Origin of the sequence: Flavobacterium rivuli WB 3.3-2 = DSM 21788 (assembly GCF_000378485.1) — a bacterium.
Taxonomy (GTDB): Bacteria; Bacteroidota; Bacteroidia; order Flavobacteriales; family Flavobacteriaceae; genus Flavobacterium; species Flavobacterium rivuli.
Genome location: NZ_KB899967.1, coordinates 230687 through 346029 on the forward strand (window position 1 = coordinate 230687; position 115343 = coordinate 346029).

Consider the following 115343-nt stretch of genomic DNA (forward strand, 5'->3'; position numbering starts at 1 on the left):
GAAGGTTTGAACTATAGGATCCATGATTATAATAGTTTTATACTCAAATGTATGAAATAATCAGACACGCAACTACAACGTTTTAGTTAATTTTATAAGGCAGGAACAATAAATTGTAAATCCCGTTAATGCCCTTTTATCCTAACTAAATATCTAAATAAAACCGCTGTAATGTTATTCATTACAGCGGCACTACATATATAATTGTGGTAAAAAACTTATTCTGTAAATCCGGCTTCAAGGGTATTCTCTGCCGCATCAAAATTTATGGCACTGTAAGCGGCATCACTTAGCAGCATATCAGCCTCTTTTTCTTCTGCAAGGGTTTGTGTAAGTAGTTTTGCAGCATCATTTTCGCCAAGAGTTTTAGCAAAGGCAATTAGCGTACCGTAAGTAGCTATTTCATAATGCTCAATTTTTTGCGATGCAGCAATTATACCCGCATCGCGCACAGGGCCCGGTGCAGTTTCTTCGAGTATGCTGTCGCCTTCTTTAAGCAGTCCTGCCATAGCCTCGCATTTCTTGCCTTCCGCCCTCTCACCTATGAGTTCAAAAATTGTTTCCAGCCTTACTACCTGGTTTTTAGTTACCGCAAGGTGTTCTTTAATGGCCGATGCCAGGTGTGCAGATGTAGCATTCTGTATCATTTTAGGCAGGGCGCTTACAAGGGCATTCTCTGCCCAGTAAATGTCTTTAAGGCAGTCTATAAAAAAATCTTTAAGCTCTGTAGCAGCATCTGCCGCAGGCGCCACAACTAAATCTGTAGCTTTACTTTTTGTTTCGGGGCCTCTTAACGGCTTTTCGTTATTTTTCATGGTATGGTTTTTTGTGTATATTATAATGTTTTTTCGCGCGACCAAATACGGTGATTAGCCATTGCAGTAATAAAGTTGGCAGCAAATGTGCTGTTATCGCCATCACGGCCTACTATAATACCTTCGTCTTCATTATCAATTTTAGAGGCAAACCCTGTTCCGGATAGCAGCTCTATACCGCCTGCCTGTGCTCCTATTACCTTACAATGCTTGTAGGCATCGTTAAGAAAATCGGTCACATCGCCATCTTCAGAAAGTTCATTAAGGTCGAGCCCTCCGGGAATATACACCGCATCAAACAAAACTGATGATGATGTAAGGAAACTAAAATCAACGGCAAGCTCGCCACCCTGGTCACCTTTTACCACACCCAGATAAGGTGCTATAACACATCCTTTGGCACTTTGCTTAAGCAGTGCTTCTTTAATATCCAGTACCGCCTGTTCATCTACACCATCGGCACAAATAATAGCTACTTTTCGCGATTCTATAGAAGGCTGTACCGTAGGGTTGTTTATCATGCTTAATGCCTGCGAAGACTCTACAGATGACGGAACCGACTTAGGCTCCTGACTTAAATCGGCATCGGGCGATACGCCGTGGTTCATAGGCTGCTCCGGCGTTGCAGGAATAGTAAGCCTTAGCCCCTTTGCTACTTTAGCAGCAAGATCTGTATCTACCTGAGAGAGTATGCCCAGCATACGTACCCTTATCGCTGTGGTATCTACTTTACCCAGTTCAAAACGCAATGCTCTCACTATATGGTCTTTTTCTGTTTGTGACTGGCTGTTATAGAATAATTTTGCCTGCCCAAAATGATCCGAAAAACTCTCGCTCCTGCCCCTTACTTTATGAGCTTCCACGCGTTCGTTAAAGCTGGCAAAACCACCTTCGGCAATTTTTGCCTGATACGGGCAGCCTCCGCCTAATGAATTTGGCGAGTAGCTAACCCTGCCCACATTAATTTCCTGGCGCATGTGGCCGTCACGCTGGTTATTGTGCGTAGGAGAAATACTCCTGTTAATAGGAATTTCATGAAAATTAGGGCTACCCAGGCGTGATAGCTGCGTATCTGTATACGAGAAAAGCCTGCCCTGTAAAAGCGGGTCGTTTGTAAAATCTATACCCGGTACTACGTGCCCGGGGTGAAAGGCAATTTGCTCGGTCTCGGCAAAAAAGTTATCGGGGTTGCGGTTCAGTACCATTTTACCTATAATGGTTACCGGCACCAGTTCTTCGGGGATTATCTTGGTAGGGTCCAGCAGGTCAAACTCAAATTTATGCTCGTCGGCTTCAGGTATTATCTGCACGCCAAGTTCCCATTCCGGGAAATTACCCATTTCTATAGCTTCCCATAGGTCGCGCCTGTGAAAATCAGGGTCTTTGCCCGAAATTTTTTGTGCTTCGTCCCACACTACAGCATGGGTGCCTAATTTAGGTTTCCAGTGTATCTTAACAAAGTGCGACTCATTTTGTTCGTTGATAAAGCGGAAGGTATGCACACCAAAACCTTCCATCATGCGGTAACTTCTTGGTAACGAACGGTCAGACATTAACCACATGATCATGTGCGTAGATTCCGGCATTAGCGAAATAAAATCCCAAAAAGTATCGTGTGCCGATGCTGCCTGCGGAATTTCGTTGTGCGGTTCTGGTTTTACAGCGTGTACAAGATCCGGGAACTTAGTGGCATCCTGTATAAAAAATACCGGTATGTTGTTGCCCACAAAATCGTAGATGCCCTCCTGTGTGTAAAACTTAACCGAGAAACCACGTACATCACGGGCAAGGTCGGTCGATCCGCGCGAGCCAGCTACAGTAGAAAAACGTGTAAATACCGGCGTTCTTAAACCTGCTTCCTGTAAAAAACCAGCTTTGGTAAATTGTGGTATAGGGTTAGTTACTTCAAAATAGCCATGCGCACCAGAGCCTCTTGCATGTACAATTCTTTCAGGAATACGCTCATGGTCAAAATGGGTTATTTTTTCCCGTAGTATAAAATCTTCAAGCAGCGATGGGCCACGTTCTCCCGCTTTAAGAGAGTTGTTATCGTCATTAATTTTAATACCCTGATTTGTGGTCAGGAACTTGTTTGTTGCATCAGATTTATTGATGAGCAAATCTTTTTGTTTAGCATCCTGATGGTTAAAATCCGGTGTGGAGTCCTGTTTCATAAGTTATAATTTTTTTGAAGGTGTGTGTATCCTTATTTTTGTAAATGTCCCTTATAAAGGTAGTTGCATGTAAATCATCTCTGATTACGATATTTTACAATAAAGTATGAATCTAAAATCAGGTAGCCTTTATAAATAAAAAACCTGCCGAAGCAGGTTACATTTCTTAAGTAAGTATTGTTTACTTATTAGCCGGTGGCGTCCTGTTAACAGTGTCCCCTACCGTTGCCGACCCCGGGCCTGTTTCGTGTATGGTAGAATCTTTTGCGGCATTGTCGTTATTAGTTGGCGTTTCGTTGCTGTAATTTTCATTAGGCCCATAAGAGTCGGCTTTCTCTGCTTTGTCTTTACAACCTACAAACAATCCGGTTAAGGCTATAACCATAAAAACGGCAAGGTTATTTACAAACTTTTTCATAAGGTATTTTATTAAATTGATTGACAGATACTTTTTTTATAAAGTTACCTTATCCTCTCAATAACATGTTCTTAGCAACTTGTAAGCTTATGTTAAACTTTGACGCTGAATTAGTTATATTTTTAACAGGAATATTACTCTAAACCGGAATGTTTGTATTTACTATAATAAATAGCCATTTCTATACCGTGTTCATCTAACAGCGGGTTAGATGCAAAGCGGTTTACCTTATAACTATCCGGCTGGGCCAATAGTAAATTTTGTGTAAGAGCTAAACACAAAGCATCGAGTATATCATCTTTAGCAACCTCCAGCCTTTTATAATCTATGAGTGCCTTTGTATAAAGACTTTCAGATTGTTCATTATACCTCATCAGTATTGCCAGCCTTTCGGTTGCACCATCGGCGGTCTTTTTACTATACAGAAGCGGAGAGCCGCCATTTAAAAACTGAAACGCTATTTCGGGATGCGACTCTTTAAACCTCAGCCTTATATTATGATCGTTTATTAATACATCATCAAGTTCTTTTATTTTAGGTAGTATAAACCACGTTTGTTTAGATATTCCGCAGTCCATTATCTGCCTGTTAATCCCGTTAGCTTCGGCATAATTAGCGGCCGTTAATGCCTCCCTGCAGGGAATAGAAAAGACACTCGATTTTCTGTTGGCGGGCAAAACAGCCCTCGCCGTTTTTTCGCAATTCCTTACGTTATTTTTCTCACTTACCAGTCCTATCGGAATGTCTATTAAAAATGAATACGCATCGCCATAATGTTTAATAACATCATTTATATTTTTAAATATAAGGACTTTGCCATCATTATAACAGGCAGTAACCCAACCGTACCTGCACCCATCTATACCTACAGCTTTCATACACATGTTTAAAATTTAAATGTATTACATAAATACTGTAAAACAAATTTCACTTTTTGCCAAATGGCAAATTATTAGTACGCTGCATTCGCTAACTTTACCTTATGGAAACACTTATTAATTACCTGTTGCAGTTTGGGCATTTAAATACCCAGCAAATAGAACTTATAAAAAGCAAGGGGGTAGCACACGAATTAAAAAAAGACACGTACTACAGTGAGGCCGGAACGATACCCCGCGAAATAATTTTTATTACCGAAGGGATTTTCAGGATAAGTTATTACAATAATAAAGGCGATGATGTTACTAAGTATTTTATAGACGAGAATAACCTTGTGGTAGATATTATGAGCTACAACGAGGGCATACCTTCATCGGCTTACATACAAAGTGTAACCGATAGTAAATACATAGCTTTCTCTAAAGAAGCGTTGCAGGAACTCTCTATGACCATAATTGCGTGGGATGCCATAATGAATAAAATTATAGCAAAGGCTTTAGCCGAAAAGGTAAACAAGATAAGCCCTATGCTGAGCGAAGATGCAACCGAACGCTATCTTAGCTTTTTTACAAAATTTCCGGGTATGGCAAACCGCATTCCGCTCTCCTATTTAGCATCTTACCTGGGCATAACGCAATCTTCTTTAAGCCGGATAAGGAAAAATATTAACGGCTAAGCCGCTTTTTGCCAAATGGCAAATGATAGCACTTTTTATGTCACCAACTTTGCCTTACAATTAAAAAAGAAAAAAAAATGAAAACAGTATTGATTACAGGAGCCAATAAAAGTATTGGTTTTGAAACCGCAAGGCAGTTAGCTAAACAAGGATACTTTATTTACCTGGGCAGCCGCGATATTAATAATGGCACACAAGCAGCCGATACTCTTAAAGCGGAAGGATTAAGCAATGTTGAAGCTATTGCCATAGATGTATGCGATAAAGCATCTATAGAAGCTGCCAGGAAAACTATAGAGGCAAAATCAGGCTTGCTGGATGTGCTGGTTAATAACGCAGGAATACTGGGCATACAGCCGCAAAACGCATCTGACATGAATACAGATGAGATACGTAAAGTGTTTGACACTAACTTTTTTGGAACAATAGATGTAACGCAGGCCTTTATAAGCCTGCTTGAAAAAGCAGAAGTCCCGGTAATTGTTAATGTAACATCGGGCCTGGGCTCACTTACCCTGCACAGCGACCCAAACTGGAAATATTATCCATATAAAACTGCTGCTTACGGTACATCTAAAACGGCACAAAATGCTTATACCGTTGTGCTTGCTGCCGAACTTAAAGACAAAGGTTTTAAAGTAAACGCGATAGATCCCGGCTATACCGCCACTGATTTTAACAACCACAGTGGCCCTAACAGCGTAGAGTATGCTGCGGCATTTGTTGCCAGATATGCTGTTCTTGATGCCAATGGCCCTACCGGTAACTATTTTAGCCCCGATATTGAAACCGAAAATAACGAGAGCCCCTGGTAATTGTTACTAAGCTATGATGCAAAAAGCTCCGGATCATAAAATCCGGAGCTTTTCTATGAACTCGTCTTGATTTTTATGATTGAAGCGAAAAATAGAGATTTTTGTTTCAGATTTTAGCTTTTTTGCATTGCATAGCAGCGCTACGGAATAATAAAACAGGTAAAATATGAAGCGAAAAGATCATTTTGCAGCCAATTGAAAAAAGTCAAGATGAGTTCTATTTTTAAACGTGATAAAAAATCACTCAATTGCCTTAAACTTTTTCATTTCTTCAAGAGGCTCTATAGTACTGTATTCTTTCCATATTTTAGGGTCGTAACTTTCTAATTGCAAGTAGCTAAATTCGCGTTCTTTAGCGCTCTCTAATTCGCCCATAGATATTTCAGAATATGCCATGCTATAGTATTCCTGCCTGGTTTGCATATTTGTTTCTATCTTAAGGTCAAACGCCACTACATCTTTTTCTTCTTTGGTAATCTCAATAAACTTTAGCGGCCTGTTTAAATACATATATTCTCCTGATGTAACAGATGCATATTGCAGATAATAACCACCACCGGAGTTTCTTTCTTTAAATATTAATGTTCCCCTGCTCACATTTTCTGATTGTTTTACACCCAGCAGGAATTTTAGGTTTACTCCTCCCAGTGTTTTTCCTTCGGCTAACTGATAATCGGCCTTAACTACAGCATAATCATTATCAGATACATATAAGGTACCCGTGTACTTAGCCTTACTTTTTTTAGGGCTAAACTTTAAAATATAAACATACTGGTCGCCTAACGGTATAGCCCCTTCATAAACATAACTATACAACTCCGGGTGCGTAACGAAATCATTTTTATAAGGATTTAAAAAACTCCTTTCAAATAAAAACATACTTATATCTGATTTTGCTGTAGTAAGTTCTGTAGCTTTTTGTTTGCCTTTTTTCCTGGCCCCTACACCTATAGGTATAGTATCCTGCGAACCAAAGAGGCCACTTTTAATCCTGTAATACTTAGTGGTATCAAGGTGTTTAAATAATATGCCCGTAGCCATTTGCTCCATTTCGTTTATAGATACTGCACGGTTTTTATCCTTAAGCTTTATCCCTTTTACAATATCATACTTACCATAAAAAACGGGTTTGCCGTCTACTGTTTTTACGCCATTGTAATAATTACAAATTAACTCTTTAAACTCTACCGGCGGGCGGGCTATTAGGCCTGATGTAAGTTCCTTAAACTGCTTGTTTGTTGATTTTAAATCCTCCTTACTAAACCCCGACGATTTATTTATTTCTACATTAAGCTTAATGGGCATAAAACTGTTAGATTCCCTGTAAAAAAAAGTGTTTTTAGACGGGTCTGCCTTGTAATTATAATTGCGCGCTAAATTTCTTTTTACGGCAGCAATTATACTGTCGCCATTGGGTGCTATGTTTGTTATATTTACCGTTTCCAGTTCAAAAACACCGGGGTTAAGTTTAACAGTAAACTCAGAGGCTTTTAATTCGGCTACGGTTATACGTGCAGTATGGTAACCCAAAAAGGATATTGTAAGCACTGTATTATCGGCATTGTTTTTTTCGGGTATGGCAAAGCCGCCCTCTGCATTGCTAACAATATTTTCGCCGTTAACTTCTATATTGGCATACGGCAGCCCTTCATTACTTTGGGCATCAATAACTTTTGCAGTAATACTTTGGGCAATTACAGCCTGCATACCCAGCAGGATAAAGAGGTACATAAATAAATTTCTTAACATGGTGTGGTTGGTTTGGCTTATTGATATTGGTTGTCATGTAAGTGCATTTGCAAATAAGGAAAATTAACACAAATACACAATACTTATTATAACTAACGTTAAGCAATGCTAAATATTTCAGCGCATTTTAACCAAACACCTTTTTTAATATTAAGTATCTTTGCGCACCTAAAACATCGGGCAAATGAAACTGTGGTTCCCCTACAAGCAAATGAAAAACATGGAAGTGCTGCTAAGCGTAAAAAATGCTCAGGGAGCAGTACTGCACATGGAAAACGGCACGGCGTTAATAGACGGTATATCGTCATGGTGGGCCGTAATACATGGTTACAATCATCCGGATATTAACGCTGCACTGATAAGCCAGATAAACCAGGTAAGCCATGTTATGCTGGGCGGGCTGTCGCACCAGCCTGCGGCGCAACTTGCCGATACATTAGTACGCATCACTCCGCAAGGTTTAAACCATGTATTTTTTTCAGACAGCGGCTCTATAGGTGTAGAGGTCGCCCTAAAAATGGCACTGCAATATTTTAAGAATGAAGGCTACACTGGCAAAACAATAATTGTTTCACTTAAAAATGGCTATCATGGCGATACTTTTAAAGCTATGGAGGTTAGCGATGACTCTGATTTTACAAATGCCTTTGATGATGTATTGCACCGTGGGTACTTTGTAAACATCCCTACAGGTGGCTATAATGCAACCGATACCGAAATTGAAACTGCCGTTGTAGAGGTTGAGGCACTTTTTAAACAAGATGCTGCCACTATTGCCTGCTTTATTTTAGAACCTGTAATACAATGTGCAGGCGGCATGAACATCTATTCGCCATTATACTTACAACACGTGCGCAGGCTATGCGATGAATATAATATACTTTTAATTTTTGATGAGGTTGCCACCGGTTTTGGCCGCACCGGTAAATTATTCGCTGCAGAGCATGCCGGTATAAGCCCCGATATTATGATAATGGGTAAGGCTATGACTGCAGGCTACATAGGCCATGCCGCAACTCTGGCAAGCACAAAAGTATTTAACAGCTTTTTAGGCGATACGTATGAGAAAGCGCTCATGCACGGCCCTACTTTTATGGGCAACCCGCTGGCATGTACTGTAGCTTTGCAAAGTATAAAAATTATTGAAGAGCAAAATTACCTTGCTAAAATAGCCAATATTGAGCACGTTATAAGCGAGCAGTTTAAAACTATACAGTCTGATTTTATACAGGAAAAAAGGGTACTGGGTGCCATTGGCGTTATCGAAATGAAAGATGCACAATCACTTGCCGGCTTTAATAAATTCTGCCAGGAAGAGGGCGTTTGGCTAAGACCTATTGGCAACATATTGTACCTTATGCCGCCATACATTATTAGCGATAAACAACTGCTTACTTTACTTAAAGTGATAAAAGATTGGATAGATAAATTAGCATAGAAATACAGCGGGAGCAAATTATATTTTACACAATGCGTTAAATTGTAAAAAATAAATCATCCTTACCGTATATTTGGATACTTATATTTTATTTTTTTAACCAATTTTATGATGCTCAAAAACATAGCCATATTTATATTCCTTATAAGTTTGTATAGCTGTACAAACACTGAAAATTTTGATATAAGCCCAATAGATCCTGTAATTAATAAACAGTTCCTTACAGGACAGGGGTTGGACACACGCCTTTTTAGCACAAAGGATATCTTTCAGTACTATGAAATTGACAACTATAAAGGTTTTGAGAACAAAGAGCTTTTACAAAAATTAAATGCTTTTATACAGGAAACTTATCCAACAGCAACTACCAAATTTCCTGAAACACTCACTATTTTTTTTTACCGGAAAAATTCTTTTTCAAATTATGGGGATGGTATATATGAAGCTGCACGCGATAATGAGTTTGGCAGGATAGATAAGGAAGATGATAATTTAGTTGCGCTATCCCGCATTTCGCATGCAACCGGTAGCCTTAAATTATTAAAGCATACTTTTATTTACAACCATGGTAAGACAGTACTGGACTTGACCGACACATTAGCCTTTAAATAAATGCTCCTGTATACTATAGCTAAATTACAGAATTAATAAAACAACAAAAGCTGCACGGGGCAGCTTTTGTCTTTTATACTATCAGGTACTCCTTTGCAGGTAAGTTTTATTCTACAATTATCTTTACAGTATGCACTTTTTCAGAATGTATTTTAAGGATGTATGTACCTGTAGGAAGGCTTTGGTTTATTAGTGAAAAGTTATAATCGTTTACGTTTTTAGAGGTGTAAAACAGGTTACCCGTCATATCAAACATATCTATCTGGTCTATACGGTATTTAGATTTTATGTAAGTACGCTCGCCCTCTTTTGCAGGGTTAGGATATACCATTAACTGGTCCTGCCCTTTAAATTCGTCCATACCTGCTGTAGGATCCATCATTGTAAAATTTATCCTGTTAGACACCTCATTATAAGAGTCATCGGTAAATATTACAATAAAATACTCTCCCGGCTGTGTAGGCATGTTATTATCAGGGATAGTCTTAGTGCCTTCCGGCTGACCATCAAAATAAGTATAGCTTACAAGCGGGTCTACGTTAGGCTCATCGCCCGCGTGGTAAATACCCAGCCAGTCTTTTATTATACCGGGAGCATCTGTCCAGGTAGCAATAATATTCTCGTTAAGGTTATAAATAGTCCTGTTTATACCCAGTTGCGTTATCTGGTTACCTACCTGGAAAAACAGTTTTTCTCCCGCAGTATTATAGCCATCCTGTAATAGGTATTGTGCATAATAATAACCGTTTGCAAGGCCGCTGTAAGTAAAACTGCCGTTTGCGGTTGTAACATAATCCCATTGTGTAGACCCTATATTTCCAGGTGTTTGCCCCACCTTGTAAATACCTATCCAGTCGAGTGGTAAAGTAGGAGCATCTGTAAAGTTTATTACTACATCACTGCCCGTTTCATACGCCTGTTGGGTTGTAGTAAGGGTTACATTAGGGCCTACATAAAAATATACCCTGGCGGCAATTTCTGTATAGCCATCATTTTCTAAAAGAGCTGCATAATAACGTCCGCTGTTTGCAATACCAGCGGTAAAGGTATGTGTGCCGCTTACCTGGCCATTTGTATACGCCCATAATAATGACGGTGTAGCACTGCCCGGTGTTTCGCCTTCCCTGTATAAAGCAACCCAGTCACGGTTATTGCCCGGAGTATCAGAAAATGTAACAGTTATTGGTGCATTCTGGCGGTACGAAAGTGTATCAAGCTGTATAAGCGTGTTAGCAAAACGGCTGTTTATTACGTTAAACGATTTTGTTTCGCTCCACTCGCTCCAGCTAAGGTTTTTATCGCGGTGGCGCACTTTTACAAAATACTGCCCGTTAGGAATTTCATTTTCTGCAATGGTAAGTTTTGTAATATTAACTCCCGCATTAACATCTACCGAAAGGTCCGGACGTTCTCCGGCACCATACAGGTCTTCAAAATCACGGTATACATCCTTCTCTATAATGTCAAAGTTTTCTGTTTTACCAACCATAAACTGCGTAGAGTTTAGCTCCTCGCTGCTTGTAGTAGTATAATCCGAGCTTTCTATAGTAAGGGGCAGGTTTACATCGCCGCCATCAAAAGCATTGGTTACGGCAGGTTGTGCCGGTACTGCAACACCTGTGTGTTTATGAAACGCATCCATAAGCTCACTGTCTTTCCACTCATAAATACTGCCTATAGAGTATGCTTCAACATCAAATGTACCGTTAGTAACATCTACATCTATTATCTGATAGATCCAGTTAGAGATGGTTTTTTGCACATCGTCAAAATTTTGCTCTGCAGCCATGCCCCAGTACTGATCCCATGCTACACCACCCGAAATAATTTGGTAGGTAGGTGTGTTTTTAAGCTGCCCCCTGTGGTACAGGTGGTGGTGTGCCCCAATGTGCAAAATATGCTTAGGCGATGTTGTTAATATAGGCATGGCCGAGTTGCGCACCCACGGAGAGATATCGCCTACATATTGTTCTGCCTGGTATGGCCTGTGCCCTAAAGATACTATCCAGGTTACGGTGCTGTCGTTATTCGCAGCCTCTACTATCTGCGCAACCCATGTAAGCTGCTGTACGCTGGTATGCTCTGTATCCATAGCAATAAACAATACGTTACCTACCTGGTTGGCATAATAATTCTCTGTACCCGATGATATTCCCTGGTACGACATCCCGTCAAGGATATAGTGGTCGTAATATGCCTGCATGGCAAGGGTACCGTATGTTTCGTGGTTACCCACAAGGGTTTGTATTGGTAAAAGGCCGGAAAGCTCCCTGTTCTTTTTAAAATGCACATTTTCATAATGATCCAGCGTACCTACGTCTACCTGGTCGCCCATCATTACAGTAAGCGCAATATTATCGGAGGGGTCAAGGCCGGCACCCCAGCGTTGTGCTATTTTACGTTTTGCCGATGCTACAAGCGTATCAAAACGTGGCTCGTTCCTCATTTGGTTATCACCAAGGACAAGAAAACGTAAATGCCCATCGGCCGTAGCAGCCTGTCCCGGTGCAGGAATGGTTTTAAAGCTGTGAACTTCAGACTGTGCTGCGCCAGTACGTATCCTATAATAGTACTTAGTATTTGCCATAAGGCCGGTAATCTGTACCGTATGGTAGTAGTAATTTGCAGGATAACCGGTATCTGTCATTATCTGGTTTGTACCATTAACCGTTGTGTTTAATGTAGTGGGTGAATCGCCATACTCTACAATAGATTCTACGTTACTTTCAGTCTTCCAGTTTACATAAATGGAATTTGTTGTGGGTGCCTGCAGGTACGGGTACAGCGTTTGGGCATTAACCCAAAAACCGCACAGTACTAAAAGCAAAAGGTAAAGTTTTTTCATAGTGTGTTGTTTTCTGATTTAGAATCAGCACAAAACTACCTTTACTAAGCACAATTACCCGTTAAGCCTGTTTTAACTAAAAATTGCCCAAACATTATTTAACATGTAATAAAATACTTATTTTTTTACCCTGTGGTTAATTTATTTTTAAGTTGTGGTATTGATCTAAAGATATTTATTATACCATTTACCGGTTACAATATACCTATATGTAGTCACTATTTAATAAAGTTTAAACACCAGGGACACCAGGTTTTTCACAAAGGACACAAGGCTATATGAATAAATGAGTATGTATATTCCGCCACAGGCGGGAGGTCACGAAGCGGTGCGTATAGCCTTGTGTTCTTCAATCCTGGTTTACCGGATTGTCATCTTTGTGCAGATGTTAGGCCTGAATTTGTGTCCCTTGTGAAAAACCTTGTGAACTTCGTGGTAAAAAATAAATTAAAGTCTGCAAATAAAAAAGCTCCGGAGAAGCGGCACGTTGAATTTACATACCGCTTCTCCGAAGCTCTAAAGTTCTGTCTTTTATAATTTCTATATACATGGCGCTCCTTCGGAGCTTACAAAAGCAATTTTTAAGGCTTATAAGCCCTATTAATTAAATGCATTCCTAAACTCTAACGGAGATAAATTGGTCTTGCTCTTAAACAGCTTGCTAAACGACTGCGAATGCTCGAAGCCTAAAGCAAAAGCAATCTCGCTAACCGATAAATCCGAGGTTGAGAGTTTCTCTTTAGCTTTTTCTATCAGTTTATCATGTATGTGCTGCTGGGTGCTTTGCCCGGTTTGCAGTTTTAGCATTACACTTAAATAGTTAGGCGATATATTTAATGCATCGGCAATATATTGTACCGTGGGCAGGCCATGTTTTTCAAGGTCATTACCGTTAAAATACCCATTCAGTATATCTTCGAGGCGGTTAAGTATTTTATGGTTGGCAATCTTTCGGGTTATAAACTGGCGGTTATAAAACCTGTCACTATAGGCAAGCAACAACTCTATCTGGGCAACAATTACATCCTGGCTAAAGTTGTCTATGTTAGAATGGTATTCCTGCGCAATATTTTGCATAATACCGGTTAGCATGGTTTCTTCCTTGTCAGATAGGTGCAGTGCCTCATGTACCGAATAGCTAAAATACTCATAATGCTTTATCTTTTTGGCTAACGATGTATTCCACAAAAAGTCAGGATGAATGAGCAGCATCCACCCTGATACTTTATAATTTTCGGCGTTATGCACAGAGAATACCTGACCCGGGGCAATAAAGAACATTATACCCTCATCAAAATCATATTCTAACTGGCCGTAGCCATATTTCATTTTAGCATTAAAATTCCGCTTTAGCGCAATAGAGTAATAATCTAAAACTATAGACTGCGGGTCGTCTTCGGTACGCTTAACATCATCAAAATTCACTACGCTTATAAGTGGGTGCTCCGGTTTAGGGAGCCCCCTGAGCTGATGAAACTGGCTTATAGATTTAATCCTGAAAGGTTGCGTTGCTGCCATACCACAAGTTACTAATTTTTAGCAAAACAGCAACTAAGCTGTAAAATAATAATCGTTATCAATATCCTCAATAAGCCCAATATGAGTGGGCTGCCAGTTAAGCTGCTCCTGCGTTTGCACAGCCAACGACGGATTATTAAACGCTGCAAAATGCGCAAACCATTCAAAATGTGCCGCAGCATCTCCTGCCGATTTGCTTACTACAGGCACATTAAGGTGCCTGCCTATAACCTCTGCTATTTCTTTAAAAGCAATACCTTGTTCGGCAACGCCATGATAGCGGGTTAAACCGGATTCATTTTTTTCTAACGCAAGCCTGAATAGTTTGGCTGCATCAAACCTGTGTACCGCAGGCCAAAGATTTGTGCCATCTTCAATATAGACCGAAATACCTTTCTGCCGGGCAAAATTTATTAATATGGGCACAAAACCGTGGTCTCCCTCACCATGAACCGATGGCGGCAGGCGCACTACCGTAACACGTATTCCTTTTGCTGCAAGAGCATCGGCAGCCTGTTCTGTCTGGCGCGGGTTAGGGCTGTCCGCCGGGCGTGCATCATTTTCTAATGCAAGCTTTCCTGATGGAAGCAATGCCGTGCCAGATGTTACTATAAATGGCTTATCGGTTCCTGCAAGCACCTCGCCCATAGCCTCTATGGCACGCCTGTCTACCTCACACATTGCTGCAAACTGTGTAAAGTCGTGTATAAAACCGGTGTGTATAACGCCATCTGCCTGGGCTACTCCCGCTTTCAGGCTGTCTAAATCCTGCAGGTCGCCATGATGCACCTGTGCCCCTGCTGCTGCTAACAGCTCTGCCGATTGTTGCGAGCGCGCAAGACCAAGCACCTCGTGCCCTGCATTAATCAACTCCTGCACCACCGCCGATCCTATAAAGCCTGTAGCTCCTGTTACAAATACTTTCATAATTTACTGTTTTATTATTTAAAATACAAAGGTGCATACTATAAATACCCTGCCTGTAGTGTAATCTATTAAAATTGTAGCCATTTCTTTAGTATACAATTACACCTTAAAAATTAACTATTGTTTTATTGCACATTTAGATAAGAATCATAATTTTGCGTTAAATAAATGTTAATTTTATTTTAAAAGTAAATTTTATATTTGAGCAATTTATGACGTTAAGTTCTCCTGTAGGCATTTTAAAAAAGATAGTAGCAAAAGAATCTTATATAAAACTCAATGCTCTATTAGTTAATAAAGCATTTTGCACTAAAGAAAAGCTACTTTTCCCTTACCATAAATTTTCTAACAGTGCTATATTATTAACAGATAAAGACCCGTGGAGAAACCATAAAACTCAGGAAAATTTTAGCCGTACTGATATTACCCTTGATTTTAAACGGTTTGACACCAGTACAAATTTTAAAGGATATGATGTGGTAGTGCCTATAACCATTGATGATTTAATGGTATGCTCGTCTAACCGCGAATCTATAAAACAGGATATTATTCCTATCCCATCTATAGAGGCTATAAATATCTGCCACAATAAAAACCTGCTAAATGCTACCCTGCAATCGGCTGGCTTAGGGCATTTTACCCCTGGGAACAATATACAGTTTCCGTATATTCTAAAGGGCAAAACAGGCGAGTATAGCAAGGAAGCATTCATTATAAATAATGCCGAAGATGAAACTCTCTATGCAGAACTACTTAACGACCCCAACTTTTTTAAACAGGAACTTATAGCAGGCACTACTGAGTATGCTACGCATATTGTATTTAAAAATGGAAAAATAGCTGCATCTGTAACGGTATGCTATAAATACTCTCAACCTGTGTACCTGCAGGGAAAAACAAAACAAATATGCAGCTATATAGTGAAATCAAAACACCTGGATGCATTTACCCAAATACTAAACACCATAGGGTATGAAGGCTTGTGCTGTTTAGATTATAAAATACATAATGGTGTGCCAAAAATATTTGAAATTAACCCGAGGTTTGGCGGCAGTTTATCGTTATATTTTTTTAGCTTGCTAAGGCATCTTAATTAATAAAGCTCTTTTTACACTATGTAAAGCAAATGTAAAAGCACATTAAATTATGAAAACTTTAGTAAGAAACCCTCTAACCTAAGCGGTTATTAATTCTATTTGCCTTATTTTTGAGTTGAATTTTAAATAAGGTATAATGAATGGATATGATAAATCTGTATTTCTTGCAGACGATGACTTAGATGATTGCCTGCTATTTGAAGAAGCCCTGATGGAACTGTCTTCAACAGTAAAGCTTACCACTGCAAACGATGGTATAGAGCTAATGCACATTCTTGACAAGAAAGTTCCTCCTGTGCCAAATGTAATTTTTTTAGACCTCAATATGCCTAAAAAAAATGGCTTTGAGTGCCTTACAGAAATTCGTGCTGCCAGGAAATTTAAGCATATACCTGTGGTTATATTATCTACCTCGTCTGAAAGTGATTATATAAACAAAGTGTACGACCAGGGCGCCGATTATTATTTATGCAAGCCTAACAATTTCGCGAAACTTAAAAAAGCCATATCTATGGTTTTAGATATAAATTGGAAAAACCACACCGCACAGCCATCGCGCGAGCAGTTTCTTATTGTGGTGTAATTTTTTTTGTTACCAATGAACAGTACAAATAATTTTAAAGATGGCCAAACGGCGGCAGTGACCGAAAAGAAGTTTCAGAACGCCGTAATGCAGGCTCCCGTAGGTATGGTTATACTTAAGGGTAAAGATATGGTGGTAGAGATGGCTAACAACACCTACCTCTCTCTTATAGACATTGATGCTAACGATTTTATAGGTAAATCTATATACCAATCACTGCCCGATGTTAAACAAAGGGTATCGCACCTGTTTGACCATGTTTTAAGCACCGGCAAGCCATACCACGGTTATGAATTTGAATTTACCATAAACCGCTACGGAAAAAAAGAACAAACCTATTTTAATTTTGTTTACCAGCCCCTGCGCGAAGAAGACAATACCATAAGCGGTATAATTGTAATTGCAACTGAGGTTACAGACCAGGTGCGCACCCGTAAAGCTTTTGAGCAAAAAGAAACACAGTTTCGCAAACTGGTAAGCCAGAGCCCTATCGCCATGGCAATATTGCGCGGGCACGATCATGTTATAGAAATTGCCAATAATGCCATGCTCGCAATATGGCGTAAAGACCTTGCCGAAGTAGAGACCAAAACACTTATAAGCGTTTTCCCGGAGCAGGAAGGCCAGCCATTCATTGGCCAGTTGCTAAATGTTTTAAACAACGGCATTACCCATACAGAGAGTGAAGCCCTTGCCATTGTAAACTCGCACGATGGCAGCCGCGAATATTATCTTGATTACGAATACTCTCCATTAATAGAGATAGACAATACCGTTAGCGGAGTAATGGTTACCGTAACCGATGTTACAGAGAAAGTTCTTGCCCGAAAAAAGGCAGAGCTTGCCGATAAACGCTACAGCGACCTGCTGGAAATGCTTCCGGTTGCCGTATTTACAATAGACACAGAGGGCTATCTTGACCTGTATAACCAGGCAGCTTTAAAATTATGGGACAGGGTTCCTGTAAAAAATAAAGATAAATGGTGCGGCTCGCACGGGCTGTATACACTCGATAAAGTTTTAGTACCTCATGAAGTTTGCCCTATGGCAACGGCATTAAAAGAAAACAGGGCTATACTTACAGAAGCTTACGTAGAGCGGCCGGATGGTACATTAAGGCATGTTATAGCCCACCCCCAGCCCATTCATGATGCTAATGGTAATGTTACAGGTGCCATGAATGTGCTTATAGACATTACCGAAAGGAAAGAAGCAGAAGTTGCCCTTACTGCAAGCGAGGAAAAGTTTAGGGTACTGGCTAACTTTATGCCCCAGTTTATATGGACTGCCGATGCCAATGGTGTGCTGAACTATTTTAGTCAGTCGCTTTTTGATTTTACTGGCTTAACCGAAGAGCATGTATTTACAAACGGATGGCTGGAAATTGTACATCCTGATGACCGTAACAAAAATATGGAGCTCTGGATGGAGTCTGTCACTACGGGTAAAGAATTTCAGTTTGAACACCGCTTTAAAAGGGCCGATGGCAACTACCTATGGCAACTTACCCGCGCTATACCACAAAGAGATAATGATGGTAACATACAAATGTGGGTGGGCACCAGTACCGATATTAACGACCGTATACTATTTTTAGATAAACTACAGGAAAAGGTTGATGAAAGGACACAGACCCTTAAACTTGCTAACGAAAACCTGGAACGCCTTAACGGGGAGTTAACTCAGTTTGCTTATGTTGCCAGCCACGATTTGCAGGAGCCTCTTCGCAAAATACAAACCTTTATAAGCCGTATTGAAGATACCGAATGGGACAACCTTACGGCAAGGGGCAAGGATTATTTTAGCAGGATACAAAAATCATCCGGCAGGACACAACAGCTTATTCTTGACCTGCTTGCTTACACACGGGCAAATAAAACAGAGGAGCATGCTGTACTAACTAACCTTAATGAGTTGCTGCATAAGGTTAAAGATGACATATCTGACAGCCTTGCAAAAAGTAATGCTGTTATTACCAGAACAAATTTGCCGGTAATGAAAGTAATAAACTTTCAGATAGAGCAATTATTTACCAATATTATACTTAATGCAATTAAATTTACAAAGCCCGGGGAGACCCCTGTAATAGCCATAAATTCCGGTATAATAAGTGGTGAATTGCTCGATATTAAGGATGCCGATACCAATAAGGATTATCATCATATCACTATACAAGACAATGGTATAGGTTTTGAACCCGACCAAAGCGAGCGTATATTCCTTGTGTTTCAACGCCTGCACTCTAAAGAAAGTTATGAGGGTACGGGCATTGGGCTTTCTATATGTAAGCGAATTGCAGAGAACCATAATGGCTTTATTACTGCAAGTTCCCGGCCTGGCGAGGGTGCATTATTTAATATATACTTACCTATTGAGGAAAACCTGTAAACAAACCGACTCCATATATATGAGCCTGCAAAGTAGTATTATGCAGGCTCTTTTTTTCTATAGATTTAATCCGGTAATGGCATTGCAATAATCCCACACAATTTTTTCGTTTAATGGCGAATGATATTTTGCACTTACTACTGCAACTTTTCTATCTACATAATAGCTTCCCTTAGCCGGTAAACCATTGGTTGTAGCCAGATAAACAAGCGTTTCTGCACCCTTCTCTGCCGTCCTGAAAAACGGCCTTGCCAGCTTACTTATAAAATTAAGCATACTGCCCAGATTGCTGTCTACCCCAAAATTTGTTTTTACAGCACCGGGATGCATAACATTTACCATAACGTTGTCTATGCCCTGCCTATCCAGCTTAGCCTGTAAATGCATGGTAACCCAAATTAAAAACAATTTTGCGTTGCCATAAGCAATAAGCGGATTGTAGTTTTTATCTAATTGCATATCGGTAAAATCAGGTTTGGCATTCAATCTGTGCGATGAAGATGATACGTTTATAACACGCCCATCATCACTTTCTTTTAACAAATCCAGCAACAACCCTGTTAAGAGATAAGGAGCGAATAAGTTTACAGCCATAGTCTTTTCCAATCCTTCAGTGGTTATTTCACGACTTTTACCCATTATACCACCTGCATTATTTATAAGTACATCAAGCCTTTTGTATTTTTGTTTAAAATCGTAAACCATGCCATGCACATTACTAAGCAGAAATATATCGGCAACAAGTATGTCTATGTCAGTGTTTCCTGTAATGGTTATAATTTCGTCCCTCACTTTTAAGGTTTTCTCTTTATCGCGTCCGTGGATTATAACCGTGAAGTTTTGTTTTGCAAGTGCTATTGCAACTGCTTTGCCTATGCCGCCGGTAGCACCAGTTATTAATACGACCCTGTTTTTCATCTGTTTTAATTTTTGTACAAAACTATCTGTAATTTGATATACTTTTGATGCAAGTAACCTTAAGGATACCAGGATGGAAATAGAGGAACTATCTACAGAGCAAAAAATAAAACACGTACAGGACACCTTATTTGTAATGAGCGGCAAATGGGAACTGCCCGTGCTTATAGCCATTAATGCCGGCAACATACGCTTTAAGGATTTGCAGCGCAGTGTACCTAACATTACTACTAAAGTACTTTCTAAAGAATTAAAAGACCTGGAAATAAACAAACTGGTAGTACGCACAATATATAATACATCTCCGGTAAGCATAGAATACAGGGTATCTCCTTACTGTAAAAGCCTGAAGCCCCTTGTAGACGAAATGATAAAATGGGGTTACAACCATCGTATAGAAATTAGCAAATAGCGATTAAATATGACACCCCAATTGATAATAGAACCCTGCACTAAAGAAAACGCTGCTACAATTATAAGTGGTATTAACAGCTATAACCTTAGCCAGATACCCGCTATTGCAAATACCTGGACACCCCTCGATTTTGTAATAAAAAATGAATCCGGGATAGAAATTGCAGGTATATTATCAGGAATAGGCTACTGGAACGGCCTTGATATAAAGGTTTTATGGGTAGCCGAAGCGTATCGTAAAACAGGAATAGGCAGCCTTATTTTAAAACATACCGAAGATGCAGCACGGGAGAAAGGAGCTACTGTTGCCATGCTTGATACCTTTGATTTTCAGGCAGAAGGGTTTTACCTTAAAAATGGTTATAAGGTTATAGGCGAGGTACAAAATTTTCCTCCGGGACACAGGCGTATCTATTTATCTAAAAAACTTTAAGTATATTATAGCTGGCTATAAAAAAAAAACGGGTCGGAATATATCCTTCACGACGCATCACAACTTTTATATCGTGCCCTAACGGGAGATTTAAAGGGTATGTTTTTTTTTATACCTTTGCCCCATGGAAAAAGAACACCAGATATTTGGCATCAGGGCTATTATAGAAGCTATACATGCAGGAAAAGAAATAGACAAGGTTTTTATACAAAAGGATGCCCAGGGCGACCTTATGAAAGACCTTATGAAGGCCATGAAGCAAAAAAGTATAAACTTTAGCTATGTGCCGGTAGAAAAACTTAACCGCCTTACCCCTAACAACCACCAGGGTGCTGTGGCAACCATTGCCCCTATTGCTTTTTATACTTTAGAAAAAATGGTTGAAGAAGTTTTGGAAAGCGGTAAGGTACCTTTATTCCTTATACTGGACCAGTTATCTGATGCGCGAAATTTTGGCGCAATTATCCGTACTGCAGAGTGTACCGGGGTTAATGGTATTATTATACAAAAACAAGGCTCGGCACCGGTTAACGGCGATACCGTAAAAACATCTGCCGGAGCAGTGTTTAATGTGCCTATTTGTAAGGTAGAGCATATTAAAGATGCTATCTTCCATTTGCAGGGATCGGGTATTAAGACCGTGGCTGCTACCGAGAAAACCGAAAGCAATATTTATGACCTTTCGTTAACCGAACCGCTTGCCATTATAATGGGCAGCGAAGACAGGGGTATTAACCCATCGGTACTAAAAATTGTTGATGAAAAGGCAAAGCTGCCTATGTTTGGTACAATAGGCTCACTAAACGTATCTGTAGCCTGTGGTGCTTTTTTATATGAGGTTGTACGACAAAGACAATAAATCCGGATTATTGGATTTTTAGAATATATTTTCTTAGAAGAAAGGGATTATTGAATGTAAAATTTCAATAATCCCTTTTTTATTTGTGCTATAACGCTTAGTAAGCCATAATAAGTTCTTTTATAAGTTCCCTCACTTTAGGCTCGGCAGCGCGGGCAGCAAGCAATACTTCTTCATGGCTTATTCCGGCAACATTACTTTGGGTATCGCCCATATCTGTTATTACAGAAATACCAAAACATTCCATATCCATGTGGCGTGCAACTATAACTTCGGGCACGGTGCTCATGCCCACACAATCTGCACCCAGAATTTTTACCATACGGTATTCTGAAAGTGTTTCGAAGGTAGGGCCCTGTAACCCCAGGTAAACACCGTCTTTTACTTCTATATTTTTAGCAGCAGCAATTTGTTTGGCTTGTGCTATCATGGCACGGCTGTATGGCTCGCTCATGTTTACAAACCGGGGGCCAAAACGCTCATCATTACGGCCGCGCAAAGGATGCTCCGGCATCATATTAATATGGTCGTATATAATTACAACATCGCCCACTTTATAAGCCGGGTTTACCCCACCCGACGCATTACTTACCACAAGCTTTTTTACGCCAAGCTGTTGCATTACCCTAACAGGAAAAGTAACCTCCTGCATAGTGTAACCCTCATAATAATGAAAACGCCCCTGCATTGCCACAACATTTAAGGCGCCTATTTTACCAAAGATGAGTTTACCACCGTGGCCGGCAACTGTTGTAACAGGAAAATTAGGCAGCTCATTATATGGGATAGAAAACGAAACATCTATATCATTGGTAAAATTGCCAAGGCCGGAGCCAAGTATAATACCATACGCTGGTTTAAAATCATATTTATCGGTAATGTATTTAACTGTTTCCTGTACTTTGTCCCACATAATTTAAAATAGTATTATCAAAATCGTTTCCGTTAATTATAAACTCGCTTTTTATAGGTAAATAATATAACCTGTTAGCAGGCAATTTACCTTTAAGGCGCATATAATCTTTCTCTGTAGTAATTATTATCCTGGCTAAAGAAATTTTGTTTAGCTCTTCAACCTCAACATCTGTAAAATCATGATGGTCCGGGTACTCCATGCAATCATCTCCGGGTTCCATAAGGTGGTCAAAAAAAGGCTGTGGTTTTGCAATTCCTGCCACAAGCACCTTAGGCGTATCAGACAGTGTTAAAATATCTACCGACTCTGTTTCAGAATATACTGCATCATCATAAGCAATCGTGGTAAAATATACTTTTTGGTTTAGTGCAGGGCTTAGTTTATCTGCAATCAGTTTTTGCTTCCGGGCAGATAAATTAGGCGGGCACTTAGTTACCACAATAACCCCTGCCCTTTTCGCGCCGCTTTTGCTTTCGCGCAGGTTTCCGGCAGGTAAAATATAATCGTTGGCATACAAATCACCAAAGGCTGTAAGCACTATATATAATCCTGCTTTTACACGGCGGTGCTGGTAAGCATCATCAAGCAATATAACATCCGGCTTTGGCGATAAAGACAGTAATTGCTCGATCCCATTTTTACGATTAGCATCTACCGCTACACGTATATTTGGAAATTTAGAATAAAACTGGTAAGGCTCATCGCCCAGTGTTTGTGCATTACTATTAGCACTTGCTAATACAAACCCCTTACTTTTGCGCTTATAACCACGGCTCAGTACGGCAACATTATAAAGGGGCGACAGCAGCCTGATAAGATATTCTGTTTGTGGGGTTTTGCCGGTACCGCCGGTACTAAGGTTGCCTACAGCTATTACCGGCAAAGGAAAGGTATATGATTTAAACACTCCTGTATTGAAAAAAAAATTACGCACAGAAGTTATAAACCAATAGACTGCTGAAAACGGAAATAAAATTTTTCTTAAAAAATTCATAGTGCTAAGATACTATATTAATTATTCTGTAAAGAATTGTAAATAATAAGCTGTTGTAAATTGCGATTTATGTAAATGTACTCAAATTAAATTAGTGTTAATTTACAATAGTGCCGGGTTTTATAACACAAAAAATATTTATATGCTAAAATGCATAAACTTTTATAGGAAACATTTGGATATGAAGCGCGTTTTTCATTTTTTTGCTGTGTCACATTTTAAATTAAAATTGCTACCATGAAAAAACTTATCCTTTCTGTTGCTTTATTAGCCGGAATAACTTTTATAGCCTGTTCTGACGAAGATAACGTATTCCCTACGGTAGCGTTTAGCGGGTGCCAGACTTGTGAGATAGCAGCCGACTCTTTATCTAACCTGCCTAATGAAAACTACGATATATGTGTAGGCGCAGGAGATACGCTTGTTTATGTGGGTGGCGCAAATACAGGGATACGCCCGGAGCGTTACTTTCAATTATTTTGTGACAATGCTTATGGCGAAGTTACCGATACTGTATCACCAGGCACACCAAATCCTACCTGCCTTACCTGTACATCATATATTGTAGGTACCGATACCATTCCTATACAGGAAGTTTGCAGGGCAACAGATGGAAAAGCAGTTATAAATGGTGTAACCCAAACTTTTGATTATGACACTTTTATTGCTGCACAGCCGTCTACCGGAAGAACCTGCCAGTAATCTAAATAATATACAACCAAACTGCCCCTATGTGGGCAGTTTTTTTATTTATACCTTAGCCTTACATTTATATATAGCATGAAAATAAAAGATATACTCGATATTCTCGAAACGATGGCGCCACTGGCTTATGCAGAAGATTTTGATAATGTGGGCCTGCTTACCGGCAATGTTAATGACAGTATAAAAGGGATTTTAGTTTGCCATGATGCGCTTGTAGAAGTTATAGACGAGGCTATAACTAAAGGCTGTAACCTTATAGTGTGTTTTCACCCCATTTTATTTAGCGGGCTAAAAAAAATTACCGGTAAAAATTATGTAGAACGTGCCGTTATAAAAGCCATAAAAAATGACATTGCTATTTATGCCGTACATACAGCTTTAGACAACCATAAACAGGGTGTGAATAAAATATTTTGTGATGCGTTAGGATTAACAGATACTAAAATATTAATTCCTAAAGAGAACTTTATACGTAAACTGGTAACTTACACTACTCCCGAAAATTATGAGGATTTACGCCGGGCTTTATTTGCAGCCGGAGCAGGAAGCATAGGCAATTACAGCAATTGCAGTTTTAACAGCACCGGAACCGGCACTTATAAAGGAAATGAAGACAGCAACCCGCAGGTGGGTAACCGAGGAGAGTTTGTGCAGGCTAATGAGATTAAGATTGAGGTTACTTTTGAGAAACACTTAGAGGGTAACATACTAAAGGCTCTTTTTGCCAATCATATATATGAGGAAGTTGCCTACGAAATTTACTCCCTTAGTAATACCCACCAAAACATAGGCCTGGGCATGACGGGCACGCTGCCCCAGCCTATGGATGAAAAAGAATTCCTGCAATTTGTAAAACAAAAAATGGATGCGCATGGTATAAGGCATAGTGCTTATACCGACAGGCCGGTAAGCAAAGTGGCAGTATTGGGAGGATCTGGCAGTTTTGCAATTAAAGCTGCAATAGCGGCCGGGGCAGATGTTTTTTTAACGGCTGACCTTAAGTACCACCAGTTTTATGAAGCTGAAAGCAAAATATTATTAGCCGATATTGGGCATTTTGAAAGTGAGCGTTACACCCAGAATTATATTGCCGAATATTTAGGGGCACATACGCAGGGAATAAGCATTACTATAACAGGGGTTGATACCAATCCTGTAAAGTATTTGTAATTAACCTATGTAAATAACATATTCCAAACAATTTTAAAGCCATCAATAAACCCTACGATAACCAATATTATAGCCAATAGCACTAAGCATAAAACTGCATAGCCAACTATTTCTGATACAAGCGTTTGTTCAATTTGATCACTTGGGATATTAGAGCCAAAATGCTTTCTTTTATATGTGGGTACAGTACCTGCAACCTGTTTGCTGTTAAACTCCAAAGCCTCCAGCTTGCGTTGCCCATATTCAGACAGCTTGGATTTATCGCCCCTGAATATCAATTCTTTTAATATTTGGTTACCTGAATAATTCACAGATTTCTCATACATTTCAACACATTTTTTATGCGCTCTTCGTCAGGCTCGGTTAATATCCAGTATTTACCCGCTGCGTCATAAAAGCCGGATTCATAATAGAGTTCTGCAAGCTTAAACCTAATTTGGGGTTCATCAGGGTAATGACCTAATAAATTCTTCAGTCTGTCGGCAGCCCTAAGCTTAAGTCCTTTATTTATTTCTACATCAATTTCAAAAAGTTTATCCTTTAAATCCATCACGAAAATAATTTGGTAATTAGCCGTAAATTTATAGAAATACAAATACATTTAACCCCCTTACCTGTCAACTTTAAAACTCCATTACACAAAATATTATATAGTTGTTTATCTTACGAAAAAAATCATTAATTTTGCATTCATTTTATTGGGAATAGAATACAAATCCAGTTAAGTACATATAAATATGGCGAATATCAAGGAACTAAGTGTGGAAGACAAATTAAGGGCACTTTATGATTTACAGTTAATTGATTCAAGAATTGATGAAATCAGAAATGTGAGGGGCGAATTACCGCTTGAGGTAGAAGACCTTGAAGATGAAGTGGCAGGATTAAGCACAAGGCTTGAAAAACTAAAAACCGACCTTGAATCTATAGAAGAGCAGATTAAAGAAAAGAAAAATGCTATAGATGACCACAAGGCAGCCATAAAAAAATACACAGAACAGCAAAAAAACGTACGTAACAACAGGGAATTTAACTCTTTAACTAAAGAAGTAGAATTTCAGGAACTTGAAATACAACTTGCTGAAAAACACATTAAGGAGCTTAAAGCTTCTATTGAGTTTAAAAAAGATACTATTGCACAGTCTCAGGAAAGGCTTGACTCTAAAAGCAACCACCTTGGCCACAAAAAGAATGAGCTTGACGCTATAATGAGCGAAACTCAAAAAGAGGAAACTTTTTTAAGCGAAAAATCAGCCGAGTATGAAGCTCAGATAGAAGAAAGGTTGCTTGCTGCTTACAAAAGGATCCGTGGCAGTGTAAGAAACGGCCTTGCCGTAGTAAGTATAGAAAGGGGTGCATCTGCAGGTTCTTTCTTTACAATACCACCGCAAACACAGATGGAAATTGCCGCCCGTAAAAAAATAATTACAGATGAGCACAGCGGAAGGATACTGGTAGACAGTTTACTTGCCGAAGAGGAAAAAGAAAAAATGGAGCAATTATTTGCTAAAATATAATACTGAAAGCTCCGCACACCGCGGAGCTTTTCTTTTAATTGCCATGCAAAAAATAATAAAGTTTATTGTAGCCAAGCTTTTGGGGCTTTACATTAATATTTTAAGCTACACCCGCCCCGCTAAGGCCAGCCGCCTGGCGTACAAGTTTTTTAGCGAACCCCGCAGCGGCAGGCTTATTAAAGACCAACTTCCGGATATACTTAAGGAAGCAGAAACCGAAATTATTACGCATAAGGACAGCGTTTTCCAGACATATACATGGAAAGGCACAACAGATTGTAAAGTAATACTGGTGCATGGCTGGGAAAGTAACGCATCGCGCTGGAAGCTTTTTATTACCTACCTTAAAAAAGCAGGCTGCACCATTATCGCTATAGATGGCCCGGCGCACGGGTTATCATCGGGTACAGAGTTTACAATACCACGCTACGCAGAGTTTATAGATATTATAGTACAACGGGAACAGCCGCAGTACATGGTGGGACACTCTCTGGGAGGCAGTACCGTTTTGTATTACCAAAGTCACTTTCCTAATGTAAGCCTGCAAAAACTGGTAATTATGGGAGCTCCATGCGATTTTACTATGGTAGTAGATAATTACATTGGGCTGCTTAGCCTTAACAGGAATGTGTTTACCTTGCTCAATAAACATTTTTTAGACAATCTTAATATTAAGACCGAAGAGTTTTCTGGCAGGCTGTTTGCCTCAAAAATTAAAGTGGAGGGATTAGTTGCCCATGATGAAGATGATACTACCGTTGCTTACAGCGAGGGTAAAAAAATAGCCGATGCCTGGCCACAATCCCAATTTATTTCTACTAAGGGATTAGGCCATAGCATGCACAGCGACGAACTTTACACAAAAATATATTCTTTTTTGTTTGATTAGTTTAACAGTTTCGCGATTGCCGTACAACTTCAAAACACTACCCTAAATTACCCGCTCTCAATAAAATATTTTAACTTTGCACCATGGAAGAATTAAAGCGCCTTAATAAATTTATTGCCGAAACGGGCTACTGCTCCCGCAGGGAGGCCGACAGGCTTATTGAAGAGGGACGCGTTACCCTTAACGGTGTTGTGCCGGAGATGGGTACTAAAGTGGGGCCGGATGATGAGATACGCATTAACGGCAAACTAATTGTTGAGAAAAGAGATAAACATATATACCTGGCTTTTAACAAGCCTGTGGGTATTGAGTGTACTACAAACCTTGATGTACATAACAACATTGTTGACTACATAAATTATCCTAAGCGCATCTTCCCTATCGGCAGATTGGATAAAGCCAGCGAAGGCCTTATTTTTATGACCGATGACGGCGATATTGTGAATAAGATTTTGCGTGCACGCAATAACCACGAAAAAGAATATATTGTAACCGTAAACAGGCCTATAACCGACAGGTTTATTCAGCGTATGGGCAATGGTGTGCCTATACTTGACACCATAACCAGACACTGTAAGGTAGAGCAGGTAAGCAAATACATTTTTAAAATAATACTTACGCAGGGCCTCAACCGCCAGATACGCCGCATGTGCGAATATCTGGGTTATGATGTTACAGTGCTTAAACGAACCCGTATTATAAACATATCGCTTGATGTACCTGTAGGCCGTTACCGCGAGCTTACCGCTGCCGAAATTAAGGAACTGAACACCCTTATAGAACCAAGCAGCAAAACAGAAGAAGCGAGCTTGCCAAAACCTGAGAGCAGGCCGGTTATTTCTCCCAGAAGAAATTTTGACAGGTAGATTTTATACCAATAGCTTAGTAACCCTATTAATAATTTTACTAAATTTGGTAAAAAGAAGTTATGCTTACCAAAGAAAAAATAATCGAAGCCATTAGCGATATGCCGGGCACCTTCTCGGTCGATGATTTGTTGGATAAAATAATGCTCATTCAGAAAATCGAAATTGGTATAGAACAATCTCAGGCAGGAACAACTTTTTCTACGAACGAGGCTAAAGAGCGCTTGGGAAAATGGTTGAGATAAGATGGACTGATCAGTCACTTATTGACATAGAAAATATAGCCGAATTTATTGCCAAAGATTCAGAAAGATATGCTTCCATACAGGTTGAGCGTTTTTTTCAGGAAACCGAAATACTTGTAACCTTCCCTGAGTCAGGAAGGATTGTACCAGAGATTAAGAACAAAGATATAAGAGAAATAATATTAGGAAATTACCGAATAATTTACCGCATTTTTTCATCATCAAAAATTGACATTCTTACCATTCACCACAGCAGCAGGCTTATTAAAAAAGATTCGCTTTTAAGGTAACTCTAAATCCACTACTTATTTGTAATTTCGAACGAAGCCAAGTTAAGGAATACAACCACAAAGAGGAATTAACTTTGCCGAGCGAAGATTTTAACTACCTATGAATGAGATTGCTTCGTGCCTCATAATGACAGAGTGTATAGAAAATTGCTGTAAATTTTACACAATCAGCAATCAATGACATACTTACAAACTAAGCATTTCTTTAAATAATGCCGACTGGCGGCGTGAAATCTCTACCTCTTCGCCACTTAACATTGTTGCCTTTAGCTTACCATTAAACCAGTTATCTACACTCTTTATGTATTGCAGGCTAACAATTTGCTGGCGGTTAGCCCTAAAGAAAAGGTTATGCGGAAGGCGCTCTTCAACCTGGTTTAGCGATTTGTAAATTAATGGTTTGCAATCCTTAAAATATACACGTGTGTAGTTGCCTACAATTTCAAAAAGATGGATATCGCTAATCTTTACAAGCCAGCATTTTTCGCCATCTTTAATAAATATCTGGCTGTTTTCATTAAGGTATTGTACTGCAGCAACCTCCTGCGTTGCAATTTTTTCTTTTACTTTCTCTACAGCATCGCTAAAGCGCTTTTGGTTTATTGGCTTTAACAAATAATCCAGCGCATTGTATTCAAAAGATTTTATGGCATATTCATCAAATGCTGTGGTAAACACAACTGCAGGAACATCGTCGAGCATTTCTAACAGGGCAAATCCATCTTTTTCGGGCATATTAATATCCAGAAAAATAAGTTGCGGCTGTAACTGCGTTATCAGCTCATAAGCGGTATCTACGTTTTCAGCCTCGGCAACAACATCAAGCTCAGGATGTTTTTTAATCAATTCCTTAAGTTCGTTACGCGCCAGTCTCGAATCTTCTACAATAATAACTTTTATGCTGCTCATGCCAGTGGTATCGTGATTTTAGCTTCTACAAAGGTATCTTTTTCCCTCAGTGTAAAATGGGTCCTGTTGCCGAATAATAATGAAAGACGCTGTTTGATGTTCTCCAGCCCTAACTTTGTATTTCCCTCGCCCATTGAGAGTGTGCCTGAATTTGCAACACATATAAACAATTGCTCGCTGGTTTTATCTACATCAAGTATAATTTCACCTCCTTGTTTAAGGTTGCTTATACCATGCTTAACAGCATTTTCTACAAGCATTTGTATGATCATGGGCGGTATAGAAATATTTAGCGTTTCCGGGTTAACGTTAATGGTAAACTTTAGCCTCTCCTCAAACTGAATTTTAGATATCTCTATGTAATTGTCTACCGTTTGTAGCTCTTCTTTTATAGATATTGTATTAACATCATTTTTAGTAAGGCTATAGCGCAGCATTTCGCTAAGGCGGGTTATCATGTCGCGGGCGCGGGTGGCATCTTCTAAAATCAGCCCTCTTATATTATTAAGGCTGTTAAACATAAAGTGCGGATTTATTTGCCCCTTTAATGTATTAAGCTGAGATTCACGAAGGCTCGACTCTAACTGTATCTGGTTAATTTTTACCTGATTAATGTAATGATACAACTTTATAGCTGTTATTATAAATAGCCAAATTAAAAAAATGGTGGTAAAAAATGGAATATTAGTAAGCTTAGTAGCAAAAGGTATACTGAGATCTTCCCCTAAATATTGTGTATAAACCAAACTTAACAGAGGCCATACAAGCAGGCTATAGAAAACCTGCATAACAATAAATACCGCAACCATAGCCCATATATTTTTTTTACGGAGATCGCCAAAATCTATCTGCCTTTCAAAAAAATAAAGTATGGGTATAGAAAGCATCCAGGCTAAAGCACCACATATAAGCCCTTCCCATACAAAATAATGTATTAAATTTAAATGGCTGTCTTTTGGCATACCTTCTGCCCTATATGATATTTTATCGAGCGTTAAGGTAAACAACACATAAAACAAAAAGCCTGTAAGGCTATAAACATGATATTTAACACTTTGTAATAACTTCATTCTTTAATTGTATAAAAATACCGGGCAACTGGGTTGCCCGGCTTATAATAAAATATTACAGTTGGCTGATTAATCCTGCTGTATACTAAATGTGGTGCCGAAAATTAAACTGGCGCCAAGATTGTACTGTCCGCGTTCCTGATTGATGAGATTAACGTAAAGTGATACCCGTTAGCAAAACAGGCTTACAACATAAACGATAGACTTGGCTACATAAACAAATACTGTTACCATAATAATTGTGTTTTAATTGGTTGATTGGTTGGGTCAAAAGTACAGCATTACTATTCTTACAAATACTACTTTATGACGAGTGGTTATTTTTTTATGACGAATGGCAAAAGCATTTGTTACAGCAAAAAACAATAAAAAAACACCTTAGTTAATTGATTAATACAATTTTTAATAACTTTAAAAAACTATTCAAATCAAAAAAATATTTAAAGTTCAGGCATTTAACAAATTTGTATCATGTATGTTCTTGTATTATCTTTGGTTGATATTTACAATATATAAGTATGGAAACGCAAAGCCTGGAAGAATTTTACAGAGAAAAAATACAAACATCTGTCCCTGCCGGAATAAACAGCAGCGTGGGCCACATGAATGTTTTTAGGCTCGAAGACTGCCTGCACGGCACGCCTGTGCGTTATGCGCGCCGTGACTATTATAAAATTACGCTTATAAGAGGCAAAAACCGTTACCATTATGCCGACAAAAGTATTGAGGTAGAAGGCACAAGCCTTATTTTTTTTAATCCGCAGGTGCCATACACTTGGGAGTCGCTTGGTGATGACACTACAGGTTATTTTTGCATTTTTACCCCTGCTTTCTTTACCGAGAAATCGCGTACACTATTGGCAGACCTGCCCATGTTTGCCCTTGGCGGTAAACCATCTTATGTACTAAATACAGAACATGAGCAAAAAATCAGTGAACTGTTTGAGAAGATGCTCGAAGAAATAAACAGCGACTATGCTTTTAAATATGACCTGCTACACAGCTACCTTAACGAGATGATACACCTCGCACTCAAGACAGAAGCAGCCGTTAATATTTATGCGCACCCTGATGCTAATTCCCGCATTACGGCTGTGTTTAATGAGCTGCTTGAAAGGCAGTTTCCTATAGAAACCCCTGTGCAGCGTTTTACCATGCGATCTGCGGCAGATTATGCCAGTAATCTGTCTGTACATGTTAACCACCTTAACCGGGCTATTAAAAACACTACCGGTAAAACCACAACAGCTTTAATAAGCGAAAGATTATTAAGCGAGGCCAAGGCATTGCTAAAGCATACCGACTGGAATATTGCAGAGATTAGCCAAAGCCTTGGCTTTGAAGAAGCTGCGCATTTTAATAACTTTTTTAAGAAAGCGACTACCCTTACCCCATCAAAATTCCGTACTGTTTGAAATGCGCAATCATTGGTTTGATGCTCGTAATTTAAACTGACTGCCAACATCTTAACTTTGTACTACAATTTAACAAGTACTTAGTTATGCAAAATAAAATCATTAAAACCTGGTTTATAACCGGCGCGTCTAAAGGGCTTGGCCTTACCCTGTTAAAACAACTTTTAGCAGCCGGGCAAAATGTTGCTGCAACATCGCGCAACATTAATGAGCTTACTAAAACTGTGGGCGACGCAGGTAACAACTTCTTACCGTTACAGGTAAATCTTGCAGATGACGCCTCTGTAAAACAGGCTGTAGAGCAAACCAATACCACATTTGGCTCTGTAGATGTTTTAATAAACAACGCAGGCTACGGCATAGGCGGAAGTTTTGAAGAACTTACCGATGCCGAAATTCGCAATGCTTTTGATGTGAATGTTTTTGGCACGATTAATACCATTCGCCATGCATTACCTATTATGAGGCAGCAGCAAAGCGGGCATATAATCAACATTTCATCTATTGCCGGTTTTTCGGCAGCTACAGGCTGGGCTCCGTATGCAGCAACCAAGTTTGCCATTACCGGCCTTACCGAGGTACTGGCAGATGATGTCAGATCTTTTGGCATTAAGGCAACAGTAGTGGCACCGGGTGCTTTTCGCACCAGCTTTTTAACCGATGATTCATTAGCATTGCCCCAAAACCCTATAGCTGCTTATGCAGATATAAGGGCATCGCACGAGCGTTACCTTACAATGAACGGCCAGCAGGCAGGCGACCCCGAAAAAGCTGCAGCTATTATGATAGAGACCGGCTTTAACCCCAACCCTCCCGTTCATTTATTTTTAGGCAGCGACGCATACAAGCGTGCATTACTAAAAATAGAAAGCCTTACTAAAGAAATAGAATCGCTTAAAGAAGTAACAACATCTACAGATTATTAATCATCACAAAATTAAACAATTATGAGCACTAACAAAACATGGTTTATCACCGGGGCATCTAAGGGCTTTGGTTTACTATTTGTACAACAATTACTGGCTAAAGGCGATAATGTTGCCGCTACATCGCGCAGCATAGCAGATTTGGAAACAGCCGCAGGAACCCACCCTAACTTTTTACCGCTTGAGGTAGACCTTACAAACGAGCAAAATGTTGCTACAGCCATTAACGCTACTGTCGATAAATTTGGTAAGCTGGATGTAGTAGTAAACAATGCAGGATATGGGTTGCTTGGCACACTTGAAGAACTTAGCGATGCCGAATCGCGCGGTAACTTTGAGGTAAATGTTTTTGGGTTACTAAACGTTATACGCCAGGCAATGACCCATTTAAGGACACAGGGCAGCGGGCATATTTTTAACATATCCTCTATAGGCGGGTTTACAGGAAACTTTCCCGGCTTCGGAATTTACTGCGCTACAAAATTTGCAGTTGCAGGATTATCTGAATCATTGGCCGCAGAGGTTAAAGAATTTGGCATCAACGTAACCATAGTACTGCCGGGTTACTTCCGTACCAGCTTCCTTGAGGCAGGCTCGCTTGCTGTTCCTAAAAATACTATTGAGGCTTACAAATCTACGAGAGAGTCTCAGGAGGCACATCAAAAACAAATTAATGGTAACCAGGCAGGCGACCCGGAAAAAGGTGTTGCAGAGATCATTAAGGTAGCCGATGCTCCTAACCCGCCATTATATTTATTTTTAGGTAGCGATGCTGTAAGTTTGGCTCATACTAAAATTGCAGCCGTTGATACTGAAATTGCCGAGTGGAGAAGCGTTAGTGTATCTACAGATTTTTAATTCAACAGAATTTATCTTAAATTTAAAAACATTTATTAGCAGGATTTCTTTCATAAAAAAGAGACCCTGCTTTTTTTGTTAAATTAGATGGTTTTTGGAATTTTAAGCAGAAAACACCTTTAAAGTAATAGTCAATTATACCATTATATAATTCTTACAGGATAAATTTTGATCATATTAAGTTAATATAATATCGTTTATTGTGATAATCATATAATTATGACTTATTTTCCTACTAAATATAACATAAGTGCTAAATTTAGTGATAATTACAAATCACTCATTTTAAACCAGTTAAGTTTATATATTTGAGAACCAACATATAATAAGTTAAGCTATGAAAAAAATTACTTGTTTGGCAACATTCTTAATGTTGTTGCCGTTTGCCGTTTCGGCTCAGGACTGTGCTGCTGTTGCACCACCGTACACTATCGACTTTGAATCGGTTACAACACCTGCCCTACCCGCCTGTACAACACAGAGCGTAGGTTTTGGCAGCCAGTGGTCTACCGCCGAGAATCCCGGGAACGGATTTACAACCAAGGTCCTGAAACGTCCTGCAACATTTGAAACTTCTCAGTCTATATTTGTAACCCAGGGCGTACAGCTTACTGCAGGAACCTACTATAAAGTACAATATACTTACGGTAACGACAGCACCACAACTACAGAGAGCCTTATAACAACCCTGAGCACCAGTGCAGATGGGTCTGTAACGACCGGTACTATTGGCACGCATGCAGCTATTACAGGTGGTACGCCAACAACCTTTAGAGCAGATCCTCTTATAGTTACAACGTCCGGCGTTTATTACCTGGCATTTAATGCTAACAGCGCACCAGAGCAGGGCAACCTTTATTTAGATAATATAGAAATTACAGAATGGAGCTGCCAATTACCTACAAATGTTACTGTTAGCGGCTTAACTACAACTGCTGCCACTTTTTCATGGACGCCACCCGCAGATAACACCAGCTACCAATATTTTTACTGGTACAGCGAATCGAGCGAAATTCCGGCAGGCGGGCCTCCGGCACCTGCGGGAGTTACAAGTGTTAGCGTTACAGATCTTGAACCCGGCACAACATATTACCTGTTTATAAAAAACCAGTGTGGCCCAACGATGAGCGACTGGACAGAGCCACTTGCTTTTACAACCCCTACCTGTGCAGCCACAACAGCACCATATACGCTCGATTTTGATTCGGCCGTAATACCTGCTTTGCCGGAGTGTACGTCTGTAGGTACTTTTGATACCGGAAATAACTGGCGTACGGCGGCAAGCCCGGGATCTGGTTTTGACAGTAATGTTTTATGGTATCCTGACAGCGACGAACCGGCAGACTCATGGTTCTTTACACAAGGTATAGAATTAGTAGCGGGTACAGCCTACAGGTTTTCTTATAAATATGGAAACGACAGCACAACCACTACCGAAAGGTTAAGGACCGTAATGCTAACCAGCCCTAATGCAGATGCTGTTGAGGATAATTACCTAACAGACCACCCTGAAATTACAGGCGGTGTACCCGTTGAGTTTAGCTTTGGCAGCCCCATAACCATAAGCGCAACCGGTGTATATTATTTTGGTTTCAATGCATACAGCCGGTCTGAAGAAGGAAGCCTTTATGTAGATAACATTGTAGTTGAAGAATGGATTTGCGGCACACCTCAAAACCTGACAGCTGATAATGTTACAGATAGCACTGCAACTCTTAACTGGGAAGCACAAAGCGAACCTACAACAATAGGCTACTTTTACGGTTACAGCACTACTAACACCCCACCTGAAGATATACAACCGGCAACAGGCACCGGCCTTACTGCAAGCCTTAGCAACCTTGCCCCTTTCACTACTTACTATGCTTATGTAAGAACATTATGCGGCCCTGTATGGAGTGACTGGGTTGTTACTGAATTTACTACAGATGCGCTTAACGGCACAACCAAAACAAGTTTTAACAACTTTAAAGCATACCCTAACCCTGTTACTAATATCCTTACTATAGATAATGCCACAGCTATAGATAAAATAGAATTATACAACCTTACCGGTCAATTAGTTATTAAGCAAAACTTAGGCTCTACAAGTGCTAATGTTAGCCTTGAAAATTTATCATCTGGTGTATATTTACTTACTGCTTATGCAGGGGAATCATCTAAAAAAGTGAGGATAGTAAAACAATAGTTACACACTTGTTTAAATAATATACAAAGCCTCTGCGGTACGCAGGGGCTTTGCTGCTTTACAGACGTAATGTTTAGATAAAATGAGTACAACGTTATTATTACAATTCCTGTTAAAATACCTACTGATGGGTATTTTTTATTTACAAACAAAGTCATTACTTTGCGCCTACAAAAACCAATTAACAAAAAAAAAATGAAAAAAATTATTTTATCGGCTGCTCTACTAATGGCAGTAGGATTTTCGGCAAAAGCGCAGGAAGACGTTAAATTAGGCATAAAAGCAGGTGTAAACTTTGCAAACTTTGGCGGAGACGTAGAAGATGCAGACTCAAGGACCGGCTTTCATGCAGGTGTTGTAGCTGAATTTAAACTTTCTGAAAATTTCTCGATCCAACCAGAATTATTGTATTCTCAAATGGGTTCAAAATTTGAAGCAAGCGGAAGTTTTGCCGGAGTTGCTTACAGTTTAGAGCAAACTTCAAAATTTGATTATTTATCATTGCCAATACTTGCAAAGTACTACATTATAGAAGGCTTAAGCATTGAGGCAGGCCCACAGGTTGGCTATTTATTAAGTGCTAAAAATGAAGTTAAAGGATCTGGCTCAGACGAACTATTAACATCAGGCGATGTTAAAGACGGATCAAAATCGGTAGATTTTGGTTTAGCCGGTGGCCTTGCTTATGACCTGCCAATGGGTGTATTCTTCCAGGCAAGATATTATGCAGGCATTTCGAACGTTAATGATGGCGATGGCGATCTTGATGTAAAAAACTCAGCACTGCAACTGTCTGTAGGCTATAAATTCTAATCCGGAATTAAACTTAGGTTAAAAGGCCCGGCTTAATTGCTGAGCCTTTTGACATTTTAAGATATACAACAAAATAAACATCAGACATTTACCATAATTACAACAATTTTGTTCAAAATAATATAAAAATACCTACTAATAGGTATTTTTTATTTGATAAAAAAAGCATTACTTTGTTACACCAACAATTTTAAAGAACAAGTTATAAGTAGAAAAAATTCTGATTTAGTATTTTAATTTGAGTTAAAAGCCTTCCCTAACCGGAAGGCTTTTTGAATTTACAGAATGTTTTATTTATTTAGCAATACTTAATAATTTTACACGGCATACATAGTGCTGGGCAGTAATGTATAAATACCCGTTATCACCAAAAGCGCAATTACTTGTTGGCACACCTGTCTCTATTTTTCCAAGCAGCTTTCCTGAAGCAGATATAACCACAATACCATTAGCAGCCCCGGCATATATGTTTCCGTTAACATCTGCCTTCATACCATCGGCTGCGGCATTGCCAAGTTTATCTTTTACGGTATTAAAATCAAAAAATATTTTACCCTTACCTACAGTACCATCTTTATTTACCGGGTAAGCCGTAATATATGGTACAGACCCGTCGCTTTGGCTCACGTACAACAGCTTTTCATCGGGCGAAAGTGCAATGCCGTTAGGACGTTTCAGGTCGGCTACAATTTGCTTTACAGAGCCATCCGGTAAAACGCTGTACACCCCATTTTGAGTAATCTCGCGGTTAGCGGTATCGTTTTCACGATTGGGCAACCCGTACGGTGGGTCGGTAAAAAAGTAAATGCCGTTGCTGTGCTGGCAAATATCGTTAGGCGAGTTAAAACGCTTTCCCTGCCACTTATCTGCAATTGCTATTTTCCCGCCCAGTTTAAAGTTCATTTTAGTAATGCGGCGGTCGCCATGCTCGCAGGCCACAAGTTCGCCGGCAAGGTTTACCATAAGCCCGTTAGAGCCGGGCTCGTCGCTGTACTGCCCTAACCCCGTGTAGCCGGAGGGTTTTAAAAATTCGGTAAGGCCTGTTTTATCATCCCATTTAAAAATGGTATTGCGTGGGGCATCGCTAAACAGAAGGTAACCGCCATCTTTAACCCACACCGGCCCCTCGGCCCATATAATATTACTGGCAATAGCCTCTACTTTAGCATCGGCAGGAACAATGCTGCTAAAAGAATTATCGTAGCTTATTATTTTACCCATTGCAGGATATACTTTTTGCGCTTTGGCACTAAATGCGCCAAACAAAATAAGCGCAGGAAAGAGGATTTTTTTCATTAGAGACAGATGTTATTTTGGACTCGCAATTTAAAATTTTTAAAGGCAGAAGCCCCTTAAATAAGCCCTAAAATAAATAATGTTATGATTGTAAATCATATTTTAAAAATTCTACATTTGCCGCATCAATAAAAAATCATCAATTACAAAGAATGAAAAAAATTATTTTATCGGCAGCGATGCTGCTTGCAATTGGCTTTACAACTAAAGCACAAGACACTAAGTTTGGTATTAAAGCCGGTTTAAACGTAGCTACCTTAACAGGAGATACAGGTAACGACGTTAAATCAAGAACAGGTTTTCATGCGGGTGTGGTCGCAGAATTTAAAGTAACACAAAACTTTTCTATCCAACCGGAATTATTGTATTCTGAACAAGGAGCTAAAGAAAAAGGATATACCTATACAGATGGTTATTACCTTGACTATACTGCGACTACAAAACTTGATTATATTAACTTGCCTGTTTTAGCCAAATATTATATAATAGAAGGTTTTAATATAGAGGCAGGACCACAGATTGGCTTTCTTGTGAACTCTAAAGTTGAGGGAGAATTTAATGGCCCGGTTAGTGGGACTATAGAATCTGATATAAAATCTCAGGTAAAATCGGTAGATTTTGGCCTGGTGGGTGGCCTTGCATACAATTTTCCTAAAGGTATATTTTTTCAGGCACGTTACAACGCAGGGTTATCTAAAGTTAACCAGGGATACGGCAAAGCAAAAAATGGTGTAATCCAGTTTTCCGTAGGATATAAATTTTAATATGCCGCGCATTTAGTAAACAGGCCTTTCCTTAACCGGAGAGGCTTGTTTGTTTACAAACTTTGCTAAATTATTGCCTGAAAATAAGAACAAGTATTAATATTTCTGAGTTTATTTGCAGCAGTTTTAATTACCGTAAATGAAAGTTATTACTTTACTGCTCCTGCTGCCATTACAAATAATCCTTGCGCAGGAGGTTATACCTGTGCCCCTGCCTTATGTGGAAGATTTTGAATCGGAAATTGTAAACCAGATACCAAAATACACCTACAGGGAAACCATTACCGGAAATAGTTGGCTTGTAGCACCATGCCTAACCGGTACCTACAACGGCAAAGTACTTAAATATACCCCGGCTTATGAAAGAGCCAACGCATGGTTTTTTAGTAAACCCGTTTATCTTACTGCAGGCCATCAATACACTATAGAATATTTTTATGGCAACAACAGCCCCATGACTGCAGAAAAATTCAGGGTTACTTTAGGCATGAAGCCTAATGCAGCATCGGCTACCATTTTAGTAGAGGAACACAATAACGTAAAGGGTGCTAATCTTAATCGTGAAATATGCTCTGGCGTTACTGTCCCTGCAACCGGCATTTACTATATAGGCATTAACGCACGTAGTGCTTCTTATCAGGGAGAATTATATATTGATGATTTGATGGTAAGGGAGTGATTTCTAAAACGATTTAATAACTATTGGAAGCAAGTATTTATAATAATTTTAACTTTATTTGCACAAACAAATACCACCAATGAAAAAAATTACCTTTTTATTATTACTTTCCTTAGCCACTCAGTTAATTGAAGCCCAGGAATGCAGCCCTGTTACTTTACCATACACAGAAAATTTTGACAATGTGGTTTTTCCTGCCTTGCCCGAATGTACATCGATACAAACCATATCAGGAACAGACTGGGTTACCGGACACGGATTTCATAACCCGACAGATTTTATGTTACAATATATTGGCAATGATGAAGATGCCGATTCCTGGTTTTTTACCAGACCCATTACATTAATTGCAGGACAGTATTATAAGTTAAAATATACCTACTGGACACATAGCAATGAAACGTCTCAAAATTTTAAGGTTACTCTTGGCACAGCTCCTAATGCAGAAGGCGTAATGACAATTATAACCCAACATACTGATGTAAGCGGAACTTTGAGCACCACCACTATGGCTCCTGCTATAAGCGTTGCCGAAACCGGAACGTATTACATCGGCATTAATGCACTGAGTGAAGCGAACCAAGGGGATTTAATTATAGATAATATCGAAATTAACAGTTGGGGAAGTTGCGAGAGGCCATTACAGTCCAGGGTAAGTAATGTATCTGACACAGGTGCCCTTGTAAGCTGGATGAATTCGCAAACTATGGAAACTGTTAGTGGCTATACGTATGCTTACAGTACTACAAATTCAACACCTTTAAATGGTACTTTTACAGCAAATAATAATATTCAGCTTACCAATCTTGAACCTAATACTACTTACTACTTTTTTGTGCGCACTAATTGCGGCCCGGTAGATAGTGACTGGAATTCTTTCCTTACGTTTACAACGGCGCCATGCCCGGCTGTAAATTTACCCTATACTATAGATTTTGAGTCATCAACAGCACCGGCATTTGATGAATGCCTTACGCCTGTAGGTAACGAAACGTACATGCCTTATGTAGAGAATAATCCCGGCTATGGTTTTACAAGTAACACGCTTACAATTCCTTCATCGGTTAACGTAAATGGCAGCTTACAGCTCATTAGCCGAGGCGTATATCTTGAACAGGGAAAATATTATAGGGTAAGCTATAAGTATGGCCTTAACACTGCAAATACATCTGCAACCTTAAGAGCATGGATGAAAGACAATTACAACATTTCAAATCTTAACTCTACAACATTTAATATTGGGTGGCATCAGCAAGTAGAAGATAACAGCCCTCATTTATACTCTCTTAATACATTAACTCCTTTACGATCTGGTATACAATATTTTTCTTTCGAGGCGTATAGCATTTCCAGTGAGGAAAAAGTTTATGTAGATAACTTTTTAGTAGAAGAGCTATTATGCGAAAAGCCTGAACTACCTACTCTTTCTCCCGTTAATACAAGCACGGTATTTATTAGCTGGGCCATACCCAACTTAGTTACTGAAGGCGTTGCTTACAGATATCAATATAACAACAGTACAAGCGATACACCACCATCTGAAGGTACAAATACAAGTAATACTACTGTGAGGCTAAATAACCTGACACCTGATACTACCTATTATTTATTTGTAAGGACAAGTGTAGACCAGACTGTTTTTAGCGACTGGATTACTATACCTTATACAACTACGGGGATTATATTAGAGAACAATGCGGCTGTAAAAAGTAACGTGATTACATTTCCTAATCCGGTAAAAGACATTCTAACTATTAATGGCACAGATACAATTGATAAAGTTGAACTTTACAACATAACAGGACAATTAATTTACAGCAACAAAATAAACGCTAAAGATGCTGTTGTACATATGGAAAAATTTGCAGCAGGGGTGTATACACTTAGTGTATATAGCAATGGTGCAATAAAAAAACAGACCATTATTAAGCAGTAAATATTTTACGAAATTATATTGAGAAGCAGTGGGGCAACCTACTGCTTTTTTTATTTAAACGGATTTAGCTTAAGATAGCTAAATTAAAGTGAATTAACAAAAGCAGAAAAAAATTTAGTACATTAGCTGTAAATCAACAAAATAGAACTTAAAATTTTGTCTTTATAAACTTTACATTAACCTTACTATACTTTTCTATAATAAAATATTACGAAGTAATTAGCACTGTATTTGTTATGACTATCCTTATGGTAAATAATAGTGAAAACAGTAGTAATCTACCTGATGCTACAGGCACTTAGCATACGACTATGCAGGCACATATAAAACTTGAAGATTATTTAGCTTTAGGCCTAAATAAAGAAATTGCTTTTTTTACAATTGTAATTACCCCAAGTGCTACTAATCCCGCAATTAACCCTATACCAAATTCTTTAATAACAGATGGAACGTTAGGCAGTAAATGATGGATATATTCTATATTGTGAACAAATATTCCGCCAGATACCAGTAGCAAGGCAATAGTACCTACAACTGCTAAAAACTTAATTACCCAAGGCAGGAGTTTAACCAATAAATTACCAAGTTTAGATAAGAACCCTTCATTTTTACTTCGGTCTATAAGCTTGTATCCGGCATCATCCATACGTACTATAAGGGCCACAATACCATAAACGCCTATAGTAGCCAGTAAAGCCACTATAGAAACCGTGATGATCTGGGTTGTAAGATCCTTACCCATTACTGTGCTTAGTGCAATAATCACGATTTCTACCGAAAGGATAAAATCTGTAGTGACGGCAGACTTAATTTTTGATTTTTCCTCATCTGCAGGCTGTTCAATTACTTCTTCGCCGGTAGTATTTTCCGCATGTTTTTTATGAAAAAAGTATTCTACAATTTTCTCTACACCTTCATATGCCAGATAAAAACCCCCTAAAATGAGAATATACGTAATGGCAATAGGGAAAAAGTAATTCAGCAAAAAAACTACGGGCAGTATAATTACTTTATTAAGCAACGAACCTTTTGTTATTGCCCATAATACGGGTAACTCTCTCGATGCCAGGAAGCCCGTTGCTTTCTCGGCATTTACGGCAAGGTCATCTCCTAATATCCCGGCAGTTTTGCGTGTTGCAATTTTAGCGCTTACCGCTACGTCATCCATTAGTGCTGCTATATCATCTAAAATTGCAAAAAAACCTGAAGCCATACGAGTGTAATTAATTTAAAAGTGCTTGTAAAACCGCTAAAATTAATAAAAATGTCGCCAAGGAAACAAGCATTAATATAAGTTTGGCACTAAGTGCAATTCATTTCAACTGTTTATGAGGAGTATAGATTAAAATTAAATATGAATTTTAAACACTACTGCTCTATAAGGCAAATTATAAACTGGGTTTTTCCATCAAGATTGTTGTAGCTTAAATAACCGCCATGTGCCTCTATAATGTTTTTAGAGAGCGTAAGCCCAATGCCTGCACCATCGTTACGGGTAGTAAAGAACGGAAGGAAAATCTTATCTTCGATCTCTTTTTCTATCCCTCTCCCATTATCTGTAATAATAATAAAAATGCGGTTGCTTTTTACCTCAGCAGCAATTTCAATATTTTTAATATCGTTATTATCTAATGCAAAAATACTGTTGGTAAGTAAATTAATAAGTGCATGTTCTATCTGCAATACATCGGCCATGAGCCATCGGTTAAAGGTAATGGCGTTATTAACCCGGATATCCTTATTTTTAAATAATGGCCCCATAATATTAAGCACATTGTTAATAAGCGCGGTAAGCTCTATTTTTTCTTTTTGGGGAGAAGGCAGCATAGCAAGCTTACGGTAACTCTCAATAAAACTTTGCAGGTGGTCGCTGCGGTGTATCATAGTGGTAACGCTTTGCTTAATATCCTCCATATCGTCTTTAGAAAGCGATTCCTGCTGAATAAGTTCGTTTAAGTTTTGGGTAAGCGACCGTATGGGGGTTATAGAATTCATAAGCTCATGAGATATTACCTTCATAAGGTTTATCCAGGCATCTTTTTCTTTTTTTGCAATTACCTTTTGTATAGAGTCAAGCAATATAATGTAGTAATCATGCCCGTATGTTTTGGTTTTAGATGTTTGCAGCATAAAGGTCTGGCTCTCCTCTATACCCAGCTTTATTTGTACCGATGTGCGGATATCATCAAAATTGCGGTCTTCTATTATAGTGCAAAGTGCCGGTAACTGGTTTCTCAGGTATTTCCATTTAGATACTTTAGGCACATCAAAATGAGATGAAAAGTAATCGTTCATCAGGAAAACATTCCAGTCGGCATCATCTTTTTGCAAAATTACCACTCCTGTTTCTATATTATTGAGTATGGCACTGTATACCATATCTTTACTAACCTGCTCATGGCGGCGGTTCTTTAAGGTATCATATAATTTAAAAAGGCTTTTGTAATTATTATGAGTACTGTGCCTGGAAAAATCTGACGAAAAATCGTCATTGAGTATAGCGTTGATGGTTTTGTCGTAAAACAAAAAAATGTTTCTTATAAAGGCAAATAGTTCTATGAGTAAAAACACAAAAATTAACAGGCACAAAAATGCAGTGTATGGCAGCTTTTGCGAAAAAGCATATACGCCTACACCCACCGCAATTATTAAAAGCAGCAGGCGCACAAACAGCAACTGGTACAACTTTAAAGATTTCATAGTTTAGTTTTTTCCCAGTTCATATTTATCCATCCTCCTGTACAGCGCCGCGCGGGAGAGGCCTAACTCTTCTGCAGCTTTGCTAATGTTGTGGTTATACTTTTGCAAGGCCTTTTCAATCGTAGCACGTTCTACCCCGGATAGTTGCCCATCGTCATTAGTTTCTGTAAATGTAATTTTATCAAGGTCGAGGTCGGCAGTGGTAACAATATTATTATCGCACAAAATCACGGCGCGCTCTATACGGTTTTCGAGCTCCCTAATATTACCGCTCCATGCGTGGCGGGTAACATTCTTAAGGGCTTCGGTATCAAAAGCAAGAACACCGCTACCATATTTATCAGCCATTTTATCTAATAAAAACTGTGCTAATGGCACAATGTCTTCCTCACGCTCCCTAAGTGGCGGTAGGGTAATTTCCATAGTATTAATGCGGTAATATAAATCTTCCCTAAAGTTTTTAAGTGCAGTCTGTTCTTTAAGGTTACTGTTAGTCGCTGTAATAATGCGAACATTTAGAGGCCGTGGTTTGCCTTCGCCCAGGCGTGTAACCTGTTTGTTTTGTAGCACCTGCAATAACTTTGCCTGTAAGTGTAGTGGTACGTTACCTATTTCGTCAAGAAAAATGGTACCGTTATTAGCCAGTTCAAAACGGCCGGGAGTATCTGTACGGGCATCTGTAAAGGCACCGCGGGCATAGCCAAAAAGCTCGCTCTCAAAAATATTATCGTTAAGCGAACCCAGGTCTACGTGTACAAAAGGCTGTGCAGCCCTGTCAGAATTTTGATGGATGTAATTTGCCATTACATATTTACCGGTACCATTCTCGCCAAGCAGCAGCACGTTAGCACCAGTCTTCGCTACCTTGCCAGCCAATGCATACGCCTTTTTTATAGCCAATGATTCGCCTGTAAAATAATGGCTGCCATCACCTTTTTTAGTTTCCTGTTTTCGCTCTTTTCGGCTTTCGCCTACCGCTGTTTTTACAAGCTCTATAAGTTTATCGTTATCCCAGGGCTTTAAAATATAATCAAAAGCACCAAGCTTAAGGCCTTCTACAGCAGTTTCTACTTTGCCAAAAGCAGTCATGAGGATAACAACTGTATTAGGAGAAAATGTTTTAATTTCTTTTAGCAGGTAAATACCTTCCTTACCATCGTCAAAACCCACACGGTAATTCATGTCCAGTAAAACCACATCAATGGTATGTTCTGCCAGTAAATTAACCACTTTTTTAGGCTCGGCAAGGGTATATATATGTTCAAAATGTTTCTTTAAAACCATTTTAGAAGCAAATAATATATCTTCTTTATCATCTATTACTAAAATGCTGGCTTGTGTTTTTTTCATCAACTGTACGGTTTCGGACAAAAGTGTTCATTATCGGACACTTTGCCTAAATTCAATAAAATACAAAACTATGTAAATCAATTATTTAACCATATTAAAAGTATGGCATAAAATTGTTAATATACCTATCAAACAAATACTAATGGACACTATTGTTACCCGTAAAAATAGAAAAAATAAATACCTGCTGTTGGCAGTGCCTGTATTTTTATTGGCAGGCTATTTTGTTTACTCTGCCGTAACAAAAAAGCGAAGCCTTGCCGTAAAGAAAAGCGAAGTTATTATAAAAACGGTAGAAAAAAATTACTTTGAAGATTTTATAATCCTTCAGGCTAAGGTAGAACCCCTTAATTCTATGCTCCTTAATGTAATTGAAGGCGGATCCATACAGGAAATTTTTGTGGGCAATGGCGACTTTGTAAAAAAAGGGCAACCGCTGGCAAGGCTCTACAATCCTAATACAGAGTTGGGCTATGTAACCCAGGAAACATCTATAATAGAGCAAATAAATAACCTGAACAAGGCAAAGCTGGACCTGCGCAACCAGGAACTTAACATGCAAAAAGACCTTGTAGCCATAGACCATGATTACCAGGATGCTAAAAACCTGTATGACCTTAACGAAAAACTGTTTAAGGAAGAGATACTCTCTAAAAACGAATGGAGCAAAACACAGGAAAACTTCAGGTTTCAGAAAGAGCGTAAAAACATTATACAGCAAAGTATAAAGAAAGAAAAGCAGGCAAACCTTATACAAATAAGCCAGATATCGCAATCGCAGGCTATTATGTATAAGAGCCTTGATATATTGCGGACTAACAAAAAGAACTTTTTAGTAACTGCGCCGCTCACAGGGAGGTTAACATCTTTTGAGCCGGTGCTGGGTAAAAATTATGCATCTGGCGAGAGCATAGGTAAAATAGATGTTATGCAGGGTTATAAACTTGTTGCCGAAGTAGATGAATTTTACCTGCAGCGTGTAACCGCAGGGCAAAAAGGCCAAGTAGATTATAAAGGTGAGAATGTAGCCGTAGCCGTTAGCAAGGTAATCCCGGAAATTAAAAGCGGGCGTTTTTTAGTAGAGCTTATTTTTAAAGCTGATAAAGAACTGGCATTGCAACAGGGATTAAGCTTTGGGGTAAGGCTTATACTATCTGAAAAAGCAAAAACCCTTGTACTCTCTAAAGGCAGGTTTAACGAAGAAACGGCAGGCAGATGGATATTTGTGGTTAAAGGCAACACCGCCGAACGCAGGGATATAAAACTGGGCAGGGAAAACCCTTTGTATTATGAAGTACTGGGCGGCCTTAAAGAGGGCGAACAGGTTGTAACATCGGGCTATGCTGATTATAAAGAGATTCAAATTTTAAACTTTAACGATTAATACATGAGCAAATTATTTTACCTGTTAGTTATAGTTATCATGGCTGCGGCAAAGATGATAGCTCAGGAAAAGGCTGCATTGTATACTACCGGTACACATTTTATACTGCCGGTAGAAAAAGAGCAATGGCAAAACACCAATACCGATAACTTTACAAGGGCAAGCTATAAATGGTACAATGGGCAAACCTACATAATGATTGTAAGCAATAGAGATGCAACTATACAATTAGATTATACTGCCATAGTGAAGAAAGGCAAGCTGCTTATAGAAGTTGCAAATACAAACCATGAAATTATTTATGAAGCAACACTTACTACGGATAAAAAAGACATGGAAAAACTGGATTTAAAAGCCAATGAAATATACCATATTACTTTTACAGGACAGCAAACCAGCGGCTCTTACGAGTGCAAATGGAAAACACTATAAAATTACAGGAGTTTAATCATCAATAAAAACAAGCAAGAAAATCAACCGGCAGGTAAAGAATTAATCAATCTTTGCAGGCAACTCTAAAAAACCATTATCATGATAAAAATCGAAAATTTAAGCAAAGTATTCAGCACAGAAGAAGTGGAAACGAAAGCACTAAACGAAGTTTCGCTGCAAATAAAACAAGGTGAATTTGTAACTATAATGGGAGCATCGGGCTGTGGTAAATCGACCCTGCTTAACATTATCGGTTTACTGGACAATGTATCGGGCGGCAGTTACAAACTACTTGATAAAGAAATTAACGGACTTAAAGAAAGTGAGAGGGCTAAAATAAGGAAAGAGAACATAGGTTTTGTATTCCAGAACTTTAACCTTATAGATGAACTTTCTGTTTATGATAATATAGAGCTGCCACTTATTTATAACAATGTGCCTGCCGGCGAAAGACGCAAAAAAGTGGAGGCTATTGCAGAACGGCTTGCCATATCGCACAGGCTAAAGCATTTTCCGCAGCAGCTATCGGGTGGGCAGCAGCAAAGGGCAGCCGTAGCACGGGCACTGGTAAACGACCCTAAAATTATCCTTGCCGATGAGCCTACCGGTAATCTGGATAGTAAAAACGGCAACGAGGTTATGGAGTTGCTAACCGACCTTCACGCCAATGGTGCCACTATACTTATGGTTACCCACAGCGATTATGATGCTTCTTTTTCGCAACGCACCATATTAATGAAAGACGGCATGATACTTAGCGAACAGCAAAACAGCAGGAAAGTAGATGTTTTTGTTGGGTAGTTCTTAGTTAGGAAGCTGGATGAATGGAAATTGGACGACTGTAATCTTTCTTCCCGCGGACATAGGGCTTCCAGACATCTGACTTTCAGACCTCAATCTTCAATCATCAATCAATCAAAATCATCATGTTTAATAACTGGTTAAAAATTTTTTTGTACCAAATAAAGAATAATAAATTCTTTACACTGCTTAATTTGCTTGGGCTTAGCATGGGTATTGCAGGGCTGGTTTTTGCCATACTATACTGGAACGACGAGCATGAATATAATGCATGGAACCCGGAAAAGGAACGCGTATTCTCTGTATCTAACGATCTTGGTAAAGATATGATATGGGCAAGCAATATAGCACCATTGCAAAAATACCTTAAGGGCATACCCAATGTAGAAAGCTATTGCTATCTAAATAACTGGTACCAAAACGAAATGGTAGAATACAGCGGGAAAAAAGAACAGCTTAAAATAACCAATGCCCAAAGCACGTTCTTTTCGTTTTTTCCTTTTAGATTTATAGAAGGAGATGCAAACAACGCTTTAAAAGACGACACCAGCATAGCAATATCTGAAAAGACGGCACAAAAATTTTTTGGCACCGAAAAAGCGTTAGGCAGGCAACTTAAGTATGCAGATAAAATACTTGTGGTGCGTGGCGTGTACCGTATACCGGGCAAATCGTCTTTCGCACCGGAAATGGTTGTTAACATGCTTGCCCCAAGGCTTAAACAGGATGAGGAAGAATGGGGCAACTATGGCTATGGCCTTTTATTAAAACTTAAAGACCCTGCTGCCAGCCACGAGGTAGAAAAAGCCATTGAAGGTCTTTACTATGAGTACAGGACAAAGCCCTGGGCAAAAAATGACGGCCTCTCTATAGAAGAATTTATTAAGGTAAATGGCAGCGCAAAAGTAATTTTAGAGCAGCTTGCCACCTCGCGTTTACACTCAGTAGCCGGAGGATATCCTGAAGGTAATGGTAATTACCTGTTCTTAGCTATAATGGCAGCACTTTCTATACTTATAATAGTACTGTCTATTGTAAACTATGTAAACCTTACCACTGCAAATGCCATTAAAAGGGCAAAAGAGGTTGGGGTACGCAAAATATTAGGCGCTACAAAAGCAAACATTGTACGCCAGTTTATATTTGAAGCCGTTGCAACAACCCTAATTGGGGTGGTAATAGCATTAGTTATTGTAGAGTTGGTATTGCCGTTTTATAATAATTTTCTTCAAAAAACACTTGTGCTCAGCAGTAACCAGTTTTACCTGCAGCTTATTGCAATTTTTATAATAGTAGTTATAGCAGCAGGAATTTTTCCTGCGGTATATGTTGCAAATTTTGAAACCCTTAATGTGCTTAAAGGCAACTTTAGCCGTAGTAAAAGCGGTATATGGCTGCGCAACGGTATGCTTATACTGCAATTTGCTATAGCATCGTTTTTTATAACAGGATCTTATGTAGTCTATCAGCAGGTAAACTACATGAGCACCAAAGACCTGGGGTTTAAAGGCGAGCAGATAGTCCAGGTGAATTATATCCGAAAGGATACCGAACCCAAACAAATTTTAGCCCGCTATAATGCCGTAAAACAGGAACTTTTAAAAATCAAGGGGGTACAGGCGGTATCATCCGGGGCATTTACCTTTGGCAGTTATGCCACCTCAACATCGGGTTATAATTATAATGATACGCGTGTACAGGCACAGAACATGGCGATGGATTTTGGCATGCTCGAAATGATGCAGATTAAAATGGCAAAAGGAAGGATGCTTTCTGATAAATATGCTTCAGACACTATAAGTAACATGCTTATTAATGAAGTAGCCATGAACATGATGAAAGAAAAAGACCCTATAGGCAAGGTAATAAACTGGAATGACCAGCAGCTTAAAATTGTGGGAGTGGTAAAAGATTTTCATGTTTCGAGCCCGCAAACAACCATTCCACCCATGTCTTTCTTTCATTACAAAACCGTAGAATGGTTTCCGGAAATGCTTGATAAATTTTATATAAAACTGGATGCCGATACTACCGAGGCAACCATGGCAGAGATTGAAAAGCTGTGGACTACTAAAGTTAATACTGAAAATCCTTTTAGCTACGACTTTGTAGATAAAGGCTTTGCCCGTACCTATGAGAGTTATGTAAAGCAACGCAACCTTTTCTCGCTGCTAAACGCGGTAGTTATCATAATTGCATTATTCGGTTTATTTGCCCTCGCTTCCTACTCTATAGAACGCAGAATGAAAGATATTGCCATACGCAAAACATTAGGCGCACAAACTAAAGCATTACTAACAGAACTCTCTAAGCAATACATAGTATTTTGTATAATAGGTTTTTTAATTGCCTTTGTACCCGCATGGTTATTGCTAAATAAATGGCTCGATAATTTTGCCTTCAGGATCACTATATCTGCTATTCCTTTTATAGTTGGTTTTGTTGTACTTATGGCCTTAACCCTTACGGTAGTACTATCCCGTGCCTACATGGCAACACGCGTTAATGTACTTAAATATCTTAAATACGAATAGCCATGTTAAACAACTGGATTAAAATATTTTTATACCAAATAAAGAATAATAAATTCTTTACACTACTTAATGCAACCGGCTTAAGCCTGGGTATTGCCGGGCTTGTGTTTGCAATATTATACTGGAACGATGAGCAGTCTTACAACGCCTGGAATCCTGAAAAAGATAACATTTTCCAGATGTCTAACCTTATAACTGCCGATGGCATGATATGGGCTAATAACGTTGCACCTGTAGGGCAATATATAAAGGAAATTCCTGAAATAGAGCAAATATGCTACCTTAACACCTGGTATGGAGAAGATATTATAGAATATAACGGTAAAAAAGGAAAAACAAAAGTGGTTGATAGCCAGTCTTCATTTTTCTCTTTCTTTCCCTTTCAGTTTATTAGTGGCAGTATACAAACTGCATTAAAAGACAACACCAGCATTGCGTTGTCTGAGGAGGCTGCACAAAAATTATTTGGTAGTGAAGAAGCATTAGGCAAACAGGTAAAATATGACGGTAAAAATTTAGTTGTAAGAGGCGTGTACCGCATTCCCGGAAAATCGTCTTATGCACCTGCAGCCGTTACGAATATGATAGATACGAGGCTAAAGGGTGATGCCGACCAATGGGGTAACTATTCGTATGGCTTATTGCTTAAACTTAAAGACCCTTCTCAGATAGATTTGGTTAAACAGCAAATTGTTAACATACTTATAGAGCGCAGATCTAAGCAATTTGCCGATAAAGAGGGCGTAACTTTAGACGAATTCATTAAAAAGAACGGCAAACCTACAATTTTTTTAGAACCACTTGCTACAGCAAGGCTTCACTCTATAGTAGATGGTTATCCTGAGGGGCACGGCAACTACCAGTTTTTGCTTATCATGGCCGGGCTGTCTTTGTTAATACTTATATTATCTATAGTTAACTATGTAAACCTTGCCACTGCAAATGCAATTAAAAGGGCTAAAGAAGTGGGTGTACGTAAAATATTGGGCGCATCTAAAGCTAATATCGTTAAGCAGTTTATTTTTGAAACTGTAATAATGACCATATTTTCTATACTGCTGGCACTGGTAATCGTAGAGCTTGCCCTACCCTATTATAACGATTTTTTAAGCAAAACACTTGTTATACACAGCAGCCAGTTTTACCTTCAGCTCACTGCAATATTTATTATAGTATTAATAGTTGCCGGCATATTTCCTGCCATATATGTGTCAAACTTTGAAACTCTTAAAGTACTTAAAGGCAACTTTACACGCAGCAAGAGTGGTATATGGGTACGCAATAGTATGCTTATAGTACAGTTTGCCATAGCATCTTTTTTTATAACCGGCTCATACATTGTTTACCAGCAGGTTAATTATATGAGCAACAAAGACCTTGGGCTTCATGGCGAACAGGTTATAGAAATAGAATACCGCAGGCCACAGGACGAGGATCCTAAACTAATTTATAGCCGCTACCTTACTATAAAACAGGAACTGCAAAAAATTAATGGCGTTCAGGGAGTATCTGCCGGGGCATTTTCTTTAGGTAACAATGACAACTCTTCGTCATCTTTTAATTACAATGGAGGTATTGATATTCAGGGACAAAATATGGGCATTGACTTTGAAATGCTCGATATGCTTCAGGTAAAAATGGCAAAGGGCAGGCAACTGATGCAAAAATACTCTTCAGATACTATAGATGCCGTTCTAATAAATGAGGTGAGTATGAAAATGATGAATGAAAAAGACCCTCTAAATAAAATTATAGACTGGAATAGCAGAAAGCTTAAAGTAGTGGGAGTAGTAAAAGATTTTCACCTTACGGGGCCGCAATCAGAGATTCCTCCTATGATCTTTTTTCACTTTAAAACTATCGACTGGATGGCATACAACCTCAATAAAGTGTATGTTAAAGTTAACCCTCACGATATGGAGGGCACTATTGCAGCCATAGATAAATACTGGACAACAAAAGTAGATACCGAATATCCGCTGAACTATAGTTTTGTAGATAAAAATTATGCCCGCACTTATGCCGGCTACATAAAACAACGCAACCTTTTTTCGTTGCTAAATCTTGTGGTTATACTTATAGCATTATTTGGGTTATTTGCACTTGCATCGTACAGCATACAGCGCAAAATGAAAGAAATTGCAATACGTAAAACCCTGGGTGCAGCAACTAAAGTACTGCTTACAGAACTTTCTAAACAGTATATAGTCTTTTGTGTAGCAGGCTTTTTTATTGCTGCCCTGCCCGCATGGTTCCTGCTCGATAAATGGCTTGATAATTTTGCTTTCAGGATACAGGTATCGCTGGCTCCGTTTATAGTTGGTTTTACACTATTACTATTTCTTACCCTTGCTGTAGTGCTTTCAAGAGCATATATAGCTACACGGGTAAATGTACTTAAATACCTTAAATACGAGTAAGCATGCTAAACAACTGGATAAAAATATACCTGCACCAGGTAAAAAACAACAAGTTTTTTACCGCGCTTAATATACTTGGGCTTAGCCTGGGTATTGCAGGGCTTGTATTTGCTATACTTTATAAAAACGACGAGCAAGCGTACAACGCGTGGAATCCTGAAAAAGAACATGTATTTGTTGTGGTTAACGATTTGGGCCTGGGCCGCATTTGGGGCAGCAGCTCTGCCGCATTGGGCCCTGTTATACCCACTGCTTTGCCGGAGGTTGAAAGTTTTTGCTACCTAAATACTTGGTATGACGATGGCGTGATAACTTTTAACGACAAAAAAGTACTGGCTACAAAAGTAACCGATGCCCAAAAAAATTTCTTTAGCTTTTTCCCTTTCCCATTTGTACATGGTAATGCAGCAACAGCCCTGCAGGATGTTAACAGTATTGCGCTGTCGCAAACGGTGGCGCAAAATTTATTTGGCAGTATAAATCCCCTAAATAAACAGGTAGCTTATGGCGGCAGGGTATTAACGGTAATGGCTGTTTACAAATTAGAGGGAAAATCATCTGTAGAACCGCAAGCGGTAACCTGCCAGATAGACCCAAAATTACAGGAGAGTGTTAGTAACTGGGAGAGCTTTAGCTATGGGCTGTTGCTAAAACTTAAAGACCCTGCAAAGGCAAAAACAGTTACAGATAAAATAGATAAGCTATATATTGACAACACCATACAAAAGGCTGCAAAAAACAGCGGCCTTGCCATAGACGAATATGTAAAAAGAAACGGTGGGCTTACAGCACAGCTGGATCAATTAAAAACAGTTAGGTTAGAATCTAAACATTCAGATTTTCCCGAAGGCCGCGGTAATCCTCAGTTTTTAATGATCATGCTTGCCTTATCTGTATTAATACTTGTATTGTCTGTAGTTAATTATGTTAACCTTGCTACGGCAAATGCTATAAAGAGGGCTAAAGAAGTGGGCGTGCGTAAAATAATGGGCGCTACAAAGGCAAATATTGTAAAGCAATTTATGTTTGAAACCATACTTACTACTTTATTTGCTATTATACTGGCACTGGTACTTACTGAGCTTTCTTTGCCTTACTACAATAACTTTGTTAATAAGGAACTTACAATTGCCGGCAGCCAGTTTTCTGTGCAGCTACTGTTTATTTTCATAATTGTAGTGGTTATAGCAGGCATTTTACCCGCCATTTACGTGGCTAATTTTGAGGCTGTAAAAGTAATAAAAGGTAACTTTTCCCGCAGTAAAAACGGTATATGGCTGCGCAACGGTATGCTTATACTACAGTTTGCCATAGCATCGCTGTTTATAACAGGATCTTATATTGTAACCCAGCAAATAAATTACCTCACTACAAAAAATCTTGGCTTTAACGGCAGCCAGGTTTTAGATGTGCATTACCGCAATGCCTACGATTATACACAAAAAGATTTCAGGGACAAGGTTATTCAAAAATTTAACAGCACCAAAGTACAGCTGTTAAACATTAAAGGGGTAGAAAGTGTGGCTCCCGGAACATTCCAGTTCGGCACAGAAGATGGCTCTAACACCATGTTTAAATACGGCAGTGCCGAAGTACCCGTGCGCAATATGGCTATAGACTTTGGACTGCTGCAAATGCTGCACATAAAAATCAAACAGGGCCGTGACCTTTCAGAAAAATTTTCATCAGATACCATAGCCTCGGTACTTGTTAACGAAACCGCGCTAAAAATGATGAATGAGAAAAACCCCATCGGTAAAGAAATACAATTATCTGGCGGAGGGCCAACGTTCAGGATTGTTGGTATTGTGTCCGATTTTAGCCTTACCGGCCCCGGGCAGGAAATCCAGCCCATGCTTTTTTACCACTACAAAACAATAGGGTGGTCGCTGCAAAACGTACACGATATATACATTACCATAAAACCTGAATACATAGCAACAGCACTGCCAAAAATTGAAAAGCTGTGGACTGAAAAAACCGACCCCGACTATCCTTTTAGCTACTCTTTTGTAGATAAAAGCTATGCACGCAGTTATGAGGATTATGTAAAGCAGCGCGATCTTTTCTGGATGCTTAATGTTGTGGTTATTACTATTGCACTTTTTGGGTTGTTTGCATTAACATCTTACAGCATACAGCGCAGAATGAAAGAGATAGCCATACGCAAAACGCTGGGAGCCGAAACTAAAACGTTGTTAAGAGAATTATCTAAACAATATATTGTGTACTGCACTACAGGTTTTATTATAGCCACTGTACCTGCATGGCTGTTACTGGATGAGTGGCTTAACAATTTTGCTTTCAGGATACAGGTTTCTGCCCTGCCATTTATTATAGGCTTTATATTCCTTATGGTTTTAACGCTAATTGTAGTGTTATCCAGAGCATACGCAGCCACCCGGGTAAATATTCTTAAGTATCTTAAATACGAATAAACATGCTTAAAAACTGGGTAAAAATATTTATATATCAGGTAAAGAATAATAAATTTTTTACTGCCCTTAATATACTTGGCCTTAGCCTGGGTATTGCCGGGTTAATATTTGCAATACTTTACTGGAATGATGAGCACAGCTATAATGCTAAAAATCCGGGTAAGGAAAACATTTTTTTTGTAGTTTCTGATTTGGGAGAGGACAAGGTTTGGGGCGCAAGTGCTGCCCCGCTTGGCCTCCATATACCTACTGCCCTACCAGAGGTGCAGGAATACTGCTATATGAACTCATGGTACAACGGCGATGTTATATCATACAACGGAAAAAAAGAAGTAGTCGATAAAATTACTGATGCACAAAAAAATTTCTTTAGCTTTTTCCCATTTGAGTTTATAAAAGGAAATGCTGAAACAGCACTCGACCCTACATCTGTAGCATTATCTGAAACTATGGCACAAAGGCTTTTTGGCACCACAGACCCTCTTAACAAACAAGTAGAATATGCAGGGAAAATGGTTACCGTAAAGGGCGTTTACAGGATAAACAACACATCATCTTACATGCCGGACATGGTTGTTAATATGATAGACTGGAAACTTAAGGATGAAGATACTAACTGGGGTAACTTTAGGTTTGGCCTTTTTTTAAAACTAAAAAACCCTGAACAGGCGGCGCAGGTTACAAAAAAGATAGATGGATTGTATTATGATTATGGAGTTAAAAAAAATGCTTTACAAGGCGGCATTACACCTGCCGAATATATAAAGCGTTTTGGGCAGACAAAGGTTACGCTGGAACAGCTTAAAGATATCCGCCTGCACTCTAAAGTAAACGACGTTCCTGAAGGGAGGGGCAATTACCAGTTTCTTTTAATCATGGCAGGGCTTTCTATTTTAATACTATTAATGTCGGTTGCTAATTACGTAAACCTTTCTACCGCAAATGCTATAAGGCGTGCTAAAGAAGTGGGCGTACGCAAAATATTAGGAGCATCTAAAAGTAATATTATAAAGCAGTTTGTGTTAGAAACCGTTATTACAACTCTTTTTGCCATACTGCTATCGTTAGTTATTGTAGAGATTTCGCTACCTTATTATAATACGTTTTTGGGCAAAAACCTGAGTATTAACAGCAGTGAATTCTATTTACAAATAGTGTTTATATTTATTATTGTAGTAATCTTATCGGGCATTTTACCTGCTGTATATGTTTCAAAATTCGAATCGGTGCTTGTTTTAAAGGGTAATTATACCCGCAGTAAAAAAGGCATCTGGCTAAGAAACGCAATGCTGGTTAGCCAGTTTGCCATAGCATCATTTTTTATTATTGGCTCTTATGTTGTAAACAACCAGGTAAATTACATGAGCAATAAACAGTTAGGTTTTAATGCCGGCCAGGTTATAGACGTTTACTACCGCAATCCTTACGACTTTAGAGTTGAAGGCTTTAAAAAATTAATTGCACAAAAATACAGCAGGGTAAAAGAACAACTACTTAAAATTAAAGGCGTAGAACTGGTAGCTGCCGGTACATTTAAAATAGGCAGCGAATCGTCTTTCCAGTCCAGCTACAGTTATAATGGTGCCGAAGTTACATTGTATAACATGGCTGTTGATTATAACCTGCTCGAAATGATGGATATTAAAATCTTGCAGGGAAGAAGCCTGTCTGATAAAATATCTTCAGATACCATAAATTCAGTCCTGCTTAATGAGACGGCCTTAAAAATGTTCCGGTTAAAAGACCCAATCGGTAAAAGCGTTGCATGGGGAGGTTCTGACAGGCAGCTAAAAATAATAGGCGTAGTAAAAGATTTTCATATTAATGGCCCGCAGGAAAAAATACCACCCATGGCATTCTATCATTATAAAACCGTGGACTGGATGTTGCAAAACAGCCACGACATATACATAAAAGTTAAGCCCGAAAATATGGAACAGGCAATGGCAGAAATGGAAAAACTGTGGCGAAAGGATGTAGATGTTGATTTCCCGTTCAGTTATGATTTTGTAGATAAGAACTTTAAGCGCACCTATCAAAATTTTGTACACCAGCGCAATTTATTTATGCTGCTTAACATAGTGGTTATTATAATTGCCCTATTTGGTTTGTTCGCCCTTGCATCATACAGCATACAACGCAGGATGAAAGAAATAGCCATACGCAAAACCCAGGGGGCTAATACCGGTGTGTTACTAAAAGACCTCTCTAAACAATACATTTTGTTTTGTGCAATTGGTTTTGCACTGTCGTGCATACCGGTGTGGCTGCTGCTGCAAATGTGGCTCGAAAATTTTGCCTACCGCATAACCATTTCTTACGTGCCATTTGTAACAGGATTTGTAGCCCTTATGGTTCTTACACTGGCAGTAGTACTTAGTCGCGTTTATGCAGCTACAAGGCTTCATGTGCTTAAATATCTTAAGTACGAATAGTTTATAATTTTAGAGTTAGTTATAATTCACCAATAGCCCCGGGGCCTAAAGGTTTCGGGGTTATTAATCTGCCAAACAATGAAACGTTTTTTATTACATAGCTTATTACTTTTTATAATACCTCTTACTGCGAATGCACAGGAGGTATGGACGTTGCAGCAATGCCTGGAAACCGGGCTTAAAAACAACCTTGATTTTCAGATAAAGCAACTGGATGTATTAAGTGCTAAGACTACACACAGAAATGCTGCGCTGGAGTATTTACCTTTAGTAAACGTAACCGGCAGCCATAGTTACAGTATAGGCTCTACCATAGACCCTGCAACTAACAGCAGGGTAAGCTCTAATATACAAAGTGATAATTTTGCCCTTAATGCCAGTATGAATATTGTAGACTTTAATATTTTTACCACAGCACGCCGCAATAAAATTGCCGTGCTTAAGGCAAATGCCGATAAAGAAGCTACAGTAGCAGAATATAGCCTTACAATATTAGAAAATTACTATACTATTCTTTATACACAGGAATTACTTAAAATACAGCAAAGCCAGTTTGAAAATGCTGTGTTTAACCTTAAGCGTATTGAAAAAGAAGTAGAGATAGGCAGCAGGCCAAAAAGCGACCTTTATGATATGCAGGTAATTTATGCTCAGGAAGAAAATGGCATTACAACTACAGCGCAATTGCTGTATAACCAAAAGCTTACACTTATACAATTAATGAACCGCCCGGATGTATTACCCAATAGTGTATTGGTTGAAAATAGTGCCCTGCCAGAAAATGTTATAAGGCCAGAAGCTGAAGTATTTGAAAATGCCCTTAAGAACTATCCAAAAATACTATCGGCGCAGCTAAACCAGGATATTGCTAAGAAAAACATAAAAATCCAGAAAAACTATTACCTGCCTGTAATTCAGGCTTACTATAATTATTCGTCATTTTACTACCTGCCGCTTAAACAAATGGGCGGACAACAGGTAAACCCATTTTGGACGCAAATTACTGATAATAAGAACCATTACATAGGCCTGCAACTAAATGTCCCCGTTTTTAATGGCCTTCGCACCCACCGCGACGTGCAACTGGCTAAAATAGAATATCAAAAAACTACAGTCTTGGCCGAGCAGGAAAAAATTAAACTACGCCAAACTATAGAACAGGAAACTGCAAAACAAGAACAAAATACCATACTTGCCACAAAACTGGAAGATACAAGAAATTATGCCCAAAAATCTTTTGAAACTACACAGGCAAAATTCAGTAGTGGGCTTATAGAGGCTATTGTTTTTACAGGATCTAAAAACCAATTACTTACCGCCGAATATAATTTATTAAAAGCTAAAGTAACGCTCGCTTATTTAGCCTTAGAGCTAAACTACCTGCAGTACAACAAGTTTTTTTAAAAATTTACAATTAGCGTAAATTCTATTTAAAATTGTTAAAACGTTTTCTTGAAAAACAAAAATATACAAAACTTACAAGCAATACTGCTAATGTAATCATCCCTAAAAAAAATGCCTGTTTGTTATTCATTTCAGGCATTTTTTTTTGCACAAGATTTTCATATTCTTCAAAATTAGGGTTACCACTTTTTTTCTCCTCTGCACCTTTAAGGTCATCAAACATTCTTTTAACAGTAACATTATCAGGTTTCAGGCTATGTTCGTAATTCATCAAATTATCTAACATAGCTGTCTCTCCTTTACGGAACTTAACAAAAGGCCTTGACTCTAAAGACACTAATACAGCTAAAAAATCAAGACTGTTTAAACTGGTAAGCTTCGAAACTCCTTTTACAAAATTACAAATGGGTTTAAATTTATCTGTATCAAAAGTCTCTAGGACTTTGATATTGTAATTTTCATCCCTAAAAAATTTCCCGTAAATTTTTTTATCAGCCGGACTTAGATCATCCGTAAGAAATATACTCAGTTTTTTAAATCTTGCAGGGGTAGGCTGCAATAAATATTCGGCAAAATCTCCATCTTTAGTTTCTTCATATCTCTTGTATATAGCTTTTCTATAGTCCTCGATAGTTAACATTTTACTATTGTTTCGTAATTAATTGGAATTGCTCGGAATCAACCGGAACTATCAGAATTTCAGCACAATGAACAATAAAAAGCATTGTTACTTTGCCTCAGAATTAGTTTTTGCTTTACAGCGCATAAAGCAAATGTACAAAACTTGTTTTAACATTTTAACATAGTTGTACTACACAAATTGTAAGGCTGCATAAGGGAAGTATGCTATTTATAATTGTGTTTTAGTACCGCTAATCTTCCCACAAAAAGGAGTTTACTCTAAAAATTTTACGCCCATACTTTAATAGCTAATAACAATTGGCAAGGGCAACTATTATCTAAAACTTAAATAACATTTACCATGAAAAAATTACTTTTATTGGCAGCTTTTGTGCTGCTGGGCAACACAATAGTATCTTGCGAGAACATGCAAAATAATAATGATAAAGATGAATATCTGGCATCAGATGATGTTATCATTCCTATAAAACCACCTAAAAAACCGTAATTTGATTTAAGACACAAATTAAAATTGAAATTAGCTGCGAACACTGCGATTAAAGCCGGTTCGTGGCTAATTTAATATTTTAAAATCTCTGGTTTATGCACCCTATAATTTTTATAATGGGTATTTTTTTTTAATTTCGGAGAATGAAACTTATTCATAAGCTTTATCTCCCCCTATTACTATGTTGCCTGGTCATTATGGCTGTTTCATGCACTAAAAATAATGACAAAGATGCCTCTTACCCCATTACTTATCAAAGAGATACCGCAAATAATATAGCCAAAACACATGCAAATAAAGCAGAAGCATTTTATAAGGCTAAAGTATATGATAGTGCCTATTACCATTACAATGCAGCCCAAACATTGTTTGCCATAAATAAAGACAGTTTATGGTCTGCCTATTCACTTATTAAAATGTCTGAGTTACACATAATAACCGGAGATTACTTTGGCGGCGAAGCAGCAGCTACAGAAGCTTTAGCCTACTTAAAGAACAAAAATACTGGTGCATATCAAGTAGAAATTTATAATATGTTAGGTATATGTTACAGAAACCTTTACCAGTACAATGATGCACTATATTACTATAAAAAATCGTTAGCCAAAGCATCCGATTCATTATCTAAATGCATGGTTCAAAATAATATTGCCAATGTTTACATAGACAGTAAAAATTATAACAAAGCACTTGCATTGCTGCAAAATCTAAAAGTATCCGATACTGTTTTACAAAACAGGGAATTGATTGCAAAAGTTACTAAAAGCCTTGGCGATGTTTATTATGAAACCGGCAGGCCTAATGCTATCAGCCTTATGAAAGAGGCACTTACCATACGACAAAAAGACAATTTGGCATCGGGGCTTTTATCAAGCTATCTTCAGCTATCTAAATATTATGTTTCTACTAACCCTGTGCTTTCTAAGTACTATGCTACAAAAGGATACTCTCAGGCCACAAAAATTAATAACACCGACGATAAACTTAAAGCATTACAGCTATTAATATCGGCAAGTTTAGGTAAATATTCTAAAGATGTGTCAAGCAGGTATTTTATATTAAACGATAGCGTAAACAAAGCACGCATGACCACTAAGAACCAGTTTGCAAAAATAAAATATGATTTTACCACAACACAGGAAGAAAATTTAAACCTGAAAACCGAACACGAAAAAGCAGTGCTTGAGGCCGACAAGAATAGACTACAGCTGCAATTTGCCCTTTTGCTTTTTATATTCAGCCTTATTACCGTAGTGCTATTATATTACATGATAAAGCTTAAGCATAGAAAAGCAAAAATTATTGAGGTGTATAATACCGAGAGGCGGATATCTAAAAAAATACATGATGAACTGGCGAATGACCTTTTTAACGTAATATCGTTTGCAGAAGATCAGGATTTTACACTACCCGGAAAACAGGAAAAACTGGTACAAAACCTGGATGCAGTATATAGTAAAACAAGAGATATATCGAGAGAAAATAACTCTATAGATACCGGAGAGAGCTTTGGCCTTGCGTTAAAACAAATGCTGGGAGATTATAGCAGCGAAACAATAAATGTTATGGTTATAAACCATGAAACCGTAGACTGGAACGGCATGGGTAAGGATAAAAAAATAACTATGTACCGTGTGCTCCAGGAATTTATGGTAAATATGAAAAAGCATAGCATGGCAAATATTGTTGCAATAAAATTTACTAATGCCGGTAAAAACATTTATGTTCAATATACAGATAATGGCAAAGGATTAGACCCTGAAAAATTAATTTACAAAAATGGACTGCAAAATGCGGAAAACCGTATTTTATCTATTGGCGGGAGTATTACTTTTGAGAACACAACGAAAGGGCTTAAAATAATAAGCACTTTTCCGGTTTAATTGAGGATTACATGTTTAAAAAAATAATTGTCGCTGAAGATATTGACAGCATTAGTATGGGGTTACAACAGCTGTTACAAAATATTGATGGCGCCACCACCACATATACAAAATATTGCGACGATGCCTATCTTAAAATAAAAAAAGCTGCATTAGATAATGAACCTTTTGAGCTTTTAATTACAGATCTATCCTTTAAAATTACTTACCGTAATGAAACGTTAACATCTGGCGAAGATCTTATTGCAGCGGTAAAAAATGACCAGCCCAATATTAAAGTAATTGTTTATTCTATAGATGAGCGTGGCTACAAAATTCGCCATCTTATAGATGATATGAATGTTGATGGATATGTATCTAAAGGCCGTGATAGTGCCACCGAATTACTGAAGGCTGTAAATGAAGTGTATTATGGTAAAATATACATATCTAAACACCTTGCACATTTAAAAAAACCGGCTCTGGTAACAGAGATGGATGAACTTGACCTTGAAATTATTAAACTGCTTGCAGATGGGCTAATACAAAATGAAATTGCCGAAAGCTTAAAAAATAACGGAAGTAAACTATCAAGCGTAAGCAGCATAGAAAAGCGCCTTATAAAGATTAAAACTACCCTGAGAGCCCGTAACACCACCCATATTGTTAGCATTGCTAAAGATTTGGGACTTATTTAAATCAATCCCTTTTATTTTTGCCGGCACTATGCCGGTTTTTTTATGTTAAATTTTTGTAAAAAAATGCAAAAATGAGGATTTCCTCCAAATATAAATTTCAAAGCGTGGTAGTTTGGCCTTAACTAAAAAACAGCCTGATTGCAATTTACAAATGCAACAAGCTAATTACTAAGACTATTACAAATTTTAAATAATAATGAAACATTATTATATAAGCTTAAATGGGCATTATGAAGTGCATGAAATAACTTGTTTATACATCCCATCTACGTTAGATAGAATGTATTTAGGTTTTTTTTCAACGATTGAAGAAGCCATATTAGAAGCTAAGAAAAATCATGTCAAATCTGGCGGTTGTGCCGTATGTTGCGTACCGCATTATATAACCTGATTATGAAACATAGAGCAAGCAACACAAGTTTAAAAGGTGCAGGTAGTTTAAATATTAAATATATTTATAATAATATTTACCATATAATAAAGCTGCTTAGCCTTGCCTGCGCTACTATGCTTTTATTTGCTATTGCAGAAATGCCTGCCGTTTATTATTATTTTTTAAGACTTAGTGTCACAGTTTGTATTGCTGTGATTATAGTTATTGAGATTAAAAAAATTCATGCTTTGTGGCTCATACTTTTTGTAGCTACAGGATTAGTTTTTAATCCTGTTATACCGGTACATTTTTATAAGACATCATTATGGCTGCCCATATATATTGTAAGTGCAACATTGTTTGCAGGCTACGCCTATAAAATAAGAAGGATAAAAAATACACCGCCTAATGCATCTTTAAATGGTGTATAAAATAATGCTCTAACGAGTACATATTTAATTTGTTTAGTGATCGATAAGCAAAGAGGGTAACCAAAAATTTGATTACCCTCTTACTTTTTTAAAGCTGCCAGTAAATTACTTTTTACTTATTTTATATAATACGCTGGAGTGTGGCGCAAGGTCTTTACTAACAGCCCCTGCTACTTTACCTACCTGTTTGCCGCTCCACATATCTGTAATGGTGGCACCATTTTTAACACCAATAGCATCTGTAGCAACTTTTACATCTGATATTGGTTTGTCAGACATATTAAATAAAGCAAGGTACACATCGCCGGTTTTAGAATTTTTAGAGGTAATTGCTACTTTACCATCTGCCTGAAACAATTGTTTTACTCCAGTGCTTTCTTTATGCATTTTAAGCACCTCTTTATTAGTTAGCAGCGACAATGTAAAGGCATCATTGCTTGGCAGGTCTCCACCAAAGAACAATGGCGAACGGAAAATAGTAAACAACGTCATTAACGTGTATTGTTCATCTTTAGTAAGGCGCGTCATGCGGTCTTCGCCACGCTCTCCCCTTACAGATATACGCCCTAACGGAATCATATCGCAGTCTGGCCATGTACCCGGTGCTATGTAAGGATACCATTTTTGGGCAACCTCCATAAGATGTGTAATATGCGGCCATGTATCCCAAACATCATCAACCATACGCCACATATTAGCATTATTGCTTACGTGTTTAGCATCTTCTATAGGTGTTTCGCCCGGCGATGTACTTAATACTATTTTTCGTCCGCAATTATCTATAGCCTTACGAATAAGATTTATTTCACCCTCGTGATAAGGAGCAGAAAGGTCGTCTATTTTAATAAAATCAATACCCCACTGGGCATAAAGCTCAAATATAGAGTTGTAGTATTCCTGCGCTCCCGGTTTATCGGCTAAAATAGTGTAGTTATCTTTAAGCCATTTGCATTGCAGCTCTGTAGTATAAATTTTATCAGCAGTAATACCGTTAGTACCTTTAATAGGTAATTTGTCTTCAACCGCTTTTTTAGGGATACCACGCATTATGTGTATACCAAATTTAAGGCCTTTGCTATGTACATAATCTGCAAGGGCTTTAAAACCTTTATCATTTGCTGCAGATGGAAACCTGTTAACAGCCGGTTGGTACCTGCCATACTGGTCTATAACGTAACGCGGGTCGGTCTGGTTATATCCTCCTGCCTTATCATTTTCTACAAACCATCTAATGTCTACAATAATATATTCCCAGCCAGATTGCTTAAGCTCTTTTGCCATATAATCTGCATTGGCTTTAACTTCGCTCTCTACAACTGTAGGGCCATAGCAGTCCCAGCTGTTCCATCCCATTGGCGGGGTTTGTGCCCACTGTTTAAACTCTTCTTTTTTAAATGGTGCTTTTTGCTGTGCAACCGCGCCCAGCATAACTGTTGTGCAGGCTAAGGTTGTAAATACTTTTTTTAAAATCATAAAATGATGTGGTTAATATGTGTAAAATTTGGTTTAAATATAGCTACTTTAAATATCTCTAAAAATTAATAAGTGTATAAAATTGTTTTATTAACGTGAGCACGCTTAAAGCGAAAAAACTGCTTGCAGAGAGCCGGAGCCCGCTACAAGCAGTGAGTAAAAATCAATTGTAACTAACCCAACTATTTTAGTAACCCGGATTTTGCACCAGGTTAGAATTTGTTAACATAGCATCGTTAGGAATTGGGAACAAATTACGGGTCGCATTGTTATTAGCACTATGCGAAAACCACGATTTTGTAGTGAACACCCCAAACCTGATAAGATCCTGACGACGGCGGCCTTCCTGTGTAAACTCCCAGCCTAACTCATCAAGCATCCTGCCCATAACTATACTGCTGCCACCTTCAGATGTTTGTACGTTAACATCACGACGGCCATAGTCATAATTACTGCCAAGCATCAACTCGGCATCGGTAACGGTAGCTAATGCAGGATTATTCCTAAATGCCCTTGTGCGTACCTCTGTAACAAGAGCCCCTGCACCCGCCTGACCTGTTCTTAATAAAGCTTCAGCCTTCATAAGCAATACATCGGCATATCTAAATACAGGAAAATCGTTACTTAAACGGTTTGTAGCACCTACTGCATATTCAAATTTACCCCAACGCAATCCATCATCTTTATCAGAATCATCAATCGACGGAACAGAATTTGTATAGTTAAGAGACAAAGCTTCGCCGGTACTTGCATACTGTTGCCCTGCTATAAAATTCTCTGTTAAGCGGGCATCTGCAGGATTGTAAGAGTCTATAAACTGGGGTGTAGCACATACGCCACCCCACGGAGTATTTGTAAACTGATAAGTTCTTTGGTTCTCACCGGAAAGTGTATACATGTGGAAATCGAAAGCATTCCAATCTGTTACATATTTTTCATCAAACGGAAGTGCAAAAATTATCTCACGAGAATCTTCATTATTAGTAATAAAAACATTTTTTTGATTCGCCTCCAGCTCATAATTGCCTGAGTTTATAACATTGTCACAAGCTGCAATACATTCTGTATACATTGCCTGGCCACGCCATACCTGTGCATTTAAATACATCTTGGCTAAAAGAGTATTTGCAACCCATTTGTTCATACGACCATAGTAAAGCAATCTATCTGAATTTTCGCCATTCGATAAAGCATCAACATTTTCTGTTATTTCATTTACTATAAAGTCAAATAGCTCTGCCCTTGTAGATTGTCTCGGTAAACTTGCATCTGTATAATCTGTAACGATTGGCACATTTCCAAAAATATCTATTAGTATATAGTAATAGGATGCGCGAAGTACTTTAAGTTCTGCTAAAAGGCTAATTTTTCTTTCCGGGCTAACAAGAATTTTATCAATTTCTATCTGATAAATTAGTCGATTGCATGTGTTTATACCCTCGTAAGTGCGGCTCCAAGGCTGTAACACCCCATCGTCTGCCGATGTCCAGGTATGTTCATGCATCCTTTTGTAGACAAAGCCATCAACCCAGCCAATACCGGTACGTGCAGGAAGCACATCCTGATCGGCAGGCAACTCCTGTGCCCTTACCACACCATTCCACAACAGCATGGTTTTTCGCCACGGCACATATGCCGCACCAACTAATGCACTAATATCCGTTTCAGTTTTGGGACTATATGAATCTAATTCAACCGATCCATATTGGTCATCTGCAAGCTCAGTACATGAAAATGTGCTGAACAGCATTGCCGTACCTGCAACTGCTAAAAATAATTTATTTGTTTTCATTGTAATTTTTTTTTGAATTTAGAATTGGGCCTGTACTCCAAAAGTAAACGATGTAATGGTAGGATATCTATTCCTGCTGTCTACACCCGGTGTTAATCCGGTTGTGTTCACTTCAGGATCTATACCATTATAACCGGTAATAGTTAATACATTCATTACGGTACCGTAAAGCCTTACAGATTTAAGATATTTTGTTTTAAGGTCTTTAAATGAATATCCAAGTGTAATATTGTCTATTTTTACATAATCGCCATCTTCAACATAATAGCTGTTAAATTCCGGCGCAATCGTATTGCTTAGTAATGCCTTGCCAAAAACAAGATCATTTACAGAGCTTAGCCTGTTATCCCTATACCCATTCTGAGTACCTTCATAATTCATACGGGCTTCATTTACTACTTGGAAACCAAAGGCACCACGCATATTAACACTAAGGTCAAAATTTTTGTAACGGAAGTTATTTATCCAGCTTAAGTACCATTTAGGTATACCGTTACCTATAACCTGTCTGTCGTTAGGGTCATGTGCAAAATCGGCATAATTTACACGCTCGCCATTCCTGTTAAGGTAAATCCATTTACCCTGCGCATCAACGTCAACCACTTTAAATCCATAAAAATCACCTATGGCCTGCCCTACCTGCACTTTGTGGGATTGTGTTGTCATTCCTTCATAATTTACATTTCCGGTAAGGAAATAGTCAGATTGGGATTTATATCTTCCATCTAAACTTTCCAACTTGTTACTGTTGGTAGAATACGTACCTGTAGTAGTCCACTGAAAATCTTTAGTTTGCACCGGTACACCAGATACAAGAACCTCTAAGCCCTTATTTTGCATAGTGCCACCATTAGCAACTATAGTGGGAAACAAGTTAGGTGGAACAGGAACATTATAACTATACAATAAGCCATCTACCTTACGTTTGTATACATCTATAGATCCTGAAAGGCGACCACCTTTAATAGCCCAGTCTACACCTAAATTAGTTTCTTTTTTCTCTTCCCATCTTAAATCCGGGTTAGGGTTAGATGCCGGTATAATTGTACTTAGCCACTGGCCATTTACTAATGTGGGAGGGCCATATTGTAAGCGGGCTACTGCGAGAAATGAATCTTGCGGTTGCGAACCTGTTACGCCATAACCTGCACGAAATTTTATTTCTTCAAATATCTTTTGATCCTGCATAAAGCTTTCGTTTGTAAGCTTCCAACCAACAGACACTGCCGGGAAAGTTCCCCACGCATTGTTAGTACCATATAACTGATTTGCACCTTCATGGCGTAAACTTGCCATTAATAAATACTTATCATCAAATGCATAGTTTACACGCCCAAAGAAACTTATAAGGTTTTCATGATTTTTAGAACTATTCATAGTTGCAAGGCCATCCTTAAGGGCGTATCCTGAACCAATGTTATGCCATCCGCCAAAATAATCGTCCTGAAAACGATAGTTATTCATGTTAGATGTTTCCCTATCTTTTTCAATGTAGCTGTAACCACCTAATATGCTAAATTTATTTTTTTCAATTGTTTTATCATACTTAGCAGTAAGTTCAGTTTGCTTTTCCATACGGTTGTAACCCGAAATGGATGAATATCCTGGGAAACCGTATATTGTAGCAGATGAGTGCTGTAGTGTTTCGGAGTATCCTGTTGCCCTGTTTTCTTTTACATACGAGAAAAGTGCATTAAGGGTTAAATCTTTTATAGGATTATATGTTAAAACACTGTTATAACGAACTTCAGATGTTTTTACGTTACCGTCTGCCTCATTTAATAATACTAAAGGGTTTCTATAATCCAGCTTTTGCGGATTTTGGTAGTAAGTTCCATCAGGGTTATAAATAGGATCTGTAGGATTTCTTCTTAATGCCTGCCAGTAAGCATCACCGTTAAAACTACCGCCATCTGCTGTAGATGTATACTTGTTTTCACGCCCTAAGATAGAGAACTTAAATAATAATTTATCGTCGAACATGCGGTGGTTAATTTCTACACGCCCCCTAAAGGTAGTATTATCAGATTTTAACATAGTACCTTCCTGCCTGTTGTAGTTAAGGTTAGCGATGTAATTCGTTTTTGATGACCCTCCCCTAAACGAAAGGTTATGCACATGAGACACCGGCGTACGGGTAATTTCTTTTAGCCAGTCAACATTTGCACCATGATCTGAACCGCCTTCTGAATCTGGACCAGGGTACATTGCCCTAAATTCCTGACTCGATAGCATATCCAATTTTCTTGCAATTTGCGCTGTACTTATATACCCGGTATACTGTACATCGTCCATATCTCCGCCTTTTGCTTTTTTTGTAGTAATTAATATTACACCATTAGTACCACGAACACCATAAATAGCCGCTGCCGATCCGTCCTTAAGTACATCAATACTTTCTATATCTTCCGGCGCAACTGTATTAAGTTCACCCGGGATACCATCAATAAGCACTAACGGATTTTGGTAAGCCCCACCAATTGTATTATTACCCCTAAGCTTGATAGATGTTGTTGCTGTAGGGTCGCCACTTACATTTGTAATGGCAAGACCGGCTACCTTACCTTGTATAAGCTGTCCGGCATCTTTTACCTGACCTAAATTAAAGTTTTCTGCCTTAACGCTTGCAACTGCACTGGTTACATCGCCTTTTCTTTGTGTACCGTAGCCAATCACTACAACTTCATCAAGTTGTGCAGCATCTTCTTCCATTGTGATGCTGATGGTAGTTTGCCCAGCAACAGGTATTTCCTGGGTTTTAAAACCCATAAAACTAATTACAAGCACTGCATTAGGATCTGTTACAGTCAAGGAGAATTTTCCATCCATATCTGTAACTGTATTCTGTTGTGTGCCCTTTACCATAATTGTGGCACCGGGCAAACCTAATCCGTCACTCTTAGAAACTACCGTTCCTGTAATAACAGATTGAAAAACACTTGCCGAATGGCCATGCACTACCGTTGCAGATGCTTCTCCTCCCAATAATAGCATGGGAGCTATAAAAAGCATAGGCCACTTAAGCGACTTAATTGTTAAATTGTAATTTCTAATCATAATTAAATTGGTTAAAAGAAAATTTGGTTAGCGAAAACGTTTTCATAAAACAAGCGTAAAAAGCCTAAATTTAAATGTGCAGTATACACTTGTTTTTTGTTAACATTTCTATAACATGACTTAAACGTTATAGTAATACAAATTAAGACGGCCTAATTAAAATACACAGGGGGTAAAATGGAAAAAAACAGGGGGTAATTTTACCTAAAATATTAATTTTTACGTTTTTTATATAAAAAAGAAGTTTTTAAATATTCAAAAAGACCATTATTATACCTTATGAATTCTAGTTACTTAAAAATATATGTAAAATTAACACTTAAAAAATTGTAACCAATGAGGGTTTAAAATTATAGTATATATAATTTTAAATGCAAAAACATAAAGATGCAATAACTATATAATCCATCTAAGTATACCGTTATATTGTCAAACCCAAAAAGCACTTACATTTTAGTCCAAATAACTTTAAAAAACAAAAAAACCGCTAAAATAAGCGGTTTTTAAAATCCTTTATAAAGATTACTTCTTTATTTTAAGGGTATATTTTGTAGTATCTCTAAGACAAATTTCCAGTACTTTTGAGCAGATTGTATGCTTGCCCTCTCATCGGGGCTATGCGCGCCTTTAATAGTTGGGCCAAAAGATATCATATCCATATCAGGATAATTGGTTCCTAATATACCACATTCAAGTCCGGCATGGCAGGCAACAACTGCCGGCTGACTATTATTTTGTTTTTCATAAATTTCTTTCAACACCTCAAGTATAGGAGAATTTACATTTGGCGTCCACCCCGGATAAGAACCTGACTGTGTAACCTCACAGCCTATAAGCTCGAATGCAGCACGCAAACCGTTAGCAAGATCCATCTTAGAGCTTTCTACAGATGATCGTGTAAGGCAGCCTACATGGAGCCTCCCATCTTTAACAATTACACGGGCAATGTTATTACTTGTTTCTACAAGGTCTTCCATGTCAGCACTCATTCGGTATACACCGTTAAGCGCCGCATAAAGTGCACGTGTCAACCCTTCCTGAACGCCAAGATCCATAACTTTAGCAGGCAGGTTCCCTTTTTCTATAGTTATAGTAAGGTTAGGCTCTGTAGTTTTATATTCTGTTCTAATATCATTGATCACTTCCTGCATATCAAATACAAAAGCCTCATCAAAAATTTCAGATATAATAACCTTTGAAACACTCTCCCTCGGGATAGCATTACGCAGGCTGCCACCATTTATCTCTGCAATCTGCAGACCAAAATTCTCGAAGCTGTCAAAAAGCAGGCGGTTCATTATCTTGTTAGCATTACCAAGACCTTTGTTAATATCCATACCACTGTGCCCGCCATTTAAACCTTTCACGGTAATAGTATATCCCACCGAATTTTCAGGTACATCTTCCTCAGCATACCCTCGCTCAGCAGTAACATCTATACCACCGGCACAACCTATATCTATTTCATCATCCTCTTCAGTATCCAGGTTAAGGAGAATTTCTCCTTTAAGCAAACCTCCTTTAAGGCCCATTGCACCCGTCATACCGGTTTCTTCATCTATGGTAAACAAAGCCTCAATAGCCGGGTGAACAATATCTGTACTTTCTAAAACAGCCATTATGGTAGCAACGCCTAAGCCATTGTCTGCCCCCAGGGTTGTGCCTTTAGCACGTACCCAGTCGCCGTCAACATACATTTCTATACCTTGTGTATCAAAGTCAAAAACAGTATCGCTGTTTTTTTGGTGCACCATATCAAGATGGCTTTGCATCACGATAGTTTTACGGTTTTCCTGCCCGGCAGTAGCGGGCTTCTTAATAATAACGTTGCCCACCTCGTCCTCAATAGTTTCAAGGCCCAGTTTGGCACCAAAATCTTTCATGAAAGCAATAACACGTTCTTCTTTTTTAGAAGGGCGTGGTACCGCATTAAGGTCGGCAAATTTATTCCAGAGCACTTTTGGCTCCAGGTTTCTTATTTCCTGGCTCATTAGTTTATGTTTAATGTTTGTTGTTTAATCATATGCTTCAATTCGATCTTTAAAAACATTCACAAGTTTGTAATCGCTATTTAGAATCAAAACATCATTCACAATTTTAAAATTGTTTCGTGAAAATCTTTCATCTTCATGTTTCCAAAACGCACATGGATGACTTTAGGAGGTGGATTATGAAGTAAAATTTTATTTGAAAAATCACTGTCTTTTGTAATGATCGTCAAATCATTTTCGAGACTATATTTCCAAATTTGATCGTCAGTCCATTCATCATCCAAATCTTTTTGATGTATGTAATTAGAATTATTCCATAAAGAGAAATAATAAGGCAAATTAACATCAATTAAAAACTTTGCCATACTAAGCAACCGTTTTTATTGTAAAATTGCGACCCATTAAATCAGATGCAAATTTTAAACATGCGTCGATATCTTCAACAAGTAATGAAGGGTACTGCTTTAATATTTCTTCCTTAGTTTCACCTGCGCTTAAAAATTCAAGAATAGTTTGCACGGTAATTCTTTTGCCCCGGATTGTCGGTTTTCCGTTGCAAACTTTATCATCTATAGTAATTCTGTCAGATATATATTCCATGATGTAAGTACTGTATACAAAGATAGCAATTAAAAAACTATAAAATATACTGCTTAAAAATACCTTTCACATCTTTTTCATCTACCTCCCCTATCCAGATGTTTTGCGGTTGCAGGCTTATTACAGGAGCGCATTTACAATTACCGGTACAATCTGTATCGACAATATCAACTTCTTTCTTAAGACTGTTGTCTTTAATAAGTTCTTTAAAACCTTTGTAAATATCTTTACTATAACGGCAACATTTTTTGCCGTTGCAAATAAAAATTACCTTCCTGGCAGCATCAATCTTTTTCATGGAGTAATTTGTATTTATCCAATACAAAAATACTACTTATATTTACAAACCACTTGTATTTAATATATCCCAATGAAGAAAAAGAAAGTCCTTGCCCTCTTGTTCGTCCTGCAAATAATTGTAGTAAAGCTGCTTTCTTTTTTTCCGGAGTTTACAGAGCGCTGGTACAGTAATGGCGTCTATCCCTATATATCAGGCGCATCGCGGGTTATATTAGGCATTTTTAGTTTTTCTGTGGGCGATATTATTTACGGTATTCTAATTTTTATGGGGCTTCGCTGGCTGTGGCAACGCCGAAAAACCTGGAGGCACGCTTACAAGTACAACCTTATAACCATGCTCGCCACATTATCGGTAGTTTATTTTTTGTTTAATATATTATGGGCTTTTAATTATCACAGGGTTCCGCTTTACAAAAAGATGGACATAAAAAAAGAATATACGCTCGACGAGCTTACAGCCTTTACTAAAAAACTAATAGTAAAAACTAATGCGATGCAAATAAGCATTACAGAAAATGACACCATTAAAGTAGTAGTACCTTATGATTTTAACAAAATTTACAGCCATTCATTTACTGCTTATAAAACTTTATCTCAGCAATTTCCTGATTTTAAATACAAGCATGAAAGTGTAAAATCTTCACTATTTAGTGTGCCGCTTTCGTATATGGGCTTTGGCGGGTACCTTAACCCGTTTACTAACGAGGCACAGGTAAACAGCGAGCTCCCCCTTTATAACCTGCCTACCACAACCTGCCATGAAATGGCCCATCAGATAGGCTATGCTAATGAGAGTGAGGCTAATTTTATAGGTTTTATGGCATCGGTAAAAAGTAACGACCCCTACTTTCAGTATTCAGGGTATTCGTTTGCTTTAAAATATTGCATGCGCACAATTACAAAACTCGACAAAAAAAGGGCTAAAAGCCTTGCTCCGCTTATAAACAAAGGCATACTGGGAAACTTTGAAGAAAGCGAACAGTTCAATAAAAAATACCAGTCTTTTGTAGAAAGCATTTTTAAATACATTTATGATAATTACCTAAAAATGAACCGCCAAAAAGATGGTTTAGAAACCTATAGCAAGTTTGTAGGCCTTATGGTAAATTATTATTCAGATAAAGAATTGTAATTACCTGTAACAAAACACAGGCTTTATATACTAATGCGTTATGGGTTCATCAATCGAAAGATCGTTTGTACAACAACTTCAGGAACATCAAAACCTGATACACAAAATTTGCAGGCTCTACACTAATAATGAAGATGCCCACAAAGATTTGTTCCAGGAAATTACCATACAGCTCTGGAAGGCGTTTCCTCAATTTAGGGGCGAGTCTAAATTTACCACCTGGGCATACAGAGTTGCCCTTAATACTGCCATTACACTTTACCGTAAGAAAACCCGAACCATAAGCACCATAGAGTTTGATAATACCCTGCACAAGGTAAACCAGGAAGAATATAACTACGAAGAGGAAGAACATATAAAAATGCTATACCAGGCGGTACACCAGCTTAACGATATAGAAAAAGCACTGGTATTTATGTACCTGGAAGATAAAGATTATACAGAGATAGCCGAAACCCTGGGTATAAGCGAGGTTAATGCCCGCGTAAAAATGAACAGGATAAAGGGCAAATTGAAAAAAATATTAAATCCGTAACAGGAAAAGATGGACGAATTAGATAAACTAAAGAACAGCTGGAAGAAAGAGGAAAACGTATACCCTAAGTTTTCTGAACTGGATATTTATGCCATGCTGCATAAAAAGTCATCTTCAGAAGTAAAGTGGATACTTATTATAAGCCTTATTGAGTTTGCCCTGTGGGGTAGCTTTTCCCTGCTAACAACACTATCGGGAGCCGATTATTCTCAGGCATTATTTTTAGATGTAATAGATTACCTGCACTATGTAGTGCTTGTAGTATTTATTGTGGCATTCTATTTTAATTTCAGGAAAATATCGTCGCAACAGCCGGTTAAAAAACTTATGCAAAACATTATACGGGTGCGCCGCATAGTAAAAGCATACGTATTTTACATGATAGGCATGATAACCTTTGGGCTTATATGTGGTGTTATAATGTATGATGACAACAACCCGCAGGAAAGCAACACCCCTGTATATATAGTTGCTTTTGTGTTTATCCCGCTGCTTGTTTTATTAATCGCAGTGGTATATAATTCATTGTACGGAAGGCTTTTAAAGAAATTGAACAGCAACTACATTGAACTTAAAAAAATAAAAGACCAATGAAAAAATTACTGATTACCGCCCTTTGTATTATTGCCGGTTTTACTGCCAATGCACAAAAACTGGAAAAAGGCTTATTATGGAAAATCAGCGGAAATGGCCTCGCTAAACCGTCATACCTGTTTGGCACCATGCACATAAGCTGCGATGCCACACTTGATGTTTACACTCTTGCCGCACTGGATGTTACCGATCAGCTATACCTTGAACTCGATATGGATGATCCTGCCATGCAAAGCAAAATGGTGGGTACTATGGTTATGAAAGATGGCGTTACCATGAAATCTTTAGCCACACCCGAAGATTATAAAATTACCGACGAGTTTATAAAAACGAATACAGGAGCATCGTTAGATATGCTTGGTACCTTTAAGCCTTTTATGGTTACTGCCATTTTATATCCTAAAATGATAGATTGCCCTGCCCAGTCTTATGAAATGTCTCTTGCTGCAATTGCCAAAGAACAAAAGGAAGAAGTATTGGGACTTGAAACCGTAGAAGAGCAAATGGCTGTTTTTGATGCTATACCTTATAAAGAGCAAATGGATGAGCTTGTAAAAACAGCAAAAGACAATATGGTTAAGGACAAAAAAGAATTAGCCGATATGATGGTGCTTTATAACAAAAAAGACCTTAACGAACTGTTAGCCTTTATGGACAAATCAGACAATAAAATGATGGCTGCCCATAACGATGTATTGCTTGTAAACCGTAACAAAAACTGGATACCTAAAATAGAAGCTATTGCAAAGGCTAAACCTACCTTTTTTGGTGTGGGTGCTGCACACCTTGCCGGCGAAAACGGCGTTATCAAACTGCTTCGCAAAAAAGGATATAAGGTTGAGGCAGTGAAATAATAAAGGAGGCAATCCTGATTAGAACTGCCTCCTTTGGATTAATATAATATTATAATCTTAATTCTTTATAATTTTGTGCGATGTTATATTGCCATCAACGGTTTCTGCATTTAAAAGATACATACCTGACGAAAGTGAATTAATATCGAGTTTGTAACCTGAAGCATTTGTCTCAGTAATTTTTTGTTTTAAAATTACTTTACCATCAAGGCCTGTTACGGTTATTGATCTAAGAGAGGCTTCACCGGAAATAATGTTTAGTTCGCCGTTAGTAGGGTTCGGATAAATACTTATATTGCCCTGCCCGTTCCTTTCGACCAAATCAATAGTTACTTCTTGTTGTGCTGCTTGATGCTTAACCGGAGCAGCAGTACGGGCCACATAGGTCCCATCGTTACAGTCTTCTATATAAAACCTATCAATAGACCCCTTCAATGCAACAAAATCAGGAAGCAACACTACTTCTTTACCCGCGCGATATACTGCTGAAGATGATGATGCAGCAGTTATTGTATTTGTCGCGTTTATACAATTATGCGCCTGTTGAGTATCAGTAGTACCTGCAACGCTTGTTGTAATGTTAATACAGTCCGGGCATTCGCTACATCCTGTAAATATAGCATCCGGACCTTGATTGGCAGATGTGTCTTCAGCATTTAAAGTTGTGTTACCTATTTCAAACGTTGCCTGTGCCTGATATTCATAGTCCCCGGATGGTAAAGGTCCAAAATCAGTTAGCGCTAATTCAAAACAAAACTGATGATCATTGATTGTTGCATTATTGACTGTTCCGACGATATTACCCCCCTGCAAAATATTTAAATTGATAGCCGTAAGTGTGCCTTCAGTATATGGAGGGTTGACACTATGAGGAGGGATGAATGTTCCACAAATATTTAAAGGAAACGTAGGACACAATGGTACAGATGGATTGATATCTAAATGTACTTCAGGAAATATACTATTACAATTCTCGTTATTACAAATGTTATCAATATAAACTGTACCATAATGTGCCCCTTGCCCACAATCTGTTATTATAAATTCAAGCGTAGCTTCTTCACCATTTTGTATTCCATCGGTAAATATTCTGCCACATTGCCAACGTGTAAATAATAGAGGTTCATTGAAGTAAGTAATATTTTCAAAAGTCTCTGTATTATCAACATCAGCAACAATACAATTTTCACTTATAATTTCATGAAGCGAATTATATAACCTGACTATAAAATGGGGTTGATCAGCTTCAGGATGGTGCCTAGGATCAGGATTTTGCATAATTAAAGAAAAATTATAACTAACTACCGGACCATCTACAATATACGCTTTATTTAATGTTGAAACGCTAAAGCTTGGAGAATTATCATTTAATTTGATTGCAAATTCACCATCAAATACTCTCGGAATATGCACGCCTAAGGACTCTAACAGAGGATCATTACCCGCTGCATTTTGTGTATTAGAATCTACTATTGTAATTCCATTTGAAAAATTATTAATGATATTAGATGGAGTATATGGAGAATACATATCAGTATTAATGTCGCATAAAAAATCCACTGAATTGGGACTAGCGTAACGAAATGTGTATTCATTTGTATCACCGCTTTCAAAACTTCCGTTAACACAAACATTGCCTATTAAATTAGGTTCTAATTCTAAATCTGATTTCTGCTTTGCAGATGCAGTATTCAATTTAAAATATAATTTCCTTAATTCATCTCTTTTAATTTCGAGTAATAAATCTCTGAAATCATATTTATAAATACCATGGCCTCTTTCTTCCTCTTCAAAATCTTCTTTTAATCGGGCAATTTTTTCTTGGGTAAGATCATATTTATTAATGTTTTTATTAATAAATGCCAGTACGTCTTTTTCGGTAGCCTGTGCTTTAGTTATTCTTTCTTTTTTAGGCTTTTGCTCCTTAGTTACCTGTGCAAACGACTGTAAGAATAAGAACAAAAAAGCAACAAGCCATAAATGCTTAGTATACTGTTTCATAATTATTGTTTTTTAAGCAGTTGTTGCATTTGTGCCCTTAACACTTCGATTTCAGTAGTTTGTAATTTTAAAGCTTCAATTTGTTTATTCTGTTCTATAAGATGCAATGTAAGTTCTTCAATTTTTTCCTGCTGTAATTTTACAATATTCCCCATCTCTATACCTTGATCTTCTACTTGAGCAGCCGATGGCATGTTAGGAAGGTGCCCGTTAGCTGCAATATATTTTTCAGTATCTTTTAGTGATAGCAATTTATAATTATTGGCAAAAACATAATCTGCCCAACCTGATTGAAGCCTAACTCTTACCTCTTCAGCAAGTATACCCCCTTTTACAAAAAATCTGTAAATAGACGCATTAGGAATTGTAGTCATTGCAGGAAAATCACCAAACCCTACAGACCCAACATAACCCACTCCTACTTTTTGAGCATTAAATTTCAAGGTTGGATTGCTTGCAGGAATATTTCCACTGGCACTATCTTTAAACTCGCCAGAAATAAGTGGATTACCATCATGGCCTATATATAGTTTATTGCTTCCAGTTTCTGTCCTTCCAATCTCTGATCCTATTATAATATTTTTTGACCCTAAGGGTGTTGATCCCAAACCTTGTCCCGAATCTAATCCTATAAGAATGTTATTACTTCCGTTGATGTTTTGCCCTGCGTGATATCCCAAAAGTATATTGAGGTTTCCTATAACATTTTCACCACAAGACCCTAAAAAAATATTATTACTTCCATCAGCATTCTTCCCCGCATCACTTCCTATGTAATTATTATTAGAACCTGTGGAATTTGCAGCTGCTGATCTGCCTATAAAATTATTATAGGAGCCATTTGCATTTTTTGCTGTTTGTGATCCTAAAAAAACATTTTCTATACTGTTAGGCGTTACATTTAAATTACTGAATTGCCCAGCCTGATAGCCTATAAAAACACTGTTGCTTGCTTTTACAGAATTAGTATTACCAGAACCGCTCTCATAACCCAAATAAACATTATAATTTCCTGTACTATGAAACTTCCCCGATCTGTATCCTAAAAAAGTGTTGCCATAAATACTTCCACCTGCACTGTTACCGGATTCGCTACCCACAAAGGTATTTTGATTTCCAGTATTAACACTACCTGCATTTTTACCTATGTGAACATTATCTTGACCAGTAGCACCTGCAGATGTGCCTAAAGATGTTGTTGTACTTTGCCCATAAATTAATACGGAAGATAACAACCCTGCAATTAAGAATAATCTTGTTTTCATACTATTTGTTTATTAATTAGTTTTGTTAAAATTAATATAATAATTCTAACAAAATCAAAAAAAGTAACCAAATAATAGTTTGATAATCTTAAATTAATAACGCCACTCCCGCTGCTTATTTAATTCCTCTTCAGTTTCTAAAACCTCCAGCGGAATCACTTTTAAAAAGCTTGGGTGCTGTTCTATGGCATATTCTATTTTTTCTACTATCTCTTCTACAGTGTCGTTATCATAATCAATATGCAACGGCTCTTTAATTATAAACGACTGTAGTATACCTTTCTTCTTGGTTCGCAAACCTTTCTTGTCAAAAGACCTCCTAAAGCCATCAATCACAATAGGCACAACAATAGGCCTGTGTTGCTTTATTATGTGTGCCGTGCCCTTCCTGATGGGTTTAAACGGCTTTGTGGTTCCCTGCGGAAAAGTTATGACCCAGCCATCATTAAGGGCTATCCTTATATTCTCGGTATCGTTAGGGTTAACATCACGCTTTACATCTTCGCCTTTAGCACGCCAGGTACGTTCTACGGTAATAGCGCCGGCATAAGCAAGTATGCGCGGCAGCAACCCGGCCTTCATAGTCTCTTTAGCCGCAACATAATATATATTAAGCTTAGAGTCCCACAGGTAGCCCACGTTGTTTATATTATCTTCCCTGCCCTTAAGGCTGGCATTAAACACATGAAACATCGCCACAACATCGGCAAAATACGTTTGGTGGTTCGATATAAAGAGGACATTAGTATCCGGCAGTTCCCTGATAATTTCAGACCCATCTATTTTAAGCTGGTTAAAACCACGGTAACGTCGGTGAGTAAGCGACCCTAAAATAAGTATAAGCCATCTCTTTAAAAAAAGGATATGGCCAAAGGGGTTTCTTTTAAATAAGCCCATATAAGTAACGGTGTAAGGCACAAAACTACAAAATCCCTGCTATTTTAACGCCATTTTTATAGTTTCTTTAAGTTCGCTTAATATCATGGCCGTTGCGCCCCATACAAGGTGCTCCCCTATCTTAAATGCAGGTACAGATGTAGTTTGCGAATATGATGTTTGCATTACAGTATTTATCACCGTGGCATCATCAAGAAAAACATCCAGCGGTAGTTCTATCAGTTCCTGCACTTCATCGGGGTTAGGCTTAAAAACGGGTTCATTTAAGGACAGCCCTAAAAATGGCGCCACTAAAAAGTTACTTGGTGGGATGTAAATTTCTGTAAACGGCATTACTACATCAATATCAGTTTGCAGCACCCCTATTTCTTCCCATGTTTCACGCAGTGCTGTATCTTTTAAGTCCTTATCATATCCTTCTGCCTTGCCGCCGGGAAAAGATATTTGTGCCGAATGGATACCGGGATAAGTATTGCGCTTTATAAGCACTAACGTAGCCTGCCCTCTTTTAGGATAAAACAACATCATAACTGCCGACCGCCGGGGGTTGTTGTTATTATAATATTCGGGGCTTAACGTGGCAACCCTTTCTAATGGCGCCATTTTAATGTGTGCAGTTACCGCTGGTAACGGCTGAGTTAGTATCTTTGGGATATATTTTATAAATTCGGTAAAAAGCATTTTGTAAACGTATATATGGTAAACCCTAAAGGTACTTTATAAAATGCATTATAAAAACAAAAAACATGTTTAGCAAAGCAGAGGCGCAACAATTAAAAAAAGAATTCTGGATAGCATTTGCAGAGGCCTACCCTCGTAAATGGATGTTATATGATACAAAAATTAAAGATGTAACTTTTAAATTTTATGTAGATAATAAAAAAGCCCATGTATTGCTTGAGATTGAACCTAAGGAAGATGAAAAAAGAAAGATATATTTTGAGAAAATAGAATCCTTAAAATCTATATTGCTCGAAGAATTTTTGCCTGAAGCTGTTTTTGAAAAAAATTTTTACCAGGAGAGTGGTAAAATAACAAGCCGTATCTGGGTAGAGCTTACCGGTATAAGCGTTTTTAATATGGCGAGCTGGGCAGTAATCTTCAGGTTCTTTAATATTAACATGGATGCTTTTGAGCGCTTTTTTTATGAGTATGAAGATTACATTAAAGATCTTGATATTAATACATAGACAATTTAAATATTAATGGCTGCAGTTGTGCAGCCATTTTAGTTAATACCAAATGTCAATTTTAATAGTTCGGATATTTTATCACGCAAAGGCGCAGAGCCGCAAAGTTTCTATCCTAAATCAGTATCGTTACCAGTAAACTCATTTCCGCTTTGCGACTCTGCGTCTTTGCGTGACGTTCTTAACTCATTGAACTATACTATTTATTCAAATGGCATATAATACTACAGGTACCAAAAAAATCCCCTCCAGTAACCGAGGGGATTTTCAAATTAGTTAGACTAAACCAAACTATCGTAGCATGGAGAAGTGACCTTTTAGCTCCCTGCCGTCTTCTCTTGTAACCACAAACCAGTAATCTGTTGAAGGAAGTTGGATGCCATTAAGAGTACCGTCCCAACCTTGGCTGGTTGGTCCGAAAGCGGTTATAAGCTTGCCATAACGGTCAAAGATAGTAACTTTAAAGTGTGGCTCTTTAACAGAGTTTTTAATAAACCATGTCTCGTTCACACCGTCACCGTTTGGCGTAAAGTAATTTGGGTAATCTAACAAAACAATTTCTTTAGATGTAACTCCGCAGCCATTGGCATCTTTTACAAAAACATTGTAAACGCCAGGCTCAAGTCCATAAAATGTATTACTACTCTGGTAAACCCTTCCATCTATAGAGTACAATACATTATCCTCTCCGGAAGTATGTACTGTTATAGTATTATCGTGGCTTGTCCAGTCTGTTGATTCTATTTCTGTTATTGTTGGGGTAAATGATTCTGTAATTACCACTTCAGCACTTGCAGGGCAGCCAAGGCTGTTACCATACGTTTTTGTAGCTGTTACTGTATATGTTCCCGGCTCTTTTACAAATATTGTCCTTGTAATTTCGCCTGTAGACCATAAGTATTTATTGTAACCGGCGTTAGCAGTAAGCGATATCATTTCGCCATTACATATTTGTCCTTCAGTAGTTATAACCGGTTCAGGATTTTCGCCAGAGAATACCCTGAACGATTTTATATCTGCACGGCACAGGTTAATAACATTGTGAGCCAGCCTTGCATAGATCGTATCTCCCGATGTAGCATTGTAAAATTCCGGTAAAGCCTGTACATTGTTTTCGGCATCAGCATACGTTGCATGGTAAGACACGGTGTATAATGAGCTAAATAATGAGCCAAGTACTTCAGGGTTTTTATCTGTTAAGTGGTACAGGTGTGTAGCAGTTGTACCGGCATCAATACACTCTACCATATCTGAAGGCTGAGAAGCATCGCTTATAGAAGGCAGTGTGCGCACATCAAAAGATTTCTGTATAACATTACCACACGCATCCTGAATTTTAAATACATACTCTGCAGGGGCAAGGTTTACAAATACGTTGCTCGCACCATTATCAAAATTAAAGTTTGCACCATTCTTTTTAACTATTTTAAATGATGTAGGGTATCCTGTAACCTCTATCATTATATCGTTTGGCCTGTCTAAACATGCAAGGTTGTAAGCCGTTGTAACTTTAAACTCTTCAGTATATTCAAACCTTTTTAATTCGCTAACACATAGTGTGTTTTCGGCAGATGCATTGCTGTATGATTCGAATTTTTTAATAACCCTGAAAGAGCCGGAAAAGTTAAGGTTACTTCTAAGTGTGTTGTTAGCTAATCTTATAGCATTATCAGTTGCCGGTTCTGTACCTTCTACATAGTTGCTTGCGCTTCCGTTAGGGTGTCCCCATTTAGCTGTTACTGTATTATATTTTTGCAACCAGTATGTAGCAGCCTCTGTGCCATTACTTGCATCTTCAACTTTTACAGAGAAGCTACCGCACTGAGGTGTAAATGTTACACTATTTACAGGGGCAGTATAGCCTTCTACAATAACCGGCCTTTCTTTTTCTACATCACATATATCTGTAGCTTTAAAAATATAGTTACCTTCTGGCAGGTTATTCATGTAAAGAGCTCCCTGCTCGTTAATTAACGATGTAACATCATAAGGATAGCTGTGCTGAAAATTAGCCGGGCCCGAAACGATAGATGCTCTTATAAGAATTCCGTTACCACTCCTAAAGCGTACTGTACCAATACCTGCCTCGCAAGATGGCAATGAGTTGCTGTTAAAGTTTTTATCCTGGTATACTGGTACTATAACCGTTTTTTCATATTCAAAGCCACAGTCATCTTTAAATTTAATTGTGTATGACCCTAAAGGCATATTTATTAATTTTATAGCGCCCGCGCCTGTAATAAAACTGTCAATATTTTCTTCTAACGTGTGGGTTAAAACATATTCTGCAGGTGCAGCAGTTATAGTGGCACTAATAATTTTAGTAAGTGGCACACTTATATTTATTCCGCCAAATAATGAGAAACATCCATTGTTGTAAGCGCTCGTAGCCGGCACAGGTTTTACAAACCTTATTAGTATAGATTTTGTAACAGATCTCCCACACTCATCAGTAACAGTAACTTCATAGTTTCCAAAAGGCACTGATTGGCGTGCACTGCCAAAGTCAATCTGGCTTACAGTAAACCTGTCATTTACCGCAGCGTTATAATCAACCGGGTTAAAGCCAGCAGGTCCAGTTACAGTAATTGTGTAAGAACCGGTAAATTTTTTAGTGTTCACTCTAAGAAATTTTTCTGCACACGGAGCATCACCTGTACCCAGAGATAAAGCTATGTCCTGGTCAACCGCCGTATCAGCCCTTTCGTATGCAATACCACAGTTGTCTATAACTTTAATATCATACGTATATTCCTGGTCAGTATAACGAGGCAACACCCTTGATACCGTAAGCGAAGTTTCAGGACCTGTAGGTACAACCTGCTCCATAACGATACTGTTACCGCCAATGTCCATAGCACTTAGCGTGTGGCTTATGGTTAACGGGTAGCTTATAGTTCCGGCAGAAGGAGTTATTATATTATTAACCGTGATAGAATCGCACAAAGGGTTAACGGCATCAGGATAAGAAGCAGCAGAAATATTAAGCACACTACTTGTTAATGATAACGTATAGGTTCTTACCGTACCTACACCACAATCGTTAAATGCTCTTACATTATAAGTACCCTCTGCCATATCGTTAAATACTGTAGAACTTTGCAAAGGCCTGGTCATAGGGCCAGATAGTATCTCGCACTGTGCAATATGCCCGGAAGACGCACTCAGGGTCATACTTGCACCCGTTTCGCAATTTAGGTTAGATGAAGAAACCGTAAACCCAAACGAAGATATTTCGTTATTTATAGTTACCGTTTGCGTTTTAGAATTTTGCATACTCCCTAAAGACTGTAATGCAACAACCCTATAGTTACCTGCCGAAAGGCCTCCTATATAATTAGCTTCTAAAATTGCAATTGCATTATTTACATCCGGTAAAAGATATACCTTATATAATAACGAAGAATTAGGTGTGGTATTAGCTACAGCAAATGTTAGCGACCCGTTGCCTAAACAAGTTTCGTTAGTTTTGTTAATCGTTAAGTTAAAATCAGATAACTGTGCGTTAAGTGTTAGTGTAAAAAAAGCAAAAAACAGTAATGCGGTGTGTCTAAGTTTTTCCATAGTGCTTAAGTATTTTTCAATTTCATAATTACCAGTTTTTTTGTAGGAACAATTTTATCCATTCACTGATCAATCAAATCATTTACATTACAATGATAACAAAATTTACTATATAAATACTTGAATATTAAGTAGTTGAGTCTACAATTGAACGGAATTATTTGCATTATTCATTTTTTGAATACAGCAACGAAAACACAAAACTCTGATTATAAAGCATTTAAAAAACAAACAGTTTTTAATTAACAATTTTATGAATAATGTTAAAACATGAATAATCAGGCATTTTTTTTTGAAAAAAATATAAATGGATGCGATATTATCATTAAATTAAATATTTGAATAAATAATATTTAATGAAATCGATAATTTGTTGAATTAAAAAAGCGGTCAAAATTCAACTTTATGTATCAAATGAATGAAAAAAAGCCCGAAAAGGGTTTACTAAAAAAAAGTTAAACAAAAAAAAGCGCATTTAAGAGTATTTTAAATACTAAACATAGCCAAATTCCCTTTGTTTATCGGCATTTTTAATCGACGAAATGCATTTTTTGAATATATGCACATTTAGCTCATCCTACAAAATCAATAATTCATTATTAAATATTATTAGCTCCATACATAATATCAAACTCTCATTTATGATTTATAGCAAATAATGAACACGCATTTTACACCTTTATATATATGTATAATAAATCTTGCCAAAATACACATCTCTTTAAAGTGTGATAATACACACAAGCATGTGATTTTAAAAACCGATTTAATTATTTACATAGAAGACGTGCACTTACACCTGCCAAAAGCAGTATTAAAAATCATTAACGCCCTACAGCACAAAACAGGAATGCATACCCTTGCAGAATATATAGTAAAGGAACGAATTTGATTCAGGTCATTTTCTCATTTTCATAAGCCTGCAGTATGAAGCCGAAGCCGTGCACCAGCAGGAAGGCCTGAAAGCCGATGCCGATGATACAGAACTTGCAGAGGAGTAAAAAGCGAAGGAGTAGGAATGGTTATTTATTTTTAGCCAACGCAGAAATATATCACTCATTCAGTATAATGTACGCAGGTAGAAAATTACTGCTAATAGAGCTTTAACTATTTCAAGTCTGTTGCCTTTTTAAAAATCCCATATTACTGAATTAGTTCAGATTTTATATATGAGTTATTAAATGTAAGTAATCACTCTCTGGATATCTTTTTTAAAAACTCATTACTTCCACTATATTGAATCAATTTCAGTTTCAACATTTCAACATTAAGTACATTACCTGCTGAACAAGGTATATCATCCTTTACATTATAATTTATACAATTATATATTGCATTACCCATGATTACATCACCTTGCTTTACAATGTCTGTTATAACAACATCTTTAGACAGGAGTTTTTCAGTTAGATATTTTACAGCATCCAGATTAGTTTGGGAATTTTCGTAGAGCTTCGTATCTGTTAAAGTAACAGTATATGATTTGCTACCACTTATAATAGTAAAATTATTTGCAGAATTAATTTTACTTACCATACCAGTCATGCTTACCTGAGCGGTACAACTGATACAGAAAATTAATATTAACAAGCTAATTATCTTTCTCATATTATTCTATTCACGATAACCTTATTAATTATTACTCCAACCTGTAGGATATTTTTTATTATTACTTGTTTCATAGGAGTTTTGAAAATAATTAGAAGTTTTTATATTCCGCCGCTACTTGATTAGTAAAGAAATAAAATTTCTTCTATAATTATATTTGTAGGATCAAGATATATTTTATAATACCCAATAATTTTATCTTCTATAATTAAGTCATGACAAACTTCCGTTAAGGGTACCGGGAGAAGTTTATGATCGACTACATATGATATATATTTCTGTTGCAGCATTAATAAACTTTTATCTATATCTTCAATTTCTGAAGGCTCAATTGAATTATATGCTGCAATACCAAGGCTATAAAAATACTTCTTTTTTAAATCTGACAATTCCATTTCTCATATTGGATTTTCGATACTTATTGCTTTTAATGTTCGGGATATTCTGTTTAGGTCGTAAGCAGTTATTTGTTGCTGCAAATGATGACTTAGTACTATTATTATCAACCCTATATAGCGAAATAAGCAATTTCATCGTTAAAGCATTTAACCTCTATCCTGTTCTTATCAAATACAATTTCTTTAAAAATATCAGGTAGGTAAAGTGTCTCGATTATGGTAAATGTTACCAATTCAATTCTAATAATTGAAAGCTCTGTTATTACATATAGATAATCTTCATATAATTTCGTTAGATAAAAAAAGTAGTCTAACAATAAATTAGTAACAATACTATTTTTATTAAAATCAATTATAGCAAAATTCAAATCTATTCCAAGAGAATAAACATTTTCTGATACTTCATTTATCTCTGGAGTAATTAAGTCACTTTGCCATCCAAATTTAAATGAAATTTCTTCATTGAAGATTATTCCGTAGCATCTTGGACGTTCAGTGTTAAAAAGTAATATTGAGCCCGTTTCTCTAAAATCTGATTCACTAATTGCTTTAAATTCTACTTTCATAAAGTCTTTTAAGTTTTGGGATAGTAGTATATATAGTTGGACTCCCACAAAGCTAATATAAAACAAAAAAGCCCCCTATTGGGAGCTTTCTGTTTATTAATTCGTGTATCTCTTAGTTAAGAGATGCTACGTGCCTTGTAAGTTTTGATTTAAGGTTTGAAGCCTTATTAGCATGGATGATGTTTTTCTTAGCTAATTTATCAATCATAGAAACAACAGATGGAAGTTTACCTGTAGCTTCAGTCTTGTCAGTAGCTAAACGTATTGCCTTTATAGCATTACGAGTAGTTTTGTGCTGATACTTGTTCAACACCCTTTTCTTTTCGTTTGTCCTTATTCTTTTTAAAGCTGACTTATGATTTGCCATTTTTTCTTAACTTAATGTCTTTGTTATATTTTATTGTAGTCCGTAGGGGAATCGAACCCCTGTTACCAGGATGAAAACCTGGCGTCCTAACCCCTAGACGAACGGACCGATTGTTTTGCTAAAACAGTAACCGGATTATCCCGAACCTGTAATTTGTAGCCCGTGGGGGAATCGAACCCCCCTTACCAGGATGAAAACCTGGCGTCCTAACCGATAGACGAACGGGCCATTTTGTTTCTCTAATGCGGATGCAAAGATACAACTGTTTTTTACTTCTGCAATAGTTGAAACAAAAATTTTCAAAAAAAATTAATACGCCTTTGCAAACAGCACCCTTCCCACGCTTGGAGCCCCAGTATATACACAGGTTCCCGCTTCTTCCTTACGGTCCAAGGCAATGCAGCGAATGGTCGCTTTTGTAAGCTCTTTAATCTTTTCTTCGGTGGCTGTGGTACCATCCCAATGAGCTGATATAAAGCCTGTTTTATTCTCTAAAACGTCTTTAAATTCATCAAAGGTATTTACCTCTGTAATATGGCTGTCCCTAAAATTTAGCGCCTTGTTAAACAATGCTGCCTGCATTTCTTCGAGCAAATCGCTAATGTGGCTCACAATATCGGCACTAATTACGGTTTCTTTAGTAAGGGTATCACGCCTTGCAACTTCAAACGTGCCATTGGCAAGGTCGTTTGGCCCTATAGCAACACGCACCGGCACACCTTTAAGCTCGTACTCGGCAAACTTAAAGCCCGGTTTGTGCGTATCCCTGTCGTCATATTTTACGGTAATGCCCAGTTTCCTTAAGCGTGCCATAAGCTGTTTTGCTTCGGCAGATATGGCTTCAAACTGTTCGTCGCCTTTATAAATAGGCACAATAACCACTTGTATAGGCGCCAGGTTAGGTGGCAGCACAAGGCCGTTATCATCGCTATGGGTCATTACAAGTGCTCCCATAAGCCTTGTAGAGACACCCCATGAGGTAGCCCATACATAGTCCTGCTTACCTTCTTTATTGGCAAACTTCACATCGAACGCCTTGGCAAAATTTTGGCCTAAAAAGTGCGAGGTACCTGCTTGCAGTGCTTTACCGTCCTGCATTAAAGCCTCAATACAATAGGTTTCTATAGCACCGGCAAAACGCTCATTGGCTGTCTTGATTCCTTTTATAACCGGTATAGCCATAAAGTTCTGCGCAAAATCAGCATAAACGTTCATCATCTGTTCTGCTTCAGCAACAGCTTCGGTTTCAGTAGCGTGGGCAGTATGCCCCTCCTGCCAAAGAAATTCGGCAGTACGTAAAAACAGCCTTGTACGCATTTCCCAGCGCACTACGTTAGCCCACTGGTTTATAAGCAGCGGCAGGTCGCGATACGATTGTATCCAGCCTTTATAGGTATTCCATATTATTGTTTCAGATGTTGGGCGCACAATAAGCTCTTCTTCCAGCTTTGCATCGGGGTCTACCTCAATAGTTTTTCCGTCGGCAGCGGTGCGCAGCCTGTAATGGGTAACAACAGCACACTCTTTGGCAAAGCCATCTACGTGGCTGGCCTCTTTGCTAAAAAAAGATTTGGGTATAAACAGCGGGAAGTAAGCATTCTGGTGGCCTGTTTCTTTAAACATCCTGTCCAGTTCTGCCTGCATTTTTTCCCATATTGCATAGCCGTAGGGCTTTATCACCATACATCCTCTAACTGCTGAGTTTTCAGCAAGGTCTGCTTTTACAACCAGTTCATTATACCACTTGGAATAATCTTCCGATCGCTTTGTTAAATTCTTACTCATTATATTTAATTTGGCACAAAAATTGTTTAACTTTAATTGTATAAATAGTTTAGCAAAACTAACTATTTTTGTATGGTGAACAATAAAAAAATGCAGAGATATGAAAACTGAATACTTAAACCTCCGCAGGATTTCCCTTTTTTCCTTAATGGGATTTCTTGGCTGGGCTGCAACTTCCTGCAGTTCTTACCAAAACACATCGGCTAACGACAGCGATGGTGTTTACGGCTCTGTGCCGCGCGACCGTAATAACGACCCTGTTTATAAATACAACGACGGCTCTGTACAACAATACAGGGATGGCGATAACAGTGGGCAAAATACCGGTTATGCCACTTATTTTAACTCATTGCAGGATCAATACCCTGTTTTAACCGATGTAGATAACTACAGTACTTATAATGATACTGTTGTAAGCGTACAAAACCAAAATGTAGACGCTTATGGCGGCTGGGGCGAAAGTACAGATAATGTTACCGTAAATGTATATGGCGGCAATGGCTACGGTTATGGTGGCTGGGGCGGTTACGGCGGCTGGGGCTACCCATACTATGGGGGCTGGGGCTATGGCGGTTACGGTGGCTGGGGTCTTGGCTACGGCTGGGGCGGCGGTTATGGCGGCTGGGGACTTGGCTTTGGCTGGGGCGGCGGCTGGGCCACACCATACTATGGCGGTTGGGGCTACGGTGGTGGTTATTACAATGGCTACTACGGCAACAATTATTACAACTATGGCCGTAATACGGGCAGGAGCAATATGGCTTACCCCCGTAATAACGGTATAGCTGGCAGGTCATCTTATGCAGGTGGGCGTGGCGTTGCAAACTATGGCGGCAGGTCGGCAATTGGTAACGCAGCAGGCAGGTCGGGTTATGCAGGCGGCAGGTCTACAATAAGCACTACACGATTTAACAACGGCAGGAACAGCACAGGCATAGTACGCTCTAACAACGGCGGAACACGATATGATAACGCCGGCAGAAATAATGGAGTAGCACCATCCCGCAACTCATTTAACAACTCATCACGCGGTTACAATAACGGCGGCACAAGAAGTTACTCACCGGCAAGTGCACCATCACGCAGCAGCAGCCCAAGCTTTAGCGCACCATCACGCAGCAGCGGAGGCGGTGGCGGCTTTGGCGGAGGAAGATCATCTGGCGGTGGCGGAGGCGGCGGTTCTCGCGGTGGCGGGGGCGGCGGTGGCGGCCGAAGAGGCTAATAAACCCATACAGTCCCATGTTAATGTGCTTTGCAATAACATGGGACTATTTTTTTTAACCGATTAATCAAGCTATGAAAAAATATTTATTTTGCGCTGCAATTATGCTTGCAGCAACAGCAGCACACGCACAGCAGGACCTTAACAGTGCTGCCGATGCCCTGCGATATACACAGGATAACCTTACCGGTACGGCACGTTTTCGTGCTATGAGTGGTGCTTTTGGTGCCGTGGGTGGAGATATGTCTTCTATAGGTGTAAATCCTGCGGGGTCGGCCATTTTTTTATATAACAGTGGTACTGCTACTGTAAGCAGCTATAACGTAAGCAATAAAGCAAATTATTTTGGCACTTCGCAAAAGCAGAATGACAACAGTTTCGACCTTAATCAGGTAGGTGCCGTGTTTGTTTTTAACAATGCTAAAGAGGGTGCTTTTATGAACAAGTTTACCCTTGGCTTTAACTATGAAAATACTAATAGTTTCGAGAATACACTTAACATTCGCGGTGTTAACCCTACCAACTCGTTAGACCGCTATTTTTTACGCTACGCAAATGGCATAGGTAACGAAGGGCCTGTTGCAGATGAAGTGCTTAGCGGTAACAGCAACGACTATGTGAGCTATAGTTTTATAGACCAGCAGGCTTACCTGGGTTACAACGCTTATGTTTTTGACCCTAATACCAGCCCCGTAGGAGCGCCTTATGTAAGCAATGTGCCTGCAAGAGGTAACTATTACCAGGAAAGCTATATAAATACTACGGGCTTTAATGGCAAAGTGGCACTTAACTTTGCCGCACAACTGAAAGAAAAATTATATGTGGGTGCTAACATTAATGTGCATTTTGCCGACTATATTAATACCACCAGCCTGTATGAAGACACTAATAACCCCAATACAACAGGGTTGCAATGGTACCAGTTAGACACAAGGCGCTATACGTATGGCGGCGGAGTATCGTTTAACGTGGGGGCTATTGCTAAAGTTACCGAGGCTTTTCGGGTAGGGCTTGCTTATGAATCGCCTACATGGTTAAGGCTGCAGGATGAAATTACCCAGAGCGTTACCGCTAATAATGATGGCACTACCACGGGCTACAACCCCGGCGCTACATTTGTTACAGACGATTACACTATAAAATCGCCTTCTAAATATACAGGAAGCCTTGCTTATATTTTTGGCAAAAGCGGACTTCTAAGCGTAGATTATGCCCTGAGAAATTACGGCAACACAAAATATACCGGTAATAAATATACTGCCCTTAATACAGAGCTTGCCAACACCCTTGACTGGGCCGGCGAACTGCGCATAGGTGGCGAATACCGCATTAAAGCTTTTAGCCTTAGAGGCGGTTACCGCTACCAGCAAAGCCCTTATAAAAATAGCGGCAGCGTGGGCGGGCTAACCGGCGCTACGGCAGGTTTTGGTTTTGCACTGGGCGGAGGTTCCCGCTTAGACCTTGCCTACTCATGGTACCAGCGTAAAACAAATACTGCACTGTTTACACCAGGCTTAACCGATGCCGCAAGGGTAAACACTACAGGCAACAACATTATATTATCATACACAATAGACTTATAGTTTTTCATCTTACTATAAACGAAAGAGCCATCCGGGAATTTATTCGGGTGGCTTTTTAATTTTGGATGATAGATATGAGATGATAGACTTTAGACATTAGATAATAGAACGGAAACTTTGTAAAGAAAACCCGCACTGAGTACAGCGCAGGTAAAAACTTAAAGTTGTTTAATTCGTATAGCATTAACATAATCAATCTACCTTTTTTAGCTCTTTGCCCACTTCCTGTTCAGAATACTTACGTATCATTTTAATTCTGAAATCCTTAGATTTTGCTATTGATAAACTATCTCCATTTTTCATTATCATAATAAAATCCAAACCTTTAGCTACACTATCGCAGCTTTTAAAAATTTTATCTTCAAAAGACTTAACGTCAGATTTTATTGTAAATCCCTCATTTATTACCGCTTTAATAAAAAGACTATCTGAAAGTGACGATGATAATGCATACCCATCTTCATCCTGCCTAATCGTACTTATAGCTACCGGAATAAATTTATCATTATACTTTGCAACAATTTTTTTGAAATCATTTATCGCTATTTCACCTTTGTTAAAGCTTTTTATTTTAAAGACATAATACGACTCTGCACGTGAGTTAATGATAAAACCATCTAAATAAAACTGAGGAAAATTATAGCTTACAACTGTAGATTGCCATGTTGTTTTATATAAATTTGGTTGGTTGCCCTCTCTATCTTTACAAGAGAAGAGAAGACAAATTACGGCCAAAAATAATACGCGTTTTTTCATTTAAAATTATAACTCAATTAATGAAACAGTAAAGGTTCAATTTAAAAATTTGAATTTTAAAAGACTTAATTCATTTAGCATGCAAATAACCGTCAACAAAAAGAATGGTATCGAACTCAATAAAAACAGGCTCTCTCGAAATAATCCGCTGTAAAAACAAAGTATGCCTACCCACACAAGTATCAATACCAATAGTGGAATTACAAGCTTTTTATTTTTTAAAACACAATAGGCATAATAAATACCGGCAAATATAATTACTAAAGAAACATCTAATAAAAAAACACTCCTGTTAACTATAAAATTAGAAACAACAACGTAAATAACATACATCAAAGCATCAGATGACGGCCCCCTATAAGCGCTAATCCTTATTGAATAAAAACTAAATAGCAGTAGCCAGCAAAGGATATCTTTCGGATTTATTTTACTGGTACCACCCATAAAACTTATTCGTTAAGCTTATTATTAATATGTACTAATGTACAAAACTTTGGGATAGCTGTGGTATATTATCTACTATCTCACATTTAATATCTGTCTTATAAATTTTAACTCACAAAATACTTCTACCTGTTAATAAATGCTTAATTTTGCACTCCAATTTCAAGTACATGAGAACCAAGTCGATAAAGAAAAATAAGATCAATGTAATTACGCTGGGATGTTCTAAGAACGTGTATGACAGCGAAGTGCTTATGGGTCAGTTACGCGCAAGCGGCAAAGATGTTACCCATGAGGCTCCTGCACACGACGAAGGAAACATCATTGTTATAAACACCTGCGGATTTATTGATAATGCCAAGGAAGAGTCGGTTAACATGATACTTAATTATGTCGACAAAAAAGAACAGGGCCTTGTAGATAAGGTTTTTGTAACGGGTTGCCTTAGCGAACGCTATAAGCCCGATTTACAAAAGGAGATCCCTAATGTAGACCAGTATTTTGGCACTACAGAACTTCCCGGCCTGCTTAAAGCACTGGGTGCTGATTACAGGCACGAGCTACTGGGCGAACGCCTTACCACTACCCCTAAAAATTATGCTTACCTAAAAATTGCCGAAGGCTGCGACCGCCCGTGCAGTTTTTGCGCTATACCGTTAATGCGTGGCAAACACGTTTCCCAGCCTATAGAAAAGCTGGTTAAAGAAGCTGAGGGCCTTGCTAAAAATGGCGTAAAGGAACTTATACTTATTGCACAGGACTTAACCTATTATGGCCTTGACCTGTATAAAAAACGCAACCTTGCCGAACTATTGGAAGGTTTGGTTGCTGTAGAGGGCATTGAGTGGATCCGCCTGCATTATGCATTCCCTACAGGTTTCCCTATGGATGTGCTGGAACTTATGAGGCGCGAACCTAAAATTTGTAACTACCTTGATATTCCGCTACAGCACATAAGCGATAAAATATTAAAATCAATGCGCCGTGGTACAACACAAGCCAAAACCACTAAGCTGTTAAAAGAGTTTCGTGAAGCGGTGCCGGGCATGACTATAAGGACTACGCTTATTACGGGCTACCCGGGTGAGACCGAAGAGGATTTCCAGATCATGAAAGACTGGGTACAGGAAATGCGTTTTGAGCGCCTGGGCTGTTTTACCTACAGCCATGAAGAGAACACACACGCTTACCTGCTTGAAGATGATGTTCCTGCCGATGTAAAACAACAACGTGCTAACGAGATCATGGAGATACAAAGCCAGATTTCGTGGGACCTTAACCAGGAAAAAATAGGCAAGACCTTCCGTTGCATCATCGACCGTAAAGAAGGTGCCCATTTTGTGGGAAGAACCGAGTTTGACAGCCCCGATGTTGACAACGAAGTACTTATAGATGCCTCTATAGCTTACCTTAAAACAGGTGAGTTTGTAAATATTATTATTACCGATGCTACCGAATTTGACCTTTATGGCGTTCCGGCTTCGGTACAGGCTAATTAAAAAAGGAAGCTAAAGTGAAAAATCTTTAGCTTTTTTTATTAAGTTTGATAATCAATTTAAGTATACTATGAAATTTAGAGCGTATTATATTTTTTTAGCACTGGCTTTATTTATATCTGCAACATCTTATGCGCAGGTAGACAGGCGTATAGGAAGCGGGCAGTACAGGAGGGCACCAAAAGCTAAGGATGGTAAAAGCACCGACTTTGTAGACCAAACGGTTGAATACTATACAAAAGAACTTAAACTGGATGATTTTCAGCAGGCTGCAATACGCACTATTGTAGAGGAGCAGCGCGATGCTATAAACGAACTTATGGCTGCCAAAGAAATTACTTCCGACGAAAGGCGCGACAGGGCAAAAGCCATTAATGATAAGATAGATGCTAAGATTGTACCCATACTATCTGAAGATCAAAAAACAAAATACAAAACCACGATACAGGACAAGCGCAAGTATTAAGAAGTTTAAAATTAAGCCACGAATTACACTACTGCCAATCAATTTTTGGAATTACTGTAATTCGTGGTTTTATTTTATAACACTAACAGCCCAAATTCCCTAAGGGTATTTACAGGCTTACTGTACCACAGGAGCTCAAAGTCTTCAAGGCCTGCATCTTCATAGCTCTGCTTTGTTTGTGCAAAACTAAGTACAGCTTTATTGGCTACAGCCGCCTTATCTAAAAAAGCAGTTAGCCACTCGCCCTGCTCTTTATCTACCTGTATGGTAAAGCTTTCTTTTTTATCATGAAAGGTAAGCGAGGCATTCTCAAAACTCCTGCCCTTTTTAGTTTTGGTTATGTAGGTAACGGCCGGTTTACCACCTGTCCAAACCACTTTTGCAGTAGGCTTGGTGGTAAAGTTATCATCTTCCTGCAGCACATTATAAATGTAACCATCGGGCACTTTAGTTTTAGGGACCTTAAATTCGAACCAATCCTGCAACGAATAATCAAAACAAATACCGTGCATGTAGTTAAACAGCGACTTCTTAAGCCCGAAGCTAAACTTATCGTGGTTGGCACCTGTTTTATCTATGTGAATAATATCGTTATTGGCAAAGCTGCCTACATGTTCTGTTTCTTTAAGTACGCCAAATTGCTCCGGGTACATACCCACGGGGCTGTGTGCAGTCATGGCAAACTGGTGCCAAAAGCCTGACTGCAGTATCCCTACTTCAAACATTTGGCGTACCATCTCGAGGCTGTCTATAGTTTCCTGCGCTGTTTGCGTAGGGAAACCATACATAAGGTAGGCATGCACCATGATACCGGCCTGGGTAAAGTTGCTGGTAACCCGTGCTACCTGGGCTACGGTAACACCTTTTTGTATCAGTTCTAAAAGCCTGTCTGATGCCACTTCAAGCCCTCCCGAAACTGCAATACAACCGGAGGCCTTTAGTATCCGGCATAAGTCGGCACTAAAGCTCTTTTCAAACCGGATGTTTGTCCACCATGTAACGGCAAGGTTGCGACGCAGAATTTCCAACGCCATTTCTCGCATTAGTGCAGGCGGTGCAGCTTCGTCTACAAAATGGAAACCGTTTTGTCCCGTTTGGGCAATAAGCTCTTCCATACGGTCGCACAACAATTTAGCCGCTACAGGTTCGTACACTTTAATATAATCTAAAGATATATCGCAAAAGGTACACTTGCCCCAGTAGCAGCCGTGTGCCATGGTAAGTTTGTTCCAGCGGCCATCGCTCCACATGCGGTGCATAGGGTTTACAATTTCTATAACCGATATGTAACTGTCTAAAAGCAAATCAGAATAATCGGGTGTGCCCACATCTGCCTGCTTGTAATCACGGCAACCGGAATTGTCTATATATTTAACGGCACCATCTACCAGTGCGAACGTGCGTTTAAGCTGGCCTACCTCACGCTTGCCATCTATGTGTTCAATAAGGCATTCCAGCGGAGATTCGCCATCATCGAGCGTTATGAAATCGAAGAATTCCATCACGCGGGCATCGGTAAGGGAGCGTAATTCGGTATTGGGGAAACCACCGCCCATAGCAGTTTTTACGCCGGGAAAATTTTGCTTAATGTACTGAGCGCTCCTAAAGGCGGCATACAAATTACCCGGAAACGGTACCGAAAAGCATACCAGTTGTGGGTTAACCGTAAGCATACGCTCGTGCAGCAACTCGATTAAAATTTCGTCTATATATGTAAACGGCTGTTGCAGCATGTTGTACAGCTCATCGAACGAGTTGGCCGATCGCCCCATTCTTTCGGCATAGCGGCTAAAGCCAAAATGCGGATCGATACACTCTACAATAAGGTCGCTTATATCTTCAAGGTACAGCGTGGCAAGGTGCTTGGCCTTATCCTGAACGCCCATAGTTCCAAAAGCCCAGTCGAGTTCTTCGAGCTGTGCAAAGCGTGATGCTTCGGGCAGGAAATCTTCCCGGCATATAAGGTGGCTCAGCGTGGGGTTATGCCCCTGAAGGAACAATATAACGGCATCTATGGTTTTAAGGTACTCGTTTTTAAGGGCGATGATGCGCTGTGCGTTGGCAGATAATGGTTGGTTGTTGGCTGATGGGTGTTGGGCTTGACCCGCTGCACCAAATTGAGGGGATGGAACTACAGGGTAGGAGTCGGAAGTGGGAGGTTCAACCTCACCCCCGGCCCCTTGCTCGTTAGTTGTTGCATGGTTGTCCTCTCCCCCAGCCCCTCTCTTAAGGATAGGGGAGTTAGCTTCGGGGGATGTGTTAGTATTGGCTACTTTTAATTGCTCATTGCCTGTTGCCTGTTGCTTATTTCCTTTTGCCTCGTTTACCTCACCCCCAGCCCCTCTCCGAAGGAGAGGGGAGTTAGCTTCGGGGGATGTATTAGCATTGGCTACATTTAATTGCCCATTGCCTGTTGCCTGTTGCCCATTGCTAATTGCTAATTGCCTATTGCTAATTTCTTCAAATAAATCAGTCAATCCCTGTTTAGAGAACAATTTAAGTATAACTTCAATACCCAGGTCGGCCTGCGTAGAGGCTATGCCCTTGGTATTAAGGAACCCTTTTATATATGCCGAAGCCGGGTAAGGCGTGTTAAGCTGTGTAAAGGGCGGGGTAACGATAAATACTTTGGTACTCAAAACAATTGGGGATTAAGAGTGCAAAAATACGGGATATTTTTTAAATAATGCGGTGTAGGGATTTTGGGTATATTTACGATTAAACAATCCTGAATATGAAGATAATTATTCTACTCTCATTAATTACCCATTTCGCATTTGCCCAAAAAAGCACTTCCTGTTCGTGCCCTACTAATACAATGGCAGGCACAATTAAAGGTGAAAAGCCGAAGGAGTCTTTTCATTTTACAACCGGCGAGGAAATAATTTTATGTGGCTATACAGAAGAACAAAGCGGTAAGACAACATATTCAGAATTTATTCTTCAGGAGTGCGGAAAAAATGAGGCCATCAATTTTTGGGGAGCAATATTTACTGGTTCGGTAGATTTTAAGAACGATGTAATTTCTATCAAAGAAATAAGGAACCTTCCTACAGGACCAGAAAGAAGTTTTATATCTACCTTTTGGAGTACAGAAACTTTTCGTTATGACAATAACAAACTGGTAAGAAAGCACAAAATAAACCAGGATATCCGCAAGTATACCAAAGCTGAAATTGAAAAAACACTAAAGGAATTTGAAGCCGGAAAAAATAATTATGCAGGCGATGCTGAAGAAGTTATGTATAGATTATTTATAGCTGCATTATCGGGTAATTCAAAAGCTAAAAAATATTTTAATGAGTTTAGTACATTCACTATGCTTGACGGCGCCGTTAGTGAAGATTATAAAGAATTGACGTCGATGTTACAGCAGTGGGAATAATTTTAAAATAAATATACGATTAATAGTGTGGACGCAGAAACGGCAAATTATATAGTTACTTATTATTCTAATTTCCTTAGCCTTGAAGAAACAATGGCCGTCAGGCATATTCATTCTCTACAAAAACTTTCAGGTGAATCAAATCCTAATCTGGAAAAGATGTATAGAAAACAAGGATGGCTTACAGATAATGAGACGGTATTAGATTTGTTACGAGATGGATATGACACTTTCGAAATACGCGTTGCGAATAGGATTTTAAAAGACAATAGTGACAAAGTATTTTTAAACAATTGCCCTAAATGTGGTAAGCTTGCCCGTACACCCATGGCAAAGCAATGCCGCTTTTGTACACATAACTGGCATTAATTATAGAAAACCATCTATCTATCCCTTTTTTCCGTAATTTTGCACAAAACAAGTTACAATGCCATCAGACTGTATCAGCTACCAGAGTTCAGGATATTTTACACCGCTTATAAACGATTACCTAAACCAGCACGATACCCTGAAGCCATTGTACCACCGCTTCCCTACCCTGCAAAACTTTAAACTGCAGCTGGAAGAAAAACAGCAAAATTACACTCCGGAGTTTCGCAGCATACTGGCTGACACATTAGAAAACCAATACAGCAGCATAGAAACATCTGCCCTTACCCAAAAAAACATAAGCCGTTTACGCAAAAACAACACGTTTACCGTAACCACCGGTCACCAGCTTAACCTGTTTACCGGCCCGCTCTATTTTTTATACAAAATAGTTTCAGCAATTAATTTGGCAAAGCAGTTAAAAGAGGAATATCCCGATTATCATTTTGTACCGGTATACTGGATGGCTACCGAAGACCATGATTTTGAGGAGATAAACTACTTTAATTTTCAGAATAAAAAAATAAAATGGCCCCGCGAAAGTGCAGGACCCGTGGGCAGGCTTAACATAGATGGGCTTGATGCCGTGCTTGGTGCCTTTAGTAAAGAACTAGGTATGGGTAACAATGCCAAATGGCTTAAAGACCTGTTTGAAGCATCTTACCTTAAGCACACCAACCTTGCCGATGCCACGCGGTATCTTGCTAACGAGATATTTGGCGAGCAGGGGCTTGTAATTATTGATGCCGATACCGCCGATCTGAAAAGGCTATTCATCCCGTACGTTAAGGAAGAGTTGCTGCACCAAACATCGCAACAAAAAGTTGCCGAAACTACAGAGCTACTTAAAAACTACAACATACAGGTTAACCCGCGCGAAATAAACCTTTTTTATATAGAAGATACCCTTCGCGAACGTATTATACTACAAGATGGTATTTATACCGTTAATAATACCGACCGGACTTTTACCGAAGCGGAACTACTTGCAGAATTAAACAACCATCCTGAAAAATTTAGCCCTAACGTAATCATGCGCCCGCTATACCAGGAAGTTATATTGCCCAATCTTTGCTACATAGGCGGCGGCGGCGAGTTGGCGTACTGGCTGGAACTGAAGTCATTTTTTGAAGCTTCAAATGTTACTTTCCCAATCCTGTTACTGCGTAATTCGGTCTTGCTGGCAACACAAAAACAAGCTGAAAAACTGGACAAGCTAAACCTTACCTGGGCAGATGTTTTTACCAAACAACAACTGCTACTCAACAAAAAAGTACAGGAATTCTCGGCTTTCCAACTTGATTTTTCGGAGCAGAAAGAAGTGCTGCAACAGCAGTTTGCAACACTGGCAGACATTGCCACTAAAACCGATGCATCGTTTACAGGAGCAGTACAGGCACAGCAGGCCAAGCAGCTTAAAGGCCTCCAAAACCTTGAAAAAAAATTACTTCGTGCTGAAAAACGCAGCCATGCCGATCAGCTGGAACGTATTACCCTTATACAAAACGAGCTTTTCCCTAACCGTTCTTTACAGGAACGCACAGTTAACTTTGCCGAGTTTTACCTGGAGCACGATGGTAAATTATTAGACAAACTCTTTAAAGAACTTAAGCCTTTAGAGCAAGAATTTAACGTAGTGGTACTTTAAAATTTAGTTTTATGACAGACGAGCAACTTGCAATTGTAATGGAAGAAAGGGAGAAATATATTAAAGACCCATCAAGCCTTATACCATTAGAAGATTTTAAAGCTAATATTAAGAAGAAACATGGCTTTTAAGTTTTGCTCTCTGATCTAATTTTAAATTATCCTTAAAGAAACCATCTAAATTTTAAGTATTGATTTAAAACCATTACTTTTGCGCAAAATATAAAAAACACCATGGCAACAAACAGAACTTTTACAATGATTAAACCGGATGCAGTTAGAAACGGGCATATCGGTGGTATTTTATCTATGATAACAGATGCAGGTTACAAAATTGTATCTCTAAAATTAACGCAGCTTACTGTAACAGATGCTCAGGCGTTTTATGCAGTACACAGCGAAAGGCCTTTTTATGGCGAACTTGTAGAGTTTATGTCGGGCGGCCCAATAGTTGCAGCTATCCTTGAAAAAGAAAACGCTGTTGAAGATTTCAGGAAACTGATTGGCGCCACAAACCCTGCTGATGCTGCCGAAGGTACTATTCGTAAAAAATATGCTACATCTATGGGCGAAAATGCTGTTCATGGTTCTGATAGCGATGAGAACGCAGCTATAGAAGGTGCTTTTCATTTTGCAGGCAGGGAGCAGTTTTAATACAAGACCTCAGCCATTTGGCTAAAAAAAATACAAAGCAGTCGGTAGCCCCGGCTGCTTTTTTTTGTCCTTTTATACCCTCCTAATTGTCGGTTTTGCACAGCATAAGTTCAATTGTAATCTTTTAACTTTGGTAAACAACAAACTTAAAACCAACAATATGCAAAAAGTAACACCCTGCCTTTGGTTTAACGGGCATGTAAACGAGGCACTCGACCTTTACAAAAATCTGTTCAGCGACTTTAAAGTAAAAGAAATATCCTATTACACAGAGGCTGCTCCCGGAGAAACCGGAAGTATACTCACTGTTGTTTTCGAAATCTTTGGCCAGGAGTTTATGATACTTAACGGTGGCCCGCAGTATAAGCATACCGAAGCTATATCTTTTACTATAAACTGTGATAATCAGGAAGAAGTAGACCATTACTGGAACGGCCTTACCGCTAATGGCGGAGAGGAAAGCGTTTGTGGCTGGCTTAAAGACCCATTTGGTATTTCATGGCAGGTAACCCCAACCATACTTCCTAAATTACTAAAAGACAAAGATCCTGTAAAAGCAAATAATGTTATGAAAGCCATGATGGAAATGAAAAAGATTGACATTTCAAAACTTAAGGAAGCTTACAACCAGTAATTATAAGGAGGAGCCATTTAAGCTCATTTTTGCAATGGCCGGTCCTGCCCTCGCCTATATCTTTTCGCTATCGCTGCAAGGATACCGGCTCCGTCAGGGCTAAAAGGTTATGTAGTTGTTTACCTTAATGGCGTTTTTAAAATATAAGCAAAAAAAAGCCCCACGCATTGCGTGGGGCTTTCTGCTTTAGAGCTTTAGGTTAGTGGCAATAGTTTAGAAAACTATCCTTTTGCTCACTTTACCTTTTACAGTGTTAATCTCTACAATAAGTACTTCCTGCGCTACCTGCAAGCTGTTTATAGCCGTTTTAGTTGCGTTTATCTTGTCATTGCTGTAAAGTTTCCTGCCTCTTATATCATAAATAGTTACACCGGTCATTTCTGCTGTGCCACTGTTTATGTTTATAGTATTGCCCTGTTTGTAAACTATTACACTGTTAGGGTCAAGCTGTGGTGTTTTTGTACCAAGGGCATCTGTAGTATATACTATTTCAAACCTGTCGTTAAACGTTCCTGCTTCACTGGTAAAGGTATAGCCGCTTTCGCCAAGGTCATGGTATACACCTAAAAGGTTATCTTTTAAGTATATGTCCTGCCCTTGCTCAAACAGTCCGTCTTTATGGTCTATGCTTACGGTAAATTCTCCCGTAGTAACAGCCTTAAAGCCCATTGGCACTATATCGGCAGGGGCAAATTCCGGTCTTGCCTGTATAGAAAGCCTTGTGTCTTCTGCAAGAGAGTAGAAGGTTACATTACCACCATCGCTAAACTGGCGGCCATCATAACCATAATCTAACCCAAGGGTTGCATTATCCATATAGGCTACTGCCACCTGGCTAAAGCCCTGCAATCCGTCTGTTAGGTTTAACCAGTAACGTGATGTTGTGGTTTCCCCTGTCCTAAAGAATGCCTGTGTAGCACCCGGAGACGGCCTCCTCATGGCATTGGTAAACGTAATGTTAGAACCTGTAGGGTTAGTCGCTGTTTTTACAAAGAAGCCCTGCCCCTGAGATATTAACCATGAACTCACGTTATCAGACGGGAAAAACACTGCCTGCTCTGCCCCACCGCCTTCGGAAGGGTTAGCTGCAAAACCTGAGTTTGATGTGTAAGCAGCAAGGGTTAACGTTGCATAAGACGATGCGCTTGCATTGTTCCTTTTTCTCCAGAAGTAAAGTCCCGATGAGCCATTCATAACCCCTGCATTGGCAGTAAAGAAATCTTCAACGCTTATTGGCGACGGGTAAGGGTTACCCACTGCCGTAAACATTGTGCCCTGTACAGATGCCGGGATGGTTACCGTACCATTGTTTGGTGTTCCTGTAAAGGTACCTGTAAAGGCAATTGGGGTTATACCATTATAATAATCTGCGCCAACTGCTGCATTGGTATCCGGCATACGTATAAGGTAGCTTTTTGCAGGGGTAAAGGTTGTAGTACCCGGTACGGCTAAGTAATAATTGGCATCGCCACTAAAGCCGTATTCATAAAAGCGCGTTGCAACTGTTAATTGAGAAAAGTTGCTAAGGGTTTGTGTGCCACTTACCGGAGACGACCATAAAGTATAATCATACCTGTAAAGTGCATTACCCACTTTTACAGCACTTACAGAGCCGGTATTTGTATTTGCCGTAACATCTGTTCCCTGTATAAGGGCTGCGTTGTTTTGAACGGTAACCGTTGCACCTGTGGTAGTAAGGGTATTTTGCACACTAAGTGTTGCACCTGTGTTTACCACTAACGTTGCACCCGGAGATACTGTAAGGTTTTTAGCAACAGCTGTTCCTGCAGTAATAACCGGCTGGTTAGTCGCTGTACCTACAATTACATTATCTGTAGCGGTTGGTATACGGTTACCACACCAGTTGCCCGGGGTAGTCCATTCTGTACTTACAGTACCAGTCCACTGCTTATCTCCTATAGTTACAGTTTTTGTAGCTGCAGAAACACAAGAGTTAGAATTTGTAGCAGTTGCAGTATAAGTAGTTGTAGCTAACGGCCTGGCATATACATTAGCAGCAGTGCCACCTGTGTAAGCCGTTGTAGCGGCAGCATCAGTATACAAACCTGTACCCGGCGTCCAGCTAATAGCAGATGACGACGTTGTACTAAACACTACATTATTTCTTGTACTGTATACGTTAGTAGCAGTACCTGTAAAGGCGTCAACAGCAGCCGCTGTAGTGGAATCTACCCTGTAAAATATAGTACTTGAAAAAGACGTAGCACTATATGTAGCATTATTCGCTACACTTGAAGCCCCTCCATTATTATTGCTATAGTTTATTTCTATAACAAGGCTGCTTGTACCGTTCCATACAAATGGAGTTGAAAAAGCAAAAGTATTTAATCCTGCAACCGGCGTATAGCTCGCTGCCGCCCTTACAGTAGTTAAATCAGTCTCCCAGTTAGTTCCTGCTGTAGACGGGAAACTTGTTTTAGAGCTGTTTTTTACTTTCACTACAAGATTATTTAATACAGTACCATCTGTAGCGCCTAAAGTAAGTGCTATAGCGTTAATAGCCGTATTGGCTGTAAAGCCCAGAGCCGTTAACTCACTTGCAGTATAAAGCCATTGTTGCTTGGTACCGCCATAGTAAGTTTGTAAAGGGTTTGGCCCTAAAGCTGTTCCTGTAGTACTTGCCGTTGTTAGTGTTGTTGCCGTACCCGATGTAATTTGTGCATTACTTACAGCCGTAGCCGACAACGTAACAATTTCTCCATTACATATAGTAGCCGCAACCGGCGCAATAACAGGCGCAGCCGGCAATGCATTTACATTAACTGTTATAGCAGTTGTATTTATACATCCAGATGCATTTGTTGCAGTAAGGGTGTATACAGTTGCAGCAGCAGGGCTAAATGTAAAACCTGTAGCAGCTGTACCACTTACCCCCTCTGCAGGAGACCATGAGTATACCGTATAATCGGCAGTATTAGATGTTACGGTAATAACCGATGACGTACTGCCTGCACATACAGCTGTTGAAGCTGCACTTAGTGTTAATGCAGGAGCAGGCGTTACTGTAGCAATAACTGCTGTTCTTGCAGTTGTACAACTTGGCGCTGCAGACAGGTTATAGAAGTAGTTGTATATTGTTGATGAACCAAAAACATAACCACCTGTAATTGAACCAAAATTGCCTATTGCATAAGGGAAACTTGCCGTAGACGAATCTCTTACAATACTTGATGTACTTGCAGAGGTAGCTATCAACCTGTAGCCCGTACCTGTAGGAACGCTCCATCCCAAAGGAACTGTTACCGCAGTAGTACCCGTTCCTGCCGGAAGCGCATAAGCACTTAACGTTTGCAGCACTGTACCAGAACTGTTTTGTAACTGTATAGTTATTGTTCCTGCCGCGCCGTTAGGATATACATTAACCGAGTTTAATGTAAATGCAGATGTAGCACTAAATACTAAACCATACCCTGCCGGAACCGACGATGTTGTAACAGCAGGGGCTGTAATACCCGCATTGATTGCTGTTCCTGTAGCAATTGCCTCTACGTGGTAAGTAGTTGTAGTGCTTATAGATGGCGTAGTAAATGTAGTACCCGTACCTACTGCACTACCTCCTGTTGAGGCAGTATACCATTTAAGTGTATTGCCAGACAATCCTGTGGCTGCAAGGCTTACTGTACCTGTACCACAACGGGTAGCAGGTGTAGTGCCCGCAACACCGGCGCTGTAAACGCTTATTGTTACAGGGTTAGTATCTGTATACAAACCACTGCCTGTACATGTAGCCCTTAAATAATAAGTCATATTAGCAGTTAGTACCGGTGTAGTATATGTAACACTCGTAGCATCGGCAATTATGCCGGTGCTGTTATACCAGTTAAATGTAATTCCGCTAACGTTTGTAGGGTATCCTGTGGCAGATAATACCGCTGTTCCTGACGAACATATATTATTAGTATTTGCCGTTGCAATACCCGCTGCCGGTGTACCCGTACATACCGGTGCTTCATCAATTGTTACATTAAAGTCTACAGTGGTACCACGTTGTGTAGACGCTGCACATACACTGGTTTGCGATAGTGTTGCGTTTCTTATATTTCTTATCCTTAACCTGTGTGTGCCTAAAGAGGTACTTGCAGGAATAGCAAGAGATATAGTACCCGACGTATTAGATATTATAGATACCTGCCCTAAAAATTCTCCGGCATCATCAAAATCAAAATCGTTGTTAATATCTATCCATACACCTACGCCCTGGGTATCACCACCAGATCCTACTGCAATGTTTGCAGTATAAGACAATCCTCTTAGCAGTGTAGCCGTATTACCTGCACCTGTAAGCAATGCATAATAGTAAGGGCTTGCACCTGTAAGTCCCGGAGAAGCATTAAGTGTTGTACTGCTTATAGCAAATGTATTAACAACATCTACACCTGTATTTGCATTTGTTGTACTAAACGAAGGTATACAGTAATTACTGATTGTTACTGCCGTAGATCCTGAGGTTACAGAACATGAACCTGAGGTTACAACCAGTTTATAATACAGTGTACCTGCAAAGGCAGACTGTGTTGTTACTACAGATAGCGACGTTGTTGTTGCACCTGTGTAAGTAACGTTTGCCGGTGTAGCATCGGCAACATTAGTGTAAGTACCGTTTGCACTTGTAGCATACTGCCATTGATAAGTAGCTGCATTTGCAGATACCGCAGCAGTAAGCACGCCTGTATTACCTGCCACTATTGTTGCAGCACCAGGCTGGCTTGTAAATGCAGGGTTGTTAATTATTAACTGTGCAGCATCTGTAGTAGCCGGCCCACAAGGCGCCGTGCCGGTAAGTACTGCCCTGTAGTAATATGTACCTGTAACAGGCGTGGCAGCAGTTGTGGTTACACTAAGGGTTGCTGTAGTAGCCCCCGTATAAGTAACCCCTGCCGGTGCGGCATTAGCCACGCTGGCCCATGGGCCTGCCTGTGCCGTTGCATATTGCCACTGGTAGGTTAGGCCAGATCCTGTTGCTGTAACACTAAAGGTTTCTGTACCTCCTGTGGCACAAACTGTTTTATTGCCCGGTTGTACACTAACTGCAACCGCACGGTATGCTGTTAATGTAGCTGGGTTAGAGGTAGCCGTGCTCGATGTATCATCTGTAAGGTACACACGGTATTTCCACCCGCTATTTGCTGTCGTAACACCAGATAACGAAAGTGTAGCTGTTGCTGTACCCGCATAAGTAACACCATTTACTATACCGTTAGTTAGGGGTTGCCAGTTGTTACCGCCCTGGTCTTCCTGCCAGTGGTAACTTAAGTTAGATCCTGTAGCGCTTACAGTAAACTGGGCCGTTCCCGGATCTGAACATACGGTTGTGGCAACCGGATGCGAAACAATACCTATTTCGCTTACAGTTAATATAGAACCTGCAGACGTTACCGGAGCACATGGAGCTGCGCCGCTAACTACCACACGGTATAAATAACCGTTGTGTGAGCTGCTAACATTTGATACAGTTAGTGTAGCACTTGTGGCACCACTATACTCTGCACCATTAGTAACGGCTGTATAAGTACCGCCACTATTAATGCTTACTTCCCATTGATACGTAATGCTGGTGCCTGTAGCCGCTACAATATATGTAGCTGTGCCACTCGGTGTAACTGCCTGAGACGGTGTTACACTTGTTATGGCAACCGGTGCATTTACTGTTACGGTTGTAGTTTTAGCCGTAGAACAGCCACTTGTAGTTACCCTGTATGTAATTGTTGCCGTACCGGCAGCCACGCCTGTAACAAGGCCCGTTGCATTTACGGTAGCTATTGCTGCATCAGAGCTTGACCATACACCAGCCGGTGTTGCATTTGCAAGCTGCACTGTAGATGGTGCACATATTGTAGCGCCGCCACCTGTAATATCTGCAACTACAGGGTTTGCAGTAATTGCAAGAGCTGTAGGGCTAATGGCTGTATTAAACACGCCATCTACAGTTATATTTCCGGCTGTAAGGCCTGCAGGAGTAATAGCAGTAATTGTTGTACCATTTACAACAGTAAACGATGTTGCATTTACCCCGTTAAATTTAACCGCTGTAGCACCTGTTAGAGACCTGCCAGTTATTGTTACGGTTTGCGGGCCACTTTGCTCACAAACAGCAGCAGGTGTAAAACTTGTAATTGCAGTAGCACTACGTGAAATAGCAACATTATCAAGATACATATTATCTCCCCACTCCGAATGGAATTTAAAGGCTATATATACCGTAGCATGTTCTGCCACATCTGTAATAACAACTGTTTTAGCATTCCATTGCGCGGTGCCTGATGCTAAACTGCTATCGTACCTTGCATAAAAACTGCCGGCATTTACCCAGGTAGTACCATCAAATGAATACTGAACCTGAACACCCTCATTTAAATATGCACCGGAATTGTAAGATGTGCTATTTTCATTTCTAAAATCAAATTTAACATCTATACTTGATATGCCTGTTGTACTAAAGGCTTTGGTTATCAGGCGCTCTTCAGATCCTGCACCGCCATTTGCACTACTAAATGAATTATACAATACCATATTAGCACCTTCACTTGGAGATGTTGCAGGGCTTGAGCCTGTAGTTACATAAGTAATCTTTGTAGCTGTTTGAAGGGCTGCAATGGCCGTACTCCAGCATGATGGAATTGTCGTTGTAGCATTAAACCCTTCGGCAAGTGGTAAAGTAGCTGTTCCGCAAAGCGTTGTAAAAGCGCTACTCGCCCAATCGCTGTAGTTGCCAGACCCACATGAAGAACGTACATAAACAGTGTATGAAGTAGCACTCGCTAACCCTGCGATCGAAGCTGTAGCTGCCGATACCGTGCCAAATGCTGCACGGCCTGTTGCGCCACTGCCTGCTGCGCCTGCTGTACGCACCTCATACTCATAATTTACTGGAGCTGTTCCCGTTGCAGGGGCTGTCCAGGTTAATGTTGTTCCTGTTGCTGTAGTACCTGCAGCGGTTATTGCTGTAGGTACAAAACATGTAGATACTGCTATTACCCTAAAGGTAAAATCTTCTGCTTCGCCGTAAGAGTCGGCACCACATGCCAAAGGAGTAGTGTAATCATATCCTATACGTACCCTCATTACATAATTACCCACAGGTGTACCCGCCGGGATTGTAATACTGCCGGTTATAGGCGAAGTTATATAGTACAGTCCTGATGCATATACTGTTTCATTTGCATCATTAAAATCTAAGTCACCGTTCCAGTCTATGTATATAGCTGCTCCAACACCTTCATAATCACTATCCGCAAAATCATCGTAAAAACCTATAGAGTAGTTAACAGGTGTACCTAAAGACTGTGATACAAATTGTGCTGTATTATTAGTATAAGCACCACTTCCTGAACTTGCGGTTGTACTTGCAATATTGCTATAACCACCAGTTGTACTAAAAGATGTTATGTACTGGTAATCCGGATACGTTGTTGTAGGAGTGCAATATCCCGTGTAAAAGCTAACCGATTGCCATGCACTAAATATACCTTCGGCACACTTAGACCTTACATATAAATAACTTGTGGTATTTGCCGGTACAGTATAGGCTGTAAGGCTTGTACCTGTTTGAAAAGTACCCGAAGCCGGAGCTGTAGCCGATGTTGTAACTGCATATTCATACCCTGCAGGGGCTACACCCGTTGCCGGGGCAGACCAGCTTAAATTTGCGCTTGTGGCACCTGCCAATACCGCTGTTAAGGCTGTTGGCCTTAAACAATCCGGTTGTGCTTCTACCCTAACGTTATCAAAAGCAAGGTCATAATCTCCTTCTGTCCAATTGCCTGTTATTTTAAACTTAACAGTTGCACCTGTATAAGCAGCAAGGCTAAACTCTCTTGTTCTCCATCCTGCTACACCATCATTAGCAATAGTTGCAATATCTGTGTATGTAGCACCAAAATCTGTAGAGATTGCTACTACAAAATTTCCTGAATTTACTGCAGGAGCACCATAAGGAGTGTCGTAGTTTGCAACTTTATAATCAAAAGCAAACTGGTAGTTTGCCGGTAATGCGCCTACATTTATAGTAGTAAACAAGCCACCGCTTGAACCTGTAGTGAAAATGTTTTTATAAATATTATTGCCCGGGTTACCCGTTACTCCTCTTACAGACCCTATTGTCCACCCCGTAGTAGTCCACCCTGTAGGTGTAGTAGACGCAGTAGCAAATGGCTCTGTCCATGGGGCCGTTGTAACTGACTGTGTATTTATAGTAAGCGTACTTGTATAAGCACTGTAGCAAGCGCCACTTTGTGCCCTTACCCTTACATAGTAAGTAGTTCCCTGCGTTAAATTTGTAATATCTTTAAACAGGTCTGTACCTACGTTAAGTGCCTGGTAGCCGGTTACAAAAGTTGTAAAACCAGTATTTGTGGCAACATCAATTTCGTAAGTAACACCCGCTGTTGCGCTTGCCGTCCATTGTGCCCTAAAACTGGTTATGCCTACCGCCGGGCTTGTTGCTGCTGCAGGAGTTCCCGGTGCTGCTATAGCAGGGCACGTTGTTACTGTTGCTGTTAACGGAGCGGTAGTATTATAAACCGGGCCGTAACATGCAGAGTTATTATAGCTGTACACATAATATGTATACTGTGTTGCTGCAGATAAACCTGTTGCATTAAAAGTAAGGCCTGTGCCCACATAAGCAACTGTACCTGTGCCAAGTGCTGCCCCTACAGTATACGCTGTATAATCTGCCGGTGCTGTTGCCGTAGCCGGAGACGCATAACGTACTACAAGGTAGTTGCTTGGCGCACTTGCTGCCGCCGTATAAGTACCTGTAAAAGTAGTACTTGTAATTGCAGATGCCACAAAGTTTGCAGGCTGGTCTGCCGGTAAGGTACATGGGTTAAGGTCGCCATAAGCAAAGTAGCCCTTGTAAGCCGCAGCTGTTATTGCTGTAGTTGTAGTTAAAGTTCCTGTAGCAAAAGTAGTTGCAGGAATGATAGGCCCATACTGGCCCGCAGCGGCTGTTGCCTGTACAATTTTATTATTAGCTGTTATTGCACCATCGCCAATACGCACAAACGCATTGGTAAGGTTTGCTGCGCCTGTAACAGGCAATGCCTCCCATCTGTTTGCAGATAATGTTGTTACACCTGTAAGTGGTGTACCACCATTTGCAGTAAATGCTTCGCCTTTAAACACTACTGCACCCGCAGCAGTTGTAGTAGGGTCTATATTTACAGGCAGGTAAGATGTTCCTTTACCTACAGGAAATAAAGTAGCCGCAGTATATGTTCCTGTGGCTGTCCTGTTTGCAGCAAATGTCCTGGCAAAAGGCCCGTCTATATATGCTGTAGATGAACCTCCTACTAATGTAGCAGTTGCAGTTGCAGTACCTAAAGCTAATAAATTAGTAGCTGTGGTATTTACTTTACCCGCAGTAAGGGTTAAGGTATTACTTACACTTATTGGCGAAGCTAAAGTTACACCGCCGGCACTTGAATTCTCTATAGTTAATGAATATAAATTAGCCGTTGGCGAAGTTGTAGCATTACTTAATGTACCATTATTAGTAAATGTCTGGGCAACTGTATTTGCCGCCGTAGTAAGTGTAGAATTCGTGTTACCTATAACTTTTGTTGCCAGTAATACGCCAGAATTTATAAAAGTTCCCCCGGCATTCACATTAAGGTTTCCTGCAATATATAAAGCTCCTGAAAGAGTAAGCGTGCTCGAAGCAGCAATTTCTACATTTCCATTAGCTGTTAAAAGATATACAGAAGTTACACCTCTGTTAGTACCGGTAGCTCCATTTACTTTAACCGACCCTAAAGACAAATAAGCATTAGAGGTCCAGTTGTTAATATAAAAGCCACTGGTGTGCCCACCTGCATCGGTTGAAACCCCGTCGCCAAACTGTGTTAAGTGAGAAGGTGAAGCAGCAAGGGATGCTGTAGATATCGTACTGTTTGACAAGTATATTGTATAGCCACTTGAAGCACTTGTTGCCGTATGCGGATCTACAAATAACAATGTACCGCCGGATAGCGTAATTGATGTAGACAACGAATTAAATAATGGCGCGCCTGATGCAACAGAGTTTGCAGCAACACCGGCAGCATTACCATCTATTTTAATAAGGCCCGCACTTTGTGTAAATACAGATGTTGCAGCAGTGTGGCTAAGGTTACCATTAATATTTAATGTACCACCTGCAACGGTTAATGTACCTGCATTTGCAAAAGTCCTGTTACTGCCACCCGCAGCACCTAGTGTTACTGTACCACTGTTTAAAGTAAATACAGATGTGGCTGTGGCATTTGTAATACCACTTGCAGAAGCACCGGTTACAGTAATAGCAGCACCATTAACTGTTATTGTACCGCTATTTACTATACTTAATGCCGCAAGAGAGTTAGCAGCAGCAGTAAGTGTACCCCCGGTGTTAACTATAAGGCTGCCTATTGTATTAGCGCCATCAAGGGTTACGTTATGCCCGTTTGCAATTGTAGCAGCATCTGCACTGCCGGGTGCATAACCCTTATCCCAGGTTGTGCCATCGCTCCAGTTACCACTTGCTATAGATGTAAACATTAGCGAAGCATCTGCAGCACCAGAGCCTATGTATTGCGTTTGTGCAAGTTGTGCTACGCTTAGTCCTGACCTTGATGCCTGGTAGTTAGGTGCCGTACCTGTGCCGGCCACATGTATACCGGTTACAGCCGCTGCCTGCATAACCCTAAGATTAGCTACACTGTTAGCCACAAAAAGGTTAGCACCCGTTATTCTTAAAGCCATAGTGCTGCCTGCCGTAGCAAGCCCATTGCCTGCCGTTATTGCCCACGAAGCACTTGTACGTTTATCGATACTATAAGCACCATCTAAAACAGATGGCGATATTATACCAAATCCTGCAACATTATTATGCCCTATGGTTATACTACCGCCAGTAGTAAACTGTGCAGAACCATAAACAGATACAGATCTGTCGTCGGTTCCGGCAGCAAGCGGAAAATATCCCACTCCTGTACCGGCACTTGCAGCAAGGCCTGTAGTGCTAAACCAACGTGTTAAAGAGCCTGTAGTAATACGTATTTTACCGGCCGTGTAACTTAAAGCACCCGGAGCTGCTGCCGTTGTACCTATGGTTAGGACGTTAGAACTTATGTCTAAGTCGCCGCTTGTAAGTGTTAGTGTTCCCGGTATAGTCCTTGAAAAAGGAAGTATAAGTACATTTCCTGTTCCTACTGCCACTGTAAATGACGCTGGCCCGTTTGTAGCCGGAAATAAAGATGCAGGCACCGTAGCCGGCCCCGCAGCATCATACATTAACGTCGTACCTGTACCGTATGCCAAACTTAACGATGTGTTAACCGGCGTTGCAGCTGTAGATGATATACGTACAACACCACCCGTATTTATATTAAATAATGATGTTAGCGTACCCGTTCCACTTAAATTTATACCGCTGTTGTTACTTATACGGTATGTTAACACACCTGTGGGAGCTGCATTATAAAAGCTTACGTTCTGGGTAGATGTGCCATTAAACAGGAGTATCGGCGTACCTGCCGTATTTCCTGTTGAATGAAATGTACCTCCCGTTTGATTAAAACTTCCACTAACCGCAAATACAAGTGAACCCGCTCCTGTATTAAGAACCAGGTTACCCGCTGTTTGCACATAATTATTTACTGTAATTGTAGGAGATGTTCCATCTGCAAGCCTTAATTCTCCCGTACCTGTATTCGCTACTGTAAACGTATTGCCTACTGTAAATGTCGCACCATTTAATTGAACGGCATTTACCTGTGACTGACAGTTCCAGGTAAGGTTTGAAAAAGTTTGTGAAAAACCTGCTATGGCAGGAGTAGTTGCCACAGTAGTATAGCCACTTATTAACACGGTAGAGCCTGCCTGCCATGTAGCAGTAGGTATAGTACCGGGAATAGTTGTATACTTATGGTTGTAAATACCTGTAGATGTAAATATAAGTGTAGTTGCATTACCACTTATTAACGATACACCCGTAGTACCGGCTACCTGACTTATTGTTGCATTACCACTTATTGTAGTTACAGAACCTGTACCACCGGATAATAAAAATGTATTATTTATTGCCGCTGTTGTAGTAGCAGCTTCTATAGAACCTGCTATAGTACCGGTACTACCAGTACCACTATAAGTAATAGATAATGTAGCCGTACCACCATCGCTTACTAACGATGAGCCGGCCTCAACCAGTAATTCTTCTGCAGCAGTACCGTCCGATGCTAACGTAAGCGTAACAGCCGAAGCCGCCCTTAGCTTTATGGCTGTGTTGTTTGTAACACTTAACCTTCTTATGGTTTGCGCAGGTACATCTGTTACTATAGGTG

General features: G+C 39.2%; 90 protein-coding genes, 2 tRNA genes and 1 pseudogene (2 of these 93 running past the window's edge). 51 read left to right on the forward strand and 42 right to left on the reverse strand.

The window, feature by feature from the left end:
* From F565_RS22805 to F565_RS21190, 5 genes are all read right to left on the reverse strand, one after another.
* Window positions 1-24, reverse strand: partial view of a hypothetical protein gene (locus F565_RS22805; RefSeq protein ID WP_020212007.1) — the 5' end (the start) only. It extends 129 nt beyond the left edge of the window; 24 of the gene's 153 nt are visible here — the first part of the coding sequence; its start codon is at window positions 22-24; its stop codon lies off the left edge, out of view.
* A gap of 194 nt (window positions 25-218) precedes the next feature.
* Window positions 219-815, reverse strand: a complete 597-nt coding sequence (locus F565_RS0104515; protein ID WP_020212008.1) for a YciE/YciF ferroxidase family protein — start codon at window positions 813-815, stop codon at window positions 219-221.
* Window positions 816-835: 20 nt separating this feature from the next.
* Window positions 836-2989 (reverse strand): catalase, encoded by a 2154-nt coding sequence (locus F565_RS0104520; protein WP_020212009.1) that lies wholly within the window; start codon window positions 2987-2989, stop codon window positions 836-838.
* Window positions 2990-3170: 181 nt separating this feature from the next.
* Window positions 3171-3407 (reverse strand): hypothetical protein, encoded by a 237-nt coding sequence (locus tag F565_RS0104525; RefSeq protein WP_020212010.1) that lies wholly within the window; start codon window positions 3405-3407, stop codon window positions 3171-3173.
* Window positions 3408-3541: 134 nt separating this feature from the next.
* Window positions 3542-4285 carry a DUF429 domain-containing protein gene (locus tag F565_RS21190; RefSeq protein ID WP_020212011.1) on the reverse strand — a complete coding sequence of 248 codons (744 nt, stop codon included), beginning with the start codon at window positions 4283-4285 and terminating at the stop codon, window positions 3542-3544.
* A gap of 104 nt (window positions 4286-4389) precedes the next feature.
* Between F565_RS21190 and F565_RS0104535 the strand changes: the two genes are divergently transcribed.
* Window positions 4390-4962 carry a Crp/Fnr family transcriptional regulator gene (locus F565_RS0104535; RefSeq protein WP_020212012.1) on the forward strand — a complete coding sequence of 191 codons (573 nt, stop codon included), beginning with the start codon at window positions 4390-4392 and terminating at the stop codon, window positions 4960-4962.
* Between the two features lie 77 nt (window positions 4963-5039).
* Window positions 5040-5777, forward strand: coding sequence for an SDR family oxidoreductase (locus F565_RS0104540; protein WP_020212013.1), 738 nt, complete (start codon window positions 5040-5042; stop codon window positions 5775-5777).
* A gap of 240 nt (window positions 5778-6017) precedes the next feature.
* On the opposite strand, the gene F565_RS0104545 is transcribed toward F565_RS0104540, so the two are convergent.
* Window positions 6018-7526, reverse strand: a complete 1509-nt coding sequence (locus tag F565_RS0104545; RefSeq protein WP_026299883.1) for a carboxypeptidase-like regulatory domain-containing protein — start codon at window positions 7524-7526, stop codon at window positions 6018-6020.
* A 184-nt stretch (window positions 7527-7710) separates the two neighbouring features.
* Between F565_RS0104545 and bioA the strand changes: the two genes are divergently transcribed.
* Entirely contained in the window at window positions 7711-8964 is a 1254-nt protein-coding gene (gene bioA / locus F565_RS0104550) for an adenosylmethionine--8-amino-7-oxononanoate transaminase (protein WP_020212015.1), read from the forward strand.
* 108 nt (window positions 8965-9072) lie between these two features.
* Window positions 9073-9576: a hypothetical protein gene (locus F565_RS0104555; protein WP_020212016.1), complete on the forward strand. Its 504-nt coding sequence runs from the start codon at window positions 9073-9075 to the stop codon at window positions 9574-9576.
* 106 nt (window positions 9577-9682) lie between these two features.
* Here F565_RS0104555 and F565_RS0104560 read toward each other — a convergent pair whose 3' ends face one another.
* The 3 genes from F565_RS0104560 to F565_RS0104570 form a co-directional block, all read right to left on the reverse strand.
* A complete protein-coding gene (locus tag F565_RS0104560) occupies window positions 9683-12421 on the reverse strand; it encodes a fibronectin type III domain-containing protein (protein ID WP_020212017.1) in 2739 nt (912 codons plus the stop codon).
* 600 nt (window positions 12422-13021) lie between these two features.
* The gene (locus tag F565_RS0104565; protein WP_020212018.1) at window positions 13022-13939 is read right to left on the reverse strand and encodes a helix-turn-helix domain-containing protein; all 918 of its coding nucleotides are present in this window, start codon (window positions 13937-13939) and stop codon (window positions 13022-13024) included.
* Window positions 13940-13972: 33 nt separating this feature from the next.
* Entirely contained in the window at window positions 13973-14866 is an 894-nt protein-coding gene (locus F565_RS0104570; RefSeq protein ID WP_020212019.1) for an SDR family oxidoreductase, read from the reverse strand.
* Window positions 14867-15078: 212 nt separating this feature from the next.
* On the opposite strand from F565_RS0104570, the gene F565_RS0104575 reads away from it, so the two are divergent.
* The 3 genes from F565_RS0104575 to F565_RS21195 all read left to right on the forward strand — a co-directional run bounded on the left by F565_RS0104575 (window position 15079) and on the right by F565_RS21195 (window position 18934).
* Complete coding sequence (locus F565_RS0104575; RefSeq protein ID WP_020212020.1) at window positions 15079-15963, forward strand: ATP-grasp domain-containing protein; 885 nt, start codon at window positions 15079-15081, stop codon at window positions 15961-15963.
* Window positions 15964-16099: 136 nt separating this feature from the next.
* Window positions 16100-16546 carry a response regulator gene (locus tag F565_RS0104580; protein WP_020212021.1) on the forward strand — a complete coding sequence of 149 codons (447 nt, stop codon included), beginning with the start codon at window positions 16100-16102 and terminating at the stop codon, window positions 16544-16546.
* Between the two features lie 15 nt (window positions 16547-16561).
* Complete coding sequence (locus F565_RS21195) at window positions 16562-18934, forward strand: PAS domain S-box protein (RefSeq protein WP_020212022.1); 2373 nt, start codon at window positions 16562-16564, stop codon at window positions 18932-18934.
* A 57-nt stretch (window positions 18935-18991) separates the two neighbouring features.
* On the opposite strand, the gene F565_RS0104590 is transcribed toward F565_RS21195, so the two are convergent.
* Window positions 18992-19852 (reverse strand): SDR family NAD(P)-dependent oxidoreductase, encoded by an 861-nt coding sequence (locus F565_RS0104590; RefSeq protein ID WP_020212023.1) that lies wholly within the window; start codon window positions 19850-19852, stop codon window positions 18992-18994.
* Between the two features lie 73 nt (window positions 19853-19925).
* On the opposite strand from F565_RS0104590, the gene F565_RS0104595 reads away from it, so the two are divergent.
* The 3 genes from F565_RS0104595 (at window position 19926) to rlmB (ending at window position 21558) form a co-directional block, all read left to right on the forward strand.
* Complete coding sequence (locus tag F565_RS0104595) at window positions 19926-20264, forward strand: winged helix-turn-helix transcriptional regulator (protein ID WP_020212024.1); 339 nt, start codon at window positions 19926-19928, stop codon at window positions 20262-20264.
* 9 nt (window positions 20265-20273) lie between these two features.
* Window positions 20274-20699: a GNAT family N-acetyltransferase gene (locus tag F565_RS0104600; RefSeq protein WP_020212025.1), complete on the forward strand. Its 426-nt coding sequence runs from the start codon at window positions 20274-20276 to the stop codon at window positions 20697-20699.
* 124 nt (window positions 20700-20823) lie between these two features.
* A complete protein-coding gene (gene rlmB, locus F565_RS0104605) occupies window positions 20824-21558 on the forward strand; it encodes a 23S rRNA (guanosine(2251)-2'-O)-methyltransferase RlmB (RefSeq protein ID WP_020212026.1) in 735 nt (244 codons plus the stop codon).
* 97 nt (window positions 21559-21655) lie between these two features.
* On the opposite strand, the gene F565_RS0104610 is transcribed toward rlmB, so the two are convergent.
* Both F565_RS0104610 and lpxK read right to left on the reverse strand, forming a co-directional pair.
* Complete coding sequence (locus F565_RS0104610; protein ID WP_020212027.1) at window positions 21656-22471, reverse strand: purine-nucleoside phosphorylase; 816 nt, start codon at window positions 22469-22471, stop codon at window positions 21656-21658.
* Window positions 22443-23468: a tetraacyldisaccharide 4'-kinase gene (gene lpxK / locus F565_RS0104615; protein ID WP_020212028.1), complete on the reverse strand. Its 1026-nt coding sequence runs from the start codon at window positions 23466-23468 to the stop codon at window positions 22443-22445. The genes F565_RS0104610 and lpxK overlap by 29 nt, the downstream gene beginning before the upstream one ends.
* 237 nt (window positions 23469-23705) lie before the next feature.
* On the opposite strand from lpxK, the gene F565_RS0104620 reads away from it, so the two are divergent.
* Together F565_RS0104620 and F565_RS0104625 are read left to right on the forward strand one after the other, a co-directional pair.
* Window positions 23706-24170 carry a hypothetical protein gene (locus tag F565_RS0104620; protein ID WP_020212029.1) on the forward strand — a complete coding sequence of 155 codons (465 nt, stop codon included), beginning with the start codon at window positions 23706-23708 and terminating at the stop codon, window positions 24168-24170.
* 78 nt (window positions 24171-24248) lie between these two features.
* Complete coding sequence (locus tag F565_RS0104625) at window positions 24249-25343, forward strand: Nif3-like dinuclear metal center hexameric protein (protein WP_020212030.1); 1095 nt, start codon at window positions 24249-24251, stop codon at window positions 25341-25343.
* Between the two features lie 5 nt (window positions 25344-25348).
* Here the strand turns inward: F565_RS0104625 and F565_RS23380 are convergent.
* Window positions 25349-25944: pseudogene (locus tag F565_RS23380) on the reverse strand (DUF6584 family protein).
* 136 nt (window positions 25945-26080) lie between these two features.
* Here F565_RS23380 and F565_RS0104640 point away from each other — a divergent pair.
* The 5 genes from F565_RS0104640 to F565_RS0104660 all read left to right on the forward strand — a co-directional run bounded on the left by F565_RS0104640 (window position 26081) and on the right by F565_RS0104660 (window position 29150).
* Window positions 26081-26860 carry a zinc ribbon domain-containing protein gene (locus F565_RS0104640; protein WP_026299884.1) on the forward strand — a complete coding sequence of 260 codons (780 nt, stop codon included), beginning with the start codon at window positions 26081-26083 and terminating at the stop codon, window positions 26858-26860.
* A gap of 43 nt (window positions 26861-26903) precedes the next feature.
* Window positions 26904-27749 carry an alpha/beta hydrolase gene (locus tag F565_RS0104645; RefSeq protein ID WP_035642980.1) on the forward strand — a complete coding sequence of 282 codons (846 nt, stop codon included), beginning with the start codon at window positions 26904-26906 and terminating at the stop codon, window positions 27747-27749.
* Window positions 27750-27832: 83 nt separating this feature from the next.
* Window positions 27833-28615 carry a 23S rRNA pseudouridine(2604) synthase RluF gene (rluF, locus tag F565_RS0104650; RefSeq protein ID WP_020212035.1) on the forward strand — a complete coding sequence of 261 codons (783 nt, stop codon included), beginning with the start codon at window positions 27833-27835 and terminating at the stop codon, window positions 28613-28615.
* A 62-nt stretch (window positions 28616-28677) separates the two neighbouring features.
* Window positions 28678-28860: a hypothetical protein gene (locus F565_RS0104655; protein ID WP_020212036.1), complete on the forward strand. Its 183-nt coding sequence runs from the start codon at window positions 28678-28680 to the stop codon at window positions 28858-28860.
* Window positions 28848-29150, forward strand: a complete 303-nt coding sequence (locus tag F565_RS0104660; protein ID WP_020212037.1) for a type II toxin-antitoxin system RelE/ParE family toxin — start codon at window positions 28848-28850, stop codon at window positions 29148-29150. Before F565_RS0104655 ends, F565_RS0104660 begins: the two co-directional genes overlap by 13 nt.
* A 186-nt stretch (window positions 29151-29336) precedes the next feature.
* Here F565_RS0104660 and F565_RS0104665 read toward each other — a convergent pair whose 3' ends face one another.
* Window positions 29337-30059, reverse strand: coding sequence for a LytR/AlgR family response regulator transcription factor (locus F565_RS0104665; protein WP_020212038.1), 723 nt, complete (start codon window positions 30057-30059; stop codon window positions 29337-29339).
* A complete protein-coding gene (locus F565_RS0104670; protein WP_020212039.1) occupies window positions 30056-31129 on the reverse strand; it encodes a sensor histidine kinase in 1074 nt (357 codons plus the stop codon). Before F565_RS0104670 ends, F565_RS0104665 begins: the two co-directional genes overlap by 4 nt.
* 518 nt (window positions 31130-31647) lie before the next feature.
* Between F565_RS0104670 and F565_RS0104675 the strand changes: the two genes are divergently transcribed.
* From F565_RS0104675 to F565_RS0104700, 5 genes are all read left to right on the forward strand, one after another.
* Window positions 31648-32544 carry a helix-turn-helix domain-containing protein gene (locus F565_RS0104675; protein ID WP_020212040.1) on the forward strand — a complete coding sequence of 299 codons (897 nt, stop codon included), beginning with the start codon at window positions 31648-31650 and terminating at the stop codon, window positions 32542-32544.
* An 86-nt stretch (window positions 32545-32630) separates the two neighbouring features.
* Window positions 32631-33470 carry an SDR family NAD(P)-dependent oxidoreductase gene (locus F565_RS0104680; protein ID WP_020212041.1) on the forward strand — a complete coding sequence of 280 codons (840 nt, stop codon included), beginning with the start codon at window positions 32631-32633 and terminating at the stop codon, window positions 33468-33470.
* Between the two features lie 21 nt (window positions 33471-33491).
* Entirely contained in the window at window positions 33492-34328 is an 837-nt protein-coding gene (locus F565_RS0104685; protein ID WP_020212042.1) for an SDR family NAD(P)-dependent oxidoreductase, read from the forward strand.
* A 337-nt stretch (window positions 34329-34665) separates the two neighbouring features.
* Window positions 34666-36516: a T9SS type A sorting domain-containing protein gene (locus F565_RS0104690; protein ID WP_020212043.1), complete on the forward strand. Its 1851-nt coding sequence runs from the start codon at window positions 34666-34668 to the stop codon at window positions 36514-36516.
* Window positions 36517-36711: 195 nt separating this feature from the next.
* Window positions 36712-37329, forward strand: a complete 618-nt coding sequence (locus tag F565_RS0104700; protein ID WP_020212044.1) for a porin family protein — start codon at window positions 36712-36714, stop codon at window positions 37327-37329.
* A 294-nt stretch (window positions 37330-37623) separates the two neighbouring features.
* Here the strand turns inward: F565_RS0104700 and F565_RS0104705 are convergent, their stop codons facing one another.
* Window positions 37624-38625, reverse strand: a complete 1002-nt coding sequence (locus tag F565_RS0104705) for an SMP-30/gluconolactonase/LRE family protein (RefSeq protein ID WP_020212045.1) — start codon at window positions 38623-38625, stop codon at window positions 37624-37626.
* Between the two features lie 152 nt (window positions 38626-38777).
* Here F565_RS0104705 and F565_RS0104710 point away from each other — a divergent pair, with 152 nt between their 5' ends.
* The 3 genes from F565_RS0104710 to F565_RS0104720 all read left to right on the forward strand — a co-directional run bounded on the left by F565_RS0104710 (window position 38778) and on the right by F565_RS0104720 (window position 42004).
* Window positions 38778-39389, forward strand: a complete 612-nt coding sequence (locus F565_RS0104710; RefSeq protein ID WP_020212046.1) for a porin family protein — start codon at window positions 38778-38780, stop codon at window positions 39387-39389.
* 139 nt (window positions 39390-39528) lie between these two features.
* Window positions 39529-40068 (forward strand): hypothetical protein, encoded by a 540-nt coding sequence (locus F565_RS0104715; RefSeq protein ID WP_020212047.1) that lies wholly within the window; start codon window positions 39529-39531, stop codon window positions 40066-40068.
* Between the two features lie 79 nt (window positions 40069-40147).
* Window positions 40148-42004, forward strand: coding sequence for a fibronectin type III domain-containing protein (locus F565_RS0104720; RefSeq protein ID WP_020212048.1), 1857 nt, complete (start codon window positions 40148-40150; stop codon window positions 42002-42004).
* 337 nt (window positions 42005-42341) lie between these two features.
* On the opposite strand, the gene F565_RS0104725 is transcribed toward F565_RS0104720, so the two are convergent.
* The 3 genes from F565_RS0104725 to F565_RS0104735 all read right to left on the reverse strand — a co-directional run bounded on the left by F565_RS0104725 (window position 42342) and on the right by F565_RS0104735 (window position 46054).
* Complete coding sequence (locus F565_RS0104725) at window positions 42342-43217, reverse strand: DUF808 domain-containing protein (protein ID WP_020212049.1); 876 nt, start codon at window positions 43215-43217, stop codon at window positions 42342-42344.
* 155 nt (window positions 43218-43372) lie between these two features.
* Window positions 43373-44704 carry a sensor histidine kinase gene (locus tag F565_RS0104730; protein WP_026299886.1) on the reverse strand — a complete coding sequence of 444 codons (1332 nt, stop codon included), beginning with the start codon at window positions 44702-44704 and terminating at the stop codon, window positions 43373-43375.
* A 3-nt stretch (window positions 44705-44707) separates the two neighbouring features.
* Window positions 44708-46054 carry a sigma-54-dependent transcriptional regulator gene (locus tag F565_RS0104735; RefSeq protein WP_020212052.1) on the reverse strand — a complete coding sequence of 449 codons (1347 nt, stop codon included), beginning with the start codon at window positions 46052-46054 and terminating at the stop codon, window positions 44708-44710.
* 142 nt (window positions 46055-46196) lie between these two features.
* Between F565_RS0104735 and F565_RS0104740 the strand changes: the two genes are divergently transcribed.
* The 8 genes from F565_RS0104740 (at window position 46197) to F565_RS0104775 (ending at window position 59902) form a co-directional block, all read left to right on the forward strand.
* Window positions 46197-47438: an efflux RND transporter periplasmic adaptor subunit gene (locus tag F565_RS0104740; protein WP_020212053.1), complete on the forward strand. Its 1242-nt coding sequence runs from the start codon at window positions 46197-46199 to the stop codon at window positions 47436-47438.
* A 3-nt stretch (window positions 47439-47441) separates the two neighbouring features.
* A complete protein-coding gene (locus F565_RS0104745) occupies window positions 47442-47870 on the forward strand; it encodes a hypothetical protein (protein ID WP_020212054.1) in 429 nt (142 codons plus the stop codon).
* Window positions 47871-47969: 99 nt separating this feature from the next.
* Window positions 47970-48671, forward strand: coding sequence for an ABC transporter ATP-binding protein (locus F565_RS0104750; protein WP_020212055.1), 702 nt, complete (start codon window positions 47970-47972; stop codon window positions 48669-48671).
* Between the two features lie 125 nt (window positions 48672-48796).
* The gene (locus F565_RS0104755; protein WP_020212056.1) at window positions 48797-51205 is read left to right on the forward strand and encodes an ABC transporter permease; all 2409 of its coding nucleotides are present in this window, start codon (window positions 48797-48799) and stop codon (window positions 51203-51205) included.
* A 2-nt stretch (window positions 51206-51207) separates the two neighbouring features.
* Entirely contained in the window at window positions 51208-53625 is a 2418-nt protein-coding gene (locus F565_RS0104760) for an ABC transporter permease (RefSeq protein WP_020212057.1), read from the forward strand.
* A 2-nt stretch (window positions 53626-53627) separates the two neighbouring features.
* On the forward strand, window positions 53628-56063 hold the full coding sequence (locus F565_RS0104765) for an ABC transporter permease (RefSeq protein WP_020212058.1): 2436 nt from the start codon (window positions 53628-53630) through the stop codon (window positions 56061-56063).
* Window positions 56064-56065: 2 nt separating this feature from the next.
* Window positions 56066-58498, forward strand: a complete 2433-nt coding sequence (locus F565_RS0104770) for an ABC transporter permease (protein WP_020212059.1) — start codon at window positions 56066-56068, stop codon at window positions 58496-58498.
* A gap of 78 nt (window positions 58499-58576) precedes the next feature.
* The gene (locus tag F565_RS0104775) at window positions 58577-59902 is read left to right on the forward strand and encodes a TolC family protein (RefSeq protein WP_020212060.1); all 1326 of its coding nucleotides are present in this window, start codon (window positions 58577-58579) and stop codon (window positions 59900-59902) included.
* Between the two features lie 22 nt (window positions 59903-59924).
* Here F565_RS0104775 and F565_RS0104780 read toward each other — a convergent pair whose 3' ends face one another.
* Entirely contained in the window at window positions 59925-60542 is a 618-nt protein-coding gene (locus F565_RS0104780; protein WP_020212061.1) for a hypothetical protein, read from the reverse strand.
* 342 nt (window positions 60543-60884) lie between these two features.
* Between F565_RS0104780 and F565_RS22810 the strand changes: the two genes are divergently transcribed.
* From F565_RS22810 to F565_RS0104800, 4 genes are all read left to right on the forward strand, one after another.
* The gene (locus F565_RS22810) at window positions 60885-61031 is read left to right on the forward strand and encodes a hypothetical protein (protein ID WP_020212062.1); all 147 of its coding nucleotides are present in this window, start codon (window positions 60885-60887) and stop codon (window positions 61029-61031) included.
* Window positions 61032-61228: 197 nt separating this feature from the next.
* Window positions 61229-62914: a tetratricopeptide repeat-containing sensor histidine kinase gene (locus F565_RS21200; RefSeq protein WP_020212063.1), complete on the forward strand. Its 1686-nt coding sequence runs from the start codon at window positions 61229-61231 to the stop codon at window positions 62912-62914.
* Between the two features lie 11 nt (window positions 62915-62925).
* Window positions 62926-63591: a response regulator transcription factor gene (locus tag F565_RS0104795; protein ID WP_020212064.1), complete on the forward strand. Its 666-nt coding sequence runs from the start codon at window positions 62926-62928 to the stop codon at window positions 63589-63591.
* A 393-nt stretch (window positions 63592-63984) separates the two neighbouring features.
* Window positions 63985-64395, forward strand: a complete 411-nt coding sequence (locus F565_RS0104800) for a DUF6804 family protein (protein WP_020212065.1) — start codon at window positions 63985-63987, stop codon at window positions 64393-64395.
* A gap of 105 nt (window positions 64396-64500) precedes the next feature.
* Here F565_RS0104800 and F565_RS0104805 read toward each other — a convergent pair whose 3' ends face one another.
* The 7 genes from F565_RS0104805 to F565_RS0104835 all read right to left on the reverse strand — a co-directional run bounded on the left by F565_RS0104805 (window position 64501) and on the right by F565_RS0104835 (window position 73606).
* The gene (locus F565_RS0104805) at window positions 64501-65868 is read right to left on the reverse strand and encodes a glycoside hydrolase family 27 protein (RefSeq protein WP_020212066.1); all 1368 of its coding nucleotides are present in this window, start codon (window positions 65866-65868) and stop codon (window positions 64501-64503) included.
* Between the two features lie 187 nt (window positions 65869-66055).
* A complete protein-coding gene (locus tag F565_RS0104810; RefSeq protein WP_020212067.1) occupies window positions 66056-67660 on the reverse strand; it encodes a RagB/SusD family nutrient uptake outer membrane protein in 1605 nt (534 codons plus the stop codon).
* 18 nt (window positions 67661-67678) lie between these two features.
* The gene (locus F565_RS0104815) at window positions 67679-70717 is read right to left on the reverse strand and encodes a SusC/RagA family TonB-linked outer membrane protein (RefSeq protein WP_020212068.1); all 3039 of its coding nucleotides are present in this window, start codon (window positions 70715-70717) and stop codon (window positions 67679-67681) included.
* Between the two features lie 530 nt (window positions 70718-71247).
* Window positions 71248-72708 carry an aminoacyl-histidine dipeptidase gene (locus F565_RS0104820; protein WP_020212069.1) on the reverse strand — a complete coding sequence of 487 codons (1461 nt, stop codon included), beginning with the start codon at window positions 72706-72708 and terminating at the stop codon, window positions 71248-71250.
* A gap of 98 nt (window positions 72709-72806) precedes the next feature.
* Window positions 72807-73073, reverse strand: coding sequence for a DUF5615 family PIN-like protein (locus F565_RS21205; RefSeq protein WP_020212070.1), 267 nt, complete (start codon window positions 73071-73073; stop codon window positions 72807-72809).
* Between the two features lies 1 nt (window position 73074).
* Entirely contained in the window at window positions 73075-73308 is a 234-nt protein-coding gene (locus tag F565_RS0104830; RefSeq protein ID WP_020212071.1) for a DUF433 domain-containing protein, read from the reverse strand.
* Window positions 73309-73345: 37 nt separating this feature from the next.
* Complete coding sequence (locus F565_RS0104835) at window positions 73346-73606, reverse strand: (2Fe-2S) ferredoxin domain-containing protein (protein ID WP_020212072.1); 261 nt, start codon at window positions 73604-73606, stop codon at window positions 73346-73348.
* Window positions 73607-73678: 72 nt separating this feature from the next.
* On the opposite strand from F565_RS0104835, the gene F565_RS0104840 reads away from it, so the two are divergent.
* From F565_RS0104840 to F565_RS0104855, 4 genes are read left to right on the forward strand one after another with little or no spacing between them, the layout of a single operon-like run.
* A complete protein-coding gene (locus tag F565_RS0104840) occupies window positions 73679-74740 on the forward strand; it encodes a DUF3810 domain-containing protein (protein ID WP_020212073.1) in 1062 nt (353 codons plus the stop codon).
* Window positions 74741-74780: 40 nt separating this feature from the next.
* Complete coding sequence (locus F565_RS0104845; protein WP_020212074.1) at window positions 74781-75275, forward strand: RNA polymerase sigma factor; 495 nt, start codon at window positions 74781-74783, stop codon at window positions 75273-75275.
* A gap of 9 nt (window positions 75276-75284) precedes the next feature.
* Window positions 75285-75869, forward strand: coding sequence for a hypothetical protein (locus F565_RS0104850; protein WP_020212075.1), 585 nt, complete (start codon window positions 75285-75287; stop codon window positions 75867-75869).
* Complete coding sequence (locus F565_RS0104855) at window positions 75866-76723, forward strand: TraB/GumN family protein (RefSeq protein ID WP_020212076.1); 858 nt, start codon at window positions 75866-75868, stop codon at window positions 76721-76723. The genes F565_RS0104850 and F565_RS0104855 overlap by 4 nt, the downstream gene beginning before the upstream one ends.
* 57 nt (window positions 76724-76780) lie before the next feature.
* Here the strand turns inward: F565_RS0104855 and F565_RS0104860 are convergent, their stop codons facing one another.
* The 4 genes from F565_RS0104860 to F565_RS0104875 form a co-directional block, all read right to left on the reverse strand.
* Complete coding sequence (locus F565_RS0104860; RefSeq protein WP_020212077.1) at window positions 76781-78724, reverse strand: T9SS type A sorting domain-containing protein; 1944 nt, start codon at window positions 78722-78724, stop codon at window positions 76781-76783.
* A gap of 2 nt (window positions 78725-78726) precedes the next feature.
* Window positions 78727-79989, reverse strand: a complete 1263-nt coding sequence (locus F565_RS0104865) for an autotransporter outer membrane beta-barrel domain-containing protein (protein WP_020212078.1) — start codon at window positions 79987-79989, stop codon at window positions 78727-78729.
* A 93-nt stretch (window positions 79990-80082) separates the two neighbouring features.
* Entirely contained in the window at window positions 80083-80886 is an 804-nt protein-coding gene (locus tag F565_RS0104870) for a lysophospholipid acyltransferase family protein (RefSeq protein WP_020212079.1), read from the reverse strand.
* Between the two features lie 39 nt (window positions 80887-80925).
* The gene (locus F565_RS0104875; RefSeq protein ID WP_020212080.1) at window positions 80926-81567 is read right to left on the reverse strand and encodes an NUDIX hydrolase; all 642 of its coding nucleotides are present in this window, start codon (window positions 81565-81567) and stop codon (window positions 80926-80928) included.
* Window positions 81568-81632: 65 nt separating this feature from the next.
* On the opposite strand from F565_RS0104875, the gene F565_RS0104880 reads away from it, so the two are divergent.
* The gene (locus F565_RS0104880; RefSeq protein WP_020212081.1) at window positions 81633-82076 is read left to right on the forward strand and encodes a DUF4268 domain-containing protein; all 444 of its coding nucleotides are present in this window, start codon (window positions 81633-81635) and stop codon (window positions 82074-82076) included.
* Window positions 82077-82367: 291 nt separating this feature from the next.
* Here the strand turns inward: F565_RS0104880 and F565_RS0104885 are convergent, their stop codons facing one another.
* The 8 genes from F565_RS0104885 to proS form a co-directional block, all read right to left on the reverse strand.
* Window positions 82368-85640, reverse strand: coding sequence for a T9SS type B sorting domain-containing protein (locus F565_RS0104885; RefSeq protein WP_020212082.1), 3273 nt, complete (start codon window positions 85638-85640; stop codon window positions 82368-82370).
* A 1191-nt stretch (window positions 85641-86831) separates the two neighbouring features.
* Window positions 86832-87248 carry a hypothetical protein gene (locus F565_RS0104895; protein ID WP_156113881.1) on the reverse strand — a complete coding sequence of 139 codons (417 nt, stop codon included), beginning with the start codon at window positions 87246-87248 and terminating at the stop codon, window positions 86832-86834.
* A 122-nt stretch (window positions 87249-87370) separates the two neighbouring features.
* Window positions 87371-87643 (reverse strand): hypothetical protein, encoded by a 273-nt coding sequence (locus F565_RS0104900; protein WP_020212085.1) that lies wholly within the window; start codon window positions 87641-87643, stop codon window positions 87371-87373.
* 113 nt (window positions 87644-87756) lie between these two features.
* On the reverse strand, window positions 87757-88212 hold the full coding sequence (locus F565_RS0104905; protein ID WP_154652532.1) for a hypothetical protein: 456 nt from the start codon (window positions 88210-88212) through the stop codon (window positions 87757-87759).
* Between the two features lie 112 nt (window positions 88213-88324).
* The gene (gene rpsT, locus F565_RS0104910; RefSeq protein WP_020212087.1) at window positions 88325-88579 is read right to left on the reverse strand and encodes a 30S ribosomal protein S20; all 255 of its coding nucleotides are present in this window, start codon (window positions 88577-88579) and stop codon (window positions 88325-88327) included.
* Window positions 88580-88615: 36 nt separating this feature from the next.
* Window positions 88616-88687: transfer RNA gene (locus F565_RS0104915), tRNA-Glu, on the reverse strand.
* Between the two features lie 48 nt (window positions 88688-88735).
* Window positions 88736-88807, reverse strand: a tRNA-Glu gene (locus F565_RS0104920).
* A gap of 81 nt (window positions 88808-88888) precedes the next feature.
* Complete coding sequence (proS, locus tag F565_RS0104925) at window positions 88889-90364, reverse strand: proline--tRNA ligase (protein WP_020212088.1); 1476 nt, start codon at window positions 90362-90364, stop codon at window positions 88889-88891.
* A gap of 100 nt (window positions 90365-90464) precedes the next feature.
* Between proS and F565_RS0104930 the strand changes: the two genes are divergently transcribed.
* Window positions 90465-91586, forward strand: a complete 1122-nt coding sequence (locus F565_RS0104930; RefSeq protein WP_020212089.1) for a hypothetical protein — start codon at window positions 90465-90467, stop codon at window positions 91584-91586.
* 74 nt (window positions 91587-91660) lie between these two features.
* Entirely contained in the window at window positions 91661-93169 is a 1509-nt protein-coding gene (locus tag F565_RS0104935; RefSeq protein WP_020212090.1) for an outer membrane protein transport protein, read from the forward strand.
* 192 nt (window positions 93170-93361) lie between these two features.
* On the opposite strand, the gene F565_RS0104940 is transcribed toward F565_RS0104935, so the two are convergent.
* Window positions 93362-93925: a hypothetical protein gene (locus tag F565_RS0104940; RefSeq protein WP_020212091.1), complete on the reverse strand. Its 564-nt coding sequence runs from the start codon at window positions 93923-93925 to the stop codon at window positions 93362-93364.
* A gap of 614 nt (window positions 93926-94539) precedes the next feature.
* On the opposite strand from F565_RS0104940, the gene rimO reads away from it, so the two are divergent.
* Together rimO and F565_RS0104950 are read left to right on the forward strand one after the other, a co-directional pair.
* Window positions 94540-95868, forward strand: a complete 1329-nt coding sequence (gene rimO, locus F565_RS0104945) for a 30S ribosomal protein S12 methylthiotransferase RimO (RefSeq protein WP_020212092.1) — start codon at window positions 94540-94542, stop codon at window positions 95866-95868.
* A gap of 67 nt (window positions 95869-95935) precedes the next feature.
* A complete protein-coding gene (locus F565_RS0104950) occupies window positions 95936-96331 on the forward strand; it encodes a hypothetical protein (RefSeq protein WP_020212093.1) in 396 nt (131 codons plus the stop codon).
* A 74-nt stretch (window positions 96332-96405) separates the two neighbouring features.
* On the opposite strand, the gene F565_RS0104955 is transcribed toward F565_RS0104950, so the two are convergent.
* On the reverse strand, window positions 96406-98970 hold the full coding sequence (locus F565_RS0104955; protein ID WP_020212094.1) for a B12-binding domain-containing radical SAM protein: 2565 nt from the start codon (window positions 98968-98970) through the stop codon (window positions 96406-96408).
* 95 nt (window positions 98971-99065) lie between these two features.
* On the opposite strand from F565_RS0104955, the gene F565_RS0104960 reads away from it, so the two are divergent.
* From F565_RS0104960 to F565_RS0104985, 5 genes are all read left to right on the forward strand, one after another.
* On the forward strand, window positions 99066-99716 hold the full coding sequence (locus F565_RS0104960) for a hypothetical protein (RefSeq protein WP_026299889.1): 651 nt from the start codon (window positions 99066-99068) through the stop codon (window positions 99714-99716).
* Window positions 99717-99743: 27 nt separating this feature from the next.
* The gene (locus tag F565_RS0104965; protein ID WP_020212096.1) at window positions 99744-100085 is read left to right on the forward strand and encodes a hypothetical protein; all 342 of its coding nucleotides are present in this window, start codon (window positions 99744-99746) and stop codon (window positions 100083-100085) included.
* Window positions 100086-100143: 58 nt separating this feature from the next.
* Entirely contained in the window at window positions 100144-101733 is a 1590-nt protein-coding gene (gene bshC, locus F565_RS0104970) for a bacillithiol biosynthesis cysteine-adding enzyme BshC (RefSeq protein WP_020212097.1), read from the forward strand.
* Between the two features lie 233 nt (window positions 101734-101966).
* Window positions 101967-102386 (forward strand): nucleoside-diphosphate kinase, encoded by a 420-nt coding sequence (locus F565_RS0104980; RefSeq protein ID WP_020212099.1) that lies wholly within the window; start codon window positions 101967-101969, stop codon window positions 102384-102386.
* Window positions 102387-102546: 160 nt separating this feature from the next.
* Window positions 102547-103020, forward strand: a complete 474-nt coding sequence (locus tag F565_RS0104985) for a VOC family protein (protein ID WP_026299890.1) — start codon at window positions 102547-102549, stop codon at window positions 103018-103020.
* Between the two features lie 213 nt (window positions 103021-103233).
* Here F565_RS0104985 and F565_RS21210 read toward each other — a convergent pair whose 3' ends face one another.
* Window positions 103234-115343 carry the 3' portion of a GEVED domain-containing protein gene (locus F565_RS21210; protein WP_020212101.1) on the reverse strand. 1282 nt of this gene lie beyond the right edge of the window, so 12110 of the gene's 13392 nt are visible here — the last part of the coding sequence; its start codon lies off the right edge, out of view — the gene reads right to left on this strand; it ends in the stop codon at window positions 103234-103236.

Excerpts from the sequence above, each read along its gene's own strand:
- F565_RS0104515 (WP_020212008.1), bottom strand. The coding sequence starts at position 815 with ATGAAAAATAACGAAAAGCCGTTAAGAGGCCCCGAAACAAAAAGTAAA.
- F565_RS0104520 (WP_020212009.1), bottom strand. The coding sequence starts at position 2,989 with ATGAAACAGGACTCCACACCGGATTTTAACCATCAGGATGCTAAACAA.
- F565_RS0104525 (WP_020212010.1), bottom strand. The coding sequence starts at position 3,407 with ATGAAAAAGTTTGTAAATAACCTTGCCGTTTTTATGGTTATAGCCTTA.
- F565_RS21190 (WP_020212011.1), bottom strand. The coding sequence starts at position 4,285 with ATGAAAGCTGTAGGTATAGATGGGTGCAGGTACGGTTGGGTTACTGCC.
- F565_RS0104535 (WP_020212012.1), top strand. The coding sequence starts at position 4,390 with ATGGAAACACTTATTAATTACCTGTTGCAGTTTGGGCATTTAAATACC.
- F565_RS0104540 (WP_020212013.1), top strand. The coding sequence starts at position 5,040 with ATGAAAACAGTATTGATTACAGGAGCCAATAAAAGTATTGGTTTTGAA.
- F565_RS0104545 (WP_026299883.1), bottom strand. The coding sequence starts at position 7,526 with ATGTTAAGAAATTTATTTATGTACCTCTTTATCCTGCTGGGTATGCAG.
- bioA (WP_020212015.1), top strand. The coding sequence starts at position 7,711 with ATGAAACTGTGGTTCCCCTACAAGCAAATGAAAAACATGGAAGTGCTG.
- F565_RS0104555 (WP_020212016.1), top strand. The coding sequence starts at position 9,073 with ATGATGCTCAAAAACATAGCCATATTTATATTCCTTATAAGTTTGTAT.
- F565_RS0104560 (WP_020212017.1), bottom strand. The coding sequence starts at position 12,421 with ATGAAAAAACTTTACCTTTTGCTTTTAGTACTGTGCGGTTTTTGGGTT.
- F565_RS0104565 (WP_020212018.1), bottom strand. The coding sequence starts at position 13,939 with ATGGCAGCAACGCAACCTTTCAGGATTAAATCTATAAGCCAGTTTCAT.
- F565_RS0104570 (WP_020212019.1), bottom strand. The coding sequence starts at position 14,866 with ATGAAAGTATTTGTAACAGGAGCTACAGGCTTTATAGGATCGGCGGTG.
- F565_RS0104575 (WP_020212020.1), top strand. The coding sequence starts at position 15,079 with ATGACGTTAAGTTCTCCTGTAGGCATTTTAAAAAAGATAGTAGCAAAA.
- F565_RS0104580 (WP_020212021.1), top strand. The coding sequence starts at position 16,100 with ATGAATGGATATGATAAATCTGTATTTCTTGCAGACGATGACTTAGAT.
- F565_RS21195 (WP_020212022.1), top strand. The coding sequence starts at position 16,562 with ATGAACAGTACAAATAATTTTAAAGATGGCCAAACGGCGGCAGTGACC.
- F565_RS0104590 (WP_020212023.1), bottom strand. The coding sequence starts at position 19,852 with ATGAAAAACAGGGTCGTATTAATAACTGGTGCTACCGGCGGCATAGGC.
- F565_RS0104595 (WP_020212024.1), top strand. The coding sequence starts at position 19,926 with ATGGAAATAGAGGAACTATCTACAGAGCAAAAAATAAAACACGTACAG.
- F565_RS0104600 (WP_020212025.1), top strand. The coding sequence starts at position 20,274 with ATGACACCCCAATTGATAATAGAACCCTGCACTAAAGAAAACGCTGCT.
- rlmB (WP_020212026.1), top strand. The coding sequence starts at position 20,824 with ATGGAAAAAGAACACCAGATATTTGGCATCAGGGCTATTATAGAAGCT.
- F565_RS0104610 (WP_020212027.1), bottom strand. The coding sequence starts at position 22,471 with ATGTGGGACAAAGTACAGGAAACAGTTAAATACATTACCGATAAATAT.
- lpxK (WP_020212028.1), bottom strand. The coding sequence starts at position 23,468 with ATGAATTTTTTAAGAAAAATTTTATTTCCGTTTTCAGCAGTCTATTGG.
- F565_RS0104620 (WP_020212029.1), top strand. The coding sequence starts at position 23,706 with ATGAAAAAACTTATCCTTTCTGTTGCTTTATTAGCCGGAATAACTTTT.
- F565_RS0104625 (WP_020212030.1), top strand. The coding sequence starts at position 24,249 with ATGAAAATAAAAGATATACTCGATATTCTCGAAACGATGGCGCCACTG.
- F565_RS0104640 (WP_026299884.1), top strand. The coding sequence starts at position 26,081 with ATGGCGAATATCAAGGAACTAAGTGTGGAAGACAAATTAAGGGCACTT.
- F565_RS0104645 (WP_035642980.1), top strand. The coding sequence starts at position 26,904 with ATGCAAAAAATAATAAAGTTTATTGTAGCCAAGCTTTTGGGGCTTTAC.
- rluF (WP_020212035.1), top strand. The coding sequence starts at position 27,833 with ATGGAAGAATTAAAGCGCCTTAATAAATTTATTGCCGAAACGGGCTAC.
- F565_RS0104655 (WP_020212036.1), top strand. The coding sequence starts at position 28,678 with ATGCTTACCAAAGAAAAAATAATCGAAGCCATTAGCGATATGCCGGGC.
- F565_RS0104660 (WP_020212037.1), top strand. The coding sequence starts at position 28,848 with ATGGTTGAGATAAGATGGACTGATCAGTCACTTATTGACATAGAAAAT.
- F565_RS0104665 (WP_020212038.1), bottom strand. The coding sequence starts at position 30,059 with ATGAGCAGCATAAAAGTTATTATTGTAGAAGATTCGAGACTGGCGCGT.
- F565_RS0104670 (WP_020212039.1), bottom strand. The coding sequence starts at position 31,129 with ATGAAGTTATTACAAAGTGTTAAATATCATGTTTATAGCCTTACAGGC.
- F565_RS0104675 (WP_020212040.1), top strand. The coding sequence starts at position 31,648 with ATGGAAACGCAAAGCCTGGAAGAATTTTACAGAGAAAAAATACAAACA.
- F565_RS0104680 (WP_020212041.1), top strand. The coding sequence starts at position 32,631 with ATGCAAAATAAAATCATTAAAACCTGGTTTATAACCGGCGCGTCTAAA.
- F565_RS0104685 (WP_020212042.1), top strand. The coding sequence starts at position 33,492 with ATGAGCACTAACAAAACATGGTTTATCACCGGGGCATCTAAGGGCTTT.
- F565_RS0104690 (WP_020212043.1), top strand. The coding sequence starts at position 34,666 with ATGAAAAAAATTACTTGTTTGGCAACATTCTTAATGTTGTTGCCGTTT.
- F565_RS0104700 (WP_020212044.1), top strand. The coding sequence starts at position 36,712 with ATGAAAAAAATTATTTTATCGGCTGCTCTACTAATGGCAGTAGGATTT.
- F565_RS0104705 (WP_020212045.1), bottom strand. The coding sequence starts at position 38,625 with ATGAAAAAAATCCTCTTTCCTGCGCTTATTTTGTTTGGCGCATTTAGT.
- F565_RS0104710 (WP_020212046.1), top strand. The coding sequence starts at position 38,778 with ATGAAAAAAATTATTTTATCGGCAGCGATGCTGCTTGCAATTGGCTTT.
- F565_RS0104715 (WP_020212047.1), top strand. The coding sequence starts at position 39,529 with ATGAAAGTTATTACTTTACTGCTCCTGCTGCCATTACAAATAATCCTT.
- F565_RS0104720 (WP_020212048.1), top strand. The coding sequence starts at position 40,148 with ATGAAAAAAATTACCTTTTTATTATTACTTTCCTTAGCCACTCAGTTA.
- F565_RS0104725 (WP_020212049.1), bottom strand. The coding sequence starts at position 43,217 with ATGGCTTCAGGTTTTTTTGCAATTTTAGATGATATAGCAGCACTAATG.
- F565_RS0104730 (WP_026299886.1), bottom strand. The coding sequence starts at position 44,704 with ATGAAATCTTTAAAGTTGTACCAGTTGCTGTTTGTGCGCCTGCTGCTT.
- F565_RS0104735 (WP_020212052.1), bottom strand. The coding sequence starts at position 46,054 with ATGAAAAAAACACAAGCCAGCATTTTAGTAATAGATGATAAAGAAGAT.
- F565_RS0104740 (WP_020212053.1), top strand. The coding sequence starts at position 46,197 with ATGGACACTATTGTTACCCGTAAAAATAGAAAAAATAAATACCTGCTG.
- F565_RS0104745 (WP_020212054.1), top strand. The coding sequence starts at position 47,442 with ATGAGCAAATTATTTTACCTGTTAGTTATAGTTATCATGGCTGCGGCA.
- F565_RS0104750 (WP_020212055.1), top strand. The coding sequence starts at position 47,970 with ATGATAAAAATCGAAAATTTAAGCAAAGTATTCAGCACAGAAGAAGTG.
- F565_RS0104755 (WP_020212056.1), top strand. The coding sequence starts at position 48,797 with ATGTTTAATAACTGGTTAAAAATTTTTTTGTACCAAATAAAGAATAAT.
- F565_RS0104760 (WP_020212057.1), top strand. The coding sequence starts at position 51,208 with ATGTTAAACAACTGGATTAAAATATTTTTATACCAAATAAAGAATAAT.
- F565_RS0104765 (WP_020212058.1), top strand. The coding sequence starts at position 53,628 with ATGCTAAACAACTGGATAAAAATATACCTGCACCAGGTAAAAAACAAC.
- F565_RS0104770 (WP_020212059.1), top strand. The coding sequence starts at position 56,066 with ATGCTTAAAAACTGGGTAAAAATATTTATATATCAGGTAAAGAATAAT.
- F565_RS0104775 (WP_020212060.1), top strand. The coding sequence starts at position 58,577 with ATGAAACGTTTTTTATTACATAGCTTATTACTTTTTATAATACCTCTT.
- F565_RS0104780 (WP_020212061.1), bottom strand. The coding sequence starts at position 60,542 with ATGTTAACTATCGAGGACTATAGAAAAGCTATATACAAGAGATATGAA.
- F565_RS22810 (WP_020212062.1), top strand. The coding sequence starts at position 60,885 with ATGAAAAAATTACTTTTATTGGCAGCTTTTGTGCTGCTGGGCAACACA.
- F565_RS21200 (WP_020212063.1), top strand. The coding sequence starts at position 61,229 with ATGGCTGTTTCATGCACTAAAAATAATGACAAAGATGCCTCTTACCCC.
- F565_RS0104795 (WP_020212064.1), top strand. The coding sequence starts at position 62,926 with ATGTTTAAAAAAATAATTGTCGCTGAAGATATTGACAGCATTAGTATG.
- F565_RS0104800 (WP_020212065.1), top strand. The coding sequence starts at position 63,985 with ATGAAACATAGAGCAAGCAACACAAGTTTAAAAGGTGCAGGTAGTTTA.
- F565_RS0104805 (WP_020212066.1), bottom strand. The coding sequence starts at position 65,868 with ATGATTTTAAAAAAAGTATTTACAACCTTAGCCTGCACAACAGTTATG.
- F565_RS0104810 (WP_020212067.1), bottom strand. The coding sequence starts at position 67,660 with ATGAAAACAAATAAATTATTTTTAGCAGTTGCAGGTACGGCAATGCTG.
- F565_RS0104815 (WP_020212068.1), bottom strand. The coding sequence starts at position 70,717 with ATGATTAGAAATTACAATTTAACAATTAAGTCGCTTAAGTGGCCTATG.
- F565_RS0104820 (WP_020212069.1), bottom strand. The coding sequence starts at position 72,708 with ATGAGCCAGGAAATAAGAAACCTGGAGCCAAAAGTGCTCTGGAATAAA.
- F565_RS21205 (WP_020212070.1), bottom strand. The coding sequence starts at position 73,073 with ATGGCAAAGTTTTTAATTGATGTTAATTTGCCTTATTATTTCTCTTTA.
- F565_RS0104830 (WP_020212071.1), bottom strand. The coding sequence starts at position 73,308 with ATGGAATATATATCTGACAGAATTACTATAGATGATAAAGTTTGCAAC.
- F565_RS0104835 (WP_020212072.1), bottom strand. The coding sequence starts at position 73,606 with ATGAAAAAGATTGATGCTGCCAGGAAGGTAATTTTTATTTGCAACGGC.
- F565_RS0104840 (WP_020212073.1), top strand. The coding sequence starts at position 73,679 with ATGAAGAAAAAGAAAGTCCTTGCCCTCTTGTTCGTCCTGCAAATAATT.
- F565_RS0104845 (WP_020212074.1), top strand. The coding sequence starts at position 74,781 with ATGGGTTCATCAATCGAAAGATCGTTTGTACAACAACTTCAGGAACAT.
- F565_RS0104850 (WP_020212075.1), top strand. The coding sequence starts at position 75,285 with ATGGACGAATTAGATAAACTAAAGAACAGCTGGAAGAAAGAGGAAAAC.
- F565_RS0104855 (WP_020212076.1), top strand. The coding sequence starts at position 75,866 with ATGAAAAAATTACTGATTACCGCCCTTTGTATTATTGCCGGTTTTACT.
- F565_RS0104860 (WP_020212077.1), bottom strand. The coding sequence starts at position 78,724 with ATGAAACAGTATACTAAGCATTTATGGCTTGTTGCTTTTTTGTTCTTA.
- F565_RS0104865 (WP_020212078.1), bottom strand. The coding sequence starts at position 79,989 with ATGAAAACAAGATTATTCTTAATTGCAGGGTTGTTATCTTCCGTATTA.
- F565_RS0104870 (WP_020212079.1), bottom strand. The coding sequence starts at position 80,886 with ATGGGCTTATTTAAAAGAAACCCCTTTGGCCATATCCTTTTTTTAAAG.
- F565_RS0104875 (WP_020212080.1), bottom strand. The coding sequence starts at position 81,567 with ATGCTTTTTACCGAATTTATAAAATATATCCCAAAGATACTAACTCAG.
- F565_RS0104880 (WP_020212081.1), top strand. The coding sequence starts at position 81,633 with ATGTTTAGCAAAGCAGAGGCGCAACAATTAAAAAAAGAATTCTGGATA.
- F565_RS0104885 (WP_020212082.1), bottom strand. The coding sequence starts at position 85,640 with ATGGAAAAACTTAGACACACCGCATTACTGTTTTTTGCTTTTTTTACA.
- F565_RS0104895 (WP_156113881.1), bottom strand. The coding sequence starts at position 87,248 with ATGAGAAAGATAATTAGCTTGTTAATATTAATTTTCTGTATCAGTTGT.
- F565_RS0104900 (WP_020212085.1), bottom strand. The coding sequence starts at position 87,643 with ATGGAATTGTCAGATTTAAAAAAGAAGTATTTTTATAGCCTTGGTATT.
- F565_RS0104905 (WP_154652532.1), bottom strand. The coding sequence starts at position 88,212 with ATGAAAGTAGAATTTAAAGCAATTAGTGAATCAGATTTTAGAGAAACG.
- rpsT (WP_020212087.1), bottom strand. The coding sequence starts at position 88,579 with ATGGCAAATCATAAGTCAGCTTTAAAAAGAATAAGGACAAACGAAAAG.
- proS (WP_020212088.1), bottom strand. The coding sequence starts at position 90,364 with ATGAGTAAGAATTTAACAAAGCGATCGGAAGATTATTCCAAGTGGTAT.
- F565_RS0104930 (WP_020212089.1), top strand. The coding sequence starts at position 90,465 with ATGAAAACTGAATACTTAAACCTCCGCAGGATTTCCCTTTTTTCCTTA.
- F565_RS0104935 (WP_020212090.1), top strand. The coding sequence starts at position 91,661 with ATGAAAAAATATTTATTTTGCGCTGCAATTATGCTTGCAGCAACAGCA.
- F565_RS0104940 (WP_020212091.1), bottom strand. The coding sequence starts at position 93,925 with ATGAAAAAACGCGTATTATTTTTGGCCGTAATTTGTCTTCTCTTCTCT.
- rimO (WP_020212092.1), top strand. The coding sequence starts at position 94,540 with ATGAGAACCAAGTCGATAAAGAAAAATAAGATCAATGTAATTACGCTG.
- F565_RS0104950 (WP_020212093.1), top strand. The coding sequence starts at position 95,936 with ATGAAATTTAGAGCGTATTATATTTTTTTAGCACTGGCTTTATTTATA.
- F565_RS0104960 (WP_026299889.1), top strand. The coding sequence starts at position 99,066 with ATGAAGATAATTATTCTACTCTCATTAATTACCCATTTCGCATTTGCC.
- bshC (WP_020212097.1), top strand. The coding sequence starts at position 100,144 with ATGCCATCAGACTGTATCAGCTACCAGAGTTCAGGATATTTTACACCG.
- F565_RS0104980 (WP_020212099.1), top strand. The coding sequence starts at position 101,967 with ATGGCAACAAACAGAACTTTTACAATGATTAAACCGGATGCAGTTAGA.
- F565_RS0104985 (WP_026299890.1), top strand. The coding sequence starts at position 102,547 with ATGCAAAAAGTAACACCCTGCCTTTGGTTTAACGGGCATGTAAACGAG.